The sequence below is a fragment of the Arenibacter hampyeongensis genome (assembly GCF_002909255.1).
GTDB lineage: Bacteria > Bacteroidota > Bacteroidia > Flavobacteriales > Flavobacteriaceae > Arenibacter > Arenibacter hampyeongensis.
Genome location: NZ_PIOB01000008.1, coordinates 115,344 through 204,317, shown reverse-complemented (window position 1 = coordinate 204,317; position 88,974 = coordinate 115,344). Strand labels below are relative to the sequence as shown.

The 88,974-nt window shown below is 38.7% G+C and carries 75 protein-coding genes (1 of these 75 cut by a window edge); 39 read left to right on the top strand and 36 right to left on the bottom strand.

What is annotated here, in order from left to right; all coding sequences use genetic code 11:
• Positions 1-160: 160 nt before the first annotated feature.
• Positions 161-640: a Dps family protein gene (locus CWD91_RS18005; protein ID WP_103442357.1), complete on the bottom strand. Its 480-nt coding sequence runs from the start codon at positions 638-640 to the stop codon at positions 161-163.
• A 300-nt stretch (positions 641-940) separates the two neighbouring features.
• Here CWD91_RS18005 and CWD91_RS18000 point away from each other — a divergent pair, with 300 nt between their 5' ends.
• The 4 genes from CWD91_RS18000 to CWD91_RS17985 all read left to right on the top strand — a co-directional run bounded on the left by CWD91_RS18000 (position 941) and on the right by CWD91_RS17985 (position 6,161).
• Positions 941-2,185: an efflux RND transporter periplasmic adaptor subunit gene (locus tag CWD91_RS18000; protein ID WP_103442356.1), complete on the top strand. Its 1,245-nt coding sequence runs from the start codon at positions 941-943 to the stop codon at positions 2,183-2,185.
• Positions 2,186-2,189: 4 nt separating this feature from the next.
• Complete coding sequence (locus CWD91_RS17995) at positions 2,190-3,560, top strand: ABC transporter permease (RefSeq protein WP_103442355.1); 1,371 nt, start codon at positions 2,190-2,192, stop codon at positions 3,558-3,560.
• 111 nt (positions 3,561-3,671) lie between these two features.
• Positions 3,672-5,084: a TolC family protein gene (locus CWD91_RS17990; RefSeq protein WP_239985848.1), complete on the top strand. Its 1,413-nt coding sequence runs from the start codon at positions 3,672-3,674 to the stop codon at positions 5,082-5,084.
• A gap of 138 nt (positions 5,085-5,222) precedes the next feature.
• Complete coding sequence (locus CWD91_RS17985) at positions 5,223-6,161, top strand: LysR substrate-binding domain-containing protein (protein ID WP_103442353.1); 939 nt, start codon at positions 5,223-5,225, stop codon at positions 6,159-6,161.
• Here CWD91_RS17985 and CWD91_RS17980 read toward each other — a convergent pair whose 3' ends face one another.
• Together CWD91_RS17980 and CWD91_RS17975 are read right to left on the bottom strand one after the other, a co-directional pair.
• Positions 6,162-6,557, bottom strand: a complete 396-nt coding sequence (locus tag CWD91_RS17980; protein WP_103442352.1) for a hypothetical protein — start codon at positions 6,555-6,557, stop codon at positions 6,162-6,164.
• A gap of 141 nt (positions 6,558-6,698) precedes the next feature.
• Entirely contained in the window at positions 6,699-6,896 is a 198-nt protein-coding gene (locus CWD91_RS17975; RefSeq protein WP_103442351.1) for a hypothetical protein, read from the bottom strand.
• Between the two features lie 102 nt (positions 6,897-6,998).
• On the opposite strand from CWD91_RS17975, the gene CWD91_RS17970 reads away from it, so the two are divergent.
• Complete coding sequence (locus tag CWD91_RS17970) at positions 6,999-8,312, top strand: D-alanyl-D-alanine carboxypeptidase/D-alanyl-D-alanine-endopeptidase (protein WP_239985846.1); 1,314 nt, start codon at positions 6,999-7,001, stop codon at positions 8,310-8,312.
• Positions 8,313-8,363: 51 nt separating this feature from the next.
• On the opposite strand, the gene CWD91_RS17965 is transcribed toward CWD91_RS17970, so the two are convergent.
• From CWD91_RS17965 to CWD91_RS17945, 5 genes are all read right to left on the bottom strand, one after another.
• Positions 8,364-8,816, bottom strand: coding sequence for a peptide-methionine (S)-S-oxide reductase (locus CWD91_RS17965; protein WP_239985844.1), 453 nt, complete (start codon positions 8,814-8,816; stop codon positions 8,364-8,366).
• Between the two features lie 18 nt (positions 8,817-8,834).
• On the bottom strand, positions 8,835-9,422 hold the full coding sequence (gene nudK / locus CWD91_RS17960; RefSeq protein ID WP_103442350.1) for a GDP-mannose pyrophosphatase NudK: 588 nt from the start codon (positions 9,420-9,422) through the stop codon (positions 8,835-8,837).
• A gap of 402 nt (positions 9,423-9,824) precedes the next feature.
• Positions 9,825-10,478, bottom strand: a complete 654-nt coding sequence (locus CWD91_RS17955) for a DUF2461 domain-containing protein (RefSeq protein ID WP_103442349.1) — start codon at positions 10,476-10,478, stop codon at positions 9,825-9,827.
• Between the two features lie 48 nt (positions 10,479-10,526).
• Positions 10,527-11,324, bottom strand: coding sequence for a TIGR00266 family protein (locus tag CWD91_RS17950; protein ID WP_103442348.1), 798 nt, complete (start codon positions 11,322-11,324; stop codon positions 10,527-10,529).
• A 300-nt stretch (positions 11,325-11,624) separates the two neighbouring features.
• The gene (locus CWD91_RS17945) at positions 11,625-12,080 is read right to left on the bottom strand and encodes a DUF4442 domain-containing protein (protein WP_103442347.1); all 456 of its coding nucleotides are present in this window, start codon (positions 12,078-12,080) and stop codon (positions 11,625-11,627) included.
• 267 nt (positions 12,081-12,347) lie between these two features.
• On the opposite strand from CWD91_RS17945, the gene CWD91_RS17940 reads away from it, so the two are divergent.
• The 7 genes from CWD91_RS17940 to CWD91_RS17910 all read left to right on the top strand — a co-directional run bounded on the left by CWD91_RS17940 (position 12,348) and on the right by CWD91_RS17910 (position 18,902).
• A complete protein-coding gene (locus tag CWD91_RS17940; RefSeq protein ID WP_103442346.1) occupies positions 12,348-12,824 on the top strand; it encodes a DUF4870 domain-containing protein in 477 nt (158 codons plus the stop codon).
• A gap of 125 nt (positions 12,825-12,949) precedes the next feature.
• Positions 12,950-13,285 (top strand): PadR family transcriptional regulator, encoded by a 336-nt coding sequence (locus CWD91_RS17935; protein WP_103442345.1) that lies wholly within the window; start codon positions 12,950-12,952, stop codon positions 13,283-13,285.
• A 3-nt stretch (positions 13,286-13,288) separates the two neighbouring features.
• Positions 13,289-15,046, top strand: a complete 1,758-nt coding sequence (locus CWD91_RS17930) for a PspC domain-containing protein (RefSeq protein ID WP_103442344.1) — start codon at positions 13,289-13,291, stop codon at positions 15,044-15,046.
• Between the two features lie 144 nt (positions 15,047-15,190).
• Complete coding sequence (locus tag CWD91_RS17925) at positions 15,191-15,916, top strand: head GIN domain-containing protein (protein ID WP_103442343.1); 726 nt, start codon at positions 15,191-15,193, stop codon at positions 15,914-15,916.
• A 123-nt stretch (positions 15,917-16,039) separates the two neighbouring features.
• Positions 16,040-17,050, top strand: a complete 1,011-nt coding sequence (locus CWD91_RS17920) for a dipeptide epimerase (RefSeq protein ID WP_103442342.1) — start codon at positions 16,040-16,042, stop codon at positions 17,048-17,050.
• The gene (locus CWD91_RS17915) at positions 17,050-18,111 is read left to right on the top strand and encodes an aminotransferase class I/II-fold pyridoxal phosphate-dependent enzyme (protein WP_103442341.1); all 1,062 of its coding nucleotides are present in this window, start codon (positions 17,050-17,052) and stop codon (positions 18,109-18,111) included. Before CWD91_RS17920 ends, CWD91_RS17915 begins: the two co-directional genes overlap by 1 nt.
• A gap of 344 nt (positions 18,112-18,455) precedes the next feature.
• On the top strand, positions 18,456-18,902 hold the full coding sequence (locus tag CWD91_RS17910; RefSeq protein WP_103442340.1) for a hypothetical protein: 447 nt from the start codon (positions 18,456-18,458) through the stop codon (positions 18,900-18,902).
• A gap of 162 nt (positions 18,903-19,064) precedes the next feature.
• Here the strand turns inward: CWD91_RS17910 and trxB are convergent, their stop codons facing one another.
• Together trxB and CWD91_RS17900 are read right to left on the bottom strand one after the other, a co-directional pair.
• Positions 19,065-20,027, bottom strand: coding sequence for a thioredoxin-disulfide reductase (gene trxB, locus CWD91_RS17905; protein WP_103442372.1), 963 nt, complete (start codon positions 20,025-20,027; stop codon positions 19,065-19,067).
• 381 nt (positions 20,028-20,408) lie between these two features.
• Positions 20,409-21,248: a universal stress protein gene (locus CWD91_RS17900; protein WP_103442339.1), complete on the bottom strand. Its 840-nt coding sequence runs from the start codon at positions 21,246-21,248 to the stop codon at positions 20,409-20,411.
• Positions 21,249-21,585: 337 nt separating this feature from the next.
• On the opposite strand from CWD91_RS17900, the gene CWD91_RS17895 reads away from it, so the two are divergent.
• The 3 genes from CWD91_RS17895 (at position 21,586) to CWD91_RS17885 (ending at position 23,225) form a co-directional block, all read left to right on the top strand.
• Entirely contained in the window at positions 21,586-22,479 is an 894-nt protein-coding gene (locus tag CWD91_RS17895) for a DnaJ C-terminal domain-containing protein (protein WP_103442338.1), read from the top strand.
• Positions 22,480-22,543: 64 nt separating this feature from the next.
• On the top strand, positions 22,544-22,831 hold the full coding sequence (locus tag CWD91_RS17890) for a chaperone modulator CbpM (RefSeq protein ID WP_103442337.1): 288 nt from the start codon (positions 22,544-22,546) through the stop codon (positions 22,829-22,831).
• A 178-nt stretch (positions 22,832-23,009) separates the two neighbouring features.
• Positions 23,010-23,225, top strand: coding sequence for a hypothetical protein (locus CWD91_RS17885; protein ID WP_103442336.1), 216 nt, complete (start codon positions 23,010-23,012; stop codon positions 23,223-23,225).
• Between the two features lie 63 nt (positions 23,226-23,288).
• On the opposite strand, the gene CWD91_RS17880 is transcribed toward CWD91_RS17885, so the two are convergent.
• The 8 genes from CWD91_RS17880 to CWD91_RS17845 all read right to left on the bottom strand — a co-directional run bounded on the left by CWD91_RS17880 (position 23,289) and on the right by CWD91_RS17845 (position 36,809).
• Positions 23,289-24,335 carry a UDP-glucose--hexose-1-phosphate uridylyltransferase gene (locus tag CWD91_RS17880; protein ID WP_103442335.1) on the bottom strand — a complete coding sequence of 349 codons (1,047 nt, stop codon included), beginning with the start codon at positions 24,333-24,335 and terminating at the stop codon, positions 23,289-23,291.
• Positions 24,336-24,340: 5 nt separating this feature from the next.
• Entirely contained in the window at positions 24,341-25,471 is a 1,131-nt protein-coding gene (gene galK, locus CWD91_RS17875) for a galactokinase (RefSeq protein ID WP_103442334.1), read from the bottom strand.
• Between the two features lie 167 nt (positions 25,472-25,638).
• Positions 25,639-26,778 (bottom strand): formylglycine-generating enzyme family protein, encoded by a 1,140-nt coding sequence (locus CWD91_RS17870; protein ID WP_103442333.1) that lies wholly within the window; start codon positions 26,776-26,778, stop codon positions 25,639-25,641.
• A gap of 45 nt (positions 26,779-26,823) precedes the next feature.
• Positions 26,824-27,783, bottom strand: coding sequence for a M28 family metallopeptidase (locus CWD91_RS17865; RefSeq protein ID WP_103442332.1), 960 nt, complete (start codon positions 27,781-27,783; stop codon positions 26,824-26,826).
• Between the two features lie 19 nt (positions 27,784-27,802).
• A complete protein-coding gene (locus CWD91_RS17860) occupies positions 27,803-29,425 on the bottom strand; it encodes a beta-N-acetylhexosaminidase (protein WP_103442331.1) in 1,623 nt (540 codons plus the stop codon).
• A 67-nt stretch (positions 29,426-29,492) separates the two neighbouring features.
• The gene (locus CWD91_RS17855; protein ID WP_103442330.1) at positions 29,493-31,082 is read right to left on the bottom strand and encodes an arylsulfatase; all 1,590 of its coding nucleotides are present in this window, start codon (positions 31,080-31,082) and stop codon (positions 29,493-29,495) included.
• A gap of 195 nt (positions 31,083-31,277) precedes the next feature.
• Positions 31,278-32,675, bottom strand: a complete 1,398-nt coding sequence (locus CWD91_RS17850; RefSeq protein ID WP_239985843.1) for a DUF3472 domain-containing protein — start codon at positions 32,673-32,675, stop codon at positions 31,278-31,280.
• Positions 32,676-32,720: 45 nt separating this feature from the next.
• A complete protein-coding gene (locus CWD91_RS17845; protein ID WP_192877693.1) occupies positions 32,721-36,809 on the bottom strand; it encodes an ATP-binding protein in 4,089 nt (1,362 codons plus the stop codon).
• 226 nt (positions 36,810-37,035) lie between these two features.
• On the opposite strand from CWD91_RS17845, the gene CWD91_RS17835 reads away from it, so the two are divergent.
• The 6 genes from CWD91_RS17835 (at position 37,036) to CWD91_RS17810 (ending at position 47,903) form a co-directional block, all read left to right on the top strand.
• Positions 37,036-38,400, top strand: coding sequence for a Gfo/Idh/MocA family protein (locus tag CWD91_RS17835; protein WP_103442327.1), 1,365 nt, complete (start codon positions 37,036-37,038; stop codon positions 38,398-38,400).
• 214 nt (positions 38,401-38,614) lie between these two features.
• Positions 38,615-41,806: a SusC/RagA family TonB-linked outer membrane protein gene (locus tag CWD91_RS17830; protein WP_103442326.1), complete on the top strand. Its 3,192-nt coding sequence runs from the start codon at positions 38,615-38,617 to the stop codon at positions 41,804-41,806.
• 10 nt (positions 41,807-41,816) lie between these two features.
• Positions 41,817-43,361, top strand: coding sequence for a RagB/SusD family nutrient uptake outer membrane protein (locus CWD91_RS17825; RefSeq protein WP_192877692.1), 1,545 nt, complete (start codon positions 41,817-41,819; stop codon positions 43,359-43,361).
• Positions 43,362-43,391: 30 nt separating this feature from the next.
• Positions 43,392-44,036 carry a fasciclin domain-containing protein gene (locus CWD91_RS17820; protein ID WP_103442324.1) on the top strand — a complete coding sequence of 215 codons (645 nt, stop codon included), beginning with the start codon at positions 43,392-43,394 and terminating at the stop codon, positions 44,034-44,036.
• Between the two features lie 22 nt (positions 44,037-44,058).
• Positions 44,059-45,150, top strand: coding sequence for a DUF5007 domain-containing protein (locus CWD91_RS17815; RefSeq protein ID WP_157943827.1), 1,092 nt, complete (start codon positions 44,059-44,061; stop codon positions 45,148-45,150).
• Between the two features lie 134 nt (positions 45,151-45,284).
• A complete protein-coding gene (locus tag CWD91_RS17810; RefSeq protein ID WP_103442322.1) occupies positions 45,285-47,903 on the top strand; it encodes an alkaline phosphatase D family protein in 2,619 nt (872 codons plus the stop codon).
• An 88-nt stretch (positions 47,904-47,991) separates the two neighbouring features.
• Here the strand turns inward: CWD91_RS17810 and CWD91_RS17805 are convergent, their stop codons facing one another.
• Together CWD91_RS17805 and CWD91_RS17800 are read right to left on the bottom strand one after the other, a co-directional pair.
• Entirely contained in the window at positions 47,992-49,308 is a 1,317-nt protein-coding gene (locus tag CWD91_RS17805) for a Gfo/Idh/MocA family protein (RefSeq protein WP_103442321.1), read from the bottom strand.
• A gap of 243 nt (positions 49,309-49,551) precedes the next feature.
• The gene (locus tag CWD91_RS17800; RefSeq protein WP_103442320.1) at positions 49,552-50,061 is read right to left on the bottom strand and encodes a hypothetical protein; all 510 of its coding nucleotides are present in this window, start codon (positions 50,059-50,061) and stop codon (positions 49,552-49,554) included.
• A gap of 192 nt (positions 50,062-50,253) precedes the next feature.
• On the opposite strand from CWD91_RS17800, the gene CWD91_RS17795 reads away from it, so the two are divergent.
• Together CWD91_RS17795 and CWD91_RS17790 are read left to right on the top strand one after the other, a co-directional pair.
• Complete coding sequence (locus CWD91_RS17795) at positions 50,254-52,890, top strand: MGH1-like glycoside hydrolase domain-containing protein (RefSeq protein ID WP_103442319.1); 2,637 nt, start codon at positions 50,254-50,256, stop codon at positions 52,888-52,890.
• A 7-nt stretch (positions 52,891-52,897) separates the two neighbouring features.
• On the top strand, positions 52,898-54,874 hold the full coding sequence (locus CWD91_RS17790; protein ID WP_103442318.1) for an amylo-alpha-1,6-glucosidase: 1,977 nt from the start codon (positions 52,898-52,900) through the stop codon (positions 54,872-54,874).
• A 21-nt stretch (positions 54,875-54,895) separates the two neighbouring features.
• Here the strand turns inward: CWD91_RS17790 and CWD91_RS17785 are convergent, their stop codons facing one another.
• Positions 54,896-55,153, bottom strand: a complete 258-nt coding sequence (locus CWD91_RS17785) for a hypothetical protein (RefSeq protein WP_103442317.1) — start codon at positions 55,151-55,153, stop codon at positions 54,896-54,898.
• Between the two features lie 154 nt (positions 55,154-55,307).
• Positions 55,308-57,038: an APC family permease gene (locus CWD91_RS17780; protein WP_103442316.1), complete on the bottom strand. Its 1,731-nt coding sequence runs from the start codon at positions 57,036-57,038 to the stop codon at positions 55,308-55,310.
• A gap of 112 nt (positions 57,039-57,150) precedes the next feature.
• Here CWD91_RS17780 and CWD91_RS17775 point away from each other — a divergent pair, with 112 nt between their 5' ends.
• On the top strand, positions 57,151-57,861 hold the full coding sequence (locus CWD91_RS17775; protein ID WP_103442315.1) for a DUF1003 domain-containing protein: 711 nt from the start codon (positions 57,151-57,153) through the stop codon (positions 57,859-57,861).
• 118 nt (positions 57,862-57,979) lie between these two features.
• Positions 57,980-59,356, top strand: a complete 1,377-nt coding sequence (locus CWD91_RS17770) for a Gfo/Idh/MocA family oxidoreductase (protein ID WP_103442370.1) — start codon at positions 57,980-57,982, stop codon at positions 59,354-59,356.
• Positions 59,357-59,394: 38 nt separating this feature from the next.
• Here the strand turns inward: CWD91_RS17770 and CWD91_RS17765 are convergent, their stop codons facing one another.
• From CWD91_RS17765 to CWD91_RS17750, 4 genes are all read right to left on the bottom strand, one after another.
• Positions 59,395-60,069, bottom strand: a complete 675-nt coding sequence (locus CWD91_RS17765; RefSeq protein WP_103442314.1) for an ABC transporter ATP-binding protein — start codon at positions 60,067-60,069, stop codon at positions 59,395-59,397.
• 9 nt (positions 60,070-60,078) lie between these two features.
• Positions 60,079-61,341, bottom strand: coding sequence for an ABC transporter permease (locus CWD91_RS17760; RefSeq protein WP_103442313.1), 1,263 nt, complete (start codon positions 61,339-61,341; stop codon positions 60,079-60,081).
• Positions 61,338-62,420: an efflux RND transporter periplasmic adaptor subunit gene (locus CWD91_RS17755; RefSeq protein WP_103442312.1), complete on the bottom strand. Its 1,083-nt coding sequence runs from the start codon at positions 62,418-62,420 to the stop codon at positions 61,338-61,340. The genes CWD91_RS17760 and CWD91_RS17755 overlap by 4 nt, the downstream gene beginning before the upstream one ends.
• A gap of 389 nt (positions 62,421-62,809) precedes the next feature.
• On the bottom strand, positions 62,810-63,319 hold the full coding sequence (locus CWD91_RS17750; RefSeq protein ID WP_103442311.1) for a nicotinate-nucleotide adenylyltransferase: 510 nt from the start codon (positions 63,317-63,319) through the stop codon (positions 62,810-62,812).
• 279 nt (positions 63,320-63,598) lie between these two features.
• Between CWD91_RS17750 and CWD91_RS17745 the strand changes: the two genes are divergently transcribed.
• The 4 genes from CWD91_RS17745 (at position 63,599) to glk (ending at position 67,378) form a co-directional block, all read left to right on the top strand.
• Positions 63,599-64,051, top strand: coding sequence for a pyridoxamine 5'-phosphate oxidase family protein (locus CWD91_RS17745; RefSeq protein ID WP_103442310.1), 453 nt, complete (start codon positions 63,599-63,601; stop codon positions 64,049-64,051).
• Positions 64,052-64,258: 207 nt separating this feature from the next.
• Positions 64,259-64,825, top strand: a complete 567-nt coding sequence (locus CWD91_RS17740) for a cupin domain-containing protein (protein ID WP_103442309.1) — start codon at positions 64,259-64,261, stop codon at positions 64,823-64,825.
• Positions 64,826-65,273: 448 nt separating this feature from the next.
• Entirely contained in the window at positions 65,274-66,212 is a 939-nt protein-coding gene (locus CWD91_RS17735; RefSeq protein ID WP_103442308.1) for a 1-phosphofructokinase family hexose kinase, read from the top strand.
• An 89-nt stretch (positions 66,213-66,301) separates the two neighbouring features.
• Complete coding sequence (gene glk, locus CWD91_RS17730; protein ID WP_103442307.1) at positions 66,302-67,378, top strand: glucokinase; 1,077 nt, start codon at positions 66,302-66,304, stop codon at positions 67,376-67,378.
• A gap of 67 nt (positions 67,379-67,445) precedes the next feature.
• Here glk and CWD91_RS17725 read toward each other — a convergent pair whose 3' ends face one another.
• Entirely contained in the window at positions 67,446-68,309 is an 864-nt protein-coding gene (locus tag CWD91_RS17725; RefSeq protein ID WP_103442306.1) for a universal stress protein, read from the bottom strand.
• Positions 68,310-68,559: 250 nt separating this feature from the next.
• Between CWD91_RS17725 and pta the strand changes: the two genes are divergently transcribed.
• Positions 68,560-70,653, top strand: coding sequence for a phosphate acetyltransferase (gene pta / locus CWD91_RS17720; RefSeq protein ID WP_103442305.1), 2,094 nt, complete (start codon positions 68,560-68,562; stop codon positions 70,651-70,653).
• 24 nt (positions 70,654-70,677) lie between these two features.
• Positions 70,678-71,868, top strand: a complete 1,191-nt coding sequence (locus CWD91_RS17715; RefSeq protein ID WP_103442304.1) for an acetate/propionate family kinase — start codon at positions 70,678-70,680, stop codon at positions 71,866-71,868.
• Between the two features lie 103 nt (positions 71,869-71,971).
• Here the strand turns inward: CWD91_RS17715 and CWD91_RS17710 are convergent, their stop codons facing one another.
• Entirely contained in the window at positions 71,972-72,181 is a 210-nt protein-coding gene (locus tag CWD91_RS17710) for a YgaP family membrane protein (protein ID WP_103442303.1), read from the bottom strand.
• 285 nt (positions 72,182-72,466) lie between these two features.
• Between CWD91_RS17710 and CWD91_RS17705 the strand changes: the two genes are divergently transcribed.
• The 3 genes from CWD91_RS17705 (at position 72,467) to CWD91_RS17695 (ending at position 75,473) form a co-directional block, all read left to right on the top strand.
• Positions 72,467-72,853 (top strand): hypothetical protein, encoded by a 387-nt coding sequence (locus CWD91_RS17705; protein WP_103442302.1) that lies wholly within the window; start codon positions 72,467-72,469, stop codon positions 72,851-72,853.
• Between the two features lie 5 nt (positions 72,854-72,858).
• A complete protein-coding gene (locus CWD91_RS17700; RefSeq protein WP_103442301.1) occupies positions 72,859-74,541 on the top strand; it encodes an ABC1 kinase family protein in 1,683 nt (560 codons plus the stop codon).
• Positions 74,542-74,708: 167 nt separating this feature from the next.
• Positions 74,709-75,473 (top strand): exodeoxyribonuclease III, encoded by a 765-nt coding sequence (locus CWD91_RS17695; protein WP_103442300.1) that lies wholly within the window; start codon positions 74,709-74,711, stop codon positions 75,471-75,473.
• Positions 75,474-75,790: 317 nt separating this feature from the next.
• Here CWD91_RS17695 and CWD91_RS17690 read toward each other — a convergent pair whose 3' ends face one another.
• Both CWD91_RS17690 and CWD91_RS17685 read right to left on the bottom strand, forming a co-directional pair.
• On the bottom strand, positions 75,791-76,189 hold the full coding sequence (locus CWD91_RS17690; protein WP_103442299.1) for a hypothetical protein: 399 nt from the start codon (positions 76,187-76,189) through the stop codon (positions 75,791-75,793).
• A gap of 433 nt (positions 76,190-76,622) precedes the next feature.
• Positions 76,623-77,117: a hypothetical protein gene (locus CWD91_RS17685; RefSeq protein ID WP_103442298.1), complete on the bottom strand. Its 495-nt coding sequence runs from the start codon at positions 77,115-77,117 to the stop codon at positions 76,623-76,625.
• Between the two features lie 163 nt (positions 77,118-77,280).
• Here CWD91_RS17685 and CWD91_RS17680 point away from each other — a divergent pair, with 163 nt between their 5' ends.
• The 3 genes from CWD91_RS17680 to CWD91_RS17670 are packed head-to-tail and all read left to right on the top strand — an operon-like array spanning position 77,281 to position 78,199.
• A complete protein-coding gene (locus CWD91_RS17680) occupies positions 77,281-77,610 on the top strand; it encodes a YtxH domain-containing protein (protein WP_103442297.1) in 330 nt (109 codons plus the stop codon).
• A gap of 6 nt (positions 77,611-77,616) precedes the next feature.
• Positions 77,617-77,961, top strand: coding sequence for a hypothetical protein (locus tag CWD91_RS17675; protein WP_103442296.1), 345 nt, complete (start codon positions 77,617-77,619; stop codon positions 77,959-77,961).
• Between the two features lie 4 nt (positions 77,962-77,965).
• A complete protein-coding gene (locus CWD91_RS17670; RefSeq protein ID WP_103442295.1) occupies positions 77,966-78,199 on the top strand; it encodes a DUF6327 family protein in 234 nt (77 codons plus the stop codon).
• 18 nt (positions 78,200-78,217) lie between these two features.
• On the opposite strand, the gene CWD91_RS17665 is transcribed toward CWD91_RS17670, so the two are convergent.
• Positions 78,218-79,285 (bottom strand): response regulator, encoded by a 1,068-nt coding sequence (locus CWD91_RS17665; RefSeq protein WP_103442294.1) that lies wholly within the window; start codon positions 79,283-79,285, stop codon positions 78,218-78,220.
• Positions 79,263-82,016 (bottom strand): PAS domain S-box protein, encoded by a 2,754-nt coding sequence (locus CWD91_RS17660; protein WP_103442293.1) that lies wholly within the window; start codon positions 82,014-82,016, stop codon positions 79,263-79,265. The genes CWD91_RS17665 and CWD91_RS17660 overlap by 23 nt, the downstream gene beginning before the upstream one ends.
• Before the next feature lie 270 nt (positions 82,017-82,286).
• Between CWD91_RS17660 and CWD91_RS17655 the strand changes: the two genes are divergently transcribed.
• Positions 82,287-83,138, top strand: coding sequence for a patatin-like phospholipase family protein (locus CWD91_RS17655; RefSeq protein WP_103442292.1), 852 nt, complete (start codon positions 82,287-82,289; stop codon positions 83,136-83,138).
• A 240-nt stretch (positions 83,139-83,378) separates the two neighbouring features.
• Here the strand turns inward: CWD91_RS17655 and CWD91_RS17650 are convergent, their stop codons facing one another.
• Positions 83,379-83,843, bottom strand: a complete 465-nt coding sequence (locus CWD91_RS17650) for an Hsp20/alpha crystallin family protein (RefSeq protein ID WP_103442291.1) — start codon at positions 83,841-83,843, stop codon at positions 83,379-83,381.
• A 220-nt stretch (positions 83,844-84,063) separates the two neighbouring features.
• On the opposite strand from CWD91_RS17650, the gene CWD91_RS17645 reads away from it, so the two are divergent.
• Positions 84,064-86,568: a cation-translocating P-type ATPase gene (locus CWD91_RS17645; RefSeq protein WP_103442290.1), complete on the top strand. Its 2,505-nt coding sequence runs from the start codon at positions 84,064-84,066 to the stop codon at positions 86,566-86,568.
• A 26-nt stretch (positions 86,569-86,594) separates the two neighbouring features.
• Here the strand turns inward: CWD91_RS17645 and upp are convergent, their stop codons facing one another.
• The 3 genes from upp to CWD91_RS17630 all read right to left on the bottom strand — a co-directional run.
• Positions 86,595-87,248: a uracil phosphoribosyltransferase gene (gene upp, locus CWD91_RS17640; protein ID WP_103442289.1), complete on the bottom strand. Its 654-nt coding sequence runs from the start codon at positions 87,246-87,248 to the stop codon at positions 86,595-86,597.
• A 17-nt stretch (positions 87,249-87,265) separates the two neighbouring features.
• Complete coding sequence (locus CWD91_RS17635) at positions 87,266-88,348, bottom strand: site-2 protease family protein (protein WP_239985842.1); 1,083 nt, start codon at positions 88,346-88,348, stop codon at positions 87,266-87,268.
• A gap of 246 nt (positions 88,349-88,594) precedes the next feature.
• A protein-coding gene (locus CWD91_RS17630) for a hypothetical protein (RefSeq protein WP_157943826.1) crosses the window boundary here: on the bottom strand, positions 88,595-88,974 show its 3' portion. 139 nt of this gene lie beyond the right edge of the window; the window shows 380 of its 519 coding nt (coding positions 140-519); the start codon falls outside the window, past its right edge; its stop codon occupies positions 88,595-88,597.

Below are 88,974 nucleotides of genomic sequence, written 5' to 3'. Positions count from 1 at the left end.
ACACCGTACCTTGGTTATTCAGCCCTGGTCGTTTTTTGGGCGATGCAAAAAATGAACAGAACACAAACTCTGGGCAAGTCTATCCTATCTTTTTCTAATTCACACACAACTTTTAGGATTGATCCCTTTTAGCGGTTAAACATGACTTCAACGTTATTGGTTATATTTCCTCTGCTAACCATGCTTTCATCATCCAGACCGTTTTTTCTTGCTGGGTAATAAACTCGCCCATCATAGAATTGGTACCTTCGTCCGAAGCCTCGGCCGAAGCATCCAAAATTCCCCTTTCAATGATGAGAAGTTGGGAAAGTGATTCTACAATTAAACGAATAGCATCCTCATCTTTGGATATGTTTTTACCAACCGGAACCTTTGAACTACTTATGTAGTCTTCAAAGGTATGTAAAGGTACCCCTCCCAATGTAAGGATTCGTTCCGCTATCTCATCTACTTTTAAATTGGCATCGGTATATAATTCTTCGAATTTTACATGAAGATCAAAAAACCTTTTCCCCTTTATATTCCAGTGAATACCCCTTAGATTTTGATAGTAACGTTGGAAATTTGCCAATAACTGATTTAAATCTTTACTTAACGATTTTGATTTGGAAATATCCAAACCTATACTGTTCAATTGCATAATATATCCTTTTAGTGTTCCACTAAATTACGGCTTTGGTATACCAACCCAAGAATTGATTAATTGATAGATTTTATGATTGTATAGTATTATACAATTGGTAAAACGTAAGTTTATTCAATGGCATAATTATTGTGGATATTTGTAATAATTTAACAAAATAATTTCAAAAAATTTAAAGAACTATTAATATGAGAGCAGTTTTGTTATAAATTAAGAAAACAATAACAAAATATCTTGTTGAATAATCAATCACTAGCTTAAATTTGAATTACCCCCCTATAACTAAACTACCTAATAATGAATAAAAAAAAACTACTGCTCTTCGGTATTCCGATCGTCCTTGTTCTTGTAGGTTACACCTTGTTTGGAAACACATCAGATGAAGATGTTGCCATTACCACCAAGGTTGTAAAGGGCGAATTTCTAAATGAAGTAATTATTTCTGGTGAGGCCCAATCCACTAGTTTGAAAAAAATTAATGGCCCGGATGACATTCGTAAATTTAAACTTAGGGATGTGAAAATTCAAGATTTAATTCCGGAAGGTTCATTGGTCAAAGAAGGTGACTATGTGGGAAGATTAGATCCCTCAGAGGTGAATGAACAGATATTGGATGCCCAATTAAACTTGGAAACCGCTCAGTCCAAATACACCCAAGAACAGTTGGACACCACCCTGACCCTGAAACAGGAACGAACAGCAATAAAGGATCTGTTATTTGATATCCAAGAAAATAAGTTGGAACTTAAACAGTCTATCTATGAACCTCCCGCCACTATTAAAAAGTTGGAAATAAATATAGAGCGTCTGGAACGTGATCTAAAAGAAAAAACAGAGGATTATAAAATTAAAGAACAGAAAGCCATGGCCAAAATGGTAGAAGTTGGAACGGAAGTCTCTAAGATAAGTAAAATGCTGGAAGAGCTCAGGAATCTTCAAAAATCCTTTACTATACATTCTGATGCCAATGGAATGGTAACCTATGCCAAGAACTGGGATGGATCCAAAAGAAAGGTCGGATCATCCATTAGTATGTGGGATCCTGCCATTGCCACCCTACCAGACCTTACCAAAATGGAATCCAAGACCTATGCCAATGAGGTAGACATCAGAAAGATTAAAAAGGACCTTCCCGTTATTATAGGTTTTGATGCATTCCCGGACGTAACGGTAAAAGGAACCATAACCAATGTGGCCAATGTAGGTGAGGAAAAAAGAGGGTCGGATATTAAGCTCTTTCAAGTATTGGTAAATTTTGATGAAAATAATGATAATGTTAGACCCGGAATGACCACATCCAATAGGATACTGATACATAAGGAGGAAGAAGTACTTATGGTACCTTTGGAAGCCGTATTTTCCCAGGATTCCATAAGTTTTGTTTACGCCAAGTCCGGCTTGTCCATTGATAAAAAGGAAATAGAGATAGGCGAATCCAATCTGGATGTTGTGATTATAAAAAAGGGTTTAAATGAGAATGAAGTTGTATATCTGAGTAAACCGGAAGGAATGGATGAAAAGAGTATTCTGTCCTTGAATTAGATTTATGATAGACAAGATACTTTTGGAACAGATTGTCTCTAATTTCAGAGAAGCCATTCGTGTGGTGACAATCAATAAGGTTAGAACTTTTTTAACAGCATTGGGAATCATTTTTGGTGTTGCAGCCGTAATAACCATGCTGTCTATTGGAAATGGTGCCGAAAAGGAGATTTTGGCACAATTGGAACTCGTAGGAGTAAACAATATTGTGGTGACCCCTATTCCCGATGAAGAGGATGAGAACGCCAGCGAAGACGATGAGGGAGCCAAAGAAACTACCCGGTTTTCAAAAGGATTGGACCTGCTGGATGTGGCCAGTATTGCAAATAATATTCCCACCATAAAAGCCATTAGTCCCGAAATAATTCTGGAGACCTATGTAATCAATAAGGGACGGCAAAATTCGGTTAAATTAATAGGTGTTACCAATTCCTTTTTTCAAACTACTAATATTCATATAGGTAAAGGCAGCAACTTCTCGGATGAGCATTCTGTAAATGCCGCTTCGGTATGTATTATAGGGGAAAAGGTGGAAAAAAAATTATTTCCGGGCGAAAGCGCCATAGGCAAGCAAATCAAAGTCAAGGACGTTTGGCTTCAGGTAATTGGAATAATCGAGGAAAAACTTATTTCGGAAAAAGCCCAGGAAAACTTAGGCATAAGAGATCTGAATCAGGATATTTACATTCCTGTCAAGACCTTTTTGGTCCGATATAAGGATAGAAAGATCATATCCGACGAACCCCTCGATTTTAGTGGCGGAGGAATGATAATTATTGGTGGCGCCAACAATGGCCCCAAGAAAAGGATTCCCAGAGGCAATTACCATCAGTTGGACAAACTAACAGTTCAGGTAAATAATTCCAACGAACTTAAATCGACTGCTGAAGTATTGAGCAAACTCCTTAAAAGAAAACATAATGATGTGTTGGATTTTGAAATAACCATCCCTATTCAATTGCTAAAACAGCAGCAAAAAACGAAACAGATATTCAATATAGTGCTTAGTGTTATTGCGGGCATATCCCTCCTTATTGGGGGTATCGGCATTATGAATATTATGTTGGCCTCAGTTCTGGAACGTACTAAGGAAATTGGTATCATGCGGGCCATAGGAGCTACTAAGCAGGATGTTATCCTACAGTTTTTATCAGAGTCCGTCCTAATAAGCTTAGGTGGCGGAATTATAGGTATAATATTGGGAATTGTGGCATCCTATGGATTGGAATTGGCAACGGGAATAGAAACCATACTTTCCTTGAACTCCATAATTTTATCCTTTTTTGTAGCCACTTTCATAGGGCTTGCGTTTGGAGTTTTGCCCGCAAAGTCAGCTGCCAACAAAAATCCAATAGAGGCCATAAGACGGGAATAAAAAAAACCATGTAGCATTAAACATAAATACCCTCCCCCACTTTATCAATCAAAAAAGTCCAAAATGAGAAAATGTATTTTGCTGTTGTTCCTTTGTTCAAACTTTATTTTAATGGGACAGTCAAAAAAGCTAACACTGACAGAGGCCATTGAAATGGCGAAAAAAAACTCCCCTGAATACCAAGCCGTTCTAAACCAATCACAAGCCAGTTATTGGAAATACAGAACTTATGTGGCCCAATTTTTACCCCAATTTAGATTATCGGCCACTTTGCCGGATTATTCCAAATCCATTACAAGGATTACCAATGACGAGGGTCAGGATATTTTCGTAAATCAAAATCAATCCAGAATAGATGGAACCTTGTCCATAGACCAGCGGGTCCCATTCACTGGAGGTAACCTTTCCCTTAATTCCCAAATCCAAAGAATTGATCGCTTTGGAGCAGATGAAAACAGCAATTACTCCCTGACTCCATTTTCCGTAAATTACTATCAAAATTCCTTGTTCTTTAATCCCTATAAGTGGGACAGGCAAATAGAACCATTGAAATTTGAAGAATCCAAGCGCGAATTTATAGAGCGGATGGAGGATATTTCCCTAAGCAGTTGCCAGCGATATTTTGGATTATTGACCGCTCAAATGAGATTAAAAAATTCCAAGAAAAATTTGGCCACCCAGGATACCCTATTGCAAATTGCAAAAGGGAGGTTCGAAATCGGAAAGATTGCAGAAAATGAACTATTGCAAATGGAACTTGGACATTTAAATTCGAAAAATGAGGTAACAACCAATACCATCCTACTTAAAAGGACTTCTCAGAACCTAGCCCGTTATTTAGAATTGAAAACCGAAGACATAGAACTGTTCATTCCCGAGAAATTGGTAGATTTTGAGGTGAGTGTGCAAACTGCACTGGATGAAGCTACCAACAATAGAAAATCTGTTATCGAATTTAGAAGAAGACGTTTGGAGGCGGAAAGAAATCTTGCCCAAATAAAAGGTAACAATAGGTTGGAAATTAATGTTAATGCCAATTTTGGATTAAATAAACGTGCCGAGGATTATGATGCCTTGTTTCAGGATTATGATAGACAACAAAGGGTAATGGTAAGGTTAGGAATTCCCATTTTTGATTGGGGCGTGTCCAAATCCGAAAGAAAAATGGGAGAAGCCGATTTAGGTTTGGTAGAAACAAACATTAAACAGGAACAGCAGGCTTTTGAACAAGAAATTTTCCTGCATATATTGAATTGGTCCAGCAAACGCGATTTTCTGGCAACCTCGGAAAAGGCCAAAGAGATTGCCATTAAGCGCTATCAAATTACCAAGGAGAGATATGTTCTGGGAAAAATTACCATTACCGATCTAAATTTGGCACAACAAGAAAAAGATAAGGCCGAGATTGATTACCTAAATTCTTTGGAAAATTTTTGGACGGATTATTATACCTTGAGAAAACTAACACTTTACGATTTCATCAATGACAAAAAGATCGAGGCAGAAAATATAATTTTGGATTAAAAGCTTATATTTTAAAGGAACAAACCTAACAACCGATATCCTTATTTTCAGGGCAGAAAAAAGATTTTATAAGTAAGGGCCAAACAGTTTAGGTTTTGTATTTAGTTTTCATAATTTTATCTTTTAAAATAATACTGGATGACCATTACACAACTGCAATATGTACTAGCCGTAGCCGAGTACCAAAATTTTACTTTGGCAGCCGAAAAAAGCTTCGTTACCCAACCTACCCTAAGTATGCAAGTACAAAAATTGGAGGATGAATTGGACATTTTGCTTTTCGACAGAAGTAAAAAACCCATAACCATAACGGAAGTGGGAGCGAAAATTGTGGCACAGGCTAAGAATATTGTCAATGAGGCCAACCGTATCAAAGATATTGTGGACCAAGAAAAGGGATTTATAGGTGGGGAGTTTACCTTGGGTATCATTCCGACAATTATGCCCACCTTATTGCCCATGTTCCTGAGGACCTTTATTAAAAAATATCCTAAGGTAAACCTGATCATAAAGGAGCAAAACACAGAAAATCTAATCCGTAATTTACAAGATGGCCATATTGATGCGGCCATTGCAGCTACGCCTTTAGAAATTGAATATATAAAGGAGCGCCCGCTGTACTATGAACCTTTTGTAGGGTATGTCCCCCCTAACCACCGATTGGGGAAAGTGTCCGAATTGACTCCAGAAGATCTGGAAATTTCAGATGTATTGCTCTTGAGGGACGGACACTGTTTTAGGGATGGGGTAATAAATTTATGCAATGCCTCCAAAAACCATCAAGAAGATCACTTTCAATTGCAAAGCGGTAGTTTTGAAACCTTGATCAACCTATCCAACGAAGGTTTGGGTATGACGCTCCTGCCCTTCCTTAACACAATAGAACTGGATGAAAAAAAGAAGCAAAACCTAAAATTCTTTAAAAATCCATCACCTGCAAGGGAAGTAAGTCTTATTTATCATAAAAGTGAGCTCAAAATACAGATTACCGAGGCATTATATGACGTTATCGCCAGTGTGGTAAGAGGTGCTATTGCCTTTCAGGATGTAAAGATTGTTAGCCCATTAAACAAATAGTTATTCCATTTTTCGATATTTATAAGAACATTCCTCAATACAGCCAACATTGGATAGAATAAGATCTCCTTCTGAGAAGTTCATATTAAAATTGGTTTCGATTGAATTGTTTTCACAGTGATATCTCAATGTTAATATTTGGGCATTTGTACTGAAGATTCCATTAACAATGCCACCACAAGCCTTCTCGTTATGGGTATAAGATCCATTTGCCTTAAATTCAAATATAGATCCATTGGTTACCATTGTCCAATTCTCAACAATGTCTCCAGGACTAATTTTTGTAGCTTCCAATTGCCATTTTCCGAGGAGCTCATTGGTAATCAATGGCAAGGTATCTTCGTCCTTTCCACAACTCAAAATGAATAGGACAAAAACGTAGGTTAAATATTTCATATATATAAAATTGGGGGTCCACCTTATATACGGTTGAATTAAGCAAAAAAGTTGTTTTGGGACAACACAATTATAAAAATAACTACATGCAATACGCTTAAGAAGCTATAAAAAAAGCCACCTTTTAAGGGTGGCTCGTATTTAAGCTTTTAAATAAAGTAAGCTTTGTTGTAGTTCCGGCTTGTCAAAAATAAATTGTTTTAACCAGAGTTTTAGTTCTTCTATTTCAAATGGTAATAGTCTTGTTACTGCTTTTTCTAGTTCCTTGCAAAATAACTTTGTATCAAAACTAACCTTTTGCAGTACGGTTTTAGTGTACTCTAACATAGCTCTTGCCATATTTCAAAATAATTTTAGGTTGCTTGGACTAAGATAACCAATAAAAGGTATATATTATTGCTGTCTTTCCGTTAAATAATAGATAAAAGGATGTTAAAGTCGATGAACGAACAATTACCAATGCCCTATTCCTGTAAAATAAGTATGCTTAAACCCTTAGTTTTTATTTGTTTTTCCATAATCTTTTTAGGTTGTAAAACACTTCCCAACAGTAAGTTATCCAAAGAAATTAATAAACAGCTAAGCTCAGATGCAACCATCAATTACTTCCAAGGTGTTTTAGTTTATGACCCAGTAAAAAATGATACCGTGTATAGCCTTAATAGCCAAAAACTTTTTACTCCCGCCAGTAATACCAAAATAATTACATTATATACTTCCCTTAAAACATTACCGGATAAGATTCCGGCCCTAAAATATGTTGTTAAAAATGACACCCTTTATATGGAGGGTACGGGCGACCCTTCGTTGTTACATCCCTACTTCGGGGACAGTTCTGCCATAAAATTGGCCCAGGAATACGATAATATATCACTCTACTTGAATAATTTTAAGGATAGTAGGTTTGCACCCGGTTGGGCATGGGAGGATTATGACCAATATTTTAGTCCTGAAAGAAACGGTTTACCCTTATACGGCAATGTTGTAACTATTTCCAATTATGAGGACTTAAAGGTTACACCAGGCCATTTCCAAGATCAAGTAGTACCAATTGACTATAGTATAAATAGGGAATTAAACAACAATACCTTTTATTATGATACACATAGAAAGGATACTTTGGAGAGCCCTTATATAGTAGATAGCACCCTCACCAAAAAACTGTTGGAAACGGTGCTTCTTAAAAAAGTGAATATTGTACAAAAAATGCCCGATACAGAAAAACAAATATTGTACAGTGTTCCTTCAGATTCCGTGTACAAAAGAATGATGCAGCTAAGTGATAATTTTCTCGCGGAACAATTATTGATTTTAAGTTCCTCCACCCTTTCAGATACCTTAAACAGTGCTAAGGCCAGAAAGTATGTTTTGGATAATTTTTTACAGGAACTTAAACCACCACCACGATGGGTGGATGGTTCCGGCCTTTCACGGTACAATCTGTTTACCCCGGAAACAATGGTATATGTGCTGAATAAAATGTACCGCGAAATACCGAGGGAACGGCTTTTCAACTTTTTCCCTGTTGGTGGCCTATCCGGAACTTTAAAAGACCAATTCAATGGAGGGAACATCCCCTATATTTACGCCAAAACAGGGTCGCTGGGCAATAATTATTGCCTTAGCGGATATTTGATAACGCGTTCAGGAAAGACCTTGATATTTAGTTTTATGAACAATCATTTTACAAAGAGCAACGCGGAGGTAAAACAACAAATGCAATCCATTTTCGAAATGATCAGGGATAATTATTAACCCAAGACCTTACTTTCATTAACATGCTTCCCAAATTTCAACAACAAGAGACTAAGTTTTTGGGGCAATATGAGTCTCGCAAAATGGTTTTTGGGGATTGTTAAAATAATAATTTTGGAATGCTCCGTCCGAGAGCTTAAAATCCCCAAAAGGCAATACCTTGGTCACCAAAGGTTTTGTAAAACGCTCGTTAAAAATCTGTAAAGCCACTTTGGACGTTTCAAAATCCAATGGGTTAAAAGTATAAATAGCAGACCGATATTTACTCCGCATACTGTGATTGGAAGTCGATTTATGGGTATGCAGATGTATCAAAATTAAGTCTTCGAGGGCGATGGATTTTGGATCGTAATGCACAATTACAGCTTCGGAAAAGGAAGATTCTTCCCCTTTCGAAGCCACAAAGCCCTGTTCTACCATTTCAACTCCCTTCAGGGACTGGTAAACCGCCTCGGTACACCAATGGCATCCACCTCCAAAGGCAATTTTATGATTTGTTTCCATAATGGATTAGTCGCAAAGCTAATTGGAAAATAACTCCTGAATTTTAGCATATTGGAGTAACATTATTGTTTTTGCATCCTTTATTTCCCCAGTAACCATCATGGCCAGTGCTTTGTCAAAGGGAATTTCCAACACTTCAATATTTTCCGTTTCGGAATCTGCTCCGCCACCATCGCTCACTTTCATTTTTTCTTCATAAGATCCTATAAAAAAATACAGGATCTCGGTCACGGAACCAGGAGACATATAGGATTCGAATACCTTTTCCACCTGATCCAATTTATATCCTGTTTCCTCCTCTGTCTCCTTTTTGATGCAGTCCTCCGGGTGGTCACCATCCAACAGTCCGGCACACACTTCTATCATCATGCCTGACTCGTTGCCATTGATGTACGTTGGCATTCTAAACTGCCTTGTAAGGATAACCGTCCCCTTCCTTTTGTTGTACAATAGGATAGCCGCACCATTACCCCTGTCATATGCTTCCCTGGATTGGGCTTCCCAGCTACCCTCCTTTTTTAGATAATCAAAAGTTATCTTTTCAAGCTTATACCAATTATCGGATAATAGTTCCCGGTTGATGTTTTTTACTTTATTGCTTTTCACTTTTGGGAAGGTTATTTATTAATTTCATACAAATCTAGGGATTTATAAGCCCTTGCCAACGGTATGGAATAAATTATATCTTGTTTTGATGATGAATTTTTCTATTGGTTTATGATTAATGAATTGCCTTGTCACTTCGGCATAAGTCCCATTTTCAGGGAGACTTAGCTCATGACATTACTGTTTTAAGGGATTACGTAAACCAGAGTTATGCTTGGCTGAACCTTTGGTTTCTAATATTCAATTCAAATATCTGGATTGGTTTTAACTACAAATATTCTTAATGAAAAGATTTGTCCTTCATCATTAAATTTTTGAACCTTCATTTGACTGAATTCTGAATGCTCGCCACTAAAACTAGCTAACTGTAAATAGGGGCATTCAATTTTTTAAAGGCGAAGCTTATACAGTTACCGCCTTGTTGAGATACCTTCTAAAAGGAAGCATTTCCAAATAAACTGAAATTACCTTCTCCATAAAATTAGCTTGTAATATTTCCTTTTGGGTCAAAGGATGCATTACAGCAAAGGTTTTATTACGCAATAGATCTATATGTGGATGGTCATTGGGAAACCCTTTAGGGGCTTTCTTTAAGGTTTCGTCCGCTACCAATTCCCCAAAAGTTTCCTTAAAAGATTTTTTGTTCAGAATTTTTTTGAGTTCTTCTCCGTCATAATCAATGGCCTCACGAATACTTCTTAAGGTTTTGGGGTCAGGTCTCCAAATTCCACCGGCCAACATGGACTGACTAAGTCCAATCTCAATATAAAAGTCACCCGTATTGGGAGCCTTATCCAGTCCAGCCCCAAAATGGTCCTTGTAGGTAGGTTTATTTGGATGGAACATCAAATTATTATTGATACGATTTATCCCTTTTTTGCCTGGCGTACTATAGTATTCATTATCTACGGCGGCCAACGCAAGATCCAAATCATTTAACCATCCTATATAATCGTCCCTAACTTCTTTGTACCATTTTCTATTTTGATCCATCCATTCCTTGGAGTTGTTCTGGTTGAGCTCGGTCAGAAATTGAAACAGGGAAGTAAAATTCATTTTTTTAGGAGATGTTATTATAGGTAATACCAAGGTTCTATAGCTTTACTAAAATCGGTTATCTCCATCCAATAGGTCACCCAAGCCACCTAAAATACTTCCTTCTCCCTTATCTTTTCCTCCTCTTGGAAGGGATGCCAAGATCCTTCCGGCCAGTCGACTAAAAGGCAATGACTGAATATAGACGGTGCCAGGTCCCCTTAATGTGGCGTAAAACAATCCTTCACCACCAAAAATGGTATTTTTAATCCCCCCAATAAATTCTATGTCATAATCCACATCTTTCGTAAAACCAATAATACAGCCAGTATCCACTTTTAAGGTTTCGCCTGGGCCCAATATTTTTTTGGCAGTGGTTCCGCCAGCATGTACAAAAGCCATTCCATCTCCTTCCAATTTTTGCATGATAAATCCTTCTCCTCCAAAAAGTCCACGGCCTAGTTTTTTTGAAAATTCAATACCCACCGAAACTCCTTTAGCTGCACATAAAAAGGCATCTTTCTGACAAATAAATTTTCCTTGAAATTCAGTGAGGTCTATCGGAATAATTTTTCCAGGATAGGGAGAAGCAAAACTAACTTGCTTTTTTCCTTGACCTATATTTAAAAATGCGGTCATAAATAGGCTTTCTCCTGTCAGCAAACGCTTGCCCGCCGAGAACAATTTCCCTAAGACACTGTTGTCCTGATTGGATCCATCCCCAAAAATTGTATCCATCTTAATGTCGGAATCCATCATCATAAAACTGCCAGCTTCGGCCACAACGGCTTCCTGCGGATCCAATTCAATTTCAACATATTGCATTTCCTCACCATATATCACATAGTCTATTTCGTGTGCATTCATTTTCTTAAGATTTTTAGTTTTATACTTATTAATGGGTTATTGGTAACCAAAAATGCCGTTTTGTTACATTGGCTCACTACTTCCCTAATTCATTAATCCATTACTTAGACAACACAATGGAACATTAATTGACTATCCCATTGATTCATTGATTCATTGATTCATTGATTCATTGATTCATTGATTCATTGATTCATTGATTCATTGATTCATTGATTCATTGGTACATTGGTACATCGGTACATCGGTACATTGGTACATTGGTACATTGGTACATTAAGAAATTAGCACATTGGACCATTACCCCTTAGCCTTCAGGGTCCATTCAAAATTAAAGGTGGAAACTACAATTCCCTCCTCATTAACCCCAACTGATTTCATCCAAACGGTCTGTCCCTCACCTGTTGCAATAGTTTTCTTTATGGCATCTGAAATAAGATGGCCATCTGTACAGGTAAAGGTGATTTTACCGGTGGCTTTCTTGGAAAAATTGGCATTATTGTTTGCCACCAGCATCGAAATATTCTTCCCACTTTCCCTAATCTGGTTCATTACCATGGCTCCGGTTGTTAATTCCGCTGCCATTCCTTGGACCGCCCAGAACAACGATTTAAAGGGATTTTGATTGATCCACCTATGTCTAACGGTCACAATGGCTTTTTTTTCATCAATATACCTTAATCGTACTCCTGTCCACCAAACGGCGGGTAACTTAAAAAAGCTGAACATGTTAATTTTACTTGCATCGGATGCCATATGTCTTGTTTAATTTACTTCAAAAGTATGTAAATTGTACGAACTATTAAATGTTAATTTATTGTTAAATTTTAGTACTTTGTTTTGCATAGTACCTTCTTTTAGATATATATTTGCATAGGAAGTTATTAGGTGTCGCAATACATCTTTATAAAATCACTTAGCAAAGGACCCTAATTTAGACCCTCACGCTACGTAAAATTAGTTCTTACTCTATCATAGAATTGAACACATATAATAAAACTTTGGATCACTAATTAAAAGGCCATGACTGAAACTCTAAATAAACAAGAAAAAAATTTGTCGGCTATAATACACGCCTCCACTTTTTCCAAATACTTTATCCCGTTTGGGAATTTTCTGCTACCATTAATACTTTGGACAGCGTACAAGAAAGATTATGGTTTCGTAGACCAAAATGGCAAACAGGCCCTTAATTTTCAGATCAGTCTATTACTGTATTCCATTATACTGGGTATTTTCACTATTCCATTTTTAATTGGAATTATTCCAGAAATTTTACATCAGGGCGATTTTGGTTTTGCACAGTTCAATAACCTAAATGGATTTAATTTTGATTTTCACCAACTAAAATTAGGCAAACTCCTTTGGCCTTTGGGAATAGCAGGAGTTGCGCAGTTAGGACTTTTTTTAGTGAATATAGTCTATACCATAATAGCGACCATTCGTACGAGTGAAGGGCAAAATTTTAAATACCCCATAAGTATACAATTTATAAAATAAGACTTAATACAAATTAGTACTCATCACACTAATTCCGGAGTTTATTCATCAAATCAATAAAAATTAAAAAACTAGAATGCGGTCATCAAAAAAACGAACAGTCAAATTATTATAATCATGCAACTATGAATATTGAAAATACAAAAGCACAGATGCGCAAAGGAGTCCTGGAGTACTGTATACTTTCCGTCCTTAACGGAGAGGACAAGTATACCTCTGAAATCCTGGACACCTTAAAGGACGCTAAAATGCTAGTAGTAGAGGGTACCATTTATCCATTGCTAACAAGACTAAAAAATGCGGGACTTCTTAATTATCGTTGGGAAGAATCTACTTCAGGCCCCCCAAGAAAGTACTATACCTTAACAGAAACAGGCAAACTTTTTCTAAAAGAACTGGATACCACCTGGGATGAATTAAGAAATGCGACAAACCTCGTAACCAAAACAAAAAACAACTAAAAAATGAACAAGACAATAAATATAAATCTGGCCAATTTATTCTTCCATATAGATGAAGTAGCCTATACGAAACTTCAACGCTATTTAGAGGCCATAAAACGTTCTTTCGCCAATACCAGTGGTAGTGACGAGATTATAGCGGATATAGAGGCCAGAATTGCCGAACTCTTCCATGAAAAAATGGAAAACGAAAGACAGGTAATTACGGAAAAGGAAGTGGACGAGATTATAAGCATAATGGGACAACCAGAAGATTATATGGTTGATGAGGATATTTTTGAAGATCAACCAAAAACATCCAAAAACCCAGGACGTGTAAGGAAACTTTATCGGGACATTGACAATAAATATATTGGAGGGGTATCTGCCGGCTTGGGACATTATTTTGGTATAGACGCCCTATGGGTTCGATTGTTATGGATTTTACTGACCATATTTAGTTGGGGAGGATTTGTTTTTATCTACGGTCTATTATGGATTTTAATTCCCGAGGCAGTTACTACTGCCCAGAAGCTGGACATGCGCGGTGAAGCCGTTAACATAAGTAATATTGAAAAAAAAGTAAAGGAAGGTTTTGATGACGTAGCCGAAAAGGTGAAAAACGTGGACTATGAAAAAGTGGGAACCAAAGTAAAAGATAGTAGCAAGAGCTTCTTTAACGCCATTGCCGATATTATCATGTTTTTTTTTAAGATCATTGGCAAATTTATTGGGATTATCCTGATCATAATCGGTGCGTCTGGAATTGTTGCCTTATTCGTTGGTCTTTTTACAGTGGGAATTTTAGATATTATACACCTTCCAGGAATAGATTTTTATTATATGGTGAACTCTACCAATACCCCGGTATGGCTGGTCTCCCTATTAGGATTTTTCGCCATAGGAATTCCCTTCTTTTTTCTCATGTACCTAGGCCTTAAGATTTTAGTGAACAACCTGAAATCGATCGGTAATATTGCAAAATTTACACTTTTGGGACTGTGGTTAATAGCCATAATCCTACTCACCGTATTCGGGATAAGACAAGCTGCTGCCCACGCCTACACTGGTAATGTTTCCGTAGAAAAGGAACTGGTATTCCAGCAACCAGACCAACCCATAAAGATCCGTATAAAACCCTCTGACCTAGGAAATAACGGCAATGACATAGGTATCAACGGGGTTGTACTGGATTACACCGAAAATGGTGAAGAAGTACTGTTGTCGGAAGATGTGCGTCTCAACATAAAAACGTCAAGGGACTCCATAGCGCGAATTGAGATTCGTAAAAATTCCAATGGGAATTCTTTTAAAAACGCCACAGAGACTGCGGGTAAAATCAACTATGATTATGCCATTCAAGACAATACTTTAATATTTGACGATTTTTTGACTACTGCCAAGGAGAATAAATATAGGGACCAAGAAGTAAGGATATATCTATATCTGCCCATTGGTGCAAAAATAAAATTCGACAAATCCCCTCAAAACTGTTGGATAATTAGAGTCAATAACGATAAAAATATGGACGGATGTGAAATTACCAAATACGCATGGCAGATGGATGAAAATGGGGAATTACAATGTTTGGATTGTCCAGATATTATGGAAGACCATGATGATGATGATAATAATGGTAAAATTATCATCAATGAAGATGGTGTAGACATAGATATAAAAGGAGATGGAGACAATTTTAAATTAAAAATCGATGAAAAGGGAGTTCAGTTCAAAACCAATGAAAGTAAAAAAATGGAAATAAAAAAAGATACAATTCAGTAGGCTCTTGTAACAGCTCAGTAATTTATAGTGTGTTTAAAGAAACCTAATTAATATTTTTAATTAAACATTAAATATCATCATTAATCAATCCTTGAATGGCGCTACCCCCCTGGTGCATATTTCGAGCCAAAAAAAACAACAATCATGACAACACTAGCAAGAATTACCATCACCCTTATCTTGGCAATTTTGTTTTCTTCCTGCGGTTTCGATATTAATATTGGAAACGGTAAGAAGGGAAATGGAATTGTAGAAGAAGACCATCGTGCCGTAAACTCGGAATTCACCTCAGTTTCAGCCTCGGAGGGCTTGGATGTTTATGTTACCCAAGGCAATGACTTCGATATAGTAGTTGAAGCCGATGAAAATGTAATAGACCTTATTGGAACGGATGTCAAAAATGGAACCTTGCGAATTCATGCCATAGAAAATATCGGCAGGGCTACCAAAAAAGTTTACGTAACCTTACCAGTAATTACTACTTTGGAAACTTCCAGTGGTGCCAGTCTCATTACCAAAAATGCAATTAGGGCACAAAACATTGATTTGAGCGCCAGCAGTGGTTCCAGTTTACAAATTAAGGATTTAAGGGCAGAAAAAGTAACAGCGGATTCAAGTAGTGGGGCCGACATTAAAGTGGTTGGTGAAACAGAAGCCCTTTACAGCAATGCCAGTAGTGGCTCTGGCATTAAAGCAGAGAATTTAACCACTGCAAAATGTGAAGCCAGGGCCAGTAGTGGTGCGGGAATTACCGTAAACGTATCCGAATCCTTAATGGCAAAGGCTAGTAGTGGCGGAGATATTCGCTATACCGGCACGGCGAAAGTAGAACATAAAAAGTCGAGCTCTGGCACCGTCAGTGCCTTGTAAATTCCCTGCATGGCCCTAGTAGCAACCGTATGTAACATATGTTAATAAAACCCATTGAGATTTCAATGGGTTTTGACTTTCCAATACATCTGCTTTCTTTATATTAGTTCTATAATTTGTGGTATGAAAATAAAGATTAAAAAATACGTACTTCCCTTAAAACACACTTTCAGTATTTCCAGGGAATCCCATGATTTTCAAGATTCTATGGTCGTTTCCCTGGAACTTGATGGTAAAACTGGCTATGGAGAGGCAACTTCCAACCCCTATTACAAAATAACCTTTGAAACCATGAGGGCAGAGATTGAAAATGTTAGAAAGGAGATCGAGCAATTCAATTTTAAGGAACCGGAAGCATTCCATTCTTTCCTCGTTTCAAAAAATCTAAGCAATTTTGCCATTTGCGCATTAGATCTTGCCGCCAATGATTTGTACGGAAAAATACAAGCTAAGCCTCTGTATGAGTTATGGAATACGGACAACAGTTCTTACCCAATAACCAATTATACCATAGGATTGGACTCCATTGAAAAAATGGTGGTTAAGATAAAAGAAATGCCATGGCCCATATACAAAATTAAACTTGGCTCTGACAGGGACGTGGAAATTGTAGGGGAATTGCGCAAACATACGGATGCTATTTTTAGGGTAGATGCCAATTGTGCCTGGACAGCCGAAGAAACCATCATAAATGCCCCTTATTTAAAGGAATTGGGCGTGGAGTTTATTGAGCAGCCCCTGAAAGCCGATGATTGGGAAGGCATGGAAAAGGTAGTGCATGAAAGTGTTCTGCCCATTATAGCCGATGAAAGCTGTATTGTGGAATCCGATGTGGAAAAATGTGGCCTTCATTTTACGGGCATCAACATTAAATTGACCAAATGTGGTGGACTCACCCCGGCAAGACGTATGATTGCGAAGGCCAAGGAAATGGGACTTAAGGTAATGGTAGGTTGTATGACGGAATCTACGGTGGGCATATCTGCCATAGCCCAACTAATTCCACAATTGGATTATGTGGATATGGACGGCGCCATGTTACTAAAAGAGGATATAGCTGACGGAGTTATTATTCAGGACAATGGAAAAGTAATCTTTCCTACACTTGGTGGAAGTGGAATAAGCTTACGATAATGACTTTTTATATCGATGGATTCCCGGGCAGGGAAATAGAGCTGGACCAGAAGAAATACTTGTATTTTGGAGGAACCTCCTATCTAGGACTACAGACGGATGAAACTTTTCAGGAAATCTATATATCCAATATAAGGAAATATGGTACAAATTACGGAGCTTCCAGAAAATCCAATATCCGAATTTCTATTTATAAGGAGGCCGAACAACATTTATCCCGGTTAGTAGGAAGCCCGGCCTGTATCAGCTTATCATCCGGATATTTGGCAGGACAACTCGTGAGACAAACTATGGATTCCAAGGCATATAGGCTATTCTATGCCCCAAATACCCATTCCGCACTCTATTCCTCAAATCCTGGCATATCCAAACTTAAACCTTACGTAACGTTCACCGCCTTGAATATAGCCGTCAGGGGTCATTTGGAAGCCGATCAAGAAACCACACCAGTGGTGTTTTTGGATGCCTTAGATTTTTCCGGATCTAACTATCCATATTTTGAGGGATTAAAAATGCTGCCATTGGAAAATATCATTCTAGTAGTAGATGATTCTCACGGAATTGGAATTGTCGGTAACAATGGGGGTGGTGTTTTTCGCATTATACAGGGTTTAAATCCAAAGGAATTGATCGTTTGTTGCTCATTGGGAAAGGGTTTTGGGATACAGGCAGGTGCCATTTTTGGATCTAGAATCCGTATGGAACAATTGGCGGACACTCCGTTCTTTGGAGGTGCAAGTCCGGCTGCACCTGCTGCCATGGCCAGCATTATTGATGGCAGTGAAATTTTCAAAGAAAAAAGGAATATCCTAAAAAATAATATTGGCTTATTCAGGTCCAAAATAAAAGCGTTGGATAAGTTTAAGTTTATGGAAGAACATCCTGCCTTTAGTTTTAATGATGAGGAACTCACCAAATATCTGAAGGACCAAAATATAGTGGTGACCAGTTTTAGATACCCAGATGAAGAATCCACTCTTATGAGCAGAATCGTGATCAGCGCACATCACACAAAGGATGATATCCTTTTATTGTGCAATCTTTTAAACTCATATTTCTAAAAGAGAATCGGCCATCCTTCACAACTTTCCATGAAATTCACAATGGTCGTTCGCACATTCAATCTACTTTAATATGAGTTAAATACATTGAAAAGGAATTTAAAAACAATTTGATCATGAATTCTTCACTGGTTTAATTATTCATAAAAACAGGTAAAAACAGAACATCGAACTAACCAAATGTGAATTTTTTAAAAAACACCCTGTTCTGTAAGTATTTGTCACAAAATTAGAATCCAAAATCATTTTTATTTGATTCTTTTTTAACATAAGCTTGGTTTAAGATGTTAATAATCCAAAAAAGTTGTAACTTATTAGTATCTAAACTCATAAATAATATAATCATGAAAAAAATACTTGGAATAGTTTTCTTGATGCTATTTTTGGTGTCCGCCACCCAAATTGCATCTACAAAAATTCAAAACCCCAATACTCTTGAAGGTACATGGGAATTAGTAAGTTTTAACAATTACGATGGTAACGATGTGGTTAAAACCATACCGCCAACAGATGGCTACCGTCAAATTAAAATGTATTATAATGGAAAGGTAATGTGGACGCGTTATGTTCCTAAAGACTCTATTGAATGGTTTGGGTACGGCTCCTATGTGGCAACAGATAGTACCTTGACAGAAAAATTGGAATACATGTCATCATCAATGAGAAAAGTTGCCAATGAAAATATGGAATGGCATATGGAACTCCAATTGGAAGGTGATAAATACAGCCAAATCTTTACTGATGCGGATGGAAATCGCATTAATTCAGAAAACTATAAGCGTCTAAACTAATATTGTATTGCAACTATTTCAATAAAGGATCTTAGATATTTGGTATATACCAAATAAAAAACAATCTGTAGCTGGATAAGAATTCCAAATACAGATTGTTTTTGTTTCCCCTCAACTAATTTGGAGGTGAGCATTGAGAAATACCCTATAAATGATTTTGGACTAAGCTTCCTGATGGGTTTCAATGGTAGCTAAATATCTTTCAGCGTCCAAGGCAGCCATACAACCTGTACCAGCAGCTGTAACCGCCTGTCTATATTCTTTGTCCTGAACATCGCCACTAGCAAAAACTCCTGGCTTACTTGTTTTGGTAGATTTGCCTTGGGTAATTAAATACCCTGTTTCATCCATTTCCAATTGTCCCTTAAAAATATCCGTATTTGGTTTGTGACCAATGGCAATAAAAAGTCCTGTAATGGCAATATCCTCTTTTTCTCCAGTGACATTGTTGACCATTCTTAATCCTTCTACTACTTGATCTCCCAAAACGGTGTCCACTTCGGTATTGTAACGAATTTCAATATTGTCCAAGCTGTTCACCCTATGTTGCATTGCTTTTGAAGCGCGCATTTCATCCCTTCTTACCAACATAGTAACCTTTTTACAAATATTGGCCAAATAGGACGCCTCTTCAGCGGCAGTATCCCCTGCCCCAACAATGGCTACATCCTGTCCTTTATAAAAGAATCCGTCACATACCGCACATGCAGATACTCCTCCGCCACGTAATTTTTGCTCACTGGGAATACCCAAATACTTTGCTGTAGCACCTGTAGAAATAATTACTGTTTCTGCCTCTATAATCTTATTGTCGTCTATGGTAACCTTATGGATGCCACCTACTTCATCACTGAAATCCACAGCAGTAGCCATACCAATGCGTACCTCGGTACCAAATCTTTCGGCCTGCTTTTGTAATTGAATCATCATCGTGGGGCCGTCCACTCCATCTGGATAACCCGGAAAGTTATCGACCTCCGTTGTAGTGGTCAATTGTCCGCCTGGTTCCATTCCTGTATACAAAACAGGTTTTAAATCTGCCCTAGCCGCATATATTGCTGCAGTATAGCCTGCAGGTCCCGAACCAATAATCAACGTTTTTAAACGTTCTATTTTTTCTGCCATAATCAAAGTCTTCATTACTAATTAGAAAACAAAAGTAGGATTTTCAATAAAAAACTTACATCAAAAGTTATAAAAAGTTATTATAAATGAAGTGGCTTAAACTATGGACTGTTAAACCATCTGACTTAATGTTGTGTTTTTGCTGTAAAAATGGAAATTCTTCCTTCACCCAACTCCTTTGGACATCCAATAACGGGCTCTCAACATTATTGTACACAAATTTTCAAGCCAGAGTCTCGATGCAAAGCATCGACTTTTAAAGTCTAATTTTATAAATTATTGGATTTTGGCCTTCTTTCTTATACCGGTAAATAAATTAAGCCAAAACCCATTGAGTATACAATAACACCCATGGGTTAAGCACCAATATAACTATACCCTTTAATGATAAGGCAATACCAAGAACGGTATGGTAGTATGGAATCCAATTTGGTTTATGACCGGTTTTAGAAAGAGATTTTCGAGAAAACTATGCTTATTCTTTACCATTACCAGCATTTGTGCATGCTGTTCCGATTGAATACTATTGATTGCCTCAATGATTCCCTGATCTGGAAGTTCATGAAACTTATGTTTAGCTTCCGAAAGTAAATCAGCCAATTTCCTCTTGTTACTTTCCTCCTTTTCGTTAAGTTCATAACTGGTACAGACATGCATAATATCCATGGTAGATTTATGGATGGCGGAAATAAACAATACTTCCTTGAGTAGAGCGGAACTATAATCAATTTCATAGTCTGTTGGAAATAGGATGTTTTTGGGAATCTCGAAATTATAATCATAAGGAATGGCCAATACTGGACATTTAGCCCTTTTAATGGTATGTACAGTACTACTGCCCAAAAATATTTCCTTTGCTCCCGTAGCACCTTGGGTTCCCATAATTATAAGGTCTATTTCCTTTCTTTCCACAAGTTCATCTATGGCCTCCATCAGTACACTGAAAGCACTATAGGTTATAAAATTATGTTTTGGGTTATTATGACTTGCTACGATTTTCAATTTTAACTCCTCCAATCTTTTTTCAGAATCTGTACGGTAGATGTCTCCCAATCCCAATTGTCCAGGACTATGTAATAAATATTCTGACTGATAAATGGCCGGTGTATAGGTATGCAGCAGATAAAAAGTACAATTCTCACTCTTAAGCAAACGTACCGCATAGGAAATTGCCCCGTAGGCATTATCCGAAAAATCTGTGGGTATTAATATTTTTTTCATTTGAATATTTTTAAGTGCATAAAAAGTACAATTGTATATAGGTTTTAACCTCTAATTCATACATCCTTAAAATCCACTTTGGAATGAATTAATGATTATCTTAATACAGATATTATTCATTGTCACTTTTACATAAGTTTCTATTAAATTTAAGGAATAATATGGAACGTGATATGATTTTCATCAGTTGAATCAACGATCGTTTTAAATAATTTTGCCACATGCAACTGGTCCCATTGGAATTTTCGAAATTGGAGAAGTAAGCATTTCAAATGAAAATGCTTTTTATAAGATCGGTTGAACAAACACTTAAGTGTAAAGTATAAATAACGGACAGGTGAATTTTATAGACTATTACAAAATATTGGGCTTGGACAAAGGTGCCAGCCAAAGCGACATCAAAAAAGCGTACCGTAAATTGGCCCGAAAACACCATCCGGATGTTAATCCAAACGATAAAGAGGCTGAAAAGAAATTTAAGGAAATTAATGAAGCCAACGAAGTATTGGCCGACCCTGAAAAGCGTAAAAAATACGATAAGTACGGCAAGGATTGGCAGCATGCAGAAGAATTTGAAAAGGCACAATCATCACAGGGCTCCAATTACAGTAGAGGCAGGAGAAGTACTGCACAAAAATATGGAGAACAGGATTTCTCGGATTTTTTCGAATCTATGTTTGGAGGTTCCAGTAGTTTTTCCGGAAGAGGTCAGGCACGTTTTCGAGGTCAGGATCTAAATGCTGAATTAAAATTACATATAAGTGATGTTTTTAAGACCCACAAGCAGACGCTAAATGTAAATGGTAAGAATATCAGGATTACGGTCCCTGCGGGAATCGAAAATGGGCAAACCATAAAAATTAGCGGACATGGGGGACCTGGTCACCAAGGAGGGCCCAATGGCGACCTATATATTACCTTTGGAATCATAAACGATACTCCCTTTAAAAGGGATGGTAACGATTTGTATACTTCTGTAAACCTAGACTTATATACTGCCTTATTGGGAGGTGAAATAATGGTGAATACTTTTGACGGACAAGTAAAACTAAAAGTTAAACCAGAAACGCAGAACGGCACCAAAATAAAATTAAAAGGCAAGGGCTTCCCCGTGTACAAAAAAAATGATGCCTATGGAAATCTATATATTACCTATAACCTTGTTACCCCTACCAATTTAACGCAAAAGGAAAAAGATTTATTTAAGGAACTGGCAGAGCTAAGAAAATAATAATGTATACGGATAGAGAAACTTGCCTTAGGCATTAAGTATTCCCTATCCAAAATTTAATCGCATGGAAAAGGATTATATATTAATTACCGACTTCTGTTTAAGTCATAATATTGAAACACATTTCGTGATGGAACTTTATGAATATGGCCTGGTAGATGTTATTATTAAAGAAAATGTACGTTATCTCCCCATTCAACAATTGCCCAAAGCGGAAAAAATAATTAGGCTCTATTCCGATCTGGATATCAATTTGGAAGGCATAGCCGTTATTACCCAACTTCTTAACAAAATTGAAAAAATGCAGGATGAAATTACCCATCTCAAAAACAGGCTGGACCTTTATGAATAAGACCAAGACCACAGATGGAGCAAGTTTCAATCCGATAGCAAACGCAATATAAATTTCCCTAAATCCCTAAGAGTTCAAAAAAATGAATTGGAAAATAAATAGCTCAACTGATTTAAATCATTTTACATAATGTGTTGGATCCCTAAATTTGAAATAGGTAATCCCAATCCCTGATGCCATGACAACACTGATTAAAGTTGAACAATTTATTTCTGAAGAAAATAAAAGTATTATAACAAGAAATCTTAGCCGGATTTTGGATTTAAGAATTTTGGACATTGATATTATTAACAAAACAATCTCCCTAGTATATAATAACCCCTTTGTGTTGGACAAGGCCAAAAAAGAACTTGGCCGAGTTGGATATTCCCTTCAAAACACTCCCTTACTCTAAGCCCATTCCTGCTAAAAGCAACAAGACTCTTCTATATTTCGAAATTAAAATTAATCCGCGTATCTATTCTTCCAACAGACTATAATGTGCGTTAGGTAACGACTTCATAGTTTCCGCTGCTTGTTCGGCAGTAATGTCGCGTTGTGGATTGGCAAACATCTCATAACCTACCATAAACTTTTTTACAGTTGCCGATCGTAGTAAAGGCGGATAAAACGACATATGAAAATGCCATTCCGGATGGTCCTTTCCATCTGTTGGCGCCTGATGTATGCCTGCAGAATATGGAAAAGAGGTGTTGAATATATTATCGTACTTAATGGTAAGCTGTTTCAGTATTTCAGCGTAGGAACGCTTTTCGCTTTCTGAAAGCAAACCGATATGTGCCAATTTTCTTTTGGGAAGGATCATAGTCTCATAAGGCCAAACCGCCCAATAAGGAATCAGCGCTACAAAATGCTCATTTTCAACTATTATGCGTTCATCCAACTTCAATTCCTGTTCAATATAATCCTCTAAAATACTTCTTTTGTTCTTTTCCCAATAGGCCTTTAGATTACCTATTTTCTTTTGTACCTCCTGTGGTATATTATTTTGTGCCCAAATTTGTCCATGTGGATGGGGGTTACTACATCCCATTATACCACCTTTATTTTCGAAAATCTGAACATAGTTGATGGCTTCATTAGTCCCCAATTCCCTATATTCCTTCTGCCAAAGGGAAATTACATCTGTAATATCCGATAAAGACATTAAAGGTAATGTCAGGGCATGGTTCGGAGAAAAACAAACGACCTTGCAAATACCGGATTCCGCTTCCGCATAAAGCAGACCATTTTCGAAGGTTTCTTCTGCAACATCCGGCAGTAGTGCCGAAAAGTCATTGACAAAAGAATATGGCCTTTCGTAACTGGGATTAAGCTCTCCTCCCATTCTTTCGTTGGTCGGACATAGATAGCAGGTAGGGTCGTAAACGGGCAGGTCCGTAGAAGCACTTTTTTCGGTCTTTCCCTGCCAGGGCCTTTTGGTTCTATGTGGAGATACCAAAATCCATTCTCCTGTTAGGATATTTAATCTTCTATGTGGGTTGTTATTAAAATTATTTGCCATTGCGATTAATTTTGTATGTAGGTTCCTGCACTTGGTTTTACCTCAAATGCATCCAATTCTATATTAAAAGCTGCCTTGTATGCCTTGGTGGCTGCTTGTACAAAATCATCCACCATGTCCTCATGTACAATATTTAAGGTACAGCCTCCAAATCCACCCCCGGTTTGTCTTGCCCCTAATACAGCTTCGTATTGCTTGGAAAAATCGACCAAGAAATCCGATTCCGGGCAGCTCACTTCGTAAGATTTACTAATTCCGTCATGAGCCTCATATAAAAGCGCACCAAATAGTTTTAAATCATTATCCCTTAATGCTTTTGCGGTTGTCAATACCCTTTCATTTTCATTGATGATAAATGAACATCTTTTATAAATAGTGGTACTCATTTCACTTTTACAGACTTCCAGCATTTCGCATTTGGCATTCCTCAAAGAAGTTACTTCGGGATAGTGTCCTTGTAGAATAGCAACTCCCTCCTCGCATTCCCTTTTCCTGGTATTGTATTCGCTTGATGCCAAATTATGGGAGACTTTGGTATTGAGCATTATCATTTTATAAGGATCTATTTGAATAGGAATCTGTTGATGTTCCAAAGATTGGCAATCCAACAAGATCACGTGTCCTTTTTCGCTCATTACGGAGGCAAATTGATCCATGATACCACATTGTGTTCCTACAAAGGTTTGTTCCGCTTTTTGAGAAAGTAGCACAATATCCATTTTGGAAAGACCAAGATCAAACAGCTCATTTAGACCATAAGCAAGTCCACATTCCAAGGCTGCAGAAGAACTTAGTCCGGAGCCCATGGGCAATTTACTTTCGATGGTACAGTCAAAACCTCTTAATTTATCGGTCCTTTGTAATATCTCATTTAATACACCAAGAATGTAATTTTCCCATTCTACATTGCTTTTGACTATTTTATCCAAAGACAGGGTAAAACCAGTATTGTATCCCAAACTATAAAGATTACATTCTGTTTTTGAATTATTCTTTTTGAATTTAAAGGTGATTTTTTTTTCAATGGCCGTAGGCAATACATAACCAAGGTTATAGTCCGTATGCTCCCCTATTAAATTGATCCGTCCTGGGGATTCAACAACAAGCTCTGGGATAAATTTTTCTGGAAAAGACATAAATTGAAATGTTATTAAGATTACAAATATAGCAAAAATAATTTATAAATGTAAAATTTACATTTATAGGTGAAACCCATACCTTTCATGGCACAATTGGAAAATAATCCAAAAAAAATCCCTCAGAATAGCCTGAAGGATCGTATAAATAAAAATTGAAATAGGTGTTATTTCCCTTCTTTAAGCATAGATACCGTTGCTACGGTCCTAAATCCAAGATGTTCCAATGAGGAATCCAGACTGGAAGCCATTCTGGCGGATATCCTATAACTGGCGCAGTAAGAAGCATTGCAAAGAAAAGACCCCCCTCTCATTACTTTCTCCCTAGCGTAGGGCATATTTGGATTATAAGGATTGGTTGCCCCCTGAGGATTTACAACAGCACCGTTTATTGCATTTAATTCATTATAATAATTTGTATTGTACCAATCACTCGTCCATTCCCAAACATTACCGGCCATATCATACAGTCCAAACTCATTTGGAGGGTAAGACTTAACCCTAGCACGCTGTTCAAAACCGTCAGCTATGCTATTGTTCACAGGAAATTCTCCTTCCCATGTATTTGCCATTTGGGATAACACAGAATCGTCATCACCCCAGAAATAAATACTTTCCGCCTTATTGCCCCTTGCGGCTCTTTCCCATTCTGCCTCCGTGGGTAATCTTCTTCCAGCCCATTGGCAATATGCCAAGGCATCTTCATAGGCCACTTGCACCACAGGGTCGTTATCTTTGCCCTTTATTGAACTTCCTGGGCCGTTAGGTTGCTTCCAATTTGCTCCAATGGTCCAGTTCCACCATTGCGAAAAATCATATAGGTTGGGAACTGAAGTCTTAGTCTTCTTGAACGTCAATGACCCAGGTTGTAAAATAGAATCGTGCGGTTTAGGGGTTCCTTCAGGTACTTGCGTCTTCATTTCCTCCCAATCTATGGCCCGCTCGGCAATAGTAATATATCCTGTTTCCTTTACGAATTTTGCGAATTGCGCATTGGTTACCTCTGTAACATCCATAAAAAAACCATCGACCTTTACCTTGTGTGCCGGCTTTTCATGATCCATGGCCATCTTATCCTGGGGTACTGCCCCTTGTGTAAATTCCCCTCCAGGAATCCACACCATTCCTCCCGGAACCTCAATATTTTCTGGTTTTTCCACTAAAATAGGGGTGGTGTCAATTTTGGATTCCAAAACCTCTGTCATAGGGGCATCAACCTCTTTTTCGTCAGTTGACTTTTTATCCTCTTTACATTGAATTAACAAACCCACCAAAAGAAGGGCACATAATATCTTATAATATTGCATTCCAATTTATTTATGATTCTGCAAATGTAAAGAACGAAAATCATTCTATTCCCTTTGTGGAATAAATTTCATATCATAAATTGTAGAAGCCACTTTCATAATCGCATTGAATATATAGTCACAGACCTGTTTCTGACCTTCAAAATTAATAAGTTCTAACGTATCTTCCGGGGTGTGATATTGTGGATGCCCCCCCGTATGGATTCCTAGAACTGAAATATTCTTTTTATAGAAAGAGACATGGTCTGAACCTCCCACCGATCCCGCGTGGACTACAGGTGACAACCCCAAAGGTGGTCCCAATTCCTTCATCAATTCCACTCCCCCTGGAAAGGTTCCCGCTCCCCCCATATAAACCTGTTTGGCTTCGTTTAACCTACCTACCATATCCATGTTTATCATAAGCTTAATGTTGGATAAGGGTACAACCGGATTATCCGCAAAATATTTACTGCCCAAAAGCCCTTGTTCCTCGGCTCCAAAGGCAACCAATAAAACACTTCTTTTTAACTCTGCCTTATGCGCCCATAATTTCTCCCCTATTTCCAACAAGGCCGAAGTGCCACTGGCATTATCGTCTGCACCATGATGGATTCCAATCCTTTCGGATTTAGTAGAGGGACCACCGCCCAGGCCTAAATGGTCGTAATGGGCTCCAAGTACAACAAATTCATTTTTTAAATTGGGATCATTTCCCTCAATAACACCTATAACATTCCAAGTTTTAACTGCCTTTTTGGGCATCAACCCTTTCTTCACCCTTAATTGGGCCATAAAAGGTTGTTTATAGGATTTCAAATAGGAAGGAATATTGGATTTCTTAAAATCATTTTTAATATAGTTTACAATCCTTTTATTGACCTTTCCTCCCGGATAACGACCAGAATTTTTGTCAGAGGTTAAATAGGTAATATGTTCTTTAAGTTCATCGGTAGTTACATCTTCCTGCCCAATGCAAATATTGAACCAACTACCCAGTAAGAAAATGGCAATAATTAATTTCATATAATGATGTCCTTTACTTCTATTCTTCAAAATTTACTTTTTCAAATTTCGCTGGTAAACTTATGCCTTGACTTCTCCATCTACTCAACAATCTGTCCAAATTGGAACGGAAAACGCCATAATCTTTTCTGGTTTTGGATGTCCAACCCACCTCTGCATAAGCTGCTATCCTAGGGAAAATCATTCGGTCCATATCAATTGCTTCAGGAATCCATTCCCCCCACATTTGACAGCCGCTTCCTATAATTTTATGTTGAAAGCTTTCAGCCAATCCTTCAGGAATTGGGTCGAAACTATAGGCTTTTTCCAAGGGGATAGATTTAAAGGAATAGTCCAAATAAGAATATTCATGGTGAGAATTTACTATTTCATATCCATCTTGTACTGCTTTTGAGACCAAATCCAAATTGCCTTTCCAAAAATGAACTAAGGTATTTTGGGCCAAATTTTCTTTGACCTCCATATCCGAAGCGTCCTGCCATTCATGAACATTTTCCCCTAAAATTTCATTCCATCCCATCATTCGATGCCCATTTTTATTTAGGTAGTTTGAAATTCTATTCGTAAAGAAAACATGCAGGTCCGCCGGAGATGCCAATCCATTTTTATTCATATAATTCTGGATTTCCTCCGAAGATTTCCAGGAATCAAATTTTACTTCATCACCGCCAATATGGATTATATTACTGGGAAATAACTCCATGACTTCTTTAAGTACGTTTTCAAGAAATTCGTACACCCGTGGATCGGACACATTAAAGGAATCCGGAAGCTTCCCAAAAACGGTAGGCACCGCTTTAAGTTCCCCAATAGTTCCCAACCAAGGATATGCGGCGATAGCTGCAGATGCATGCCCGGGCATTTCAATTTCTGGGATAATCGTAATTTGCCTTTCTTTGGCGTAAGCAATAATTTCCTTAACCTGTTCCTGTGTATAATATCCGGAATGGGGGGTGTTGGATCGTTCCTCACTATCCCAGCCCCCAATCTGGGAATTGCTCCTAGTGGATCCCAACTGGGTCAATTTTGGATACTTTTTTATTTCCAATCGCCACCCTTGGTCATCTGTCAAATGCCAATGGAATACGTTCATCTTTAGAAGTGCCATCTCATCCAAGAGTTTCTTTACCTGCTCAGTTCCCTTGAAATAGCGCCCCTCATCCAGCATAAAAGCCCGCCACTTAAATCGCGGACTATCTTCGATACTTATCCCTGCAATCGATAATTTCTCCTTCTTGTTAACATTATCTATCCCCAATAACTGCCTAAGTGACATTATACCATAAAAAACACCAGTAGTTGTTCCTGCCGAAATGGATATGGAACTGTTGTCTACCATTAAGGTATAACCTTCTTCACCTAATTTCTGGGTCAATTGTGGGTTATGGTTAAGTATAATTCCCTTACCCCCCCTCCTTTTAATTTTCAGTTCTTTCTGATGCTCAACTTTCAATAATTCTTGCAGATAGTCCGCATTTTCCTTATTGGCGCTGTCAGCTATAATTATTGTACTTGGTGTAATCGTATACTTGCCCTCTTCAGCAACCACCTGTAATGGCTGCGGAATAATTCCCGTAGTCTGGCCATTGCCAAATATCGCCAATAGTAAAACGAGTGGTAAAATAATCCTAGTGTTCTTCATAATCCATTTATAGATAAATAAGATAATTTAATATTTCCAGTAGTACTGAAGTGATACCTTCCTGCCACTATTTAATAGGTTGATTATTGGCCCCATTTGAAAATAGACCATCACTAAGGGCCGGAATCCTAAACTTTTCTATAGTGGGTTCCGTATGCTGACTTTCCAATATTCTAGCAGCCCTTTCCAGTATCTCGGGATATTGATCAGCAACGTTTGTAGTTTCTTTTATATCCGTCTTAAGGTTGAACAGTTCCAGTTTTGGTTCATTTTTTTTGTCCTTCAGGTGGGATTTCACCACTTTCCAATCACCCATGCGGATGGCCAATTGCCCTCCATATTCTGGAAACTCCCAATACAGGAAGTCGTGCTCTTTTTGATCCTCCTTAGAAAGCAGGGTAGGTAGGAAACTTACTCCATCCGTATAACTTGGCTTTTCATAACCTGCTACATCAGCCAAAGTGGCCATAACATCATAGTGTGCGGAAATATGATCGGTTGTAGTTCCGGGCTTTATATGTTCGGGCCATGAAGCTATCATGGGCACCCGAATTCCGCCTTCGTAGACAAATCCCTTTCCTCGACCCAGCTCGCTCCTAAAAGGTTTGGCACTATTAAACCATGGTGAGTCGGTCCCTCCATTGAAAGTGGGGCCATTGTCCGAGGTAAAAATAATCAAGGTGTTCTCATATAGACCGTCTGCTTTCAACTTCGCCACTAGTTTACCTACGTTTTCATCCAAATAAGAAACCATGGCAGCGTAACCGGCACGGGGGTTTTGGTGCGGAAAATAACCTCTTTCACCCAAATAGGGTTCTTCATCCCCAAACTTATTCTTATAATAATCCACCCATTTTTGAGGAGCTTGGATAGCTGCATGGGGAATTGGAGTAGCCCAATAAATAAAAAATGGATTTTCCTTGTTCCTATCCACAAACCCTTCCAATTCCTCGAACATAAGATCGGGGGCATAATCGTTCAAGGTAAAGAGGGCATAACTAGTTGGATCGTTAATATCCGCTCCTTTGGCCAATTTAGTGTTGGGCGCAATAGTATCATTATTTAAGTGTACCCTGTTTTCATTTTTGTACAAATGCAAAGGATAATAGGTGTGCGCCTGTCGCTGGCAATTATATCCAAAAAAGTAATCAAAGCCCATTTTTGTTGGAATGGATTGGGTATGAGGCGCCCCAAGTCCCCATTTTCCAAATATGGCGGTGCTATATCCCACCCCTTTCAGTTTTTTAGCAATTGTAACAGTGCTATCTGGCATAGGTCGTTGTCCTTCCAAGACAGAGTCTTTGGCCATTGCCTTGTAATTCCATACCTCACCACGTTCTCCCCATTCTTCATTACCTCGAATATAGGCATGTCCAGAATGTGTCCCGGTAAGCAACATATAACGTGCAGGCGCACAAACAGGGGCACTGGTATAATGCTGAGTAAATAACATGCCTTCCTTAGCCAAGGCATCAATATTAGGAGTTTCTATTTTTTCCTGGCCATAGGCACCCAATTCCGCATATCCCAAGTCATCGGCCAAAATGTAGATGATGTTTGGTTTTGGTGCCGCAGGTATACTGGACTCTTTTTTATCTTCATCCTTACAGGACAATAAGGTGAATGGAATTAAAATTAGAGCAATTAATTTATTCATAACAATTCTTTTCTGATTTGTGGCAAGGTGCCTTCTTTATATAATAACTAATGTCTTGATTCTATTTTATTTTCTCTTTTTTAGGGCTAATGGTTCCTAAGCAAGCAATATTGTTTTAACGTCAAATTACCCAGTTCCATTCTTTATGCTCATATACCAATTTTCAAACTAACACAATTTCAAATTGATAAAATTCTATTGTATTGGTTTTTCCAATAATGAAAAATCGATTTCCGGTGCTATCCCGTTGGCCTTCCTTTCATGGAAGGTGTCCATTAAAGTTTTTTCATCAAAAAAACCGCAGTTCTTCATGAAAAATTTGTTCCCAATGGCGCCCCCTGCATAATCTTCCCTTGATCCCTTTCTTGCCGTGGCGTCCGCCGTGAATTTAGCATTGGTAAGTTCGTGCCAATTGCCCTTGGTATCGTAGATCCATTGATTGGTATATTCTCCCATTCTGGATATATGGCCCACTTCGGTCCGGAAATTCTCCAGAAAAGAATGTGGTCTGGTTAAGTAGGTACTGGTATGCGGCCTTCTAAAACTGGCAATTAAATTCCATTTTCCTGTTTCTGGGTCAAAGAAATACGCCGTATAATCCGTTGAATTATTTACCGAAGGCTCCCCTTTTAATAAAAACTTATATGCATTTCCCGCCTTCCAGTTGAACACTTTATAACTTTGACCACCAGAACCTTCATTCCCAAATTCTCCCGTAGTTACTCCTTCTCCCTTACCCAACATAATTATTTTATAATCGTCCGGGATACTTTTAGGGTCTTGGGTTTCGAACGGACTCCACACGGAAAAAAGGATTCTCCTTTCAGTTTCCGAATTTACTTGCATTCCAAAATAGCCTTCACCAAAACCATTGGCCATAAAATAGGATCCTATGACGTCCTCCTTTTCGGGTACCCTTATTTCATTGTAAAACCACAGAATTTCCGTGGCGGCCGGAGTGGTATAGGACAAATGGACAGATGGTCCCCTTCTTCCCCAATAAAAATCCTCCTTTACGTAGGTAAGGTTACCATTTGCAGCTTGCCCACCAATAAGCACCTCTTTAACTTCCGCAAAAGTACTTCCTGTTTTTTCCGAACCCTGCAGTTCCAAGAAGTGGTACCCCGGTTTGCTAATCATAAAGGTTCCAACCTCCACTATTTGATCATCTCCATTGGATACTTCAATCTCTTTAACCGTGCCATCCAGTGAGACTTTAAGTTTAGAGTTTCCAGTGGACACACTAAGTTTTAAACCAACATTCAACGAACCAGTTTGATCGGTCTTAAAATAGGTTCGAATGGTGGTATTCCCGTCATTCCAATTGCTTATCCCCTTATCGGAAATAAGGTTTTTGTTATCCTCCACCTGATTTACTACCCAACTATTGCCACCAGGATTTATTGCTTCCGTAAAATTTAGTTTTTCCTTAATATTTTCTTCTGGAACATCTTGTTTGGACAAGGTGGTACATGACAATACACAAAGCAGCAAGATAATTCCAATACTGTTTTTGTATCCAATATAAATTGCTGTAGCAATCTTGATCGATCTATTTATAATCATGGTTCCAATATGCGTTTTTCCCTTCATTTTTTGTTATCGTTGTTACAATTATTATATCCCTAAATCCAATCTCTATAAATCCGATACTTCAATACTATCTACCCTCCCCTTTAATTTTCTAGGATTTTTGCCAAATTCCTTTTTAAAACATTTTGAAAAATATTTAGGGTCGTTGAAGCCCACCAAAAATGCTGCCTCGGATACTGAATAATTACAGTCGGCGATCAAAATAGCGGCCTTTTTCAGCCTCATAGTTCTTACAAAGTCGACTATTTTCTTTCCTGTCAAGGCCTGAAATTTTCTATAAATGGCTGAATAGCTCATATTTAGATCTTGCGACAGATCCTCCAACTTAAAATCGGGATTACTCAATTGATTCTCAACTAGACCTACCAATTTTTCTAGGAAAACTTCGTCCTGGGACCTATTTGACCCACTTTTGGGAGTGGTTATTAAATCGTTCTTATACTTTAATATAATCCGATCGCTACGGGTAATTATATTATTTACCTTTAAGACGAGCTCGTTTATATTGAATGGCTTACTAATATATTCAAGGGCACCCGTTCGTAAGCCCAATAATTTGTTTTTCGATGTTTTTTTGGCGGTAAGTAAAATAATGGGGATATGGGTAGTGAGTTCATTTTTTTGAAGCATACCACTCATTTCAATACCGTCCATTTTTGGCATCATAATATCACTAATGATCAAATCTGGGTTATGCTCAAGTGCCAAGGCATAGCCCTCTTCCCCATTTTCAGCCAAGAGAACATTATAGTAGTCACCAAAAATATCCTTCAGGGATATTTGTAGTTCATAGTTATCCTCTACCACTAAGATAGTTTTGGCCAATTTGGGATACCATTTCCCATCGGTTTTCCCCTTCAAATCATGGTCAATATCTTCTATGTCAATTAAAGTATTCTCAACCAATAATTCCCCTGGCAAACTATCAGTCCTATTTCCATCTATTGGAAAACTCACACTAAAACAGGTACCTTTTACAGGATCCGATTTTACATCGATTGTACCGTTGTGTAAGTCGACCAGTTCTTTGGTAAGTGCCAAGCCTATTCCCGTACCTACTTTCTGTTTACCCGAATCGGCCTGATAAAACAATTGAAAAATATTCTCCAACTCCTCCTTTGGGATTCCCGGACCCGAATCGGTTACGGATATCTTTACGTTTCTTTCCCAATCCTCCACTATAACATCCAAAGTTATTGCCCCTCCCTTAGGCGTAAATTTGAATGCATTGGACAACAGATTAAAGAAAACATGTTCCATTTTTTCTTTGTCGTACCACATTTTAAGCTCCTCATTGGGGTAGCTACATTTAAAATTGATCCCCTTAAAAGTTGCCTGTTCTTCAAAAGAATTCGTTATTTCCTTTAAATCGGTTATAATATTGTGATCTGAAGCACGTAATACCAGTTTCTCCAATTCCTTATCACGCAACGATGTCAATTCAAAGACGATTCTTGATAACCTATTGGCATTATTAGAAATTAAACGAAGCCTTTGCTGCAAAAGTACATTGCCACTTTTTATGGCCCTGTCCAGCATATTTTCCAACGGAATAAGAATTAGGGTCAAAGGTGTTTGGATCTCATGGGACATTTTTGCAAAAAAGTTCATTTTTAAGGCATATAATTCCCGTTCATGCTTATGCTCCAACTCATCGGCAATTACCCTGTTTCTAAGCCTTATCCAAATCACGATACCGTATAGCAGGCCAATGAACAATAAGGCATAAAAACCTTGAGCCAATGAAGATTTCCAAAATGGCTGTAGAATGGTAATGGCAACGGATTTTTGTTCAATATCCCATTCCCCATTCCCTGAACTGGCCTTAACTTCGAAAATATATCTCCCCGGAGGTATATTTGTATATGTCGCCAAACGTTCCTTTTCTGAGAGAATCCAATTATCATTAAATCCTCTAAGCCGATATGCATAGTTGTAATTGGAAAAAAGCACATTGTCTATAGCTAAAAATCGAAAGAAAAATGAGGATTGGTCATGATCCAGTTTCAATTCCTCTATTCTTTCTACCCCATCCTTAATTTGTTCCGGAATAACCGAAATAGAAGGTTGATTTAAAATGTCTATATCCTCAATAAACAATTTTGCTACTGATTCTTCCTTTTTTATCTGATTGGGTTTAAAGTAATTAACCCCATTTAAACCCCCAAAATAAAAATTTCCATCCGGCCCGTAATGGGCACTTCTTTGCATAAAGGAATCATCTTGTAATCCGTCACTTTTTTGAAAAACCCTTGATATTGAATCCTTTACATTTAAATGCCAAATACCATTGGTTGAACCCAGCCATAAATTATCCTTATTTTCCAATAGCACGGACCTAAAAGTGGTATTTTCATAAGTTCCTTTTATTTTTATGGATTCAAATTCCCGATCGGAAATACTAAATTTAATTAAATCACCATTTACCAAAACCAGCCATAAAACCTCCTCCCCACTTGCGGCCATAGACCAGATGTGATAATTTTTATTCGAGATAAGTTGGCTGTCGACATGTAGATACCTCGTGAAATTTGACTTTAATAAATTCTCAACATTTTCATTAAACCTAAATAACCCACCCCCATTATACGCGAGCCACACTGTCCCAGTGGAATCCTCAACAACAGACTGGGAAATTCCACCCAATAAGCCTGCATTATCATTTTCAAAATGCGCCAATAAAGTGTTTCGTTCCGAAAATAAATATATCCCCAAGTCGGTTGTGACCCATAATCTATGCTGCGAATCCCTAAAAATAAATCGGACATCCATCACCATGTTATTTTTGGAATTCCTTAGGGGAACTTTAGAAAATTTATGGCTCAGCGCATTGTACTTCCATAGTCCGTTCTTATAAGTCGCTACCCATACATTGCTGTCCCTATCCTCATTAATGGAGTGGATATAAAATCCTTTGCTTTCCGGCGTATTATTAAAAAATTGCTCTTCCTCACCATTGGCAGAGACCTTGGTTATTCCGTCCCCATCGGTCCCTATCCATAGAGTACCACCTTTCGCCTTAAAAGAAGACAACACTCTAGCAGGCCTGCCCTGCACTGAACCGGAATGATAATGTATCTGACTATTCCTATTCCTTAAAATGTTAATATCCCCATAATTTGTGAGGACCCATAAATTGTTCTTTAAGTCTTCATTTATTCCTATTACAGTATTGGTGCTCAATGAAAACCCATTTAAATCATTGTGTTTATAAATTCCCAAATCACCGGTTTCCGGGTCCAGGCGGTAAAGTCCGTTTCCATCAGTTCCCAACCATACTACTCCATTTACATCACAATACATCGAAGTGAACAATTCGCTTAATTGCCCCCTCCATTGTTCTTGTATAATCTCATCCTGAATAAAGGATTCTTTACTAAAATCATAAACCATTAGTCCATGGCCTGCATAAGATGAACCAATCCATAGTCTATTTTTTTTGTCCAAAAGCAGGAGATTATTGTCCGCCAATGTATAATCGTAGGGCACCTGCAATGTCTCCAGGCGTTTTGTTTCCAAATAAAAAATATAGTGTGGGCCCTTATAAGTACTTACAATGAGCTGATCGGATTTTCTAACTACCAAAGAATTAACTTCGTTTAGTCCTATGGAATTAGGCGGTATGGTAGTAATACTATCAGCAACACCATGGCTGTGGTCGTAGGAAAAAATAGACCCCTTATTTGTGGCCAACCAAATCAAACCATTGTCCTCATGTATTATATTGACCTTGTGATCTTTCTGAAAATCCTTTATGGAATTATCAATGGACAAAAACCTCCCGTTTTTCTGCAAATAGGAAATTTGTCCGTTCATAGATAATGCCCAAATAACCCCATTGGCATCCCTAAAGATCTTCTTTACCTCATCCGAAGTTGTATCATCTTTAAAAATTAATTCCTTAGGTGTGAATTCGTAATTATACCCGTCGTATTTTGAAATCCCTTCGGCGTGTGCCAACCATACAAAACCAAGGCTGTCCTGTACGGAGTGGGTAACCTTAACATTATGGTTATCCAATTTAAAGGGAAGGTGGATAAAATTGGTTGAATGTTGACCAAACAAAAAAGAACCAAAAAACAGCCCTAACACAAGTGTGCCAAATATTTTGTTCCAATTAAATTCCTTTTTCAACAAATGCATTTCAATGGGCAAAACCCTTCATTTTTCTTCCAAACAAATGTACCTATTATTCACTACAACCAAAAGGAGGTATTTTCTTCAAAAAGGTGGAAAAAAATTACAAATGGCAGAGAAATCCAAAATTTTACCCCTACAAAGCAAAAAAATTACACTTTTATATTTAACACTATTTTAATATTTGCGGACAATACCTATTGAAACATAATATTAAGTTAACATGAACCACAGAAGAGATTTTATTAAAAAAACAGCCCTCACCGGTGCCGGTATCGCACTATTGCCCAACCTAGGATTGGCGACTAATTTAACTAAAGACCCTCAAAAATTAAGAGTTGGTGTAATTGGTGTTGGACTAAGAGGTACAAACCACCTTGACAATCTTTTAAGGAGAAATGATGTTATTATTACTGCCATTTGTGATATAGACCCAAACCGTATTGACATTGCCCAAGACCATATACTAAAAGCTGGTGGAAAAAAAGCGAAGGCTTTTGGGGAGAATGAACACGATTATAAAAATCTATTGGCACTTCCGGATGTAGAGGCCGTAGTTATTGCCACCCCTTGGCTATGGCATACCAAAATGGCGGTTGCTTCTATGAAGGCGGGTAAATATACCGGCCTTGAGGTATCGGCAGCCAACACTTTGGAGGAATGTTGGGATCTTGTAAATACCCATGAAGAAACTGGTTCCCATCTTATGATATTGGAAAATGTAAACTATAGACGCGATGTACTTGCCGTATTGAACATGGTAAAACAGAATGTTTTTGGTGAACTATTACATTTTAGATGCGGTTATCAGCACGATTTACGGGGTGTAAAATTTAACGACGGAAAAACCGCTTATGGAAAAGGAGCCGAATTTGGAGCCAAGGGAATTTCCGAATCGGCTTGGAGGACCCAGCACTCTTTATTAAGAAATGCCGATGTCTATCCAACCCATGGTTTGGGACCAATAGCCGTTATGGCAGATATCAACCGAGGAAATCGTTTTCTGTCACTTTCATCACATGCTACAAAAGGTGTTGGATTGCATAAGTATATCGTAGATACCGCTGGTGAAAATCACCCCAATGCCAAATTAAAGTTTAAACAGGGAGATATCATTACATCTACTATAGAAACTTCCAACGGGGAAACTATCATTGTTACCCACAATGTAAATAACCCCCACCCCTATTCCTTAGGATTTAAAGTTCAGGGAGCACAGGGGCTGACCGATTTTGACTACCATACCCAACGAATCCATATCGAAGGTACTACTGAAGGGCATGGATGGGAAAATATGGATACCTGGTTGGAAAAATACGATCATCCCTTATGGAAAAAATTTGGCAGTAGCGCCACGGAAGCAGGCCATGGTGGAATAGATTTCTATGTTATAAACGCCTTTATAGAATCTGCCAAAGAAAATATAGCCCCCCCAATGGATGCCTATGATGCCGCCGCCTGGAGCGCGGTCACGCCACTTTCCGAACTTTCCATTGAAAATAATGGAGAACCACAGGATTTCCCAGATTTCACCAGAGGCACCTGGATCAAGAGAAAGCCATATAACTGGATTAAGGATACGTATTAAATACTAACCTAAAAGTAAGATGAAGACATTTTGAGTTGTTTGAGTAAGTTGTTTTGAAAGCCCATTCCATGCAAATGGAATGGGTTAAAAAAGTAACCAGCTCCTCTCCAATTTTAACCTTGAAATAATAGGAACAAAAGCATTTAAACATTATTAAAACGACAAGAATATTTCAAATTTTAACATCAACCGAGTACTAATTTAAACTAGATCAATGAAAAAACCACTTATTTGTTTATTAACTCTAATTTTGAGCATAGTGCACTTGGCACAGGCTCAAAATATAACGGTCCAAGGAACCGTTTTCGACGACAATGGAGTTCCATTACCCGGTGCTTCCGTGGTAGTAAAAGGAACCACTACAGGTACGCAATCCGATTTTGATGGTAACTTTTACATAGACATTAAGGGCCCGGAATCTATTTTAGCAGTTTCCTATCTGGGCTTTAAACCACAGGAAATCCTCGTTGGAAACCAAACACAGGTCAATATCACTTTGGCACCTGATGCTACCCAATTGGACGATGTAGTCCTAATTGGTTACCAAAAGGTATTTAAAAGAGATGTTACCAGTGCTGTTTCCAGTATTAAGAGCGATGATATTGAGGGGATTCCGGTCATGAACGTAGCGGGATTGATCGCTACCCAGGCAACTGGTATCCAAAGTGTAAATATGACCGGTGCACCCGCAGGCAGAGGAGCCCTTATTATTCGTGGTAATACCAGTATAGGTGGAGATATTGATGCTGATCTGGCCTACAGTAGCCCCTTATACGTTATTGATGGGGTACAGACAAGTCTTGAGGATTTGGCTGGTTACGGGGTGTCCAATGTAGATTTCTTGGCCTCACTTAACCCCAATGACATTGCCAGTATAGATGTATTAAAAGATGCTTCGGCCGCAGCTATTTACGGATCCAGGGGAGCGAATGGAGTTATAATAATTGAAACAAAAAAAGGCGCGGCTCTGGACAAACCGGAATTCTCTTTTTCCACTAGTCTAGGATTACAGCCAAAACCAAACTTGGTGCCCATCTTGGTAGGAGGAGCTGAACGCAGTACCAAAATGGAAATGATCCAAAGATGGTGGCATACAGACGAATTGCAAAACGGACAAACTCCAATGGTCTTGTCCGATAGTCTAAATCCTTCCTTTAACAATAATGTGGATTATCAAGGCTTGTTTTACAAGACAGGTATTGACCAACAGTATGACTTTAGTGTTAGAGGTGGTAGTGAAAAAACCAACTACAGAATGTCCTTGGGATATGACAACCAGGAAGGTGTCATAAAAGGAACCGGGGTTGATAGGGTTACTTTTTCCTCCAATCTTAATTTCACGGCTGGAGAAAAATTTAGGAATCAATTAATTACCAGATTTACCCATACCGACCTTCAAACAGGCCAGGGAAATCCTTATCAAGGGAGTTTTAACCTTAACTCCTCTTTACCTGTAGATCCGGCAGGACTTCAATCTTCTCTATTCTATCTTACCGATGAAAGAAGACAGTCCTTAAGCGGAGAACTGGAAGGCAAGTTGAACGAGGATAAGACGGTAAACTTCACTATTTCCAACTTTGCCACCTATGATCTGTTGAAAGGGCTAAGCCTAAATTCCCAACTAAGTTTTGTTTACGATAGTAATAAAAAGAACTTCTATGAGCCTTCTACTATTCGGACAGAAAGAGATGGTTTTGCCAGCTATGCGTTATATAATCGTAAGAATTTGACCGCTGAGACCTATTTAAGTCTATTTAAAAACATTGGTGCCAATAATGACCATGAAGTCACGGGGGTATTAGGGAATAGGATAGATTACAACAAATACGAGGATATGGCCCTGACTGCCTTTGGTTTTGGTAGCGATGCCATACAAACGATCAACAATAGATATACCCAGGATCAAATAGGGGGATATACAGATATTAGTGCCAATGCCTTGGTATCTTATTTTGGTCGTGTAAGTTATAAATTCAAGAATCGTTATATGGTGGGTGGAAACTTCAGTATCGATGGTTCTTCCAGGTTTGGTAAAGACGTACGTTGGGCAAAATTCCCATCCTTTAATGCGGGTTGGGTTATTTCCGATGAACCTTTTCTTAAACCTCATATTTCCAGTTTTATAGATTATTTAAAGGTTAGAGGAAGCTGGGGTATCAACGGAAAGCAATTTCCAGAAAATTACCTGCGATTTGGAAAATACAATCTAGGTTACGGTGGTAATGTACATTGGGCAAACCAAATGGGTGTTTCCAGTTATGGAGGTATAACTGGGGTAATTCCAAATTATGACCAAATTGGCAATGCGTCACTTTCTTGGGAAGAAACAAAACAATGGAATATTGGTTTTGACCTGGATATGTTCAATAGAAGGGTAAGTCTGGCGTTTGACGCCTATAATAAAAGTACCGACAAACTCTTTTTTGACGTTGCCTTCCCTGCCTATTCGGGGTACAACTCGGCTCCTACAAACGTAGCGGGGGTCCTAAACTATGGTTGGGAGTCCATGGTTCGTTACCATGTTTTCCCACGAACCAATGACCTGAGATTGGAATTATCCGTCGGTTTTGCTCAAAACAAAAATTACATTTCCAAATTGCCCAATGGCAACCAGGATTATATTGGAGGGGACTACGGTTATGTTGTGGGACGCCCTATAAACCTCTATAAAATGTTTATTAATGATTATATCATTGATGACCTTGATCAGTTACCTGTAAACCCGTTTACTGGTGAGCCTTTAAAAGGAAAATCCGCTTGGGCCAATATCAGACCTGGTTTTCCAATTTGGCAGGATCTGAACGGGGATTATTTACTTAATGAAGAGCATGACCTTAAATTGACCACGGACTACTCTCCTATTCCCGACATAACAGGCTCATTCAATATTAACCTGCAATACAAGAAATGGTACTTTCAGGCCTACAGTCAATTCTCGTTTGGTGCCGATATAAAAAATACTGTACTGAACAGTTATATGGATAGCTACGATAGAGGTGGTGACAACTGGGCTAGAAGAGGACTTGCCGACCTAAGTGAATATACCTTCTGGCAACAACCGGGAGATGGTGCTGCAGGAGTTGATTTCCCTGCGCTTTATCCACAAAGCCCAACTCTTGGTGCATTCTATGGCTTTAGAGACAGCCAGACCCTTTGGATTGAAAGTGGTGATTACTGGAAAGTTAACAATGCTTCAATTGGATACACTTTTGATCAGAACGATAACTTCATGAAGAACATTGGGCTATCCCGTTTAAGAATCTACGGAGCAATGTTAAACCCTTACCAATGGCAACGATCTAAAAAAGTTGTAGACGCTTCCATGGTAGATGCCAAAGGACATACTTACGGAAATGGATATCCACAGGCTAGAACAATTACTATTGGAATCGACACAAAATTTTAATAATAAAACTATGAAACAAATGAAGAGTTTTAAATTATATATCATGGTCTTGTGCCTACTGGGCGCTGTGAGTTGTACAGATTTGCTGGACCAAGAGCCGATTAGCATTACCCATCCCGATGTATTTTGGGATAGCCAGGCCAATGCGGAGCAAGCCGTGGCAGGAGCTTACGGACTTTTTAAGGAAGCCATTATGACCCAATCCAATTTCCTTTACTGGGGGGAATGGACCGGGATGACCTTTATGAACAGTCGTAACTGGATCGTAAACTATATTGAGGGTAGCGGTAATTACGTTTTGGCATACAGAGATGCCTCCATAAACTGGAAGAACTTCTACAGGGCAGCTAACTGGGCCTATACCATAGAACAGTATGTAAATGAAATGCCTGTGGAAATGTTCGATTCCAAGACTGAAAAGGACAGGATTTTAGGAGAGGCAGCGTTCATTAGATCACTTACCTATTTCTACATGGCCCGTATTTGGGGAGATGTACCTGTCGTGGAGCAATCCATTGAAAGCTCGGATCAACTTATTAGTGAAGATGGATATATCGTTGAGACTCCAAGGGTAAACGAATTGGAAGTTTTGGATTATGCGCTTGAAGCTGTTAACAAATCCATTGGATTACTACAGTACTCAACTCCTGGTGCTTCAAATTGGGCTATAACTGCCAACAAGGCAAGTGCAGAAGCTTTAAAAGCCCATATTACCCTGTGGTATGCAAGTAGGGATAACGATAATGCAGAGATGATACAGCAAACCATTGACGCCACTACAGCGGTTATCAACAAAGGCGGTGCTAGTTTAATAGATTACGTAAATGAAGGAAAGGGTGGCTTTGATGAAATGTGCATTGGTCAATCCAAGACTGGTTTATTCGAAATTAATATCAGCGCTGAAATGAACGAATCCTTTAGGTTACTACAATATGATGATAATCATACTGGACTTACCTTGAATTATCCCGTTTGGCAAAGTGTGAACAATGGAATTAGCCCTTATATGGATCCAGATTTCTATGGTAATGAGATGATGGCTACAGATGTGGATAGGGCAAACGACGTACGTAAAGATCTTTTCTTTTATGAGTATGGGACAAATTCAGACTACTCATATCTTCAGAAATATTCACATTCTGAACAAGATCCTGCTTCCGAAGATGCATATGCACAATTTTCAGAATCCAATATTCTAATTTTTAGATTGGCAGATATGTACTTATTAAGAGCAGAGGCCAATGCTCGTAAAGGGGTTTCAGGTCCTGCTATTTCAGATCTAAATACCATAAGAAGTAAGGCCAATGTTCCTGATTACACTGGAGGAACAGATCGTGAATCCCTAATGAAAGCCATTTTTGATGAACGCGCAATAGAATTTGTTGGTGAGGCGCAATCAGGTTATGACAGAATTAGGATGGATTTTTATGACGGTGTTCCATGGGTAAATCAAGCAAGAAATGCCAAAAAGGGATATTTCTGGCCCGTTCATCCATCTGTTATCTCGAGGAATCCTTCCATTCTTCAAACAGAATATTGGAGAGGTAAATTGTAGGCTAATTTTAAGAACAAAAAAACAATAACGATGAAAAAAATAATAATCATACTAACTGCCGTCGTAGTTCTTTACTCCTGTGATAAGGATGGAAACTACCTCGTTGATGGTGGCATCAGTAGTCCCGAAGTAGGAACTACAACCATGGAGTTTTTTAAATCACACAGTCAATTGGACACTTTGGCAATTTTAATTGAAAAAGCCGGAATGGCAGATTTAGTGAATGGAAACAACACCATCTTTGCTCCCAATAATCTTTCAATAAAGAATTATGTGAACGCTGTACTTGCCGATATGAGGGAAATAGACCCTTTGGCCGAATATACTGTAAACGATATTCCTACGGATACCCTTACAAAGTATATGGGAGGTTACATTTTTTCCGGTAAAATTAGAAGGGAAAACATGACTAAGGACCAAGGGAAAATCTATACTGCCGAGAATGGTGAAGATAGAAGAATTTCCTTGGAACCAACAGATCAATACAATGGGGAGTTGGACTCCAAACCTGAATATGTGTACTTCACATTTAAACAAGGTGCTGATTGGGATGAATGGGATAATATAGACGATGACGACAAAGTTGTGGTAAAAACATCCAATCTAATCTCTACCAACGGAGTTATTCATGTCCTACAGGGAAACCACACACTATTCAATTACGAAAGGGACTAATAAAAACCATAAAAAAAACCAGATGAAAAATATATTTTATTCCATACTGATCATTATCATAATGGTAGCATCTTGTCAGCCGCCGGAAGTGGGCTATATCAGTGACAACATCCATGCCTTGGAGGACACTATTGCAGTGCCACGTGGTGTATTTAAAATTGGTGCTGCTCCGGCCATAGAAGGATCTACCTATCCTTTGAAATGGAAAATTACAGGAATCACAGATGCTCAAGGAAATTCTACCAATGACCTTTTCGATGAATACGAGCTACTAACTTGGAAAGCTGCTTTTAATGCAGAAACCGATACCACCTTGGCATTGGTGGAAGAAAAGTTGGAACTAGGAGATTTTCCTACCATACTCATCAATGAGGTAAGTGGGGAGTTGGCTTTCACCCAAGCCAGTAAGTTCGTGACCAACAATGATATATTCAAGGTAAACGTGAAGGCCACCAACGTGAGGGGTGAACGTCAACTGGATGACTTTGTAATTGTAAAACTCCAAGATTTTCAACCTGTAGAATTCCCAACGGAAATGCGTTCAAGACTGCAATTGGGAAAAGGTGGTGGAGCTTATGATATTGCCTATACGTCCACCATTATGAACGATTTTGATAATGGCGTACCCAGTGTTTTGGATGGCACCCATCCCTACATCACTGTCACTAAAGTTAGCGAGGAACCTGCATTGGGGGTAAAGGTTAAAATGATCATTGCAGATAGCTATGACAAACCATTAAATCCAGAAAAGGTCGTTTTCTATCCTTCGGGGTCAACTTATCTGCAAAACTATCATGATAATTCCATAGATACGGAGATAGATGCCACTGGTTCCACATTCTCATTACCTGCACCACCGTTTCCGCAGTATGGAAGAACCTATGCAACGGGAACCAACTCCTATTTAATGTATTACCTGACCACAGATGATGCCTTTACTGTGGACACCGAAGCCTTTGAAGCGGATAACGGACCCAAGGACTGGACACCATATTTGGACCCAGATACTGGAGAGATAATGAATAGAGCCTATATCCGATGGGGAATTAAGATAAACGATTCAGGTACCTGGGAGATAAAAATGAAAATTCCATATACTAAAATTAAGGAATAAGGTAAACTTGTAAAATACCGTTAATAAATGGTTTGTTTTGGTGCTACTTTGGTTCCCAATACAAACCATTTTTTTTATCTATTTTTAGACTTGGATGCCGAGATAATACACTTACCCCAATTAAATAAAAAAGCATGAACAGACGAAAATATATCAAGACCATTGCCCTAGGAAGCTTGTTGCCCAGTTTTTCCGCTTCGGCGTTCCCATTAGGAATGGTGGGCCAAGAAAAACAGCTGGAAGAAATACAATTTAAAAGCAATTGGCACAACTGGCCAAATATGAAATGGGTGGGTCCGGAATATTGGGGAAATAGGTTGCAGGATTGGAGACTCAAGGATGGAATGGTTATTTGTAATATTTCGGCTGAAAATAGAAACCTGCAACTTCTAACTGTTCAAAAAACGAATGATTTATCGCCACTGACAGCCAGTGTAGAAATAAGCTTACTGAATAAAAAAAAATTACCGGGAGATGAAGGTTGTTTGGGTATACGACTAGGGTGTAAGGGTCCCTTTGAAGATTACAGATCCGCCGCCGTTTTTGGCAAAGGGCTGGATATAGGGCTTAACCCAAATGGTAAGCTGCTGGTTGGAGATCAAACCTTCGAAACTAACCTTAATCAAATACCGGATAAATACAAATTGGTGGCAGCGTTAAGGCCTTATGAAACCAATTACCTATTAAAGGTTCTGATACTGGATCCCATAACGGATCAACTAATACATGCCCAAGAAAACATAGCAGTAGAAGGTACAAGTGTTGAAGGCAATTTTGCCTTGCTCGCTGATTTAAAAACGAAAAAAAACATCCAATCCCAGCCCTCAGTGGGATTTTCCCATTGGAGTATATCTTCTGACCAACTTGTTTCTAACAAAGACCAATTATACGGTCCAATTTGCTTTGCACAGTACACCCTCCACAACAACAAGCTGAAACTAACCGCACAATTGGCTCCCTTAGAAGAGATTAAGGGGCACTCCGTAATGCTTCAATTCAAAGAACAGGGAATTTGGAAAACCAGAATAAACACAAAATTGGAGCATATTGGAAGAGCTGTGAACTTAGTAGTGGATAACTGGACTGCCAACACGGATATTCCGTATCGCATTTTGGTCGAAATTCCATTAAAAAATGAAACCCACCAATACACTTATGAAGGGACCATAGCCCAAGAACCAATGGATAAGGATGCAGTTTCAGCTGCTGTTTTTAGCTGTAATTTCCACTATGGTTTTCCAGACAACGACGTTCATGAAAATGTTTCCAAATTAGACCCAGATATTATTCTTTTTCTGGGAGACCAATTTTACGAAGCCACCGGGGGGTTTGGTGCCGAGCGTAACGCAGAATTGGACGACCTATGCTTGGATTACCTACGAAAATGGATGATGTTCGGTTGGTCTTACCGGGAATTGTTTAGGCACAAACCCTGCGCCATTATCCCCGATGATCACGATGTGTATCACGGAAATGTATGGGGAGAGAGTGGAAAAAAGGCCGATACCAGTGAAGGACATGGAATGTTGGCACAGGATTCAGGTGGATATAAAATGCCCGCAGAATGGGTGAACATGGTCCAGTTTACACAGACCAGCCATTTACCGGACCCCTACGACCCAACCCCCGTACAACAGAATATCGGCGTTTATTATACGACTTGGAACTACGGCGGAATTAGTTTTGCCATTTTGGAGGACAGAAAGTTTAAATCGGCCCCCAAGCATGTTTTGCCTCCTGATGCCCAGGTCAGAAATGGATGGATACAAAACCAAGAATTTGATATAAAACAACACCGAGATCTAGACGCTGTACTTTTGGGAAAAAGACAACATCAATTTATTGATCATTGGACCCAAGATTGGAACAATGGTGTAGAGATGAAAGTGGTTCTTTCCCAAACCAATTTTGCCACCGTGGCGACCTTGCCTAATACTGCCCTCAATGATGATGTGGTTCCCTCCTTGCCTATTCCCAAAAAAGGGGAATATGTATTGGGAGATGTCCCCACCGTAGATATGGACTCCAATGGTTGGCCTGCCAATGAAAGGGACAAGGCAGTAAATGCCATTCGAAAATGTTTTGCTTTTCATATTGCGGGCGATCAGCATTTGGGAAGTTTTATCCAATACGGGATCGATCAACATGGCGACAGTGGTTACGCTTTTGCTGGGCCGGCGTTGAACAATATTTGGCCACGTAGATTCTGGCCGGAAGTTAATAGTGATGAACACACCTATGAAAATCCCGCCTATGTGGGTAATCATGAGGACGGATTTGGGAATAAAATATCTGTCCATGCCGTAGGCAATCCTTTCAACACGGGGATTGAGCCCGCTATAGTTCACAATAGGGCCACAGGATATGGCTTAGTAACCTTCAACAAAAAAGAAAGAACCATAACAACAGCATGTTGGCCTAGATATGCCGACCCCAATAGCAGTAAAGATGAACAATTTCCAGGGTGGCCTATCACTATAAAACAAGATGACAATTATGGTCGTAAAGCAGTGGCTTGGTTACCTTTAATAAAAGTTGCAGAAAAACTCAAGCCGGTGATTTCGGTTTTCGATCAAAACGACCAGCTAGTTTATTCAATTCGCTTGGCAACAAACACTTTTGTCCCCAAAGTCTTCTATCAAGGAAAATATACCATTGTAATCCAGGATGTGGAAAACAATAAAAGTAAGACCTTAAAAAATATCAGGGCAAGAACGGTAAATAAAAAGGTTTTGGAAATTGACCTTATGTAATATATGTCGCTTTGGGTCTCATAAAAAATCCCAATTTTTCTTAAATATTTAAGAAAAATTGGGATTCTATATTAACTGAAACTACTAATTAGATCACTACGGTCTTTCCTGGAATTGGTATATTATAAGTACCATCCGCATTGGGTTGAACCGGTGCCGGTGAATCCCAAGTCAAGTTATCCGGTGCAAGGTCGATATTGGATGTCATAGCCTCTTCCCATTTAATTACTTGGCCGGAATAGGTAGCCATTCTACCAACAATGGCACTCATAGTGCTCATTGCTCCATTCTCGGCATCAGTAATAACTCCCTTATTCCTGATAGATTCGAAAAGTTTAATGTGCTCCACTTGGTAAGGGTTTGGATCATCCTTACCACGATGGGTAAATATTTCCCCTCCATCGTAATTCTTTATAAAAGTATTATCCCCGTAAGTTTCAATAGTTCCTTTAGTACCTTGAAAAGTTTCTGATACCCTGCTCATGGTCTCTGGCATATGACGACATTGACTGGCGATTACCGCACCGCTTGGGTAAGTGTATTCTACAAAATGATGATCAAAAATTTCACCATGGTCCTTTCCAGTTCTTACTTGTCTGCCGCCAAACCCTTGGGCAGAAATTGGATACTCTCCAATAAACCAATTGGCAACATCAATGTTATGAATGTGCTGTTCCAAAATATGATCTCCACACAACCAATTAAAATAGTACCAATTGCGCATTTGGTATTCCAATTCCGATTGTCCTGGCTGTCTCTCTCTAACCCAAACTCCACCGCTGTTCCAATAAACTTGGCCAGACACTATTTTTCCAATCTTATTATCCTTTATTTGTTGTATACCCGCTAAATAATTGTCCTGATAATGTCTTTGAAGACCTACCACTACATTTAACTTTTTATCCTTTGCAACTTGTGCAGCTGCCAATACCTTCCTTACTCCAGGTATATCTGTAGCCACTGGCTTTTCCATAAATACATGCTTACCAGCGTTAACGGCATATTCAAAATGCTGTGGTCTAAATCCTGGAGGAGTGGCCAAGATAACTACGTCTGCCATATCTATTGCCTTTTCCGCTCCATCAAAACCTACGAATTGATTTGCCTTGGGCACATTTACTTTCTTAGTATCTTTAAATTCCTTTTGCAAGTTCATTAAACTTCCTTGTAACCTATCTTCAAAAGCATCGGCCATAGCCACCAATTCCACATTCGGATCTGCTTGCAAGGCATGTTGGGCAGCACCTGTACCACGACCACCGCAACCGATCAAGGCTATCTTTAATTTCTTATCGTTAGCTACATTAACCATAGCATTCATTTGCATGGTAGGTAAAATTATTGCCCCCGATACCAAGGCAGTGCTTTTAACGAAATCTCTTCTACTATTTTTAATATTGGTCATGGCTTTACTAATTTGATTAGTTTTTACAGTTAATAATTAAATATGCTGTGACCTGTTCCATAATATTGGGACAAGTACGGGTGGTCAAGATAGAGATTAATTTGGAAACGTACAATGTACATTTTTACAGAATGGTATGAATTATGTTAAATATTCATTATTATCGTAGAATAGCAGCGATTGATTTACTTTGCATCAAAAAAAAAGCCTACTTACATGCTTTCCCTTAAGACGTCAGCTTCCCTATATTTTGGATTTACCTTTAGTTTCATCGGGCATAAAATTCCGATGTTTCTCCATCATCATATTCTGAAGGGAATCCATTTGCTGGAATAATTGCCGCATATCCGAAAAATTATTGGCTCGCTGTCTTTCAAAAAAATCATCAAAATATTGGTTTCCGTTCATCAGGGAATCCTTTTCAAAAAACCGACCTAAATCGTGATCTTGAAAAAAGGATGATAAATTGCCTTGGGAAAAAAACTTCATTGAATTCATAATACTATCCAAATTCATATCCTTGTGCAAGTTCCCAAGATTGTCGTAGGAGAAGGAATAAATGGAATCATAGCCTATAACATTTCCCTCCTCGTCATATTCTTTATCCACCTTCCAGCTTATTTTTGGTTTATCAACAGAAAGACTGTCCCTGTTTTTTTCTGCCAAATCACCTTTAGATTTGTTTTGGTCGTTCTGTGCTTGGCAGCCAAGCACCAAAAAGCCCAACAATAGGGCGAACACAAATTTTTTCATCTTTAAAAATTTTAATTAAACTTCCTTTATTGAGATAATTAGCTACAAAAAAAATGCCATTAAAGTTGCTAATTAAACCATTGGCAGGTTAAAAATGTGTTAAACATATACTATCTTTAATTGTGTATTTAAGGTGCCAAAATGCACAATATATTGTTCGGCAGACTTATACTTATATATGGCCATAATTAAATGACTAAAAATAGAGCAACCAAGGAACAAAAGCGATTGGAAGATTCCCGATCGAAAGTAAAGGATTGGCATAAATGGGGTCCCTATTTAAGCGAGCGGCAATGGGGGACAGTTAGGGAAGATTACAGTCCGGATGGAGATGCCTGGAACTATTTTTCCCACGAAGATTCCCGCAGTAGAGCCTATAGATGGGGAGAAGATGGTATAGCCGGTATCTCCGACAGATATTGTAATATATGCTTTGGTATTACTTTGTGGAATGGCAATGATGGTATTTTAAAGGAGCGCCTTTTTGGTTTAACAGGGCCCCAAGGTAACCACGGGGAGGATGTGAAGGAATTGTATTACTATTTAGAGAATACGCCTACCCATTCCTATATGAAGCATCTTTATAAATATCCACAGAATGCATTTCCGTATAAAGAATTAGTGGCGGAAAATAAAAAACGTGGAAAAAACGAATTTGAGTATGAGCTATTGGATACCGGAATCTTCGAAAACAACGACTATTTTGATGTCTTTACGGAATATGCCAAGGCGGACAATGAAGATATTCTCATAAAGATATCTATCAGCAACAGGAGTTCCAAACCGGCACCCATACATGTTCTTCCCACCCTTTGGACCAGGAACTTATGGAGTTTTGTAGGGATGCCAAAAAAACCCCTCATTAAAAAACAAAGTCATAATGGCCAAACCTATGTCTCTATTGACCATATTTATGTAGGCAATTACAATCTTTATTTTGAAGAACCTTCCCGTTTGTTATTTACCGAGAATGAGACCAATATGGAAAAGGTCTACGCACAACCCAATGATCATCCCTTTAAAAAAGATCTTTTTCATAATTCCGTGGTGAACAACGATTATTCCATAATTTCCAAAAATAATCAAGGCACCAAATTTGCTCCCCTCTACGAGATGCACCTTAATGGTGGGGAAACAAAAACAATTAAATTGAGGCTGACCGCCTCCTCTTTGGAAGACCCCTTCGATAAAGGATTTGATACTGCCTTTTCAAAAAGAATCCAAGAATCCCAAGAATTCCTTGACGCCACTTTTAAAACGGCTTCCAAAGAAGCTAAAGAAACACAAAAGCAGGCTATCGCCGGACTTTTATGGTCCAAACAATATTACAATTACGAAGTGGAAAGGTGGCTGAACGGAGACCATAAAGAAATGCCTCCCCCACCGAATCGTTTTAACGGAAGAAACAATAATTGGAAGACATTAAGGAACCATGATATTCTTGCCATGCCGGACAAATGGGAATATCCTTGGTTTGCAGCCTGGGACACCGCATTCCATTGTGTTAGCCTAGCTTTGGTCGATTCCAGTTTTGCCAAAGATCAACTGTTGTTATTTACAAAAGAATGGTATATGGCACCCAACGGACAGATTCCTGCCTATGAATGGAATTTCAGCGATGTCAACCCCCCAGTCCAAGCCTGGGCCTCCCTTCAGGTTTATCAAATCGAAAAAAAGAGGACAGGCAAAGGAGATCTTACCTTCCTAAAACGAATGTTCAACAAATTGGCCCTAAATTTTACGTGGTGGGTAAACAGGGAAGATAGTCTTGAAAACAATGTTTTTGAAGGAGGATTTCTAGGCCTGGATAATATAGGTGTCTTTGATCGTAGCCATGATATTCCAGGAGGTGGGGTCTTGGAACAAGTAGACGGAACCTCCTGGATGGCCTTATATTGTCTAAACATGTTGGAGATGGCACTTGAAATAGCATTGGAAGACATATCTTTTGAGGATATGACCATGAAGTACTTTGGCCATTTTGTCTTTATCGCGGAAGCCTTGAATAATATAAGTCAGGACTATAACGGATCTTGGGATGAAAGCGAAGGTTTCTTCTATGATAAGTTGATATTCCCCAATGGGGAATCCATGCCCATTAAAGTGCGTTCCATTTCCGGATTATTATCGCTTACAGCGGTATTGAACATAAAAAAGGAATATCTGGATAAACTTCCGAGATTTAGAAAAAGTATGGAGTGGTTTCGTAGACACCGTATAGAGAACGCTAAATATCAGGTTATGGAAGAATACTCGAAAGACAAGGATGTATTATTGTCCTTGGTACCAAAAGAGCGCTTGCAGAAATTGATCGGAAGCATTTTGGACGAAAAGGAATTTCTTTCCAAATACGGCATCCGTTCCCTATCCAAGGTACATGAAAATCCTTATACCATCAACATAGATGGAACTACTTACGGAATAAATTATGAACCTGCAGAATCCACTACTGGGATTTTTGGTGGGAACTCCAACTGGCGAGGGCCAATTTGGATGCCAATGAACTATTTATTTATTAATTCCCTAAGGGAATATGACAGCTATTTTGGGAACAAGTTAAAATTCACCTACCCGACCGGAAACGGCAAGACGATGAATTTAAAAGATATTAGTGATGAAATTGGAAGGAGATTGATTAAACTCTTTGAAAAGGACGCTGATGGTAACAGGCCCATTCACCTTTTGCACAAAGAAAAGTACCAAGACCCTCATTTTAAGGACCTTATCCTATTCTATGAGTATTTTCATGGAGATAGTGGTAGAGGTGTTGGGGCCTCACATCAGACCGGATGGACCGCTTTGGTAGCAAATTTAATGGAAGAAATATAATAGTAATTTGAAGGATCTTTTTAACAAGGAATGGTTGGTTACGAACGGACTGGGCGGTTATGCCTCTGGGGCTGTGAACGGTGCCAATACTAGACAATATCATGGCCTATTGGTAGCTGCTCTTGAACCACCTACAGATAGAATGGTGTTTGTTGCCAAAATAGAGGAACGTGTCCTTTTAGATGGTCAATATCATAATTTATCAACCAATCAATATCCCAAAGTGGTTTTCCCTGATGGCTGTCACTATTTAAAGAACTTTGAGGTTAACCCCACTCCTACCTGGCAATTTGCAGGTAGTGAATGGGATTTGCTTAAAAATGTAAAAATGGTACCCGGGTCCAACACCACGGTAGTGACATATACCAATAATGGAAAAATACCAATAGTTTTGGAATTACATCCACTCTACGCCTATAATGACTTTCATACTACCTTTCACGAAGCTAATTGTTATAACTTTTTTACAGAGTTTAAGGAAGGACATTTAAAAACTTTCCCCGAATATGGAAGCCATCCGGTTTTTACTGGGTGGACAGCAGGACAGTATTATGAAGACCGTTGTTGGTTTAATAATATTATACTTCCAAAGGGTAAAGCCCGTGGCCTTGGGTCTGTCTGCGACTATTATAGGATTGGATATCTCGTTCATGAGCTGCTGCCCGGAGAAGATCTTAGCCTTTACTTTACAGTTGAAGAAGATATGGTAAAAAAAGGAATTAAAGATTTTCTTTCCATTCACAACAAAAAATCAACATCACAAAATTATAAACTTCAGGCCGGGTTTTTCAAAGACCTTATGGCATCGGGAGAGCAGTTTTTGGTCCATAGAAAATCTACCAATGGCATGTCTATCATTGCCGGCTATCACTGGTTTACGGATTGGGGAAGGGATACCATGATCGCTATGCGGGGATTAACCATCGCCACTGGCAAAAAAGCGTTATCCAATTCTATATTGAATACCTTTTTCAATAGTGTAGATCAGGGTATGATACCTGACCGATTTCCCGATAACGCCAAAGACCCTGTTGATTATAATACTATTGACGCAACCTTATGGCTATTTGTGGCCAGCCATGATTACCATCAAAAATTCAAAGACCTCCCATTCCTAAAAAGCCATATTTCAATATTGAAAAATATTTTGGACCAACATATTTCCGGTGCCCGTTACAATATTCATATAACTGAAGAAGGGTTTATTTATGGAGGGGAGGCCAATGTTCAACTTACCTGGATGGACGCCATCGTGGGAGGAAAGGTTATTACCCCAAGAATAGGCTGTCCGGTAGAGATCAATGCTCTTTGGTATAGTGCACTTAAGATTTATGAGAATTTCTGTAGGGTTCTTGAAGTTGAAATTGAAGCCTGTTATTTGAGTTTAATTGGTCGGTTTGAATCCAATTTTACGAAATATTTCACCAATCCCCAAGGCACTTTATATGATGTAATTATCCCTGGTGTTTCGCAGGACAACACCTTCCGTCCCAATCAAATATATTGCCTTAGCCTACCATTCACCGTTTTAAATCTTGAACAACAAAAGTCCATATTTGAAGCGGTGAAACATAGGCTTTATACCCCATTTGGACTTCGCACCTTGGACCCGAACGACCCTGAATTCAAACCCCTTTACGAAGGAAATCAATGGTCACGTGACCATGCTTATCATCAAGGAACCGTTTGGCCTTTTTTACTTTATGAATATTTTGAGGCGTATTTTAAAATATATGGGACCTCCTTGGAGAATAAAAAAAAGGTCCTGTCCCAATTGGAACAATTAAAGCAGCACTTCTATTTCCAAAATGGCATTCACTGTATTTCCGAGATTTTTAACGGCACGGAACCAGCGGAAGGAAAGGGATGCATTCACCAGGCTTGGTCCGTTGCTGCCATCATAAAACTATATGTGGATTATGGATTGCACAAAATTGAAAAAAAAGCATCCGACAAAATAACACAAACCACAAATAAGAAATAAAACATTTTTTTTATTATCTCATTATAAAGAGAACAACCCCTTAGGAATAGCATGAAACCCTAATCCCCTAACCATCTTTTCAATTTCCTTTATTTCCACCATCTTCGTAGTATGCACTGTAAACTCTACAGGATAACTATCACTAAAAATTACATTTTTAAGACCATCAATTTTTAACAAGTTATCCTCAATCCTCTTTAGGTCGCTTGCTTCTTTCGCATTTGTTCCAAAGACTTTCCCGTGATTACCGGGAATTACATTTTCTGATATAATACTCATAATTAATTTATGTTAAATAAAAAGAATAAACAGGTTCTCCACCCTTTAAAAGCGGTCCTCATTTATCGATTCTAGACCTTATATAAATTTACAAAAAATAGGAAAAAACGATGGCAAGAATTTCCATAACTTCTAAAGCTAATATCCAATTGTCTTAAATAATAAGTCTTACATCTCCCAATTCTTGAATTTTATAGGGAAATTTATCACCCGGTGAACCTATAAACATGAAGTTGGTGGGAATTTTCCAACGCTTGGACAATTCCTTAATTTTCTCTGGACCAAACACTCCCTTCTCCTCAACAAAATGAATATGAATATCGGGGTAGGCACGATCCAACACCTTAATATCCTCCTTCAATTTGGGTGCTATAATATGATTCTCATCCACAACAGCTACAATTTTAAGTATCCTGGTTGGTTCATTATTTTTAATGTAAAGCATCACCTTATTTAAGGTAGCCACATCATCGTGGTTTGTAAAAAAAACAAACTGTTGCTTATTAATTGCCGCAAGTAATTTTTTGGTATGGACGTTCAAGGTCTTAAAAAGTTGGCCCCTATCGGGAAAGACAAAACTTAAAATATCAAGAAATCCTCTAAAAATATAGGTGCGGTACAACATGAAAAACACTACAAGTAGGGTGGGAATGAGATATTCTGTAAATATCCCCAAATAGGAAGGGTTTAATATAATGTTACCGGCCATGGCAGCCATTACCGCTAGTATAGCTATTATAAGTCCCAACCAACTAGATCGTTCCGGACGTGGTAATTTCGCCCTATTTATTTTAAGCATCATGTTACCAATTCCGAACAATACCATCACCGATAAAAAGGCTATGGTATAAACCCCTGCCAATTTTGCCAGGTTTCCTTGGGTTACCAATAATATGGACACACATAAAAAAAAGAACAAGGTATAAATCATATAAGAGCTGCCAGCCCTATTTTTCTTCAATAAAAATTTGGGCAAAATTCGGTCCAATGCCATTCGTTCCATAAGTCCACCCACACCTACAAAGGAAGTAAGCACGGCACCACTTAAAACCAAAGCTGCGTCTATACCCACTAGTAAGGAAAGCCAATTGCCTCCGGAAATATCTGCCATATGGGAGAGTAGGGCATCTTGATTGGTTTCGATAAATTTAATGGGGATTATGGCAAGGGCCAAAAAAGCGATCAATGGATTAAAAATGGTTACTACCACCCACATATTGCGCAAGGTCTTTGGAAATATGCCTTCCTTCTGTTCCTCAACATAATTGGCCGAACTTTCAAAACCACTAATCCCCAACATAGCCGCCGAAAACCCTAAAAACAAGGCGCTAAATATACTGCCCTCCAACGGAGTCCTAAAATTTGAGAATAGGGTTTCAAACCCATTTTCCGCAAAGTAGACAATACAGAAGGCGCACAATAATGTCAATGAAATTAAATGAAATATGAAAATGATTATTGCCACCTTGGAAGATTCGCCAATACCGATGATAACCAAGCCCATAAAACAAAACATCAGGATTATGCTTACTGGCAAGACCGGAATAAAGTTCAATATGCTGTTAGCATACTTTACAGCCTCACTTGCCGATATCACAGCAGTTGCCATATAAGAAAGAACGGTCAAAGCGGCTGCAAGTGATGCCGTCGACTTTTTGGTGGTATTCAAAAGGGCATTATAGGCACCTCCGTTCAAAGGCAATGCCCCCACCACCTCACCATAAATTTTTCTAAAAAGGAATAGCACTAGAGCAACCACCAAAAGAGAAATCCAGGCATACTGCCCTGAATATACGATGGCCAATGCTGAAACATATAAACAAGAGGAGCTAATGTCGTTTCCACATATAGCCGTGGCTTCCAGTTGATTTAATTTTTTCTTCATTGAATCATTATTTGAAAAAAGAAACCTTAACTAAAGATAGGTGTAAAACAAGTACAATTTGTTTAAATGAGGTAGAAAAAACGTTACATTTAAGATACAAAATACGCTACCCATGAAGACCTTTACAAGCGCCATTTCCCTAAAAGAATTTCCGACCAGCGAACAGGTTCCTGTAAAAACAATTCGAAAATCTATAATGGATCTTATCCAAAAAGAACATCCAGAAATAAATTCGAAAAAATCCATTGCAGTATCCGAACTCAATTCATATCGTCAAAAATACCTTTCGGACTACCTCATCCGTGAGGTAGGCGAGTTGTCCAACTTGGAGGAGGATGTACTAAAGACGATCCAGCAGGAAAAAATAATTACGACCCAAAGGGAATTATTGGATGAATCAACTGAATATTCCTTTGGACAACGCCTGGCAGATAAAGTAGCTACCTTCGGTGGAAGTTGGAAATTCATAATACTTTTTGCCGTATTTATCTTTATTTGGATGGTCATCAATATTATTTTCCTAATGGATAAGGGATTTGACCCCTACCCTTTTATCCTTTTGAATTTAATTTTATCATGTTTGGCGGCTTTGCAAGCCCCCGTGATAATGATGAGCCAAAATAGACAGGAGGAAAAGGATAGGGAACGTTCCAAGCAGGATTATATGGTAAATTTAAAAGCCGAACTGGAAATTCGAATATTACACGAGAAGTTGGACCACCTTATAATTCATCAACAACAGGAACTATTAAACATTCAACAAATACAGGTGGAGATGATGGAAGATATCATGAACCAAATAAAAAAACAACAAAAAAGCTGAGGACCTATATGGAAATATGACCTATTTTGGGATATTTTATAAAATTTACCGAAAGAAGCAAAGTTATTTTGTAATTTTTGAGAACCAATTAACAACCAATCCCATAAATCACCTAACCATGGACACCAAGATTTTTAATATCAATAGAAGACACTTTTTAAAGGGCGCTGCAGCATCCTTGGCACTTTCCTCCTTTGGATCGTATGGCATGGAACTCCTATATCGGGATAAACCGTTACGTGTTGGATTGATCGGAACAGGCTGGTATGGAAAAAGTGACCTTTTTAGGCTTATGCAAGTAACCAATGTAAATGTTGTTTCCATTTGTGACGTGGACGAGCGTTTGCTTAAGGAAGCAGCCAACCTGATACAACTTAGACAACCCTCAGGAAAAGCTCCTAGAACCTACAAGGATTATAGAAATATGCTGGCAGAAAAAGATTTGGACATTGTGCTTATTGGCACCCCTGATCATTGGCATGCACTACAGGCTATAGAAGCTTTAAAATCTGGCGCCCATGTTTATGTACAAAAACCAATAAGTGTTGATGTTCTTGAAGGGGAAGCCATGGTTGCTGCCGCCAGAAAATACAACAGGGTAGTTCAGGTAGGAACCCAGCGCAAAAGTACTCCCCACCTAATTGATGCCAAAAAAAATATAGTCGATGCTGGCTTATTGGGTAAAATTTCCCATGTCGAAATGTGTTGTTACTATCATATGCGAGCCAATGGCAATCCACCAATAGAGAGTGTTCCTAATTTTTTGGATTATGAAATGTGGACCGGTCCCGCACCCCTACGACCTTATGATGGAATTCCCCACAGACGTTGGTGGCGCACCTTTATGGAATACGGCAATGGCATTATGGGCGATATGTGCGTACACATGCTGGATACCGTACGTTGGATGCTGGAGCTGGATTGGCCAAAAAGAATTAGTTCTACCGGAGGAATCTATGTGCAAAAGGACGGTAAATCCAATATAGCCGATACACAGACCGCAATATTTGAATATGAAGATCTGAACTGCGTATGGCAGCATAGAAGCTGGGGAACGCCTGCAGACCCCGATTACCCATGGTCTTTTAAACTATATGGGGAGAAAGGAACTTTGTCCGGCAGCACCATGAGGGCTGACTTTGTTCCGCATGGGGATGGAGAAAAGATACATATGGACGTTATTTATGAAAAAGAAAAATTTCCAGAGGACCTTACGGAAAAAGATATAGAATTAAACGCAGCGCCTGCCACCAGATTACATATGTTGGATTTTCTTGCCGCAATTGATAAGGGCACTTTGCCCATTGCCGATATTCGGGAAGGCCATGTGTCTACGGCCAGCTGTATTTTGGCCAATATGGCAATGACCACAGGTAGGCCGTTAATTTATGACCCTAAAAACATAATAGTGGTCAATGATGCAGAAGCAACGGCACTTTTGCAAAGGGATTATCGTGCTCCTTGGAAACATCCACATCCCAATGATTTTAAATAGACTTTTTGCAGAACCATATAAGTTCAGGTCAAGTAGATTTAATCCAAGATACGCCCATCCTCCATTTGGATAATGCGATCGGTACGTTTGGCAAAATCCTCATCATGGGTCACAATCAAAAGGGATAGGCCTTCCTCCTCTTTTAGCCGTTTAAAAATACTGAAGACGTTTTCAGAATTATGACTATCCAAATTTCCGGTAGGTTCGTCGCCCATCAGAATAGAAGGATTGTTTATCAAAGCCCTGGCTATGGCCACCCGCTGTTTTTCACCACCCGATATCCTTGAGGCACGTTGATGGGCCAACTTTTCTATGTCCAACATTTTTAATTTTTCCATAGCGTCGTGTTCTATTTCGGCCAAGGACTTCTCTGCCAATTTTTTGGCAGGTAACATAACATTTTCAAGCACACTGAATTCGGACAATAAATAATGGAACTGGAATACAAAGCCGATATGTTTATTGCGAATTCTGGAAAGTTCTTGATGCTTCTGTCCTGTAATTAATGTATTATTTAGGTAGAGATCTCCCGTATAATCGGTATCCATAGTAGAAAGAATATACAAGAGGGTAGATTTCCCAGAACCAGATTTCCCCATGATCGAAGCAAATTCGCCTTTCTTTATATCAAAGGAAATATCCTTGAGCACATGAAATTTCACCGGCTTATCAAAGTATTTATTAATTTTTTTAGTTTCTAGAACGAGCTCCATTATTATTGCTTAAGTTCCCCTAATAATCCGCACCGGGTCTATGCGTTTTGCTTTATTGGAAGGTAACCAACCAGCTATAAAGGTAGATATAAGGGCAAAGGAAATGCCGATGATATAATACCATATATTGTAATTTATGGGGTATGTGGTAATAGTTGGCAATGCCTCGGTTTCAAATGCTACATTATCTATTAGTTTGGAAAGTACAAATCCAAGAATAAGTCCAAGAATACCCCCCACGGCACCAATGATCATGGCCTGACTCATAAATATAAGTTGTACATCGGTTCCCGAAAACCCAGTAGCTTTCAGAATTGCTATATCCTTCATTTTTTCATAGATAAGCATATTAAGGATATTATAGATTCCAAAGCCAGCCACTATCAATAAGGTTATGGAAACGGCATAGGTTATTAGATTTCGGATATTTGAACCAGTTTCAAACTGGGCATTGGCCTCATTAATATCAGTGGCCTTAACTTGAAACTTCTTCCCCAAACTTTGCGCCATGGCGGTAGCTTCCTCAATATTATACAATTTCACATTAATATCCGTGATATAGTTCGGGGCTTCTCCCAGAATACGTTGCACGGTCTTGAGATTGGCATAACTTTGAATGTTATCTATTTCGGCTATGCCACTCTGATATATACCCACTATTTTTAAAGGAAAAACATCTCCCTTTATGGTACTAACCTGAACCCGATCACCTTTTTTGAGCGACATTTTTTTTGCTAGACCCGCACCCAAAAGAATACCATTTTCACTATTTCTTAAATCTTCCGCAGTGCCCTCTACAACATAGTCCCCAATATTGGAAAGTCTCGCCTCCTCCATAATATCCACACCTATTAAGTTTCCTCCCAATTCTATGGATCCCGAGAGATAAAAAATCTGTGCCCTAAGTTGGGAAGTGGCCCCTAATACATTCTTGTCCTTTTTTAAATAATTTAGAATGGGGAGTCCGTTGTGAATTTTCTTTTGACTTTGTTTGGGCTTAACAGAACTGACCACATTAAAAGCATTCTCAAATTCCTGGTATAAGGCTATAGGCTGTTTTTTTGAGGGTTCTATTTCATTGTAGATATGGATATGTGGAGTTTGGTTTAAAATAAGGCTGTCCAACATTTGATTAAGTCCGGTCATAAAACCCACCAAAGTAATATAGGCCCCAATACCAAAGGTAACTCCCAACGCAGCCGTAACCGTAGATTTCATCTTGGTGAGCAGATGGGTTTTGGCAATGTTCAATATGACTTTCCAATTGATCATTCCTCAGGTTTTAGAATTTCTGTGGTCTCGGTAATACCCTCCAAAATTTCAACACGATCTAAATTTTGAAGTCCCAAAACAACATCAACCAATCCGTCTACGGTCCTCACTTTATTCCCTTCCATCAAATACTCCTTGGGTATGGTCAAGGCCTCCTCCTTTTGGAAAATAATTATATTGGCCTCTCCGGCCAAACCAGGGAAAAGGGACTTTGGAGGATCGTTAAAAATTGCCTCCGCTTTAAAGGTCTGTGAACGTTCATCTTTTTTGGGATATATTTTATTCAATTTAGCTTCAAAAACCTGATCTCCATATGCATCCAAAGTAATCAGCACATTCTTACCCAAATCCAATTTTACGATATCGACCTCATCTATCAACAATTCAATAATAAAATCAGAGGCACTACCTACAGCCGCCAATGGTTCCATAGTGTTTACTATTTCCCCTGGGTCTTTATAAAGGGCATAGACCTTACCTTTAATTTTACTGGCTACGGTAAAATCCTGGGTAGAGATCTTTGAGCTGGCATAGTTGTTTCTGGCCTGTTGCACTTTGGTAGCCAGTTCCTTCCTAGTTAGGACATAATTGTTCTTCAACTGCTTCAAATTATTTCCTGAAATTTCAAACGCCAACTTTCGGTTCTCGAACTCCAATTTTGATCCAATATTTTGATCCCAAAGCCTCCTTTGCCTTATAAAGTTCATGGAGTCGTTTTTAAAGGTTAAGGTGGCCGATTGGATCTCATCTTCCAAAGAACTCAATACCGCTGAACTTCCTGAATAATTTGCCTGGGCCATTTCGAGTGCCAAGCGGGCATTATCAGAATTGAGTTTCGGAGTGTTATTAACAATCTGAACAATTGGAGTTCCCTTTATTACCATATCGCCTTCCTCCAATAAATTAAAGTCCAAAATACCGCCCACGGGGGCATAGGCCTGATAAAGACTATCTGGTTGCACGGTTACGGAAGCATAGACCGATTCCGTTAAATGCTGTTTAGCAGGGAATATCTTTTCTTGTTGGCTTCCACAGGATATGAAAAGAAAAAGAAAATTTATCCAGAAAAAATTCCTCATTGATATTAAGTTAGGCTAGTTCAAAATAAAGGGAATTAAACCATGGAGACTATGAGAAATGTCATAAAGTTTTAATCATTGGGGTTATTCACAATAATTTTGTTGGATTTCCTCCAATAAAGCTCTTGATCATAGAATTGAATGCATTACAGTTTTTAGACTTCTTGACCCCAATCCTTATTTCACAACGCGGATTGCCTGCAATTCATTTAGACACATTCAATAGACAGCATATAAAATGAAGTTACAACTTACCCAACGTAAAAGGACATTACCAAAACGGGAATCTCAGACCCACCGTCTTGAAAATGTCCATTAACTTAATTTGGAAACTAAATCTTTTACTTTTATCCCAATTTAATATATGCGCCGGTGAATGTGCTTACCGCTTATAGAAATTTTCCTGTTTCATCCAGCTTTACCCGCAGCATTTTATCTTCGTTCTCCAATTTCAGTTTATAGGTCTTCTTAGCACCTACGGGATCTATATAGGAAACTACATAAATATCCTTAGTAATAGTCCATCCAGGAAAACGGTCTGCAATTGCGCTCTTTATAGTGCTGGGCAGATTTATATCCTTAAATTTTTCGGCAGTGCGCAATAACTTCCCATCCTTATCGTAAGCGGCAAGTATTTTACCTTCGGGGATAAAGAAGGTAATATTGTAAAGGTCGTAATCATCTTGATAGTATTCTGAACTCTTAATATCATAGGTTGCCACCTTTTGCTGCAAAAGCTTCACAGGTATTGAGGCCACCTCTTCGGTGTTTACATTGTTCAGATACTTGTAGTTCGTGGCATAAACGGTTACCTCCGATAGCTCCACCGTAGGAATAATTTGAGAATAGGCAAGGGTGGTTAGTCCAAAAGCTAATAAACCAAATAGCAATTTTTTCATGATCAATTATTTTAGATTAATAATTAGTGTTCACATGAACGTATAACCATTCATGAGGTGAAAATTACCCCGCTTTTAAGGCCACTACAATGACTTAGGTCATTCTGCCATTAATAAATAAGAAAACACCTACTTAGGGGAATAACAACTGACGGATATCATATTTTACCCGAAAAGAAGGAACTAGATTTGATCTTATCAAGCCTGACTAGGAATGTTTTATGGAACATTCCCTTGCAACAGCTACTAAGGGAGTTTATAGATTATTTAAAAAGGAATATGACAAATTTAACCGCTAGCGAGAGTATACGATTACTTAAGGATAATTACACGGGTCACTTGGGATATATATCCCAGCACCAACCTTATGTCCTTTCTATAACTTATTTTTATGATAAGGAAGATCATTCATTAATAAGTTACTCAGCAGATGGCCATAAGATAGATGCCATGCGAAAAAACAATGCCGTTTCCCTGTTGGTGGAGGAAATAAAATCATCAAACAATTGGCAATCCGTTTTGGCCCATGGAACCTATGAGGAACTTAAGGGTTCCGATGCCAAGTTTAAACTGCATCAATTTACGGAAGGGGTCAAAAGTCTTATCCTACGTAAGGAGCAGAGGGAAATCGAATTTATAAGTGAATTCTCCAGTAAATTGTATTCCCGAGGTAATCCAACCGTATACCGTATCAAAATATTGGAGATTACAGGAAAAAGAAAAGAGACCTAGAATACAAAACCCGTAGGTTGGTTCCCTTGTTCTTTTTAGTCATTTAGCAATTGAGGATACTTTCAAACTGAGTTTAATTCCTGCTCAAAACCGTTTAATATTTTTATCCATAAAAATTCTCTTACTGGATCGACATATTACGTAACTTAGATATAGCAACAACAAAGTATGTTCCCACTTCCCCTTCCAATCTTTAATCTATAGCATATGCAAAGAAACAGCTTTATTGCAGCCCTATCTGCGATCGCCACTGTGCCCTTACTGTCATTTTCGTCTATGGAGAAAGTAATAAAAAGAAAGACGGAGGGCTTTAAAATTAATGCGGGGGAAGGTAGAGTACACGGCCATATTAAATTAAAGGGGGTAAATTCCAATATATTGGATGTAAAAATATCCGGAAGTGATACCGACAATGACCTAGCTATATTTGAACAAACTTCCCTTTCCCAGGGTAAAGGAACTCCTTTGCATATTCACCCCGGGCAGGATGAAATATTTTATGTTCTTGAGGGAGCATATTATTTTAAGGTCGGGGACCAAACCTATAATCTAAGCGTTGGCGATAGCATATTTTTACCCAGAAAAGTTCCACATGCCTGGACACAGGTCACAGAAACCGGAAAAATGATGGTAATCGTACAGCCGGCAGGTAAACTTGAGAATTTTTTTGTTGCCATGTCCGCTTTGGATCACGAACCCGGTCCCAAGGAAATTGAACAACTATTTGCGGAAAATGAAATGCAGGTGGTGGGACCTCCTTTGAAAATTGATTGACAGATTTCCCAACACAATGGGATAAATTGAAAAATATTCCACTTATCGCCTGTGCAACTTTATAATTAGGCATAGTCCATGACTTTCTGTACTGTAATAATATTGATATTACCATGCCCATAATGACCAATATCATGTTACGTTAGCTTCTTAAATACTTCCTTTGTAATTATAATTAGAACACCGTATTGTGTTCCGAAATCCAATCTAGCTTAAACAACGATTAACGATCTTAATTTCGTTGCAAAAGGACTTTTTTGAATAAACGAGGTCCTTTTAAAACGATGAGAATTGGTATACATATGTCAGAACATGGAACATCCTATTTTGAAAAGGTAATGCATGTCCTCGATTATTTGGATCCATGGAAAACCCTCGAATTAGTGCTTGTCAATTGTTGCAAAATCCAAATTAATTGAAACGTGTATAATTATAAACTCCGACTAACATGCGCAAAAAAATAGTTACACTTACCTTAAATCCCGTATTGGACAAAAGCGTTTCTGTTGCTGGCATTAGCCCAAATACCAAACTCCGATGTACTGCTCCCACTTACGACGCGGGAGGAGGTGGCATCAATGTATCACGTGCCGTTAAAAAATTGGGAATGGATTCACTCTGCATATATCTCGCAGGCGGTCCTACAGGAGAACATTTAAGGCAACTTTTGGACAAGTCAGGTATTGACCAATTGGCAATTCCCATCAAGGGATGGACACGAGATAATCTTGCTGTTACCGATACCACTACCAATTTACAATACCGTTTTGGGGTTCCTGGGCCAATTGTGGAAAAAGAAGAATGGGAAACCTTACTTGATCAATTGGAAAAAAATTTGGAAGAAGGTGATTATTTGGTGGCCAGCGGGAAATTACCGCCTGGAATGCCCGATGATTTTTATGTACAAGTGGCCGAAGTGGCCAAAAAGAAAAAGACAAGGTTTGTATTGGACACTTCTGGTGAGGCTTTGGTAAAGGCCACTAAATCCAAAGTTTTTATGCTGAAACCCAATTTGGGCGAGCTAAGCTCCTTATGCGGGGTAAAATCCATATCCGCTATGGAACTGGAAACACTTGCCAAAAAGTTTTTGAATGAGCATGATTGTGAGGTATTAGTAGTCTCTTTGGGAGCAAAAGGAGCCCTATTGGCAACTAAAAACCTAATGGAGCATATTCCCGCACCCACTGTCCTTCAAAAAAGTACCATTGGAGCGGGTGATAGTATGGTGGCAGGTATGATTGTGAGCCTGCTTCAAGGCAAAACCTATAGTGAGATGGTAAAATATGGTGTTGCCTGCGGTACCGCAGCCACCATGCATGAAGGTACCCAATTGTGCAATAAAAACGATGCGGATAATTTGTACAAATGGGTCCTAAAGACACAATAGTAAACCAGTAAGAATTCGATAATTTGCTTCCTCCATTTCAGCTCATTAATATGGACAAGTACATTGCCTTTGCATAAAAGAATCCTACTATGGAAAATATTCAAAAATTCGCGTTACCTGCCCTTCATGAAGGGGAGATTCCGTTGGCATTTATGAACACCAACGCACCCCATGATAAAGGGGTGATTCTGGCAGCTGATGTTGGCGGTACAAAAACAAATTTGGCGCTTTTTAAAGTCCAGGCCGGCAATCTGGTTCCTTTAAAGGAAAAATCGTTTCGCACTAAAAAATATAAATCCTTTATGGAGATAGTGGCTGCCTTTCATACCAAAGAGTTACCCAGGATAAATGGGGTTTGCTTAGGGGTTGCCGGCCCTGTAACCCAAGGCAAGGTATATGGAACTAATTTTTCCTGGGCCATAGACAGTGAGGAAATTAGTCGGGAACTACATATTCGTTCCGTTTCCTTGATCAATGATATGAAGGCCAATGCCTATGGACTGGCGTCACTCCAAGAAAAGGATTTTGAAACATTGAAATATGGCCCCAAAATACCAGGTAATGCTGCTCTCATATCTCCAGGCACAGGCCTTGGGGAGGCAGGGATGTTCTGGGATGGATCTCACTACCATCCGTTCGCCTGTGAGGGTGGCCATTGCGATTTTAGCCCTCGCAATGAATTGGATATAAAAATTTTACAACACTTCCAACAAAAGTACGGGCATGTTAGCTGGGAGAGATTGTTATCCGGTCCCGGAATATTGGATCTATATATGTTCTTACGGGCAATTAGTGGTATACAGGAACCGCAATGGTTGACTGATCAAATGTCGCAGGAAAATCCTTCCGCCACCATTACCAAGATAGCCTTGGAAGCAAAGGATTCCGTTTGTGAAGAAACTTTGGACCTTTTTATACGGTTCTTGGCCGTAGAAGCGGCACAACTAGCTCTAAAATTTAAGGCTACCGGGGGTATCTATATAGGTGGGGGTATCTTGCCAAAGATCATTACAGGAGTTAAACGGGAAGTTTTTCATAACAACTTTGTTCAATCCGGGCGTTTAGACTTTCTCTTGGAAATGGTACCCGTCAAAGTAATCCTCAATGAAAAAACACCACTTCTTGGAGCTGCCTATTATGGTGCCATGGCACTTAGCCAGTCTTAGGGCTTATTCAAATTTTGAAGCAACCAAATATTGATTTAGCACTAAAGAAACGGTATTAAGTAAAAATTTAAAAATGCAGGGTCTGGTGGTTTTGTTCATTAAAACTCATCAAGCTTACCTTGCCGTAGTCCTCCATTTTTTTAACTAGGTCCTTATGGAACCATTTTTTAAGAAATCCCTTCTTTTCCCTTTCCAACATAACAACAATATCCGCATTTACTACTCCAAGATATACTCTCAGTGTATCAAAAACATCAGCTGAAAACAATAGCTCAAATTCAATCTCAGGATAATCTACCTTGCTTTTGAGCAATTCTTTGAACCACTCCATCTGCAAGTCGCCCGCATATTCTTCATTTGTGGAAATATGCACCACCTTGATCTTAGCCTTTAATGGTTCGGCAATTTCAGTAAGTTTTTGGATGGCATGAATATCTTCCTCCTCAAAATCTGTGGCATAGACTATGGTACGGATATTCATACGACCCACATCCTTGGGAATGGCCAATACGGGACATGGTGCCTTCTCAATTAGCTTCTTGGTGGTACTGCCTAAAATCAATTCCTCCAAACCGCTTCCTCCCTTTGTGCCAACCACAATCATTTGGGCATGCCACTCTTCTGCCTTGGAAATTATTCCTTTTATGACAGAACTGTTTTCTGCTGCCTCCAATCTTATATTAGGGTTATCCCAATGGCCACCAAGATGTTCCCTACATAATTCTTCCAACTTGGAACGGTTGGTTTTAAAAGCAACTTCCTGTATGTGGGGAAGGGGATTATCTAGTGCTTCGGCCCCTAAAATACTGGGGAATTCAAATATATGGGTAATAACCAGACGTGCGCCGAGTTTTAGACTCAACGCATGTGCAAATTTCAAAGCAGAGACTGAGTTTTCTGAATAATCCGTGGCATAAAGCAGTGTTTTCATTTTTGAGTTGTATTGAAATATTAAGGAATAAACTTGCTGGCCAATTCTAGTGCTAATACAACTTATCCCGAATTATATGGTATATTCCAACAGCAAATTTAAAAGTGGGATAATGTTTGTCCAATAAATTTAGAGCCTTATGTTGGATCAATAAATGACATCTATCATATAAGGTAATCTTTCTAAGCCCGATCTTCGCGTTCGGAAAATGATTCGTTTGAATAAAAAGTTTAAGAAATCTAACTGATTTATGAGTAAAGCCATATATATAGCTACCACAGAGCCCAATAGTGGAAAATCGATCGTATCCTTGGGCCTTATGCAACTATTATTGGGAAAAACGGCCAAAGTAGGTTATTTCAGGCCTATCATCGATGACTTTGAAAAGAACAATGTAGACGACCATATAGATACAATTTTAAAGCATTTTGAGGTGGACCAGAAATTCGAGGATGCCTATGCGTATACTCGAAGTCAGGTAGTACAACTCAAAAATTTGGACAAGGATGATGAAATCATAGGTAAAATCATCAATAAATACAAGGCTATTGAAGATCGGTTTGATATTGTCTTGGTGGAAGGGACCGATTTTTCAGGGGAAGGTGCCATTATAGAATGGGACATCAATGTACTTATTGCAAAAAACTTGGGTATTCCCGCTGTCATCATCGCCAACGGAAAGGGCAAGACCCTTCAAGAGCTGGTCGGAAATATATACATGGCCTATGATTCCTTTAGGGAAAAAGGTGTGGAAGTACTGTTAACGGTAGCCAATAAAGTCCAGCCAGAGAACGTTGACCTAGTGGTTTCCGGACTCAAGAAAAAACTACCTGAAAAAGTTTTGGTAGCAGCCATTCCCTTGAACCCAATTTTGGGAAATCCAACTGTAAAGGAAATTGCTCAGAAACTTTCGGGCAAAATTTTGTTTGGTGAGGATTTTATAAACAACCAAGCTGGTGAGTTTAGTGTGGGAGCCATGCAACTCAGAAATTATCTCACACATTTAAAAAAGGATAGCTTGGTGATAACTCCTGGGGATCGGGCAGATATAATTCTTGGTGCACTACAGGCCAACATCTCCAGCAATTATCCCAATCTTTCGGGCATAGTACTAACGGGGGGGCTGTTGCCAGAGGAATCCATCATTAAACTAATTGAAGGGCTATCCGATATTATTCCAATAATTTCTGTAGCAGACGGCACTTTTTCAGTAACCAATCGTATAGGTACCATAAAACCCAGAATATATGCGGAAAACAAAGAAAAAATAACAACCTCTATACAAGAATTCGAAAAATATGTGCCAATTAATGAATTGGCCGAACGCCTAATTACCTTTAAGGCCGAGGGGATTACCCCTCGGATGTTCCAGTACAATCTTCTAAAACGGGCAAAATCGGCTAAAAAACATATTGTTCTTCCAGAGGGAGCGGACGAACGGATCCTATTGGCTACCAAAAAACTAATAGATACCAATGCTGTTACAATTACATTGCTGGGAGATCCTGAGCAAATAAAAACAAAAATTGCGGAGTTGGATCTTAACTTGGATTCCAGCAGTATTAACATCATAGACCCCAAGTCATCCTCCAATTTCTTGGATTATGCCAATACCCTTTACGAACTGCGCAAGAATAAAAATGTTAATCTTGCTATGGCGAAGGACCTTATGGAGGATGTTTCCTATTTTGGAACCATGATGGTCTATAAAGGCCATGCCGATGGAATGGTCTCTGGAGCAGTGCATACTACCCAACATACCATAAGGCCGGCATTGCAATTTATTAAGACCAGGCCTGAAGTCTCCATAGTTTCCTCGGTGTTCTTTATGTGCCTACCAAACCGTGTTACCATATTCGGCGACTGCGCGATCAATCCAAATCCTACAGCTGAACAATTGGCCGAAATTGCTATTTCTTCGGCAGCTAGCAGTACCGCTTTTGGCATTGAACCCAAGATAGCCATGCTTTCCTATTCCTCTGGGGCCTCCGGGGTTGGAGAAGATGTGGATAGAGTGCGCAAGGCTACGGAAATTATAAAAATGAAACGGCCCGATCTAAAAGTGGAAGGGCCCATTCAATACGATGCGGCAGTGGATATGAATGTGGGCAAAAGTAAACTTCCTGATTCTGAAGTAGCCGGTCAGGCCAGTGTTTTTATTTTTCCGGACCTCAATACTGGAAACAACACCTATAAGGCCGTGCAAAGGGAAACAGGTGCCTTGGCCATTGGTCCAATGCTGCAAGGTCTAAACAAGCCTGTAAACGACCTAAGCCGTGGCTGTACAGTAGATGATATATTTAATACTGTTGTAATAACTGCCATACAGGCCCAAGGCCTTTAACTTTAAAAAGATAAATCCATAACTATGAACATACTGATAATCAATGCAGGCAGTTCTTCCATTAAATATCAATTGATTAAAATGCCTACGGAACTATTGATCTGTAAAGGTGTGATTGAACGTATTGGCTCAAAAAACTCAACAGTGAAGTATAAAACCAATACTGTGGATTCTGAGGAAATAGAGGAAATACCCAATCACAATGTAGGGTTCTTAAAAATGGCCAAGCTATTGATGGACCCCAAGAAAGGGGTTATTAAAAATGTCAACGATATTGGAATTGTGGGCCATAGGGTGGTACATGGTGGAAATACCTTTTCAAAAACAACCTTGATTACCCAAGAAGTAAAAGATAAAATCCAAGAATTGTCGGTCCTGGCCCCATTGCACAATCCGCACAACTTGGAAGGAATTGTATTGTCCGAAGAAATTTTTCCCACTGCCAAACAAATTGCCATTTTTGATACCGCTTTTCATCAAACAATGCCTATTAAGGCAAAGAAATATGCGTTACCCAATGAACTTTATACCGATCGCCGTATCCAAGCATATGGTTTTCATGGCACCAGTCATAAATATGTGTCCGAAAAGGCCAATTCCTATTTACAATTGAATAAATCCAAAATAATTACCATACACTTGGGCCATGGATGCAGTATGACTGCAGTAAGAGATGGTATAAGTGTTGATCATTCTATGGGTTTCACTCCTTCAAACGGGCTAATCATGGGCTCTAGAAGTGGGGATATAGATCATGCGCTAATTTTCTATTTGGTAAATAGTTTGGGATATAGCTTGGAAAATGTAAACACACTTCTTACAAAAAAAAGTGGTATGCTTGGGCTTACTGGCCACAGTGATTTAAGGGATATAGAAACCAAAGCCAAATCAGGAAATCCGGAATGTATACTGGCTTTGGAAATGAATGCTTACCGCATAAAGAAATATATCGGTGCCTATGCTGCTGCCATGAACGGTTTGGATGCACTAGTCTTTACGGCAGGTATCGGCGAGAATTCAAGTACACTTCGGAAACTTGTGTGTTCCGAAATGGAGTATTATGGCATAGTCCTGGATGCCAGTAAAAACGACTTGAAATCATCCGACATTCGGGTAATTAGCAACGTCAAGGCCAAGGTTAAAATTTTGGTTGTACCTACCAACGAGGAATTGGAGATAGCGAAACAGGCATATAGTTTATCACAAAATCAATGATTTGTATACCATAGGTTCCAAGTCCCTAATCGGAAAAAACCTATTATTCACAATAATTGTTTAATATCCGAAATAAGCAAAATATACCTTTACAGGACTAAGCCTATTCTTTTTTAGCCTTACAAGTTTTAATTCCAAACGGAAGGTACAAAGGACAAAAACCCATAAAACTGGTCAGGAAAAAGACAATGGCCAGAACCACCAGGACAATGCCTAGGACTCCTGGGATAGTACCGTTATAATAAAGCCCAATCAAAGTTGCAGCAATCACAAAACGGAAGATTCGGTCTAAATTACCCATGTTTTTCTTCATAATAATAAATTTAAGTTAGACAATAAATATAGAGCCTACGACCAACTTTATATAAATTCGGAAGCTTCTTTAGCAGTTGATTCAATTTTGGATACTTAATTTGGCTAGATATAGGCCTTTACTTCTAGACCAATGTTCCAACACCTTTCCAATCTTGCCAAGATTCAATACAACAGTTCAAAGTAATGGGATAAAAATACGTCCTGAAATGACATATATCATTTCAAAGGATATTAGGTTTAAATAAATTTGGAATCTACCTTATTGTACAAAATTTAAATTATCATGGAAAAGGAAATTATATATAATTCAAACTTGCATTTTGAACACGAAATATGGAGACGGGAACTCTTCTTTTGGAGGGATGAACTAATTTTTTTCAATAATAGGCTTAGCGAAATGGTTACAAGATGGACTAAAAAGGAGTTTCTCGTTCAATTGGAGCACTTTCAAAACGAATTTATCCTACATGGTGGGGTCATAGAGGATTTATTGGAAGCAATTGAAATCCACGAAACCCGCCTAGCTGGACAAGATTTAGAGTCAAATGAAGCTATGGACACGGCAATGGTAAAGAAACACATTCAGTTTAGAGGAAAAATGGAGGCACAAGAACAGATTTATGCCGATCTTAAAAAAGACTTCTTCCGATTTTTGACGAAATATCTATAATTTATATGTTTGGAATAAAACTTCCCAAGAAACAAAACCTCAAAAGATACAACACTCTATTTAGGGTTCTTACGAAATATGGTTTTGAGGATGTTATGGCCAGCAGTAAGGCCAGAAAGTTTATCCCAAAGAATTACCTCGCTAAACATCCGCAGACCGAAAAACTGTTATCCTTATCTACTTTTGAGAGAATCCGAATGGTAATGGAAGAACTAGGCCCTTCCTATGTAAAAATAGGTCAGATTTTGAGCAACCGTGACGATATGTTACCTCTAGGTCTCATTAAGGAGCTTGAAAAACTACAAGATCAGGCACCATCTTTGCAGAATTTTGAAGTGGAAAAAATAATCTCGGAAGAACTGGGTATCGACTGTTCACAATATTTCCTTTCAATTGAATCCACACCCCTTGCAGCCGCCTCTTTGGCACAGGTTCATAAGGCACAACTACTCAACGGCACCTGTGTTGTGCTAAAAATACAGCGACCAAATATATCGGAAGTTATTGCTTCCTATTTTTCCATTATGAAAGAAGTGGCCACGGCCTTGGAAAAATATAGTGCCCAGGTAAAAGCCTTTCAGCCCCTGAAGTTGGTGGAATCCTTTGAAAAAAGCATCACTGAAGAACTTAGTTTTTTAAGGGAAATGGATAATTTGGAACGTTTTGCCAAAAATTTTGAAGGTAACCATGCTATATATGTTCCCAAGGCATATCGCGAACTAAGTACAGACCAGATTATATGTATGGACTGGGTTGACGCAATTAAGGTATCCGAACTGGAAAAACTACGAGAGCAAAATATAGATTCAAGTGCAGTGGCAAAAGTTGGGGTGGACTTGTATTTGGAACAGGTTTTGGAACATGGCTTTTTTCATGCCGATCCGCATCCGGGAAATATATTTGTACTCCCTGAGGTCCAAAAAATCTGTTTTATAGATTTTGGGATGATGGGAACCATAATGCCCAATGACAAGGAATCCTTAATGGAACTTCTCTTTTGTTTTTTAAAAAAAGATGTAAAGAAAATAATTCCAATTCTTAAAAAAATTGCAATAGTAACCGATATCCCTGATGAAAAAAAGCTGGAATATGATTTATATGAATTAGTGGAAGGAATTAGCAATACAGCCATTGGAAATATTAAGTTGGGAAGAACTTTGGAACAATTTAAAAATATTCTTTACGAGAACAGGATTACCATACCCCACTACTTGTATATACTTATTAGGGCCTTGGTCATTATTGAAGGGGTAGGCCTAAAACTCGATCCCGAATTCAACATTACGGATAATCTAAAACCTTTTATGACCAAAATAACCCGAAAACGGTTTGGCTTAAAACGACTTTTTCAAAGGAATCTAAATCGATTTCAAGATTACAATGTGATGCTGGACAAATTGCCTGCCGACATAAATGAAATTGTAGAAAAGATAAAAGACGGAAAATTGGTCATTGTTCACGAGCATAAAGGCCTCAACGATTTTAGAATAACCCTTAAGACAGCCTTTAACCGATTGGTCTATGCCGTAATTATTGCAGCATTATCTATAGGTTCTGCCCTTTTGGTAATGGCAGATATGCCTCCAAAGATTAGTGGAATACCGGTGTTGGGTGCTATAGGTTTTATACTTTCCGCAATTATTGGATTGGTTATCTTGATTTCCATTTACAGGAATAAGGAAGAATGATCCGCCAAATTTAATTTTGCATTGTCCAGAACAATAAACCGTAACATATTCCTTGCTTTGGTTTATTACAGATTTAAATAATTTTCAATTGTCATTTTTCTTTAAACAGAACCTAATTATTATCTTTATTCCCGGCACTATTTAACGGCCAAATTAAAATTGAAGCGATGAAAATTATTTCATGGAACGTCAACGGCATTAGGGCCATTGCAAAAAAAGACTTTTTTGAAACTGTGGAAAATATGGCCCCGGATATTCTTTGCCTTCAAGAAACCAAGGCACAGGACAGCGAAGTGGAGGAGACACTATCCGTATTGAAACATTACAAAAGAAATTATAATTCGGCCGATAAAAAAGGATATTCCGGTACTGCAATTTTGAGTAAAACAGCCCCTCTTGGTCTTTCCAAGGATATGAATATTTCCGAACATGATGCAGAAGGACGTATACAATGTGCAGAGTACGATGACTTCTTTTTGGTGAACGTTTATGTACCCAATTCGGGCCAGCAATTGGACCGTTTGGAATACCGTAAGCAATGGGATGCCGATTTTTTAAAATACCTGAAAAATCTAGAAAAGACAAAACCCGTAATTGCTTGTGGAGATTTTAACGTAGCCCATAGACCTATTGACCTAAAGAACGATAAGAGCAATTACAACAAAACGGCCGGATACACCCAAATTGAAATTGATGGCATGGATAATTTTATCAAAGCCGGATTTGTAGATTCATTTAGACATTTTAATCCGGATTTGGTGGCCTATACCTACTGGAGTTATCGCTTTAAATCCAGGGAAAGAAACACCGGTTGGCGTATAGATTATTTTTTGGTAAGCAAATCTTTGGTAGACCGTATAAAATCTGTTGTAATCCTGTCGGATTATTTTGGATCGGACCACTGCCCTATTGCTTTGGAATTGGAACTCTAAGAGGTACAATGGCCCTTTATCCTTGGATACACAATTTTACATGGCCTTTTATCTCCGAATACCAGTCAAGAATTGAATAGCCTTCATATGAATATAGCTCGTGTCACTTTAGTCGTTGACAAAAATTATTGGCTCTATTGAGTCTCCGATTGAGGGGAGTCCAGACATTATTTTATTTCTATTTATAAAAATAATTGCCGTTCAGTTGCGTTCGATGGGACATTAAGGCTATTGTAAATTCTGATTTAAATCTGTTGGTACATATTTCTTAATTTATTGTCATGTAACTAGCTGCGTTACAACCATAATCACTATGGTCACAATTTCTTGGCGTACCCAAATACCATTTTTTTAAATTCCCTAAAGTCGTTGGTAAATAAATCCATTTGTTCCTTAAGGGTAGCATGTTTTTCTCGGTAGGCCTTATCGGATTCTCCTTTCTCAGCACTTAACAAATGTGACAACTCTTTTTCATGTGCAACAATATCTTCAGCCAAATAATCAAATAAAGTTTCGTGGATTTTATCCAGATATTGGAGCATCTGACCGTATTCAGAAGCATTTATTTGCTCCCTGTCCAGCAAATCAGTGAAAAATTTGGACTCATCCTTCCAAAAGGCAATGGTGTTCATCCACTCCCTGCTTTCTTGGTGTAGCACGTCCAATGCTTCAACCAATATTTTTGACTTATTTGAACCTGATGATTTGGCATTCATTAGTTTAGATTTTAAATTATACCTTGATTAACCTATATATCTTTTTAAAAAGCCATGGCACAAATTCTTTCTAGCGTCAACCAGAATTGATTGAACCTTTTTAATGGTAATGTTACGTATTTTGGCAATTTCCGCTTGCTAAACTGCTGTCCGTTAAAAAGTTTATATAGCCTATACCTGGACATCGGTAATCCACCTAACACCCTCCGTACTAAGTTATGATAGCTCTAAAAAAATACCAACTAAAATTAAGTGAAATTCCATTTGCCTCTGATAAGCAATTACAATTTCTTTCGTGCCTTAATATTTTGTGTAATTCACTACTTTAAAACAACAGACTTCCTCACTCCAAAAAACAATATATTTCATTTGTACAAAGTCGACCCGGTAGCATGCCCTCCGACAAAGGATGAATTAAGGTTTTTATATTGCCCTACCTTAATGTTTCCAATTGTTCCTGAATCATTTTTAAATGCTGTGGATAATCCCGAACAATAAGTAAGTAATGCCCATCTTTCAATAATTTAAGGTAATGATTTACCTTCTCCTCGGTAATGCCCAATCCCCTTAAAATACCATAGGGACCTGCAGACATTGTACCTAATGGCTTCCCATATATGTCATTTAGAAATAAAGGGGCCAAGTTGCCCGCAATAAAGAGAATTCCAAACTCGGTGTTGGCAAAAACTCCAAAATCGGATTTGGCCTTTAAAATTCTGTTCAATTGGGATTTAAATACCTTCCCATAGTCAGCCTTCATTTTCTTAAGTGAAATATTGCCATTATCGATTTTTCCCAAGACCGACAATTGCGGCCTAATCTCCGTTTTGGCAAGCACTATTTCAATAGCTTTTCCCAACATCCATAAATGTTGAAAATCCTTTATTACAAAAATCCTCCTTACTAAAATGTTGACCTTAGATTTCATTATTTTGACAATTATGAAATGGCAAGGTCGGTGTATTTACACACCCCAAATTTAAGTACACATACAGATTTACGACATGATATAAATCATTTCAAAAAGAATTTGATAGCGTTAACTTTGAGAAGTATTGTAAAACATCATAGTAATCTAAAAATAAAAAATCATGACAAACAAAGACGGAAATATTCTTTTGGCTTTATTGACAGGAGCTGCCATAGGTGCAGGAATTGGGATTTTATATGCTCCTGACAAAGGCATAGAAACCAGGCACAAAATAAAGCGCAAGGTTGGGGAAACTACCCATGACATAACAGAAAGAATCTCACATGCCAAAGAGGAGCTTACCAAGACTGCAAACGAAAAAAAGGATGCATTTGACCGTAAATTGGACGAAGCTATCTCCACAATGAGCTATAAGGCAGATGACATTATTGCTACCCTGGAGCGAAAATTGGAAGACCTTAAAAAGAAAAACGCACAATTTCAAAAATAAGGTAGTATGGCCTTGACCGAACTTAAGAAAGACCTTGCAGAGGCAGAAGCCGATGTAAGGTCTTATCTGGCAAATAGCGAGGAGTATGCCAAGCTAAAAATATTTAAAGTACTTATGGAGCTTGTAATCACCTTTGCGCAAACTCTTTTAATAGGTGCTTTGGCCTTGTTGGCCTTGTTTTTATTATCCTGGGCGGCATCCAATGCACTGAACGTAGTCTTGGAAAGCACCTATCTTGGTTTTTTGTATATAGGTATGGGCTATATCCTTATTGCTGTTATTTGTTATTTTTTCAGAGAAAAAATCAATGCTCCCTTACTTCGCAAATTTTCCAAACATTATTTTGATTGAAGCTATGGGAAAACTGTACAACTCATTTAAGGAAATTGATGACAGACTAATGGTCTTAAATCTACAGCGTAAAATTGAAATGGAAAGCCTAAAATTGAACTTAAATCAAGCCAAGGCAAATCTCCGACCTCTGCAATTGGCGGGAAGCCTTAAGGGAAGCATTCAGCAAATCTTATTGGTCTACACCATAAAGAAGCTTAGGGGAATTTTCAATAGGAGGCGACAGCCCGAGGCTTGAAATAAATCCAATGTTATTTTAAAAATCCGCTACCGTTCTCAGGCCCTTTTCGTTTAGAATTATAATCCTTCTTCCTTGATCGGTGGTAATTAAACCTTCATCCTTAAAATCTGATAAAGTGCGGATGGCCGTTTCCGTGGCCGTACCGATCATTCCGGCAAAATCCTCTCGGGGGATTCCTAATCCACCATTGGGTTTATCCTGAATAACATGCTTATCGTATAGTTCCAATAGCGCTTTTGCAGCCCTCTGTCTTACAGAAGCAAATGCCATATCTACCAATTGTTCCTGCATGTGCATCAGATTATTGGAAATCATTCCAATAAATTTTTGCGAAACTGCGGAATTGCCATAAAGCAATTTCGTGAAATCCTCTCTAGGAATGGGACACATTTCCGCATCCTCCAATGCCATGGCATTTTCAACATAAACTGTTTTGGAGTTTAAAAGGGAAAGCTGTCCAATAAAATCTCCCGGCCCATAAATTCCCGTTACAAATTCTTTTCCGGATTCAGTGCCTTTATACGTCTTTATACTCCCTTTTTCTATAAAATATAGCGAATGTGCATTGTCCCCTTCCCAAAAGATTATATCCTTTTTATTATATTTTTTAAGGGAATAGTTCTTGGAGAGACTTTTAAGATCGCTGTATTGTGACGCCTCATCCAAAAATTTATTGAGCCCCTCCATATTTTTGGCTATCTCCTTTTTAAGGAAGTCGCTCTTTCGAAGGCGCGAAGCAATGGCTTCCAACAGTTCCTTTTCCTCAAAGGGTTTTGTCAAATAATCGTCTGCCCCCAAATTCATTCCCAACCTCACCTCTGCCCTATCGGTTTTTGCCGTCAAAAATATAAAGGGTATACTGGAAGTTGCACTGTTTTTACCTAGCGATTCCAATACCCCATATCCGTCCAGTTCCGGCATCATAATATCGCAGATAATCACGTCTGGCCTAAACTTTTCGGCAAGCTCAACCCCTGTTTTTCCATTCTCGGCCGTAACTACCTCGTAATTGGACAATTCCAATATATCGGCGGTATTTTCCCTTACATCCTTGTTGTCCTCAATTAACAGTATTCTTTTCATTCTCGTTTATATTAACAGGGAGTTTTATGCCGAAGGTACTTCCTTCTCCCAATTTGCTTTTAAAACCTACCTTGCCTCCCAATAGCTCCGTATACTGCTTTACAATATGAAGTCCAAGACCTGTTCCCTGTATGTTCGTGGAATTTTCTGCGCGAAAGAATCGATTAAATAGATTTTTATGCTCCCCTATAGGAATACCAATCCCTTCATCCTGAATATCAATGAATAGGCTTTTCCCTTTTATTGAAATTTTGATGCGGATCATTTGTTGCTCATTGGAATACTTAATGGCATTCGAAAGTAGATTGATAAGAATATGATTCAATAACTTGGGATCCAAAAAAACCGATATTGTAGGCCGGGAATGCTCTAAAACAATGTTCTGTCCCTCTTTTTTGTTGGGTTCCATCTCATCGACCAACAATTTTATAAATTGTATCAACTCAAAAACCTGTGGTTTTACCTGTACCTTACCCTCCTCAAGCTTGCTAAGGGAAAGAAAATCGTTAAGTATGACAACAAGTTCCTTCACATTAGTCCTTATCCTGGAGACATGTTTCATCCTCCTTTCCTCCTTTCCTGGTTCATTCTGTTTTCCTATCAGGGTGGCCGATGAAAGTATGGCGCTCAGCGGAGTGCGAAACTCATGGGAGGCCATTGAAATGAAACGGGATTTCAATTCATTTAGCTCCTTTTCCACCAGCAGCGTCTTTTCCAATTTATGCTGTACTTCTTTCTGCTCGGAAACATTGTTATAAACGAAAAGGGCCCACATAATTTCTTTTTCATCGGAATAGAGAGGAGTGGAATTCACTGCATAGCATTGATCTTTAATATCCATTTCCAAGGAAATATTGTCCCCACTCAATGTCTTTCCTATATCCGACTTTAATTTTTTTAGCTGCTGTTTTGAAAAAATTGGAATATTATCTATTGGAATTCCTTCATAATGGGACTTCATAATATTAATACGGTCCATTTCCTCTCCTTCCACATAGACCAATTCATAATCTGTATTAAAGACCATTATAACTCCATTGGGGAAATTATGAGCTATGGCCGTAAACAATGCCTGACTAAGTTTGGCCTTCTTTTCCGCCCTATAGGTTTCCACTACCTGATCTTCCAAGTTTAAACTGGTGGCCACTAACTGCTGAACAGCAGACTGAACTTCCTTTGTCTGTTCTTCCACTTTATGCTCCAATTGGTGGGCATATTCCTCCAATTTACTCTTGTTCTGCTGTAATTCGGTCACGTCGTTCTGGACCCCAATTATATGTGTCAATTTTTGATTTTCATCATAAAGCGGGGTAATTGACAGGTCGTTCCAAAAAAGGCTGCCATCTTTACGATAATTTCGAAGTACCACCCTACAAGGGATTCCTTGTTGAATAGCTCTGTCCAACACCCTAATTTCAGGTTGGTCGCGGTCATCATTTTGTAAAAATCTACAGTTTCTTCCCAGAATTTCACTCTGTGAATATCCGCTTAAGCGCGTAAAGGCCTCATTACAAAAAATAATAGGTAGTATGGGGTCTTGGGCATCTGCAATAACGATACCGTTGCCTGCAGCTTCCAAAGCCCGATTTCTAATGTTTAAGGTATTCCGTATCAACTTGGTTTCAGTAATATCCAATCCAGAACTTACGACCCCTACAATTTCATTATTGCCATCCCTCAAGGCAGCATTGTTCCATTGAATTAGGCGCTCTTGCCCACCTTTGGCAATAACATGGTTTTCGTAAAAGTTGGGCAGATTTACTTTTTCCTCAAAAATAGACTCAAAAAGATGGATCAATTGTTTTTTGTTCCTTTTAGGTATGAATTCCGTAAACCAGTTTTTGTTCAAAATAGCCTCTTGATCAATTCCCAATATTTCACAGGTCCTTCTATTAACAAGTTCAACGGTATGGTTCTTATTGATAACCAGAAACATGGAAGGAGAAGTATCCATATACTGATGAAGCAATTTTTTTTCCTTTATCAGGGCATTTTCCACTGTCTTTTTATCGGTTACATCATGCATAAAACCTTCCCGTCTAATAGGGGCATTGTGGTCATCCGTTGCAAAGGAACCCTTCTCCCAAATCCATTTAATTTCCTTTTTGGCCGTTAATATCCTATAGGAAAGCTGATATGTGTTTTTTTCCTTTTCGGCCCTGCCAAGCTCTTCCATGACCATTGGCAGATCTTCATTGTAAATTAAATTTTCCCAACAAAGTACTGGGTCATCATAGAATTGCTGTGGTGAATAACCACTTATCTTATGGCAGGTCTCGCTGATAAATTCCATATAATAAGGACTATATGCCTTACAGCTATACACTATTCCCGCTGCATTGGACACCAAAGTCCGAAACTTTCTATCACTTTCAAAAACGGCGATATCAGCTGGTTTACAATAAAGTGCATATAGGTTTTGACCTTTTAAAACTGTTGGAACGCACCTAATATCCAATGAAAAATTAATTCCATTTTTTTTAAGGCCAAAAAACTGAATTGGTTCTACTATTTTTACCTTTGATAAGGCTGCCTCTTCCTTTTTCTTCCAATCGGGAACGATCATATGAATATTCATATTGGCCAATTCCCCAACACTATAACCGAAAAGATTTTCCGCTGTCCGATTTGCAATAAGAATATAACCTAGCTTATTGATCACAAACAATCCTGCCAAAGAAGCATCAAAAATGATTTGAAAAAGATCGGTATTTGTTATTTTTTCGTTCATTGTTGATTTGTGAAATTCTACTAAAAAATGTCCTCACCCAACAGAAAAGGAAAAACCAGGCGAGCAATATTGGTACTAGTAAACCAACACTATTGTAATCTATTTTGGACTGTTCCTACCAAGTTCCACAAATGTATTGGTATCCTCAGCTGTAAGAAATGATATCCGTCATAATACAACATATCAATAGAATTCATTAAACCTGATAAAGGTCATATGCGCGTTTCTTTATATGGAATAATTTTGAATAAAATTTCAAATTAAAGACACATGACAACGGGCTTGGTCCTATCCGGAGGTGGTATTCGAGGTGTTGCCCATATAGGGGCCATAAAGGCTATGGAGGAATGCGGTATTTACCCCTCACATATTGCAGGTACCAGCGCAGGTGCCATAGTTGGTTCCTTATATGCTGCAGGCCGTAGTTGTGAAGAAATGTTGGATTTTTTTAAGACGACAGAGATATTCAGTATAAATAATTATGCCAAGGGTAAACCCGGGTTTTTGGATACTGAAAAATTCTACAATCAATTCAAAGCCTATATGCCACACGACACCTTTGAATCATTGGAAAAACCACTTTTTATAACAGCTACCAACCTTCTTGATGGTACCTTAAAGGTCTTTAGTCGCGGTGAGCTCATAAGGCCTGTTTTAGCATCCGCAGCTGTTCCCGGTCTGTTTGCGCCTGTACAGATCAAGAATGGATATTATATAGATGGCGGTACTTTAAATAATTTTCCGGTGGACCTTATTAGACCTTACTGTGAAAACATTGTAGGAGTCTATGTAAATCCGTTCAACAAGGTAAGCATCCAAGAACTTAACCGAGTAGACAAGGTCCTGGAAAGAGCATATCATGTAATGGTGGCCAATGAAACGACCCGTAAATTTAAGGACTGTGATTTACTGATACGCCCCATGAATATGGATCGTATTGGCATGTTTACCCTAAAGAACCTGGATAGCATTTACCTTTTGGGCTATAAAGCGGCCTTAAAAACCTTAAAGGATAGTTCCCTTTCCTCAGAATTACTTGTGGCAGCAGAATTGGAAGCCATGAATGGTTTTTCAATGGATGCCTATTTTACAGGTAACCAATGGCCAAGCGGAATCCAATAGGTTTTTAACTTATGTTACTCTACTTACTGGGTCTCCCTATCCTACAAACTTGTAACCAAATTATGTTGCCACCATGAATCCACACTTGGTCGATTAAAGAAGTAATAAAAAGTAGGGAGAACAAAGTTTTTTTCATTAAAGGATTGGAAAGTATTAAAATGCCTTCCCGTTGCAACCACCCACATGGACATATTTTGGGTTTTAACAGGAAGGCATTACTAACAAATAACCAACAAATTACTATCCAATAAGAATTTTCTTGGGAGGTGTTTTTTTAGCCTCTTCTTTTTTGGATAAATTAAAGCTCAAAATTCCGTCCTTGTAGGCAGCTTTAATGGCTTCCTGCTTAACATTATCCGGTAACTGTAAGGAACGTTCAAAGGAATTGTAACTGAATTCCCTACGGGTATAGTTCTCATCCTTATCCTCCTTGGACTCGGACTTTTCCGCAGCAATATTTAAACATCCATCATCAATGGTAACCTCAAAATCCTTCTTTTGAAATCCTGGAGCTGCCAGCTCGATCTCAAAATGGTCATCGGTTTCTTTAATGTTCAATGCAGGCTCTATTCGCTTACCGTTCCAGAAACGATCGGGCAACATATCCCTGACCCATCCACGATTATCAAAAAAATCTTCCATGTCAAAAAAATCCTGGGTCATCAAATTGCCAAATGGCCTTCTTTTAAATTTTAAAAGTGTCATAATATTATATTTTTAAGGGTTATATTTTTATTATGCTTCTAAAGTACATCCAACTAACCTGGTACAAAATGATTTAGGTCAGTCCCACAAAATTTATTTACATTTAATTTTACTGTATCCAATAATCGCATTAAAATAATTTTTTCCCTGTCTATTATCGGGATAACAAGTGCGGTTCGATTTTAAGACAGGGCTTGTCACATTATTTATTTCAGGTTCTATGATCAACCCAACCGATTTTGGCATTCCCGGGCTTTCCGATGAGGTCGTAAAACAATCCAGAAAAAAACACGGCGAAAATAGTCTGAGCTACAAAAGGGATAATAGCTTTTTGGATGCTTTAAAAGGTATTGCACAGGAGCCCATGGTCATACTATTGATTGTAGCCTCCTTAATTTACTTTATTACAGGAAATAACGGGGACGGAATATTTATGGCCTCCGCGATTATTTTGGTAGCCTCTATCTCCCTTTATCAGGATTCCAAAAGCAGAATGGCCTTGGAAAAATTAAAAAGCCTTACCCAACCCAATAGCCAGGTCATTCGGAATGGTGTAGTCATGGAAATCCCAAGTGAGGAATTGGTTGTTGGTGACAGTCTAATGGTCGAGGAAGGCAATACCATTCCTGCAGATGGTACCATTGTACATTCAAACGATTTTTCGGTAAATGAATCCATACTCACCGGAGAGTCACTTTCCGTTTTTAAGGATGCTACAAAATTGGACAATAAGATTTTTGGTGGCACAACAGTAGCAAGTGGATTGGCCATTGCAACCGTTACTGAGATTGGCAACCAAACCAAGTTGGGTAAGATTGGAAAAAGTCTTGAAGGTATACAGGACGAAAAGACGCCCCTGGAAAGACAGATATCAAGTTTTGTGAAAAACATGTCCATTTGGGGCGGCATTATTTTTCTATTGGTTTGGGGTATTAATTATTTTCAGTCCAGGGAAGTTTTGGACAGTCTGCTTAAAGCCCTGACCTTGGCCATGAGCATTCTACCCGAAGAGATTCCAGTGGCCTTCACCACTTTTATGGCTATAGGTGCCTACAGATTGATGAAGATGGGAATTGTGGTAAAAAATATGAAGACGGTAGAATCTCTGGGAAGTGCTACCGTTATTTGTGCCGATAAAACAGGAACCATTACCCAAAACAGAATGGAACTGGTTAAACTTTATAGCCTTGAAACGGAAGAAACAGTTGATGCCGACGACCCGTTTAACACCGCCCTTAAACATCTAATTACAATGGCAATGTGGGCCAGTGAACCCATTCCTTTCGACCCAATGGAAAAGTCACTGCACCTGGCTTATGGCAACATGGTTCCAGTGGATCTGAGACCCCATTATAAAATGGTTCACGAGTATCCCCTTGGAGGAAAACCCCCAATGATGACTCATCTGTTCGAAAACAGTGAGGGCGGGCGTATTATTGCCTCCAAAGGAGCCCCTGAGGCCATTATGGCGGTTTCCAAATTAACGGAAACCCAAAAAAATAAAATCAAGGATGTGCTGACCAATTTAGGTCGGGAGGGCTACCGTATGTTAGGGGTGGGACAAGCCAATTTTAAAGGTTACGATTATCCCAAAAGACAACAGGATTTTGAATTTTCGTTCCTTGGAATAGTAGCCTTTTATGACCCGCCAAAGGAAAACATATCCAAGGTCCTAAAAGATTTTGATCGAGCAGGAATCAAGGTGAAATTGGTTACTGGGGATAATCCCACAACTTCCATGGCCATTTGTAGACAAATAAATTTTCCTGGATATGAAAAAAACATGACCGGGGACGAACTAATGCAATTAAGTGATGAAGAATTGCAACAAAAGGTGAAAGCAACGCAAGTCTTTACACGTATGTATCCGGAAGCCAAATTAAGAATAGTGAACGCCATTAAGGCCAACAACGAAGTGGTAGCCATGACGGGCGACGGGGTCAATGACGGTCCAGCACTTAAGGCCTCGCATATTGGTATAGCCATGGGCAAGAAAGGGACTGAAATCGCCAAGCAAGCCGCCTCCTTGATACTGGTAGACGATGACCTGTCCAAAATGGTGGATGCCATTGCCATGGGCAGAAAAATTTATGGTAATTTAAAGAAGGCCATACAGTACATCATATCCATTCACATCCCTATTATCCTAACGGTTTTTATTCCCTTGGCGTTGGGTTGGGCCTATCCTTCTATTTTTTCACCTTCGCATGTTATTTTATTGGAATTGATTATGGGGCCTACCTGTTCCATTATTTACGAAAATGAGCCCATGGAAAAAAATGCGATGATTAAAAAACCCAGGCCATTTACAACCACCTTTTTTAAATTCAGGGAATTGACAACTAGTATCATACAAGGTTTGGCAATTACCGTAGGATCATTATCTATTTATCAATATGCTGTTATCCAAGGATTTAATGAATCTACTACAAGGACCATGGTATTTATGGTATTGATATCCGCCAATATTTTTCTGACCTTGGTTAACCGCTCCTTTTATTATTCCATTTGGACCACCTTAAAATATAAAAATAATCTAGTGCCAATAATTATTGGTGTCACTTTCGTATTGGCCGCACTATTGCTCCTTGTACCACCTTTTACCAAATTTTTTCAATTTGAAACTTTAAATGGGAATCAACTTGGAATTTCAGTGCTGGTTGGTATGTTGTCCGTACTATGGTATGAAATCGTGAAGGGAATAAAACGTGCTGGAAAAAAATAAGAATAAAAGTTAAATCAATGAAATAATTACAGTTTTTCCCCAAATGCCAAATCCCCCGCATCTCCAATACCTGGAATAATATAGCCCTTGTTGTTCAATTCAAAATCGATCGCAGCGATCCACAATTGGGTATTTTCGGGAAAGACTTCCTTTATGTGGTCTATGCCGGATTGGGAACCAATAACAGAAACAATATGGATTTGTTTAGGTTTACCATGGTCCTTTAAGGTCTTTAAAACATTTTCCAGGGTCTTGCCCGTGGCCAACATAGGATCTGTCAGCACTAAGGTTTTATTCTCCAAGGATGGGGCGGCAAAGTATTTAACAATTACTTCAAAAGAATCCTCATCACCACGATGGTGTCTAAAAGCAGAAATAAAGGCATTTTCAGCATCGTCAAAATAATTTAAAAGGCCCTGGTGCAAGGGGAGTCCAGCACGTAAAACCGAACACAGCACCAAATCATCAATGGGCAATAACATTTCTTTGGTTCCCAATGGGGTATGCACATTATGACTCTTATAGTTTAGGGCCTTGCTCAACTCGTAACCCAATATTTCCCCAATACGTTCTATATTCCGTCTGAAACGCATGCTGTCCTTCTGAATTTTGGCATCCCTGATTTCCGCAACAAATTTATTGAGCATTGAATTGCCTTCACCTAACCTATGTATAATCATGAATTATCTATTTGGTTCTAAGATACTGATTTCAGTAAAATATACTCGCTAATATTGACCGTGTCAATGGCCCCGATCAATTTTGCATTTCTTGTCACCGGAAAGAAATTTTTCTTTTCCTTGCCCACAAGTTCCAATACCTTGGTTATTTCTGCAGATTCTTCAATCACAGTGAAGTTCTTGTCCATGATATCTTTAACTAAAATGGAGGGGGTCTTGGCGTGTTTAATGACATCCTTTTGGGTCACTATTCCCTTTATTTCATCGTCCAGCGCCACTACAAAATCTTTTTCTGTACTTGCCAAAAGGATATCTATAACCTCTTGTACATTATTATCCGGACGAAGTACCGTGATGTTGGTCAAGGTGGCTTCCTTTACCTGATGTCCCTTTAACAAGGAGTTTTGCCTTACCATTTGGTTCTCACCATACGCTCCAAAGAAAATGAAAAACGCAATCAATATTAAAAAAGGATTTACAAAAAAGCCCAAAATAAAGAATACAACTGCCAAACCTTGGCCAATACTCGCCGCAATATTGGTGGCCTCCACCCTACCTAACCTAAACGCCAATAAAGCCCTAAGTACACGCCCTCCATCCATGGGAAATGCTGGAATAAGGTTGAAAAGCACGAGCATAACATTCGCTATAAACAAATAGAAAAGGAAATTCTGCAAGTTTGGTGCAAAAGCCATCTCCTGTACAACCACCTTATCAAAATTAAAATAACTACTTAGCGGTATCACCAAAGACAATAGTAGGGCAATTACAACATTTACGGCAGGTCCGGCAAGGGCCACAAGAAGCTCCTGCCCAGGTTTTTCAGGCATTTTGTCCAAAGTAGCTACGCCCCCAATAGGTAAAAGGATAATTCTTTGTGTCTTGATATTAAATTTTCTGGCCGTAAGGGCATGGCCTAGTTCATGTAGTACTACACAACCCATCAACACCAATATAAAACCCTGATTTACCGCCACTCTTGTCAAGTTACCGCTATTCTGAAATTCAACGAATCCGGCCCAAATCAACAATAAAGCGAATGTCCAATGCACTTCCAACCGGATGCCCGCAACCTTTCCTAACCTTAAAAACCCCTTCATAATCATTATTTTATTGAATATATTACCGAAGTGCGATTTTGACAATGACAATTGTCATAAATGGCTTATTGACATTTTAAATTTAAAATGGCAAAAGTCCAATTCATTTTATGTCCGGCCTGGTTAGGGCTGTTGACTCATGGAATATTGGAGAGACCTACGCGAATAGTCATAAAATTTTATAGCTTTAATCTATGGAGAAGGTCTGTCATTTAGAAAAGTGGGAGACCCTCCCTCTTTTCCAAATCAATGCATACTTAATTTTCGTATTCGGGCATTGATCGAGGCTATTTCCTCCTTTTGTAATTTGCCAATAAGTTCTATAAAATCCTTTTCCATTTCGGGGTCCTCTTCTACGATTTCGGAAATGGCCTGTAAGGCGTTCACTCTTAAAATTCTACTTTCGGCAGGATTGCCCGCCCACTCGTTAAGTTTGGACAAGACAATTTCCATCTCTTGCTCTGTGAGTAAAAGCCTTGGTGCCATTAGGGCCAAATGCCATTTAAATTCCTTGTCTTCGGCGCTTTGGAGAAAAGCCAAAATCTCACTTTTATGACCTTGGAGATATTGGGGCCTCCCAATGGTAATTTTTTCCACGGCATCGGCCGACCTCATAAGTATTATCC

Coding starts and splice junctions, on each gene's coding strand:
- CWD91_RS17700 (WP_103442301.1), top strand. CDS start 72,859: ATGTTTGGAATAAAACTTCCCAAGAAACAAAACCTCAAAAGATACAAC.
- CWD91_RS17920 (WP_103442342.1), top strand. CDS start 16,040: ATGAAAATAAAGATTAAAAAATACGTACTTCCCTTAAAACACACTTTC.
- CWD91_RS17815 (WP_157943827.1), top strand. CDS start 44,059: ATGAAAAATATATTTTATTCCATACTGATCATTATCATAATGGTAGCA.
- CWD91_RS17955 (WP_103442349.1), bottom strand. CDS start 10,478: ATGAATTTTACTTCCCTGTTTCAATTTCTGACCGAGCTCAACCAGAAC.
- CWD91_RS17775 (WP_103442315.1), top strand. CDS start 57,151: ATGAAGACCTTTACAAGCGCCATTTCCCTAAAAGAATTTCCGACCAGC.
- CWD91_RS17990 (WP_239985848.1), top strand. CDS start 3,672: ATGGGACAGTCAAAAAAGCTAACACTGACAGAGGCCATTGAAATGGCG.
- CWD91_RS17725 (WP_103442306.1), bottom strand. CDS start 68,309: ATGAAAACACTGCTTTATGCCACGGATTATTCAGAAAACTCAGTCTCT.
- CWD91_RS17785 (WP_103442317.1), bottom strand. CDS start 55,153: ATGAGTATTATATCAGAAAATGTAATTCCCGGTAATCACGGGAAAGTC.
- CWD91_RS17995 (WP_103442355.1), top strand. CDS start 2,190: ATGATAGACAAGATACTTTTGGAACAGATTGTCTCTAATTTCAGAGAA.
- CWD91_RS17830 (WP_103442326.1), top strand. CDS start 38,615: ATGAAAAAACCACTTATTTGTTTATTAACTCTAATTTTGAGCATAGTG.
- CWD91_RS17950 (WP_103442348.1), bottom strand. CDS start 11,324: ATGAATGCACACGAAATAGACTATGTGATATATGGTGAGGAAATGCAA.
- CWD91_RS18005 (WP_103442357.1), bottom strand. CDS start 640: ATGCAATTGAACAGTATAGGTTTGGATATTTCCAAATCAAAATCGTTA.
- CWD91_RS17645 (WP_103442290.1), top strand. CDS start 84,064: ATGATCAACCCAACCGATTTTGGCATTCCCGGGCTTTCCGATGAGGTC.
- CWD91_RS17760 (WP_103442313.1), bottom strand. CDS start 61,341: ATGATCAATTGGAAAGTCATATTGAACATTGCCAAAACCCATCTGCTC.
- CWD91_RS17650 (WP_103442291.1), bottom strand. CDS start 83,843: ATGACACTTTTAAAATTTAAAAGAAGGCCATTTGGCAATTTGATGACC.
- CWD91_RS17975 (WP_103442351.1), bottom strand. CDS start 6,896: ATGGCAAGAGCTATGTTAGAGTACACTAAAACCGTACTGCAAAAGGTT.
- CWD91_RS17980 (WP_103442352.1), bottom strand. CDS start 6,557: ATGAAATATTTAACCTACGTTTTTGTCCTATTCATTTTGAGTTGTGGA.
- CWD91_RS17825 (WP_192877692.1), top strand. CDS start 41,817: ATGAAACAAATGAAGAGTTTTAAATTATATATCATGGTCTTGTGCCTA.
- glk (WP_103442307.1), top strand. CDS start 66,302: ATGGAAAATATTCAAAAATTCGCGTTACCTGCCCTTCATGAAGGGGAG.
- CWD91_RS17860 (WP_103442331.1), bottom strand. CDS start 29,425: ATGAAGAACACTAGGATTATTTTACCACTCGTTTTACTATTGGCGATA.
- CWD91_RS17940 (WP_103442346.1), top strand. CDS start 12,348: ATGACTGAAACTCTAAATAAACAAGAAAAAAATTTGTCGGCTATAATA.
- CWD91_RS17635 (WP_239985842.1), bottom strand. CDS start 88,348: ATGAAGGGGTTTTTAAGGTTAGGAAAGGTTGCGGGCATCCGGTTGGAA.
- CWD91_RS17890 (WP_103442337.1), top strand. CDS start 22,544: ATGGAAAAGGATTATATATTAATTACCGACTTCTGTTTAAGTCATAAT.
- CWD91_RS17660 (WP_103442293.1), bottom strand. CDS start 82,016: ATGAACGAAAAAATAACAAATACCGATCTTTTTCAAATCATTTTTGAT.
- CWD91_RS17750 (WP_103442311.1), bottom strand. CDS start 63,319: ATGAAAAAATTGCTATTTGGTTTATTAGCTTTTGGACTAACCACCCTT.
- CWD91_RS18000 (WP_103442356.1), top strand. CDS start 941: ATGAATAAAAAAAAACTACTGCTCTTCGGTATTCCGATCGTCCTTGTT.
- CWD91_RS17740 (WP_103442309.1), top strand. CDS start 64,259: ATGCAAAGAAACAGCTTTATTGCAGCCCTATCTGCGATCGCCACTGTG.
- CWD91_RS17805 (WP_103442321.1), bottom strand. CDS start 49,308: ATGACCAATATTAAAAATAGTAGAAGAGATTTCGTTAAAAGCACTGCC.
- CWD91_RS17885 (WP_103442336.1), top strand. CDS start 23,010: ATGACAACACTGATTAAAGTTGAACAATTTATTTCTGAAGAAAATAAA.
- CWD91_RS17755 (WP_103442312.1), bottom strand. CDS start 62,420: ATGAGGAATTTTTTCTGGATAAATTTTCTTTTTCTTTTCATATCCTGT.
- CWD91_RS17765 (WP_103442314.1), bottom strand. CDS start 60,069: ATGGAGCTCGTTCTAGAAACTAAAAAAATTAATAAATACTTTGATAAG.
- CWD91_RS17680 (WP_103442297.1), top strand. CDS start 77,281: ATGACAAACAAAGACGGAAATATTCTTTTGGCTTTATTGACAGGAGCT.
- CWD91_RS17915 (WP_103442341.1), top strand. CDS start 17,050: ATGACTTTTTATATCGATGGATTCCCGGGCAGGGAAATAGAGCTGGAC.
- CWD91_RS17715 (WP_103442304.1), top strand. CDS start 70,678: ATGAACATACTGATAATCAATGCAGGCAGTTCTTCCATTAAATATCAA.
- CWD91_RS17745 (WP_103442310.1), top strand. CDS start 63,599: ATGACAAATTTAACCGCTAGCGAGAGTATACGATTACTTAAGGATAAT.
- CWD91_RS17985 (WP_103442353.1), top strand. CDS start 5,223: ATGACCATTACACAACTGCAATATGTACTAGCCGTAGCCGAGTACCAA.
- CWD91_RS17850 (WP_239985843.1), bottom strand. CDS start 32,675: ATGAAGGGAAAAACGCATATTGGAACCATGATTATAAATAGATCGATC.
- CWD91_RS17880 (WP_103442335.1), bottom strand. CDS start 24,335: ATGGCAAATAATTTTAATAACAACCCACATAGAAGATTAAATATCCTA.
- CWD91_RS17935 (WP_103442345.1), top strand. CDS start 12,950: ATGAATATTGAAAATACAAAAGCACAGATGCGCAAAGGAGTCCTGGAG.
- upp (WP_103442289.1), bottom strand. CDS start 87,248: ATGATTATACATAGGTTAGGTGAAGGCAATTCAATGCTCAATAAATTT.
- trxB (WP_103442372.1), bottom strand. CDS start 20,027: ATGGCAGAAAAAATAGAACGTTTAAAAACGTTGATTATTGGTTCGGGA.
- CWD91_RS17675 (WP_103442296.1), top strand. CDS start 77,617: ATGGCCTTGACCGAACTTAAGAAAGACCTTGCAGAGGCAGAAGCCGAT.
- CWD91_RS17655 (WP_103442292.1), top strand. CDS start 82,287: ATGACAACGGGCTTGGTCCTATCCGGAGGTGGTATTCGAGGTGTTGCC.
- CWD91_RS17930 (WP_103442344.1), top strand. CDS start 13,289: ATGAACAAGACAATAAATATAAATCTGGCCAATTTATTCTTCCATATA.
- CWD91_RS17965 (WP_239985844.1), bottom strand. CDS start 8,816: ATGGAAACAAATCATAAAATTGCCTTTGGAGGTGGATGCCATTGGTGT.
- CWD91_RS17770 (WP_103442370.1), top strand. CDS start 57,980: ATGGACACCAAGATTTTTAATATCAATAGAAGACACTTTTTAAAGGGC.
- CWD91_RS17670 (WP_103442295.1), top strand. CDS start 77,966: ATGGGAAAACTGTACAACTCATTTAAGGAAATTGATGACAGACTAATG.
- CWD91_RS17870 (WP_103442333.1), bottom strand. CDS start 26,778: ATGCAATATTATAAGATATTATGTGCCCTTCTTTTGGTGGGTTTGTTA.
- CWD91_RS17710 (WP_103442303.1), bottom strand. CDS start 72,181: ATGAAGAAAAACATGGGTAATTTAGACCGAATCTTCCGTTTTGTGATT.
- CWD91_RS17865 (WP_103442332.1), bottom strand. CDS start 27,783: ATGAAATTAATTATTGCCATTTTCTTACTGGGTAGTTGGTTCAATATT.
- galK (WP_103442334.1), bottom strand. CDS start 25,471: ATGTCTTTTCCAGAAAAATTTATCCCAGAGCTTGTTGTTGAATCCCCA.
- CWD91_RS17695 (WP_103442300.1), top strand. CDS start 74,709: ATGAAAATTATTTCATGGAACGTCAACGGCATTAGGGCCATTGCAAAA.
- CWD91_RS17925 (WP_103442343.1), top strand. CDS start 15,191: ATGACAACACTAGCAAGAATTACCATCACCCTTATCTTGGCAATTTTG.
- CWD91_RS17970 (WP_239985846.1), top strand. CDS start 6,999: ATGAACGAACAATTACCAATGCCCTATTCCTGTAAAATAAGTATGCTT.
- CWD91_RS17705 (WP_103442302.1), top strand. CDS start 72,467: ATGGAAAAGGAAATTATATATAATTCAAACTTGCATTTTGAACACGAA.
- CWD91_RS17835 (WP_103442327.1), top strand. CDS start 37,036: ATGAACCACAGAAGAGATTTTATTAAAAAAACAGCCCTCACCGGTGCC.
- CWD91_RS17690 (WP_103442299.1), bottom strand. CDS start 76,189: ATGAATGCCAAATCATCAGGTTCAAATAAGTCAAAAATATTGGTTGAA.
- CWD91_RS17855 (WP_103442330.1), bottom strand. CDS start 31,082: ATGAATAAATTAATTGCTCTAATTTTAATTCCATTCACCTTATTGTCC.
- CWD91_RS17795 (WP_103442319.1), top strand. CDS start 50,254: ATGACTAAAAATAGAGCAACCAAGGAACAAAAGCGATTGGAAGATTCC.
- CWD91_RS17820 (WP_103442324.1), top strand. CDS start 43,392: ATGAAAAAAATAATAATCATACTAACTGCCGTCGTAGTTCTTTACTCC.
- CWD91_RS17810 (WP_103442322.1), top strand. CDS start 45,285: ATGAACAGACGAAAATATATCAAGACCATTGCCCTAGGAAGCTTGTTG.
- CWD91_RS17735 (WP_103442308.1), top strand. CDS start 65,274: ATGCGCAAAAAAATAGTTACACTTACCTTAAATCCCGTATTGGACAAA.
- CWD91_RS17780 (WP_103442316.1), bottom strand. CDS start 57,038: ATGAAGAAAAAATTAAATCAACTGGAAGCCACGGCTATATGTGGAAAC.
- CWD91_RS17685 (WP_103442298.1), bottom strand. CDS start 77,117: ATGAAATCTAAGGTCAACATTTTAGTAAGGAGGATTTTTGTAATAAAG.
- CWD91_RS17910 (WP_103442340.1), top strand. CDS start 18,456: ATGAAAAAAATACTTGGAATAGTTTTCTTGATGCTATTTTTGGTGTCC.
- CWD91_RS17900 (WP_103442339.1), bottom strand. CDS start 21,248: ATGAAAAAAATATTAATACCCACAGATTTTTCGGATAATGCCTACGGG.
- CWD91_RS17665 (WP_103442294.1), bottom strand. CDS start 79,285: ATGAAAAGAATACTGTTAATTGAGGACAACAAGGATGTAAGGGAAAAT.
- CWD91_RS17945 (WP_103442347.1), bottom strand. CDS start 12,080: ATGGCATCCGATGCAAGTAAAATTAACATGTTCAGCTTTTTTAAGTTA.
- CWD91_RS17800 (WP_103442320.1), bottom strand. CDS start 50,061: ATGAAAAAATTTGTGTTCGCCCTATTGTTGGGCTTTTTGGTGCTTGGC.
- pta (WP_103442305.1), top strand. CDS start 68,560: ATGAGTAAAGCCATATATATAGCTACCACAGAGCCCAATAGTGGAAAA.